This is a genomic window from Streptomyces sp. NPDC126497, assembly GCF_040302425.1.
GTDB lineage: Bacteria > Actinomycetota > Actinomycetes > Streptomycetales > Streptomycetaceae > Streptomyces.
In genome coordinates, this window is the sequence record NZ_JBEORT010000012.1 from 1 (window position 1) to 113,257 (window position 113,257).

Annotated in this window: 84 protein-coding genes and 2 pseudogenes; 51 read left to right on the forward strand and 35 right to left on the reverse strand. The window is 73.8% G+C overall.

Translation table 11 applies throughout. The features are described from left to right. Window positions 1-374: 374 nt before the first annotated feature. Window positions 375-878, reverse strand: a complete 504-nt coding sequence (locus ABTY20_RS08880) for a GNAT family N-acetyltransferase (RefSeq protein ID WP_351996278.1) — start codon at window positions 876-878, stop codon at window positions 375-377. A 78-nt stretch (window positions 879-956) separates the two neighbouring features. Continuing rightward, window positions 957-1,619, reverse strand: a complete 663-nt coding sequence (locus ABTY20_RS08885) for a nucleoside/nucleotide kinase family protein (RefSeq protein ID WP_351996279.1) — start codon at window positions 1,617-1,619, stop codon at window positions 957-959. A gap of 93 nt (window positions 1,620-1,712) precedes the next feature. Between ABTY20_RS08885 and ABTY20_RS08890 the strand changes: the two genes are divergently transcribed. From ABTY20_RS08890 to ABTY20_RS08905, 4 genes are all read left to right on the forward strand, one after another. Continuing rightward, window positions 1,713-2,450, forward strand: a complete 738-nt coding sequence (locus ABTY20_RS08890) for an HAD family hydrolase (protein WP_351996280.1) — start codon at window positions 1,713-1,715, stop codon at window positions 2,448-2,450. Then, complete coding sequence (locus tag ABTY20_RS08895) at window positions 2,447-4,801, forward strand: glycoside hydrolase family 65 protein (protein ID WP_351996281.1); 2,355 nt, start codon at window positions 2,447-2,449, stop codon at window positions 4,799-4,801. The genes ABTY20_RS08890 and ABTY20_RS08895 overlap by 4 nt, the downstream gene beginning before the upstream one ends. Window positions 4,802-4,969: 168 nt before the next feature. Then, window positions 4,970-6,481 carry a hypothetical protein gene (locus ABTY20_RS08900; RefSeq protein ID WP_351996282.1) on the forward strand — a complete coding sequence of 504 codons (1,512 nt, stop codon included), beginning with the start codon at window positions 4,970-4,972 and terminating at the stop codon, window positions 6,479-6,481. A 160-nt stretch (window positions 6,482-6,641) separates the two neighbouring features. After that, entirely contained in the window at window positions 6,642-7,130 is a 489-nt protein-coding gene (locus ABTY20_RS08905; protein WP_351996283.1) for a DUF5709 domain-containing protein, read from the forward strand. An 82-nt stretch (window positions 7,131-7,212) separates the two neighbouring features. Here ABTY20_RS08905 and ABTY20_RS08910 read toward each other — a convergent pair whose 3' ends face one another. The 4 genes from ABTY20_RS08910 to ABTY20_RS08925 form a co-directional block, all read right to left on the reverse strand. Then, window positions 7,213-7,419: a hypothetical protein gene (locus ABTY20_RS08910; protein ID WP_351996284.1), complete on the reverse strand. Its 207-nt coding sequence runs from the start codon at window positions 7,417-7,419 to the stop codon at window positions 7,213-7,215. 186 nt (window positions 7,420-7,605) lie between these two features. Next, complete coding sequence (locus ABTY20_RS08915) at window positions 7,606-8,811, reverse strand: glycoside hydrolase family 64 protein (RefSeq protein WP_351996285.1); 1,206 nt, start codon at window positions 8,809-8,811, stop codon at window positions 7,606-7,608. Window positions 8,812-9,118: 307 nt separating this feature from the next. Then, on the reverse strand, window positions 9,119-10,009 hold the full coding sequence (locus ABTY20_RS08920; RefSeq protein WP_351996286.1) for a Gfo/Idh/MocA family protein: 891 nt from the start codon (window positions 10,007-10,009) through the stop codon (window positions 9,119-9,121). Between the two features lie 99 nt (window positions 10,010-10,108). Beyond that, window positions 10,109-10,555, reverse strand: coding sequence for a VOC family protein (locus tag ABTY20_RS08925; RefSeq protein WP_351996287.1), 447 nt, complete (start codon window positions 10,553-10,555; stop codon window positions 10,109-10,111). A 322-nt stretch (window positions 10,556-10,877) separates the two neighbouring features. On the opposite strand from ABTY20_RS08925, the gene ABTY20_RS08930 reads away from it, so the two are divergent. Continuing rightward, entirely contained in the window at window positions 10,878-12,647 is a 1,770-nt protein-coding gene (locus ABTY20_RS08930) for an ABC transporter ATP-binding protein (protein ID WP_351996288.1), read from the forward strand. Window positions 12,648-12,760: 113 nt separating this feature from the next. Further along, on the forward strand, window positions 12,761-13,012 hold the full coding sequence (locus tag ABTY20_RS08935) for a DUF5133 domain-containing protein (protein WP_351996289.1): 252 nt from the start codon (window positions 12,761-12,763) through the stop codon (window positions 13,010-13,012). Window positions 13,013-13,040: 28 nt separating this feature from the next. Here the strand turns inward: ABTY20_RS08935 and ABTY20_RS08940 are convergent, their stop codons facing one another. Then, the gene (locus ABTY20_RS08940) at window positions 13,041-14,003 is read right to left on the reverse strand and encodes a GlxA family transcriptional regulator (RefSeq protein ID WP_351996290.1); all 963 of its coding nucleotides are present in this window, start codon (window positions 14,001-14,003) and stop codon (window positions 13,041-13,043) included. A gap of 189 nt (window positions 14,004-14,192) precedes the next feature. Between ABTY20_RS08940 and ABTY20_RS08945 the strand changes: the two genes are divergently transcribed. Both ABTY20_RS08945 and ABTY20_RS08950 read left to right on the forward strand, forming a co-directional pair. Next, the gene (locus ABTY20_RS08945; protein ID WP_351996291.1) at window positions 14,193-14,666 is read left to right on the forward strand and encodes a hypothetical protein; all 474 of its coding nucleotides are present in this window, start codon (window positions 14,193-14,195) and stop codon (window positions 14,664-14,666) included. A 160-nt stretch (window positions 14,667-14,826) separates the two neighbouring features. Next, complete coding sequence (locus ABTY20_RS08950; protein WP_351996292.1) at window positions 14,827-15,042, forward strand: hypothetical protein; 216 nt, start codon at window positions 14,827-14,829, stop codon at window positions 15,040-15,042. A gap of 264 nt (window positions 15,043-15,306) precedes the next feature. Here ABTY20_RS08950 and tgmB read toward each other — a convergent pair whose 3' ends face one another. The 4 genes from tgmB to ABTY20_RS08970 form a co-directional block, all read right to left on the reverse strand. Further along, entirely contained in the window at window positions 15,307-16,290 is a 984-nt protein-coding gene (gene tgmB / locus ABTY20_RS08955) for an ATP-grasp ribosomal peptide maturase (protein ID WP_351996293.1), read from the reverse strand. Window positions 16,291-16,306: 16 nt separating this feature from the next. Further along, entirely contained in the window at window positions 16,307-16,498 is a 192-nt protein-coding gene (tgmA, locus tag ABTY20_RS08960; RefSeq protein WP_351996294.1) for a putative ATP-grasp-modified RiPP, read from the reverse strand. Window positions 16,499-16,618: 120 nt separating this feature from the next. After that, window positions 16,619-16,945, reverse strand: coding sequence for a YkvA family protein (locus tag ABTY20_RS08965; RefSeq protein ID WP_351996295.1), 327 nt, complete (start codon window positions 16,943-16,945; stop codon window positions 16,619-16,621). Between the two features lie 362 nt (window positions 16,946-17,307). Beyond that, window positions 17,308-18,441 carry a hypothetical protein gene (locus ABTY20_RS08970; protein WP_351996296.1) on the reverse strand — a complete coding sequence of 378 codons (1,134 nt, stop codon included), beginning with the start codon at window positions 18,439-18,441 and terminating at the stop codon, window positions 17,308-17,310. 339 nt (window positions 18,442-18,780) lie between these two features. Between ABTY20_RS08970 and ABTY20_RS08975 the strand changes: the two genes are divergently transcribed. The 5 genes from ABTY20_RS08975 (at window position 18,781) to ABTY20_RS08995 (ending at window position 23,714) form a co-directional block, all read left to right on the forward strand. Next, a complete protein-coding gene (locus ABTY20_RS08975; protein WP_351996297.1) occupies window positions 18,781-19,170 on the forward strand; it encodes a hypothetical protein in 390 nt (129 codons plus the stop codon). After that, window positions 19,167-19,934, forward strand: coding sequence for a hypothetical protein (locus ABTY20_RS08980; RefSeq protein ID WP_351996298.1), 768 nt, complete (start codon window positions 19,167-19,169; stop codon window positions 19,932-19,934). The genes ABTY20_RS08975 and ABTY20_RS08980 overlap by 4 nt, the downstream gene beginning before the upstream one ends. 38 nt (window positions 19,935-19,972) lie before the next feature. After that, window positions 19,973-20,491 (forward strand): roadblock/LC7 domain-containing protein, encoded by a 519-nt coding sequence (locus ABTY20_RS08985; RefSeq protein WP_351996299.1) that lies wholly within the window; start codon window positions 19,973-19,975, stop codon window positions 20,489-20,491. Window positions 20,492-20,576: 85 nt separating this feature from the next. After that, window positions 20,577-20,951 carry a roadblock/LC7 domain-containing protein gene (locus ABTY20_RS08990; RefSeq protein WP_351996300.1) on the forward strand — a complete coding sequence of 125 codons (375 nt, stop codon included), beginning with the start codon at window positions 20,577-20,579 and terminating at the stop codon, window positions 20,949-20,951. 393 nt (window positions 20,952-21,344) lie between these two features. Continuing rightward, complete coding sequence (locus ABTY20_RS08995; RefSeq protein WP_351996301.1) at window positions 21,345-23,714, forward strand: glycoside hydrolase family 65 protein; 2,370 nt, start codon at window positions 21,345-21,347, stop codon at window positions 23,712-23,714. Between the two features lie 76 nt (window positions 23,715-23,790). On the opposite strand, the gene ABTY20_RS09000 is transcribed toward ABTY20_RS08995, so the two are convergent. From ABTY20_RS09000 to ABTY20_RS09010, 3 genes are all read right to left on the reverse strand, one after another. Next, entirely contained in the window at window positions 23,791-25,155 is a 1,365-nt protein-coding gene (locus tag ABTY20_RS09000) for an FAD-dependent oxidoreductase (protein WP_351996302.1), read from the reverse strand. A 137-nt stretch (window positions 25,156-25,292) separates the two neighbouring features. Beyond that, window positions 25,293-28,022, reverse strand: a complete 2,730-nt coding sequence (locus tag ABTY20_RS09005; protein WP_502991773.1) for a SpoIIE family protein phosphatase — start codon at window positions 28,020-28,022, stop codon at window positions 25,293-25,295. Window positions 28,023-28,231: 209 nt separating this feature from the next. After that, window positions 28,232-28,777, reverse strand: a complete 546-nt coding sequence (locus tag ABTY20_RS09010; protein WP_351996304.1) for a hypothetical protein — start codon at window positions 28,775-28,777, stop codon at window positions 28,232-28,234. Window positions 28,778-29,267: 490 nt separating this feature from the next. Here ABTY20_RS09010 and ABTY20_RS09015 point away from each other — a divergent pair, with 490 nt between their 5' ends. Together ABTY20_RS09015 and ABTY20_RS09020 are read left to right on the forward strand one after the other, a co-directional pair. Then, entirely contained in the window at window positions 29,268-29,498 is a 231-nt protein-coding gene (locus ABTY20_RS09015) for a DUF397 domain-containing protein (RefSeq protein ID WP_351996305.1), read from the forward strand. A 156-nt stretch (window positions 29,499-29,654) separates the two neighbouring features. Beyond that, window positions 29,655-30,575 (forward strand): helix-turn-helix domain-containing protein, encoded by a 921-nt coding sequence (locus ABTY20_RS09020; RefSeq protein ID WP_351996306.1) that lies wholly within the window; start codon window positions 29,655-29,657, stop codon window positions 30,573-30,575. 73 nt (window positions 30,576-30,648) lie between these two features. Here the strand turns inward: ABTY20_RS09020 and ABTY20_RS09025 are convergent, their stop codons facing one another. After that, window positions 30,649-31,470 carry an SAM-dependent methyltransferase gene (locus ABTY20_RS09025; RefSeq protein WP_351996307.1) on the reverse strand — a complete coding sequence of 274 codons (822 nt, stop codon included), beginning with the start codon at window positions 31,468-31,470 and terminating at the stop codon, window positions 30,649-30,651. Between the two features lie 345 nt (window positions 31,471-31,815). Between ABTY20_RS09025 and ABTY20_RS09030 the strand changes: the two genes are divergently transcribed. Both ABTY20_RS09030 and ABTY20_RS09035 read left to right on the forward strand, forming a co-directional pair. After that, window positions 31,816-32,118, forward strand: coding sequence for a hypothetical protein (locus ABTY20_RS09030; RefSeq protein ID WP_351996361.1), 303 nt, complete (start codon window positions 31,816-31,818; stop codon window positions 32,116-32,118). Window positions 32,119-32,250: 132 nt separating this feature from the next. Continuing rightward, window positions 32,251-33,936, forward strand: a complete 1,686-nt coding sequence (locus ABTY20_RS09035) for a tetratricopeptide repeat protein (RefSeq protein ID WP_351996308.1) — start codon at window positions 32,251-32,253, stop codon at window positions 33,934-33,936. 45 nt (window positions 33,937-33,981) lie between these two features. On the opposite strand, the gene ABTY20_RS09040 is transcribed toward ABTY20_RS09035, so the two are convergent. Beyond that, window positions 33,982-34,194, reverse strand: coding sequence for a hypothetical protein (locus ABTY20_RS09040; RefSeq protein ID WP_351996309.1), 213 nt, complete (start codon window positions 34,192-34,194; stop codon window positions 33,982-33,984). Window positions 34,195-34,632: 438 nt separating this feature from the next. Here ABTY20_RS09040 and bdeA point away from each other — a divergent pair, with 438 nt between their 5' ends. From bdeA to ABTY20_RS09080, 8 genes are all read left to right on the forward strand, one after another. Beyond that, window positions 34,633-35,535, forward strand: a complete 903-nt coding sequence (gene bdeA, locus ABTY20_RS09045) for a bis(hydroxyethyl) terephthalate hydrolase (RefSeq protein WP_351996310.1) — start codon at window positions 34,633-34,635, stop codon at window positions 35,533-35,535. Between the two features lie 165 nt (window positions 35,536-35,700). Beyond that, a complete protein-coding gene (locus ABTY20_RS09050) occupies window positions 35,701-38,409 on the forward strand; it encodes a helix-turn-helix transcriptional regulator (protein WP_351996311.1) in 2,709 nt (902 codons plus the stop codon). Window positions 38,410-38,558: 149 nt separating this feature from the next. Next, complete coding sequence (locus ABTY20_RS09055; protein ID WP_351996312.1) at window positions 38,559-39,818, forward strand: PucR family transcriptional regulator; 1,260 nt, start codon at window positions 38,559-38,561, stop codon at window positions 39,816-39,818. 305 nt (window positions 39,819-40,123) lie between these two features. Then, window positions 40,124-40,906 carry an ABC transporter ATP-binding protein gene (locus ABTY20_RS09060; RefSeq protein ID WP_351996313.1) on the forward strand — a complete coding sequence of 261 codons (783 nt, stop codon included), beginning with the start codon at window positions 40,124-40,126 and terminating at the stop codon, window positions 40,904-40,906. After that, window positions 40,903-41,706 (forward strand): ABC transporter ATP-binding protein, encoded by an 804-nt coding sequence (locus ABTY20_RS09065; protein ID WP_351996314.1) that lies wholly within the window; start codon window positions 40,903-40,905, stop codon window positions 41,704-41,706. The genes ABTY20_RS09060 and ABTY20_RS09065 overlap by 4 nt, the downstream gene beginning before the upstream one ends. Next, entirely contained in the window at window positions 41,703-42,599 is an 897-nt protein-coding gene (locus ABTY20_RS09070) for a branched-chain amino acid ABC transporter permease (RefSeq protein WP_351996315.1), read from the forward strand. The genes ABTY20_RS09065 and ABTY20_RS09070 overlap by 4 nt, the downstream gene beginning before the upstream one ends. Further along, the gene (locus tag ABTY20_RS09075) at window positions 42,592-43,731 is read left to right on the forward strand and encodes a branched-chain amino acid ABC transporter permease (RefSeq protein WP_351996316.1); all 1,140 of its coding nucleotides are present in this window, start codon (window positions 42,592-42,594) and stop codon (window positions 43,729-43,731) included. Before ABTY20_RS09070 ends, ABTY20_RS09075 begins: the two co-directional genes overlap by 8 nt. Beyond that, window positions 43,728-45,014 (forward strand): ABC transporter substrate-binding protein, encoded by a 1,287-nt coding sequence (locus tag ABTY20_RS09080; RefSeq protein ID WP_351996317.1) that lies wholly within the window; start codon window positions 43,728-43,730, stop codon window positions 45,012-45,014. The genes ABTY20_RS09075 and ABTY20_RS09080 overlap by 4 nt, the downstream gene beginning before the upstream one ends. A gap of 48 nt (window positions 45,015-45,062) precedes the next feature. On the opposite strand, the gene ABTY20_RS09085 is transcribed toward ABTY20_RS09080, so the two are convergent. Together ABTY20_RS09085 and ABTY20_RS09090 are read right to left on the reverse strand one after the other, a co-directional pair. After that, on the reverse strand, window positions 45,063-45,545 hold the full coding sequence (locus ABTY20_RS09085; RefSeq protein WP_351996318.1) for an MSMEG_6728 family protein: 483 nt from the start codon (window positions 45,543-45,545) through the stop codon (window positions 45,063-45,065). A gap of 33 nt (window positions 45,546-45,578) precedes the next feature. After that, window positions 45,579-46,019, reverse strand: a pseudogene (locus tag ABTY20_RS09090) (aldo/keto reductase); the annotation flags it as partial. Between the two features lie 178 nt (window positions 46,020-46,197). Between ABTY20_RS09090 and ABTY20_RS09095 the strand changes: the two are divergent. After that, the gene (locus ABTY20_RS09095) at window positions 46,198-46,743 is read left to right on the forward strand and encodes a snapalysin family zinc-dependent metalloprotease (RefSeq protein ID WP_351996319.1); all 546 of its coding nucleotides are present in this window, start codon (window positions 46,198-46,200) and stop codon (window positions 46,741-46,743) included. A gap of 203 nt (window positions 46,744-46,946) precedes the next feature. On the opposite strand, the gene ABTY20_RS09100 is transcribed toward ABTY20_RS09095, so the two are convergent. The 4 genes from ABTY20_RS09100 to htpG form a co-directional block, all read right to left on the reverse strand. Beyond that, window positions 46,947-48,269, reverse strand: a complete 1,323-nt coding sequence (locus ABTY20_RS09100; RefSeq protein ID WP_351996320.1) for a lipase family protein — start codon at window positions 48,267-48,269, stop codon at window positions 46,947-46,949. Between the two features lie 172 nt (window positions 48,270-48,441). After that, window positions 48,442-49,617, reverse strand: coding sequence for a trypsin-like serine protease (locus ABTY20_RS09105; protein ID WP_351996321.1), 1,176 nt, complete (start codon window positions 49,615-49,617; stop codon window positions 48,442-48,444). A 251-nt stretch (window positions 49,618-49,868) separates the two neighbouring features. Further along, window positions 49,869-51,176: a cation:proton antiporter gene (locus tag ABTY20_RS09110; protein ID WP_351996322.1), complete on the reverse strand. Its 1,308-nt coding sequence runs from the start codon at window positions 51,174-51,176 to the stop codon at window positions 49,869-49,871. A 351-nt stretch (window positions 51,177-51,527) separates the two neighbouring features. After that, a complete protein-coding gene (htpG, locus tag ABTY20_RS09120) occupies window positions 51,528-53,426 on the reverse strand; it encodes a molecular chaperone HtpG (protein ID WP_351996323.1) in 1,899 nt (632 codons plus the stop codon). A 234-nt stretch (window positions 53,427-53,660) separates the two neighbouring features. Between htpG and ABTY20_RS09125 the strand changes: the two genes are divergently transcribed. From ABTY20_RS09125 to ABTY20_RS09190, 14 genes are all read left to right on the forward strand, one after another. Further along, window positions 53,661-54,467, forward strand: a complete 807-nt coding sequence (locus ABTY20_RS09125) for an alpha/beta fold hydrolase (protein WP_351996324.1) — start codon at window positions 53,661-53,663, stop codon at window positions 54,465-54,467. Further along, on the forward strand, window positions 54,464-55,741 hold the full coding sequence (locus ABTY20_RS09130; RefSeq protein WP_351996325.1) for a PP2C family protein-serine/threonine phosphatase: 1,278 nt from the start codon (window positions 54,464-54,466) through the stop codon (window positions 55,739-55,741). Before ABTY20_RS09125 ends, ABTY20_RS09130 begins: the two co-directional genes overlap by 4 nt. Beyond that, the gene (locus ABTY20_RS09135) at window positions 55,738-56,058 is read left to right on the forward strand and encodes an STAS domain-containing protein (RefSeq protein ID WP_351996326.1); all 321 of its coding nucleotides are present in this window, start codon (window positions 55,738-55,740) and stop codon (window positions 56,056-56,058) included. Before ABTY20_RS09130 ends, ABTY20_RS09135 begins: the two co-directional genes overlap by 4 nt. Window positions 56,059-56,220: 162 nt before the next feature. After that, window positions 56,221-57,411, forward strand: a complete 1,191-nt coding sequence (locus ABTY20_RS09140) for a carboxylate-amine ligase (RefSeq protein WP_351996327.1) — start codon at window positions 56,221-56,223, stop codon at window positions 57,409-57,411. 146 nt (window positions 57,412-57,557) lie between these two features. Next, window positions 57,558-59,342 carry an N-acetylglutaminylglutamine amidotransferase gene (locus ABTY20_RS09145; RefSeq protein WP_351996328.1) on the forward strand — a complete coding sequence of 595 codons (1,785 nt, stop codon included), beginning with the start codon at window positions 57,558-57,560 and terminating at the stop codon, window positions 59,340-59,342. Beyond that, the gene (locus ABTY20_RS09150) at window positions 59,315-61,453 is read left to right on the forward strand and encodes a prolyl oligopeptidase family serine peptidase (RefSeq protein WP_502991775.1); all 2,139 of its coding nucleotides are present in this window, start codon (window positions 59,315-59,317) and stop codon (window positions 61,451-61,453) included. The genes ABTY20_RS09145 and ABTY20_RS09150 overlap by 28 nt, the downstream gene beginning before the upstream one ends. A gap of 90 nt (window positions 61,454-61,543) precedes the next feature. Continuing rightward, window positions 61,544-61,987 (forward strand): ATP-binding protein, encoded by a 444-nt coding sequence (locus tag ABTY20_RS09155; RefSeq protein WP_351996330.1) that lies wholly within the window; start codon window positions 61,544-61,546, stop codon window positions 61,985-61,987. A 110-nt stretch (window positions 61,988-62,097) separates the two neighbouring features. Then, window positions 62,098-62,610 carry a peptide-methionine (S)-S-oxide reductase MsrA gene (msrA, locus tag ABTY20_RS09160; RefSeq protein ID WP_351996331.1) on the forward strand — a complete coding sequence of 171 codons (513 nt, stop codon included), beginning with the start codon at window positions 62,098-62,100 and terminating at the stop codon, window positions 62,608-62,610. 167 nt (window positions 62,611-62,777) lie between these two features. Next, window positions 62,778-63,002, forward strand: coding sequence for a hypothetical protein (locus ABTY20_RS09165; protein WP_351996332.1), 225 nt, complete (start codon window positions 62,778-62,780; stop codon window positions 63,000-63,002). A gap of 450 nt (window positions 63,003-63,452) precedes the next feature. Beyond that, window positions 63,453-65,717: a catalase gene (locus tag ABTY20_RS09170; RefSeq protein WP_351996333.1), complete on the forward strand. Its 2,265-nt coding sequence runs from the start codon at window positions 63,453-63,455 to the stop codon at window positions 65,715-65,717. A gap of 189 nt (window positions 65,718-65,906) precedes the next feature. Continuing rightward, window positions 65,907-67,088, forward strand: coding sequence for a spore photoproduct lyase family protein (locus ABTY20_RS09175; protein ID WP_351996334.1), 1,182 nt, complete (start codon window positions 65,907-65,909; stop codon window positions 67,086-67,088). An 80-nt stretch (window positions 67,089-67,168) separates the two neighbouring features. Then, window positions 67,169-68,023: an ABC transporter ATP-binding protein gene (locus tag ABTY20_RS09180; RefSeq protein WP_351996335.1), complete on the forward strand. Its 855-nt coding sequence runs from the start codon at window positions 67,169-67,171 to the stop codon at window positions 68,021-68,023. After that, window positions 68,020-69,003: an iron-siderophore ABC transporter substrate-binding protein gene (locus ABTY20_RS09185; RefSeq protein ID WP_351996336.1), complete on the forward strand. Its 984-nt coding sequence runs from the start codon at window positions 68,020-68,022 to the stop codon at window positions 69,001-69,003. The genes ABTY20_RS09180 and ABTY20_RS09185 overlap by 4 nt, the downstream gene beginning before the upstream one ends. Window positions 69,004-69,007: 4 nt before the next feature. Then, window positions 69,008-71,074: an iron ABC transporter permease gene (locus ABTY20_RS09190; protein ID WP_351996337.1), complete on the forward strand. Its 2,067-nt coding sequence runs from the start codon at window positions 69,008-69,010 to the stop codon at window positions 71,072-71,074. Between the two features lie 54 nt (window positions 71,075-71,128). On the opposite strand, the gene ABTY20_RS09195 is transcribed toward ABTY20_RS09190, so the two are convergent. The 7 genes from ABTY20_RS09195 to ABTY20_RS09225 form a co-directional block, all read right to left on the reverse strand. Further along, window positions 71,129-71,581, reverse strand: coding sequence for a phospholipase (locus tag ABTY20_RS09195; protein WP_351996338.1), 453 nt, complete (start codon window positions 71,579-71,581; stop codon window positions 71,129-71,131). Window positions 71,582-71,710: 129 nt separating this feature from the next. Then, complete coding sequence (locus ABTY20_RS09200) at window positions 71,711-72,346, reverse strand: sugar O-acetyltransferase (protein ID WP_351996339.1); 636 nt, start codon at window positions 72,344-72,346, stop codon at window positions 71,711-71,713. Window positions 72,347-72,420: 74 nt separating this feature from the next. Continuing rightward, entirely contained in the window at window positions 72,421-74,460 is a 2,040-nt protein-coding gene (locus ABTY20_RS09205) for an RICIN domain-containing protein (RefSeq protein WP_351996340.1), read from the reverse strand. A gap of 121 nt (window positions 74,461-74,581) precedes the next feature. Further along, the gene (locus tag ABTY20_RS09210) at window positions 74,582-76,624 is read right to left on the reverse strand and encodes a beta-galactosidase (protein ID WP_351996341.1); all 2,043 of its coding nucleotides are present in this window, start codon (window positions 76,622-76,624) and stop codon (window positions 74,582-74,584) included. A 73-nt stretch (window positions 76,625-76,697) separates the two neighbouring features. Next, complete coding sequence (locus ABTY20_RS09215; protein ID WP_351996342.1) at window positions 76,698-78,032, reverse strand: ABC transporter substrate-binding protein; 1,335 nt, start codon at window positions 78,030-78,032, stop codon at window positions 76,698-76,700. 97 nt (window positions 78,033-78,129) lie between these two features. Continuing rightward, window positions 78,130-79,077, reverse strand: a complete 948-nt coding sequence (locus tag ABTY20_RS09220; RefSeq protein ID WP_351996343.1) for a carbohydrate ABC transporter permease — start codon at window positions 79,075-79,077, stop codon at window positions 78,130-78,132. Window positions 79,078-79,081: 4 nt separating this feature from the next. Continuing rightward, window positions 79,082-80,008: a carbohydrate ABC transporter permease gene (locus ABTY20_RS09225; protein WP_351996344.1), complete on the reverse strand. Its 927-nt coding sequence runs from the start codon at window positions 80,006-80,008 to the stop codon at window positions 79,082-79,084. Between the two features lie 333 nt (window positions 80,009-80,341). Here ABTY20_RS09225 and ABTY20_RS09230 point away from each other — a divergent pair, with 333 nt between their 5' ends. Both ABTY20_RS09230 and ABTY20_RS09235 read left to right on the forward strand, forming a co-directional pair. Then, window positions 80,342-81,403 (forward strand): LacI family DNA-binding transcriptional regulator, encoded by a 1,062-nt coding sequence (locus tag ABTY20_RS09230; protein ID WP_351996345.1) that lies wholly within the window; start codon window positions 80,342-80,344, stop codon window positions 81,401-81,403. Window positions 81,404-81,483: 80 nt separating this feature from the next. Further along, window positions 81,484-82,245 (forward strand): sulfite exporter TauE/SafE family protein, encoded by a 762-nt coding sequence (locus ABTY20_RS09235; protein ID WP_351996346.1) that lies wholly within the window; start codon window positions 81,484-81,486, stop codon window positions 82,243-82,245. 26 nt (window positions 82,246-82,271) lie between these two features. Here ABTY20_RS09235 and ABTY20_RS09240 read toward each other — a convergent pair whose 3' ends face one another. Next, complete coding sequence (locus tag ABTY20_RS09240; protein WP_351996347.1) at window positions 82,272-83,066, reverse strand: SDR family NAD(P)-dependent oxidoreductase; 795 nt, start codon at window positions 83,064-83,066, stop codon at window positions 82,272-82,274. A 185-nt stretch (window positions 83,067-83,251) separates the two neighbouring features. On the opposite strand from ABTY20_RS09240, the gene ppk2 reads away from it, so the two are divergent. Then, window positions 83,252-84,250 (forward strand): polyphosphate kinase 2, encoded by a 999-nt coding sequence (gene ppk2, locus ABTY20_RS09245; RefSeq protein ID WP_351996348.1) that lies wholly within the window; start codon window positions 83,252-83,254, stop codon window positions 84,248-84,250. Window positions 84,251-84,255: 5 nt separating this feature from the next. On the opposite strand, the gene yicI is transcribed toward ppk2, so the two are convergent. Continuing rightward, complete coding sequence (gene yicI / locus ABTY20_RS09250) at window positions 84,256-86,526, reverse strand: alpha-xylosidase (RefSeq protein ID WP_351996349.1); 2,271 nt, start codon at window positions 86,524-86,526, stop codon at window positions 84,256-84,258. 294 nt (window positions 86,527-86,820) lie between these two features. Between yicI and ABTY20_RS09255 the strand changes: the two genes are divergently transcribed. Genes ABTY20_RS09255 through ABTY20_RS09270 form a run of 4 tightly spaced genes read left to right on the forward strand, consistent with a single transcriptional unit; the run spans window position 86,821 to window position 91,292 of the window. Continuing rightward, on the forward strand, window positions 86,821-88,080 hold the full coding sequence (locus tag ABTY20_RS09255; RefSeq protein WP_351996350.1) for an ABC transporter substrate-binding protein: 1,260 nt from the start codon (window positions 86,821-86,823) through the stop codon (window positions 88,078-88,080). Window positions 88,081-88,091: 11 nt separating this feature from the next. After that, window positions 88,092-89,045: a carbohydrate ABC transporter permease gene (locus ABTY20_RS09260; RefSeq protein ID WP_351996351.1), complete on the forward strand. Its 954-nt coding sequence runs from the start codon at window positions 88,092-88,094 to the stop codon at window positions 89,043-89,045. Window positions 89,046-89,050: 5 nt separating this feature from the next. Continuing rightward, the gene (locus ABTY20_RS09265) at window positions 89,051-89,878 is read left to right on the forward strand and encodes a carbohydrate ABC transporter permease (RefSeq protein ID WP_351996352.1); all 828 of its coding nucleotides are present in this window, start codon (window positions 89,051-89,053) and stop codon (window positions 89,876-89,878) included. 34 nt (window positions 89,879-89,912) lie between these two features. Continuing rightward, window positions 89,913-91,292, forward strand: a complete 1,380-nt coding sequence (locus ABTY20_RS09270) for a GH1 family beta-glucosidase (RefSeq protein WP_351996353.1) — start codon at window positions 89,913-89,915, stop codon at window positions 91,290-91,292. Window positions 91,293-91,302: 10 nt separating this feature from the next. Here ABTY20_RS09270 and ABTY20_RS09275 read toward each other — a convergent pair whose 3' ends face one another. The 4 genes from ABTY20_RS09275 to ABTY20_RS09290 form a co-directional block, all read right to left on the reverse strand. Further along, the gene (locus ABTY20_RS09275; protein ID WP_351996354.1) at window positions 91,303-92,535 is read right to left on the reverse strand and encodes a PP2C family protein-serine/threonine phosphatase; all 1,233 of its coding nucleotides are present in this window, start codon (window positions 92,533-92,535) and stop codon (window positions 91,303-91,305) included. A gap of 101 nt (window positions 92,536-92,636) precedes the next feature. Continuing rightward, window positions 92,637-93,389, reverse strand: coding sequence for an IclR family transcriptional regulator (locus ABTY20_RS09280; RefSeq protein ID WP_351996355.1), 753 nt, complete (start codon window positions 93,387-93,389; stop codon window positions 92,637-92,639). Window positions 93,390-93,470: 81 nt separating this feature from the next. Further along, window positions 93,471-93,893 (reverse strand): DUF6003 family protein, encoded by a 423-nt coding sequence (locus ABTY20_RS09285; RefSeq protein ID WP_351996356.1) that lies wholly within the window; start codon window positions 93,891-93,893, stop codon window positions 93,471-93,473. Between the two features lie 269 nt (window positions 93,894-94,162). Then, window positions 94,163-95,587, reverse strand: coding sequence for a cellulose binding domain-containing protein (locus tag ABTY20_RS09290; RefSeq protein WP_351996357.1), 1,425 nt, complete (start codon window positions 95,585-95,587; stop codon window positions 94,163-94,165). A gap of 182 nt (window positions 95,588-95,769) precedes the next feature. Between ABTY20_RS09290 and ABTY20_RS09295 the strand changes: the two are divergent. From ABTY20_RS09295 to ABTY20_RS09310, 4 genes and pseudogenes are all read left to right on the forward strand, one after another. Beyond that, window positions 95,770-96,963, forward strand: a pseudogene (locus tag ABTY20_RS09295) (RNA-guided endonuclease InsQ/TnpB family protein); the annotation flags it as partial. 389 nt (window positions 96,964-97,352) lie between these two features. After that, window positions 97,353-98,198 (forward strand): GntR family transcriptional regulator, encoded by an 846-nt coding sequence (locus tag ABTY20_RS09300; RefSeq protein ID WP_351996358.1) that lies wholly within the window; start codon window positions 97,353-97,355, stop codon window positions 98,196-98,198. A 269-nt stretch (window positions 98,199-98,467) separates the two neighbouring features. Beyond that, window positions 98,468-99,505, forward strand: a complete 1,038-nt coding sequence (locus tag ABTY20_RS09305; RefSeq protein WP_351996359.1) for a GDP-mannose 4,6-dehydratase — start codon at window positions 98,468-98,470, stop codon at window positions 99,503-99,505. 376 nt (window positions 99,506-99,881) lie between these two features. After that, window positions 99,882-113,257, forward strand: a 13,376-nt coding sequence (locus ABTY20_RS09310; protein WP_351996360.1) for a type I polyketide synthase, incomplete at its 3' end; no start/stop codon positions are given.

Below are 113,257 nucleotides of genomic sequence, written 5' to 3' on the forward strand. Positions count from 1 at the left end.
CTCCGCCTTGCATCTGCACGCACCAAGCCCCGCTCGGGTCGGCCATGACGCACCGTCGGTCGCGGCCGACCTGATCCAAACGAGAGGCCCTAGGGCCTCCCCGACGGATCACGCCGGGGACGCGGGACCCGGCACGCCCGTCCGCGCTCGCGCGGGGCCCATCGCGTCGGCGCCCTCCGCCGTGCGGCCGGACGCGCCGGGCCCCGCTCACCCGGGCTGTGGGGCGCCGTCGGTCCCCTCCGCCCCGGTTCGCCGGGCGGGCCCCTGGTCGCCGGCCGGCCCCCGGCCACGGCACGTCTGCCGGCGGGCCGGCACGCCGGAGACGGCCCGCCCCGGACGGACGGTCACCGTGCGGCCTGCCGCCCCGCCGGGCGTCAGGGCGCCCGGTGCACGACGGCCGGGGCGCGCGCGGCGAGTTCCTCGAGCGGGGCGCCGGTCAGCCGGCACCCCGTCCACTCGTCCAGCAGCTCCGCCCCGAGCGATCGGTAGAACCCGATCGCCGGCTCGTTCCAGTCCAGCACCACCCACTCGAAGCGTTCGAAGCCGTTCTCCCGGCAGATCGCCGCGAGGGCGGCGAGCAGCGCCCTGCCGTGTCCGGCGCCCCGGCCGTGCGGACGGACGTAGAGGTCCTCCAGATGGAGGCCGCGCGTGCCGGTCCAGGTCGAGAAGCGCGGGAACCACAGCGCGAACCCGACGGCCTCCCCGGTGCCGTCGTCCTCCGCGATCAGGACGGACGCGGCGGGGTGCTCCCCGAACAGGGCCCGGCGCAGCTGTTCCTCGGTGGCGCGTGCCTGTTCGGCGGCCTTCTCGTAGGCGGCGAGTTCGCGGATCATCGCGCGGATCTCGGGGACGTCGTGCACGGTGGCTGTTCTGATCATGCAGCAGAGCCTGCGGCACCGCGCCGGGCCGCGTCCAACCCCTTTCGGCGGCCGGGACGGCCCCGCACGCCGGCCGTCCTACGCCCCGGCGTCCGCACCCGGCAGGACGGACCCGGGCACCACGAGGTCGGCCCGGTCACGTGTCGCGGCCACCAGCGCGGCGTTGCGCTCGTCCGTGCGCTGCACCCACGCCACCGCCTCCCGGCGGCTCTTGCCGAACTCCTCGTGCCGGGCCACCAGCCGCCGCACCCGCTCCTCCCCGTCCAGGTCGCAGAACCACACCTCGTCGAGCAGCGGCCGGACCCGCGCCCACGCACCGGTGTCCAGCAGCAGGTAGTTGCCCTCCGTCACCACCAGCCGGGCCGCCGGCGGCACCGGGAGCGCGCCCGCGACCGGCTGCTCCAGCACCCGCTCGAAACCGGGCGCGTACACGACGTCGTCGTACGTCTCCTCGCGCAGCCGCCGCAGCAGTGCCGCGTACCCGGCCGCGTCGAAGGTGTCCGGGGCGCCCTTGCGGTCCCGGCGGCCGAGACGGTCCAGTTCGGCGTCGGCGAGGTGGAAGCCGTCCATCGGCACGTGCGCCACCCACGGCTCCCCGGCGCCGTTCAGCTCCCGCACCAGCCGCTCCGCGAGCGTGGACTTGCCCGCGCCCGGACTGCCGGCGATGCCGAGGATCGCGCGCCGGCCGCCTCGCGGGAGGGCACGGGCGCGGCGCAGGAGGTCGTCGAAGGTCGGTGCCACAGGGGAGAGTGTGCCACCCGGGAAGCGGACGCCCCGCCGCCGTGTGGCCCGCGCCACTCACTGTTCGACGCCGTACGGGGAACGGTGTCGGGTATGACGGATCTGGGTCTGCCCGATGACATCCTCGCCTGCCTCTTCGACCTCGACGGCGTCGTCACGAAGACGGCCGTCGTCCACGCGGCCGCCTGGAGGGAGATGTTCGACGCCTTCCTGCGCGAACGGGACGGCGAGGCCTTCCGGCCCTTCACCGACGCCGACTACGACGCGTACGTCGACGGCCGCCCGCGCGCCGACGGCGTCCGCACCTTCCTCGCCTCCCGCGGCGTCGAACTGCCCGAGGGCGGCCCCGGCGACCCGCCCGGGGCCCGCACCGTGCACGGCCTCGGCAACCGCAAGAACGAGCTGCTGCTGGCGAGGATCCGCGCCGACGGCGTGGAGGCCTACGACGGCACCCTGCGCTACCTCGCCGCGGTCCGCGCCCGCGGACTGCGCACCGCGATCGTCTCCTCCAGCGCCAACTGCCGTGACGTCCTGCGCTCGATCGGGGCCGAGGACCTCTTCGACGTACGCGTCGACGGAGTGGTCGCCGCCGAGCGGGGACTGCCCGGGAAACCGGAGCCCGACACCTTCCTCGCCGCCGCGGCGGACCTCGGCGTCGAGCCGTCCCGGGCCGCCGTGTTCGAGGACGCGCTGGCCGGCATGGACGCGGGCCGCGCCGGGAAGTTCGGATACGTCGTCGGCGTGGACCGGGTGGGCCAGGCCGACGCCCTGTACGCGCACGGCGCCGACCGGGTCGTGGCGGACCTGTCGGAACTCGGGGGTGGCGAGTGATCGCGCAGCGGGCGTACGACGTCGAACCGTGGACCGTGCGCGAACACCGCCTGGACCTCGACGTCCTGGCGCAGAGCGAGTCCGTGTTCGCGCTGTCCAACGGCCACGTCGGCTGGCGCGGCAACCTCGACGAGGGCGAACCGCACGGCCTGCCCGGCTCCTACCTCAACGGCGTCCACGAACTGCACCCCCTGCCCTACGCCGAAGCCGGCTACGGCTACCCCGAGTCGGGCCAGACGGTCATCGACGTCACCAACGGCAAGGTGATCCGGCTGCTGGTCGACGACGAACCGTTCGACCTGCGCTACGGGCGGCTCGTCCGCCACGAGCGGACCCTGGACCTGCGCCGGGGCGTCCTGGAGCGGGTCTGCGAATGGACCTCCCCGGCCGGCTCCACGGTCCGGGTGCGCTCCACCCGGCTGGTCTCCCTCACCCAGCGGGCCGTCGCCGCCGTCGCCTACGAGGTCGAGCCCGTCGACAGCCGCACCCGCGTGGTGGTGCAGTCCGAACTGGTCGCCAACGAGAGCCCGCCCGCGCCGGACGGCGACCCGCGCGCCGCCCGCGTCCTGAAGTCCCCGCTGGAGCCCGAGGAGGACTTCGCCGAGGGCCACCGGCTGCGCCTGGTGCACCGCACCCGGCGCAGCGGCCTGCGGGTCGCCGTGGCCGCCGACCACGTCGTCGACGGCCCCGAACGCACCACCACCGGCTGCGAGAGCAACGTGGACGTGGCCCGGCTGACCGTCACCTCCGTCCTGGAGCCGGGACAGCGGCTGCGGGTGGAGAAACTCGTCGCCCACGGCTGGTCCGGCGCCCGCTCCCGGCCCGCCATGAGCGACCAGGTGGAAGCGGCGCTGGCGGCCGCCGCGCACAGCGGCTGGCAGGGACTCCTCGACGAACAGCGGGCCCACCTGGACGACTTCTGGTCCCGGGCCGACGTGGAGGTGGACGGCGACGAGGAGATCCAGCAGGCCGTCCGCTTCGCCCTCTTCCACGTCCTGCAGGCCGGGGCCCGCGCCGAACGGCGCGCGATACCCGCCAAGGGGCTGACCGGCTCCGGCTACGACGGCCACGCCTTCTGGGACACCGAGGTCTTCGTGCTGCCCCTGCTGATCTGCACCGTGCCGGACGCCGCCGCCGAGGCGCTGCGCTGGCGGCAGAGCACCCTCCCGGTCGCCCGCGAGCGCGCCACCCAGCTGGGCCTGCGCGGGGCCGCGTTCCCCTGGCGCACCATCGAGGGCTCGGAGGGCTCCGCCTACTGGCCGGCCGGCACCGCCGCCTTCCACGTCAACGCCGACATCGCCGACGCCGTGGTGCGGTACGTCCAGGCCACCGGCGACGAGCGCTTCGAACGCGACACCGGCGTGGAGCTGCTGGTGGAGACCGCCCGCCTCTGGCGCTCCCTCGGCCACCACGACGACCGGGGCGTCTTCCACATCGACGGGGTCACCGGGCCGGACGAGTACAGCGCCGTCGCCGACGACAACACGTACACCAACCTCATGGCCCGGGCGAACCTGCTGGCCGCCGCCGACGTCTGCAAGCGCCACCCCGACGCCGCGGCGGCCCTCGGCGTCGACGAGGAGGAGAGCGCCGGCTGGCGGGACGCCGCCGAAGCCGTGCACGTCCCCTACAACGACGAGCTCGGCGTGCACGAACAGCACGCGGGCTTCACCCGCTACCAGCGCTGGGACTTCGCCCGCACCCGCGCCGACCAGTACCCGCTGATGCTGCACTTCCCCTACTTCGACCTCTACCGCAAGCAGGTGGTCAAACAGGCGGACCTGGTGCTGGCGATGCACACCTGCGCCGGCTTCTTCGAGGAGGTCTTCGGCGAGGAGCAGATCGCCCGCAACTTCGCCTACTACGAGCAGCTGACCGTACGGGACTCCTCGCTGTCGGCCTGCGTCCAGGCCGTCCTCGCCGCCCGCACCGGCCATCTGGACCTGGCCCACGCCTACACCGCCGAGGCCGCCCTGATGGACCTCGCGGACCTGGAGCACAACACCCGGGACGGACTGCACATCGCCTCCCTGGCCGGCACCTGGACGGCGCTGGTCGCCGGATTCGGCGGCATGCGCTGGGACGACGGGAGCCTTCGGTTCGCCCCCCGGCTGCCGCCGAGGCTGCGCCGCCTGGCCTTCACCCTGCGGTTCCTCGGCCGGTGCCTGCGCGTGGAGGTCGCCGCGGACCGGGCGACGTACACGCTGCGGTCCGGGGCGCCGCTGACCCTCCGGCACCACGGCGCCGAGCTGACCGTCCGCGAGGGCGCCCCCGTCGAGCGTCCCGTCCCGGTGCCCAGGCCCCGCCCGGCCCCCGAGCAGCCCCCGCACCGGGGCCCGCACCCGCGCTGACCGGCGGCGGGCTCCGGCGCGGACGGCGGCGTCCCGCCCTGCGGGCCCGCCGCACGCGGGTTAGGTTGTCGGTGATCTCCGGAACGCCGGCCCCCCGGAACCCGTCCTCCAGGGCACGGGGTCCGTGGCGCCCAGGACTCGACGGCGTGCGGGAATGAGGGACGGACGATGACCGACGGCACCGGTGCCCTTCTCACCGGGACACGACGGCGCGAGCGGCGGGCCGGGCCGGGCCCGGCGGGGCGCGGCGGCGCCCGCCCGCTCGCGGTGCTCGCCGCCGTCTTCACCCTCGCCCAGCTCGTCCTGGTCCGCCCCGTACTGGGCCTCGGCTGGGACGAGATCGTCTACACCAGCCAGGTCACCTCCCACCACCCGGCCGCCTTCTTCAGCGCGCCCCGCTCCCGCGGCGTCTCCTTGCTGGTGGCGCCCGTCGCGTCCTGGTCCGACTCCACCGTCCTGCTGCGCGTGTACCTCGCCCTGCTCTCCGGCCTCGCGCTCTTCCTGGCCCTGCGCTCCTGGCGCGGCCTGTTCCCCACCCGGGTGCTGGTCACCGCCGGCGCTTTCTTCGCCTCCCTGTGGATCACGCTCTTCTACGGTCCCCAGGCCATGCCCAACTACTGGGTCGCCGTCGGCGCGCTGACCGCCGTCGGCTGCTTCCTGCGCCACCGCGCGGACCCCCCGTCCGGCGGCCCCCTGGGGGGAGTGGCGGCCGGGGCCGCGCTCATGGCCTGGATGCGGCCCACCGACGCCGTCTGGGTGACGGTCCCGCTCCTGGTCCTGGCCCTGGCCGGTCGGCACGGACGGTCACTGCTCGCCCTCACCGGCGGGCTGCTGGCGGGCGGGGTCCCCTGGGTGATCGAGGCGTACACCGCCTTCGGCGGCCTGCGGGAGCGGCTCGCGGAGGCCTCCCGGGTCCAGGGCGGACTCGGCCTGAACCTCGCCGTCGACGACCAGCTGCGCAGCCTGGGCGGGCGCGCGCTGTGCCGCCCGTGCACGGGTGCGATGCCCCACCCGGTGATCACCCTGTGGTGGTTCGTCCTGCCGCTGCTCGCCGTCCTCGCACTGGTCGTCGCCGTGCGGGCCGGCCGTACCCTGCGCACCCTGCTGCCGCTGGCCTGCGCCACGACCGCGGCGCTCCCGTACCTGTTCCTGATCGCGTACGCGGCGCCCCGCTTCCTCCAGCCCGCCTACGCCCTGCTCGCGGTCCCGCTCGCCGACGCGCTGTGGTACCTGGTGACGGCACCGCGCGGGAGGTGGCGGCCGGCAGCCAGGGCCCTGGTCGTGCTCGGGCTGGCCGGCCACCTCACGGTGCAACTGGTCGTCCTCGTGCACACGGTGGACCGCAACACCGACAGCCGCCGGGACTGGGCCCGCACGGCCGACGCCCTGCACCGCCTCGGTGTCCGCCCGCCCTGTCTGATCACCGGCCACGAGGCGATCCCCATCGGCTACTACACCGGCTGCTCCTCCGGCACGACCGCCGGGAACAACGAGAACACCACGGCCGGGGAGATCCTGCGGACCGCGCGCCGCGTCCCGGTGGCCACCCTCACCGGGCCCGGCGGCACACCGCCCGGGTACGCCCGCCCCTGGCCCGTCCACCGGATCGGCGACCTCCGGGCCCGTATCGCCCCGGCGCCCGGGTCCGAGGGCCCGGCGGGCGTCCCGCGCGCCCGGTGACCGCTGTGCTCCTCGCCGGGGACGAGCGCCGGACGCGTCCCCACGGCCCCGCCCGGACACGTCCCGGCACCCGGCCCCGCGGGGTTAGGGACCGCCTGACGGGAAACGCGGATCTGACACCGAGGCGAACGAGCCGACGCAGCGTGACAGGGAGGAAGCCATGGGCACCGAACCGATGGGGGACGACGCGTACCAGCCCACCGGGAGCAACGAGGAGCAGGAGGACGCCGCGCCGCTCGACATGCAGGACGCCGTCGACGAACGGACCTACGACGACACCCTCGACGAGGGCTACTCACCGCCGGAGAAGCCGCTCGGGGTGACCAAGCACGGCACCACGGCCGCGGAGCAGCACGACGGGGAGAGCCTGGACCAGCGGCTGGCCCAGGAGGTGCCGGACACCTCCGTGCCCGCCGGGGACGAGGTGGGCGACCTGCCGGGCGGCGAGGGCGAGCCGGTCGACCCGGAGGCGGGCGCCGTCCGTGCCGGACGCCTGGTCGCCCCGGACGAGGGCGCGCACCCCGACACCACGAAGGAGACCGTCGCCCGGGACGTGGGTGTCGACGCGGGGGCGGCCGGCGCGGAGGAGGCCGCGATGCACGTCGTGGAGGACGGGACGGCGCTCCCGGAGGACCGGGACAGAGGCTGACCGGCGTCACGGCGCCGCCGGCCCGGTGCACGAGCTCACCGGGCCGGCGGCGCCGTCCTGTCCCACGCACGGGCGCGCGGGCTCAGGGCAGCATCTTGTCCAGGGCGGCGGGCCCCTCCTCGTCCAGCTTCCGCCTGGCCCACTCGAGGTTGTGCGGGGTGAGGTCCTTGCCCGCGGCGAGAACGAGGTCCTCCGGCGACACATCGGTGCCGGTGCGGGCGTGGAGCAGGCTGTCCGGGGTGGTGCTGTCCTCGGGCTGCCGGGACGCGTCGGGCTGGGACGTCGACATCTTCTGGCTCCTCGGGTCCGGATCGATGGTGCGGCCCCGGTGGCTGTCATCGGGTCCGACACTCACCATTCAACGCGGGAGCCCGCCGTGCATCCGGAAGCGCTCGAGGCACCGCGCTGAAGGGCCGCTCCTCCTGGGTGGCGGGGTACCTTCCCCGGCCCGCGGGAAACCTGCTCCACGGGCCGCTCAGAAGGCCGTGAGCGTCAGCCGCAGGCCCGTGGGCGCCGTGTCCTGGATGTACGAGGCGAGGTCGGCGACGTCGTCGAAGGCGAAGCCGTACGCCCTGCCGTCCTCGGTGGCGGCGTGGACGGCCCTGGAGTAGTGGTTGGTGAGCTCGGTCCGGTAGAAGACCGAGGCGTCGGCCGTCGGCTGGTCCGGGTGGCTGAGCAGCGTCGAGCGGTTGAAGCCGGCGCCCAGCACGGCGGCGACCGGGCCGGTCGTGCCGTCGTTGGGGGCGGCCAGGGCGCCGTCGCAGAACAGGACGTCCCGTGTGGAGGGCTTGCCGAAGGAGACCCGGGCGGGCCCGTCGAAGGTGAACCGCTCGCCGCGCACCCGGCCGGTGAAGGTGCCGGCGTTGGTGGTGACCCTGAGGTCCCGGCCGGTGTAGGTGCTCCACACCTCGTCGATGTACGGGGCGAGGTAGTCCTTCGCGAACAGGCCGGCGTCCAGACCGTGGCCGGGGGCGATGATCCGGGTGTCGTCCACGACGAGCCGGGAGAACGCCTCCACCCGCTTGACGGCGGCGAACGCGGCCGCGCGGCCGCCCTCGCGCACGGTGCCGGTCGTCTGGTCCTTGGAGCCGGTGAGCCGGATGCTCAGCGGCACGCTGAACATGTCGACCATGGTCGTGTTGCAGAACATGCCCGAGGGGTTGTACGTGAACTCCGCGCAGTCGTGCAGCACGCCGTGGTTGGGGTCGGAGGCGACCCAGCCGGCCGGGTACTGCAGCGCGGCGTTGCCGTTGCCGTCCGTGACGACCTTGAACTTGAGCTTCGCGCCGAGGGAGACGTAGATCCGGCCGGACATGTACGGCAGGGACAGCCTGGTCTCACCGCTGCCGGCCAGGCTGATCGCGTAGTCGGTGAAGCCGTCGGGGCCGTTGTCGGAGGCGGCGACCGGGACGGCGGTGCCCTCCGGGGTGACCCGGACCTGGCGGCCGTCCGCGTTGCCCACGATGTAGAGGTGCACGCTCGCGTTGCCGAAGGAACCGCTGTCGTTGACGATCGTCAGCGGCAGGGCGCCGGCCGCCGCCGTGCCGGCCTTCCGCCCGCCGGACTGGTCCGCGAGGGCGTACGGGGCGATCGCCGCCGCCGCGGGGACGGCCACGGCGGCTCCGCCGAGGGCGAAGAGGACCTTGCGGCGGCCGAGGTTGCGCTGATGACGGGGGCTCATGTGGGGGATCTCCAGGAGTAGGCGTGCGGGTTCCTGACCGCGCCGGCCGGCAGGGGAGGAGAGCCGGAGAGAGCGCTCTCAGGATGGTGTTCCGGGACCGGTGCGCGACATCGATGGTAGGGACGGCCGCAGCCCCCGCCAACGGTCCGACTTGTCCACAGCACCGTCCTGACCTGGGGTGATTCAAGAGAGTGGCCAAGACCCGATGATCGCTTAACCGGTCTTTAAGGGCCGCTTAAGCCGGTCGGGCCCGAGGGCGACGGAGCGCGGTGGGAGCGCTCCGGTGCGCAGTCGCCCGGCGGGGCCGTCACGGGGCCTCGCCGCCCAGCCGCGCCTCCGCCGCGGCCAGGGTCTCCGTCACCCGGAGCGCGAACGTCGCGTCACAGGGGTGGGGGACACCGGTGCCGGCCGCGGCGAGGAGGGCGTCCGCGGCCCGGGCGAGGGCCGGGACCGCGCCCTCGGAGGCCGCCGGGAGGGAGGTGACGCCCGCCGTGCCGCGGAGCTCGACCATGGCGCCGGCCGCGGCCGGGGGAGCGGTCAGGCTCAGGGTGAGGCTGCTCGACGCGCCGCCCGCGTGGTCGAGGACGAGGTGGACGGTGTCGCCGGGGCCGTACGCCGCCGCCGTCACCCTCCGCGGCGCGCCGAGCACCGGGAGCAGTACGGACAGGGCGTGCGGGCCGACGTCCCACAGGGCGCCCTTCTCCCGCCGCCACTCGGAGGCGGCGAAGGGATCGCCGGGGGAGGTGAACACCGCCCCGAGCCACTGCGCGCGCCCGGTGAACCAGCCGCCCGTGCGCGCCTGTTCGGTGATCCACGCCTCCGGCTCCGGCTGGAAGCGGGTGGTGAAGAAGACCACGGACGCCACCCCCGCCTCCTCGGCCGCGCCGACCACCGCGCGCCCCTGCGCGACGGTCGGCGCGAGCGGCTTGTCGAGCAGCAGGTGGCATCCCGCCCGCGCCGCGCGCACCGCCAGCTCCGCCTGCACCGCCGGCGGCAGCGCGACGGCGACGGCGTCCACGTCGGCGAGGAGCGCCCCGACGTCGTCGTAGGCCCGGGCGCCGTACGGACCGGCCAGCTCCTCGGCGGCGCCGGACCGGCGGCCCCACACGCCGACGAGGTCGAGGCCGGGGTGCCCGCTCAGCGCGGGGGCGTGGACCGCCCGCGCCCAGGGTCCGGTGCCGAGCAGTCCGATCCGCATGCCGCCGCCTCTCCCGGTGCGGCGGCCGCCGCACCGGTGTCCCGTCGCGCCCCGCCGGCGCGTCCCGGCCAGTACGGTGGTCCCCGCCGGAACGCCGTGTCAACGGCCGCTCGGCGCAAGACCGTCCGGGACCCGGCCCCCGGGCCGGTTGATGTTGACCATCCAGGGGACGCCGAAGCGGTCCGTGCACATCCCGAACACGTCCCCCCACATCTGCCTCTCCAGCGGTACGGCCACCGAGCCGCCGCCGGACAGCTTCTCCCAGTAGCCGCGCAGCGCGGACTCGTCCTCGCCGCTGACGCACACGGCGAAGTTGTTCCCCGGGGCGTACTCCATGCCCGGCGGCATGTCGGCGCCCATGAAGGTGAAGCCGGCCGTGCTCGTCAGCATGCCGTGCATGATCTTGTCGGTGTTGTCGGCTCCGGACCGGCCGAAGTCGCCGTACGTGCGGAGCCGCAGCTCGCCGCCGAAGACCTCCCGGTAGAACTCCAGCGCCTGCCGGGCGGTCCCGTCGAAACTGAGGTACGGATTGAGGAGCGAGGCCATGACTACCTCCCGGAATGTCCGCGAAGGACCGGCTGCGCGCAGCGTAACGCCGGGCACCGGCGCCCGCGCGGCGGACGGGCGCCCCGATTCAGCACCCCGTCTGCTGAATGCGTTCGCTTTCCTCTATTGGATTTCGGGCCGCGCGGGGACCAGGCTGGTGCGCGCTTTCCAAGACCGGCGGAGCGGGACGCCGTCTGGGTCCACTCCGCCCGTCTCAGGCACCGGACGCCGTGGGCGGCCCGCCTCATGTGCCTGGTGTACTCCCGGCGCATAGGCGGAGAAAGCGCTTGCTGAAGAAAGTCACAGGGGAGGACCACCACCCATGGCGTCGTCGTTGGAGAGACCGCTCGACCACCGCTACCGCGGCGAGCACCCGATCCGCACCCTCGCTTACCTGTTCCGCGCCGACCGCGGCCGGCTGGCCGCCGCGGTCGGCGTCTTCACGGTCAAGCACAGCCCGGTCTGGCTGCTGCCGCTGATCACCGCGTCCATCATCGACACCGTCGTGCAACACCAGCCGATCTCCCGGCTGTGGACCAGCGCCGGCGTCATCATGTTCATCCTGCTGGTCAACTACCCGCTGCACGTGCTGTACGTCCGTCTGCTGTACGGCAGCGTCCGCCGCATGGGCACCGCCCTGCGCTCCGCGCTGTGCACCCGCATGCAGCAGCTCTCCATCGGCTACCACTCCCGGGTCAGCGCCGGAGTGCTCCAGGCCAAGGTCGTGCGGGACGTGGAGACCGTCGAGCAGATGGTGCAGCAGACCGCGGAGAACGGACTCGGCGCGCTCACCGTCCTCACCGGCGGGCTCGTCATCATCGCCGTCCGCACCCCCGAGTTCCTCCCCGTCTTCCTGATCGTCGTGCCCGCCGCGGCCCTGCTCGTCGCCCGGCTCCGGTCCAGGCTGCGCACGCACAACGAGCACTTCCGCCACGAGGTGGAGACGCTGTCCTCCCGGGTGACGGAGATGACCCGGCTCATCCCCGTCACCCGCGCCCACGGCCTGGAGGGCAAGGCGCTGCGCCGGATGAACGGCACCCTGAACCGGCTGCTCACCTCCGGGATGCGTCTGGACCTGGTCAACGGCCGGTTCGGCTCGCTGGCCTGGGTCGTCCTCAACGTCGTCGGGGTGTGCGTGCTGACCGGCGCGGCCCTCGTCTCGTACTACGACGTCTGGGGCGTCACCGCCGGCGACGTCGTGATGCTCAGCGCCTTCCTGACCACGCTCACCAACTCCACGACCACCCTGGCGGGACTGGCCCCGGTCGTCACCAAGGGACTGGAGTCCGTCCGTTCGGTCGGCGAGGTCCTCCAGGCCCCCGAACTGGAGGACAACGAGGGCAAGGCGGAGGTCGGCGGAGTGCGCGGCGCGATCACCTTCGAGGGGGTCGGCCACGCCTACGAGAGCGACGGGCGCCCCGCCGTGCGCGACTTCACCCTCGAGGTCGCCCCGGGCGAGACCGTCGCGCTGGTCGGCGCCTCCGGGGCGGGCAAGTCCACCGTGCTCAACCTGGTCATCGGCTTCATCCGCCCGACCTCCGGCCGGCTGCTGCTGGACGGCGCCGACATGAACGGCCTCGACCTGCGCACCTACCGGCGCTTCCTGTCCGTGGTGCCCCAGGAGTCGATCCTGTTCGACGGCACCGTCCGGGAGAACGTCGCCTACGGCATGGACGACGCCGACGAGGAGACGGTACGGGCCGCGCTGCGCGACGCCAACGCGCTGGAGTTCGTCGACCGGCTGCCCCAGGGCCTCGACACCCTCGTGGGGGAGCGGGGCGCCCGGCTGTCCGGCGGACAGCGTCAGCGGCTCGCCATCGCCCGTGCGCTGATCCGGGACCCCAAGGTGCTGGTCCTGGACGAGGCGACCTCGGCGCTCGACACCCGCTCGGAGGCGCTGGTGCAGGAGGCCCTCGCCCGACTGCTGCGCGGACGCACCACGTTCGTGGTGGCGCACCGGCTGTCCACCGTGCGCGGCGCCGACCGGATCGTGGTGATGGCCGACGGCCGGATCCAGGAGATCGGCACCCACGAGGAACTGCTGCGCCGGGGAGGGGCGTACACGGCGCTGCACAGCGGGCAGGTGGCCTGACCCGACCGGGCGGGGTGCGACGCTTTTCGGTCAATTCCAGTCGATTGGACGGGTGAGGTGAGTGCTTCCCCCGGGTTCGGGCATACGCAGCGAAAACCAGAAAGGGGCGCTTCGTGCTCGTACCGGACCCGAAGGCCGTCAGAAGGCTGCTGACGCGCTACGCGACGCTGCGGATAGCGCAGGCGGAACGGCACTCGCCGGCGGCGGCGCGCGAGCTGGAGGACGTCAGCCGCGCGCTCTGCGCGATGATGGGGACGCCCGGCATCCACGACGCGATCGCCCTGGCGGACGCCCTGCTCGACCGGGCGCGGCCCGGCCGGGCCCGGGAGGCGGACGGGGAGAGCGGTCTGTCCCTGGCCGTCTGAGCCGCCGGGCCGCTCCTCCGCCCGGCGTTCAACGGACGGCGGCGCGCCGTCCGTTGAACGCCGAGCGGTAGGCGTACGGCGTGGTGCCCGCCACCTTGCGGAACCGCTCGCGGAACGCCGTGGGCGAACCGAACCCGCACTGCCGGGCGATCCGTTCGACCGTGTGGTCGCTGTTCTCCAGCAGGTACTGGGCGCGCCGCACCCGCGCCCGCAGCAGCCACTGCAACGGCGTGGTCCCCGTCTGCTCACGGAACCGCCGGCTGAAGGTGCGCTCGCTCATCCCGGCGCGCGCCGCCATCGCCGCCAGGGTGACCTCGTGCGCCAGGTTGTCCTCGATCCACTCCAGCAGCGGTTCCAGGTCCGATCCGCGGGGCACGGGCGGGTGCTCGTGCACGATGAACTGGGCCTGGCCGCCCTCCCGTTCCAGTGGCATCACCGACATCCGGGCGGCGTTCGCGGCCACGGCCGAGCCCAGGTCGCGGCGGATCATGTGCAGGCACATGTCCAGTGCGGCGGCGGCGCCGGCCGAGGTCAGGATCTGCCCGTTGTCGACGTAGAGCACGTCCGGCTGCACGTCGACGTCCGGGAAGGCGCGGGCCAGCCGGTCGGCGGCCACCCAGTGCGTGGTGGCGCGCAGCCCGTCCAGCAGTCCGGCCTCCGCCAGCACGAAGGCGCCCACGCAGACCGAGGCGATCCGGGTGCCCGCTCCGGCCGCCCGCCGCAGGGCCGCGAGCACGGCCGGAGAGGGCGGGGGAGCGCCTTCGGCGCGGCCCGGCACGATGACCGTGTCGGCGTCCGCCAGCGCCTCGAGCCCACGGTCCACGCGCAGGGCGAAACCGCCGTCCGCGAGCACCTCCGGCCGCTCCGCGCACGGTCGGACCCGGTAGGGCCGCCGGCCGTCGGGCAGCCGTGTCCAGTCGAAGACCTGCAGGGGCGCCGCCATGTCGAACGGCACGACCCCATCGAGAACCAGAATCGCCACGGAGTGCATGACCGCCACGATAAGCGGATTCCCGCCACCCGCCGCAGCCCGGGCACCGGGAGGCGGTGTGCGCGCGGTCCGTGGTGAACACTGGTGGCGGGAACCCGTGGAAACCTGTCGTTCCAGCCCCTGGGTGATCACCCGGCGGATCCCTAACGTGGGTCCGGCACCGCCGATCACACCACGGAAAGAGTCCCGGTGAGCAAGCTCCTGCTGTCCCTCCACGTCCTGGCCGCCATCGTCGCCGTCGGCCCCGTCACCGTCGCGGCCAGCATGTTCCCGCCGGCCGTGCGCCGCGCCGCCCCGGCGGAGGGCGACGGTCCGGTCGCGGGGGCCGTGACCACCGTCGCACTGCTCCACCGCATCTGCCGGGTCTACGCCCGCATCGGGATCGCGGTGCCCGTCCTCGGTCTCGCCACCGCCCTGGCGATGGGCGTCCTGGACGACGGATGGCTCGTCACCTCGGTCGGTCTGACCGCGGCCGCCGCCGGAGTCCTGCTCGCCTTCGTGCTGCCCCGGCAGGACGAACTCGTCGGACAGCTGGGCGGGGGCCGGTCCGTCGACCGGCGGAGCACGGTGCGGCTCGCCATGTTCACCGGCGTGTTCAATCTGCTGTGGGCGACCGTCACCGTTCTGATGATCGTCCGTCCCGGCTCCACGACGGGAGCCTGACCGCCGCGATCTCCCGGATCGACCGAACCGCGCCGTACTTCCGGAATGCCCGTTCCGTGGTCGGACGTACCGGGGAATCCCTCCTCCGGGAGGGGCGGCCGCCTAGACTCTGCAGTCGTGTCCCGCATCGGGGCCGGCGAGCAGAAAGGCACGTTGACGGGTGTTCCAGGATTCCCCCATCTACGACCGACTCATCGCGGAGTGCGGCGACGTGCCCGCACAGGTGCGCCGTGAGGCCGAACGCGTGAGCAGGGAGCTGGAGCTGGTCATGCGGCCTCTGCAGGCCCCCGGCCACGCCCCCGGCCTCGACCGGCCGCAGTCCCCGGGCAACGGCTGGCAGCGCACCGCCCTGCTGCCCGGACCGAGGTCGCGCTAGGGCCTCTCGTTTGGATCATGTCGGCGTCGCGGGGCTTGGCACGCGCATCTGCCGCGTTGTCGTCAGTTGCCAACGCTCCGCGTTGGCGCCCTCCTCCGCCTTGCATCTGCACGCACCAAGCCCCGCTCGGGTCGGCCACGACGCACCGTCGGTCGCGGCCGACCTGATCCAAACGAGAGGCCCTAGGTCCGGCCGGCGCCGTCCCGTCGTCCGCCCGGAGGGCGGGCCGCGCGGGCCGGGATCCGGCGCCCGTCCGGCGGCCCCTCACCGCACCGTGCTGCCGGCCCCGGCGGGCTCGGCGGGCTCGTCGGGAATGGGACGGGACAGCCACTCGGCGATGGTCCGGGCGATCGGCTGCTCCGTCTCCACCTCCACGAACCCGAACTGACCCGACTGGTTGCACTCCAGGAACCACCAGGTCCCGTCCGCGTCCTCGGCGAAGTCGAAGGCGCCGTACGCCAGTTCGGACCGGCGCAGATACTCGCGTACGGCGTCGGCGGTGCGGGCCGGGACCTCGGCCGGCTCCCAGGGCGGTCCGGGGGCGGCGAAACGCACGTCCACCTCCTGCGGATCCGCGTCCGGCGGCGTCGTCTTGCGGGCCGCCAGCAGCCGCTCGCCCACCACGGTGAGCCGGATGTCGGCCCGCTTGGCGATCCGCCGCTGCAGCAGCGTCGGCCCGAACGCGACCGCCGAGAAGTCCGTGTCCGGCGCCACCCGGCTGGTCGGCACCGCCCGCGGCGGATCCTGCGGATGCGCCCCCGACACCGGCTTGACCACCAGGTCGGGGAAGCGCTCCGCGAACTCCCGCGCGGCACGCGGGAACGTGGTGATCACCGTGGCCGGCACGGGCAGGCCGCAGCGCTGGGCCAGCCGCAGCTGCCACGGCTTGTGGCGGGCCCGCCGGGCCGCGTCCGGATGGTTCATCCAGCGTGCGTCACAGCCGCGCAGCATGCCGTAGAGCGCCTGCGACGCCTCCTCGGTCAGCCACGCGGACGGCTGCGGCGCGCGCCCGGCCGGCGGGCCGGGCCGGCGCACCCACACCGACCGCAGCCCGCCGATGCTCACCAGTCTGCCGCCGGTGGAGAGATGGCCGCGGAAGCGGCCGTGGACGTACTCGCCGGACAGCGAGACGCCGTCCGTCAGGTCGGCGGGATCGAGGCGCACCACCGGCACGCCGAAGCCGTTCAGATGGACGACCACCATGTCGGCGGTCACATCCTCCTCACTGGTGAGGATCAGCACGGTCATCGTCTACGGTCCGCGATCAGTCGTCGAAGTGGGTCTTGGAGCCCGCGGTGGACGTCGTCGTCCCCACCTCGCGCAACAGCGCGTGGTCGCAGGCCGCGATCCGTCCGTCCCCCAGAACGTTCAACTGCAGTCCGGAGTCATACGCATACGGAGTGGCAACGACCAACTCCACTGCCGGACGTGCGTAGTTGAGCGCGAACGGTTGCATCGTCTCTCCCTCGTCGGTGCTGCGCCGAGCAAGCGACGGCCCCCTGGGCGCCGCCGCTTGGTCCGCCGACTTCTTTTGGCTTCCAGAGACTTATACGAATCGAACGGGTGGTTGGTTTCCTCACGGAGTGTAATCGCCGGTGGGACGCCGTGCGCCCCGCCGGAGGGACGCTCCGGGCGCCCGGGCGCCGGAGGAGCCGCGCATGGTGCGCAGAGCGAACAGAAGCACGCCCATATCGTCCAGATAGACCGGATCGGGCAGCAGGTCGACCGGCAGCACCAGATAGAGGATCGCGCCCCAGAAGACCCAGCGGGGTCCCGTGGGCAGGCCCGCGTGACGCAACTCACGCCTCGTGCGGACCAGTCGGACCAGGGCGGCGACGGCGCCGGCCAGCACCACGGCCGCGAGGACCGCGGCGACGACGAGCGCCACGGTGGTCGTGTCCAACGGACTGCCCTCCTCCCGTGACCCGCGCCGCGGCTTCGCCGCGACACGGCCTGCACTGAGCGGATTCCCGCTCGCGGCACCGGTATGGCGGCCGGGACCGGCCATGCGCGCACGCGTCCGACGCCCCGCGAGATCCCCGCGGAACACCGGACCGTCGCAGGTCGTCCCGGTGGCTCGGCCGAGCGGCGGCGGACGGGGGGCGCCTGGAAATGGTCATCCGTCCTCTTCCGGGCCGATCACGACCACCTCCTCCCCGCCGCCCTCCCCGAACGAACCGTTCCCGCCCGCCGGAGCGGAGTGCCGCCGCCCGCCACCGCCGGCGCGCGAACGGGCCACGCCGGGACCGGCCCCGGCGCCAGGCCCTACTGGTCCGACGTGGCCGGCCGGTGTTCCGGGGCCGGGTCCCCGGGTGCCGGGCGGCGGGCCCTGGTGCCGGCCCTGAGGCGTTCCAGGGTGCGGGTCAGCGGGGACGGGGTCCGGGGCGCGGGGGGCGGCTGCTCCGTGCCCGGGACCCCGGCCGACTCCCGGTACGCGGCCAGCGCCTCGTGGGCGCGTTCCGCCGCCTCACGATAGAGGTCCCGGGACTTCGTCATCGCCTCCAGCGCCTCGGCGTACATCGCCACCAGCGCCCGCTCGCGGACGAGTTCCTCCTCCGTCGTCAGCAGGTGCCAGTCCTCCCGGAGCGCCGTCAGGGCCTCTTGCGCCTCGTCCGGCAGCGCGCGCGTCAGCGCGTCGTACCGGACCACCGCCTCCACGAGGTCGACCGGTTCCGTGCCGTCCAGGAACACCGCGCGCACGGCGAAGGCGTCGGCGTCGTAGCCCTCCGGGGCCGGGCCGCCGGGCAGCACCACCGCACCCCCGCGCGGAACCTCCACGCCGAACTCCCGCAGCGCCCAGTTCGCCACCCGCGACTGCTGGGGCGCGGCCCGGTGCTCCACCACCCGGTCCCGCAGCCCCGGCGGCAGCCAGCGCGCGAGCGGCACCAGGCCGCGCTCGTCCGGGGTCATGGCCTCGTGGACCACGACATGGACGTGCCACGGGTCGCGCGCACAGTCGCGCAGCAGCCGTCGTACGGCCTTGTCGTCCTCGGGGAGCGGATTGATCCTGCCGGGCCGCAGTCCCGTCACCGGGTCGGTGTTCCACTCGGCGTCCGGCTCCGGCGGCCAGAACATGGCGGCCGGGGACGGCCAGGAAGGGTCCCAGGGCTGCTCCGCCTCGGCGACCAGGACCCAGTCCCGGCCCGCGTCCGTGCCGGGCGCGAGGCTCAGCCGGGCGCGCACGGTGACCCCGCCGGCGACCCGCGTCCGGGACTCGAACACCAGGTCGGGGGAGGTCTCCGCCGCGGGGAGTTCCAGGAAGTCGTCGATGTCCTGGCCGGCCTTGAGCCAGCGCAGGGTGTGCCGGAGCGCCGCGTCGGGGGTGGCGCCGGTGTGGCGGCCGCGGGCCAGCCAGACCGTGGGAGGGAGGGCGGGATGGGCTGAGGGCGAGGTCGGCATGGGTCCAGTGGTGAGCAGGGGCACGTGCTTCTGCCAGTATCGTCGCCGCCGGCCGGAGGGACGACGCGGGGGCTCCGCCCGGCGGCGTGTCGCGCACGGGACGCGCGGCGCACGGGACGCGCGGCGCACACGCGGTGACCGCCGTTCGCCCGAGGCCCCGCCCGTACGGCGGCCCTCCCGGACCGCGGTTCCGACGGCAAAAGCCCGGACCTTACCAGCGCCGAACCGCCCTCGTCGCATATTCCACCGGAAAACGCCGAAGCCCTCACCCCGGTCGAGCACGCACCGTAGCGTCGACGTCACGTTCGCGGTACAGCCGTGCGAGAAGGGGGATCCGGCGTGCCCGGAATCGACGAGAGCCTGCTGGAAGCCATGCGACTGCCGGGAGCACGCGGCGCCCTGGTGGTCGACTGGATCAGCGGGCTCGCCCTGGGGGCGGTGGGCGAGGCCCCGGGCGAGGACGCGGAGGCCACGGCCGCGGAGACCGCCGAACTCGCCCGCCTGGCCATGGAGAGCGGCACGCTCGCGCCCGCCGGCGCCGCGGGCGGGGAACCACCCGTCGACGACCTGATCCTCACCACCGCCGACGCGTACCACCTGCTGCGCTTCGTCATCACCACCTTCGAGAGCACGGTGTTCCTGTACCTCTGGCTCGACCGCGCCGACGGCAACCTCGCCCTGGCCCGGATCCGGCTGGCCGAGATGGCGGACCGGCTGGTGCTCGGATGACCACGGCGTGCACCGAAGGGACCGCGCCGGAGCTGCTCGGCACCCTCGCCGCCGACCGGGCCACCGGGGCGCTCTCCACGGAGTCCGGGGTCTTCTACCTCTCGGCCGGGCGCGTCGTCCACGTCGAGTCCGCGTACAGTCCCGACCTCGGCGAGCTGCTCACCCGCAGCGGCGCCGTCGCCCCGGCCGGCTGGTGGGACGCCGTCGAACGGGCGGGGGCGGTGCACCGCGTCGGCCGCCAGCTGGTCGACAGCGGGCGGCTCACCGCCGGGGCGCTGGAACTGTGCCATCTGGGTGCCCTGTTCGACGCGGCGTACTTCGCGCTCGCCGACGGCGGCGCCACGCTCCGCTTCCGCCCCGGGGCCGCGCACTGGCTCGGTGCGGTCCGCCCCGTGCCGGTGGCGACCGTGCTCGGCGAGTCGCGGCGCCGCCGCGACCTGCTGCACCGGATATGGCCCGACCCGGCCGTCGACACCGCCCCGCTCATCCGCGTGCCCGGCGTCCCTCCCGCCGAACTGCCGCCCCGCCGCGCCCGCACCCTCGCCCAGGTGGACGGCGCCCGCACCGCCGCGCAGATCGCCGCGGCGCTCGCCCACCGCACCTTCCACACCCTCGTCGAACTGCGCCGCCTGGCCGCCGGCGGACTGGTCACCCCCGCGCCACCCCCGCCCGCCACGCCCGTCCCCGACGCGGGCGGCGCGGCGTGGGACGAGCCCGACACAGCGCTGCTGAGACGGCTCCTGGACGCCTTGGAGGCACTGTGATCCGCGCGCGCCGGCAGCGTGCCGAAAGGAGACTGCTCATGGCCGTCGAGACCGACGTGCTGGACGAACTGCGTCGGCTCCGTACCCGTGTACCCCGGCTGGCGGGCTCCCTCGCGGCCACCGTCGACGGACTCGTCCTCGCCCACGACGTGCCGGACGCCGAACCGGAAGGGCTGGCGGCGCTCACCGCCGCCGCGCTCGGCGTCGCGTACCGCATGGCGGACGCCGCCGCCCGGGGCGAGTTCCGCGAACTCCTGGTGCGCGGCGGCCAGGGGTACGTCGCGACCTACGCGGCGGGGCCCACGGCCGTCCTCACCCTCCTCGCCGACGACCGGGTCAACGTGGGCCGGCTGCACCTGGAGGGCCGGCGCAGCGGCGCCCGGATCGCCGAGCTGGTGGAGACCCGCACCGGCCCGGGCGGAGGACGGCACGCCGACCGGCTCGCGCCCCGGGAGGCCCCGGGGCCGGACCGGGGCCCGGCCCGGCCCGTCGGCACCCTCCCGGTGCGGACCCCGCAGCGGCCCGCACACCGGCCCCAGCCCCGGCCCGGCGGCTGACTCCCGGCTTTCCCCCGGCCGGACGCCTCCGCACGACCCGGCGGCCGGCCCGAATCACCCATCACGACCGAAAGGACACGCCCCCATGGCCAACACCGAGACCGCGCTCAAGGAATGCCTCGGCTCCATCGACGGCGCGACGGCGGCCGCACTCGTCGACTACACCAGCGGAATGGCCCTCGGCACGCTGGGCGGAAGCAAGGACTTCAACCTGGAGGTCGCCGCCGCCGGCAACACCGACGTCGTACGGTCCAAGCTGCGCACCATGGAACACCTGGGGCTGAACGAGGAGATCGAGGACATCCTGATCACCCTGAGCAACCAGTACCACCTCATCCGCCTGCTCAAGGGGCGCGGCGGCAACGGTCTCTTCCTGTACCTGGTGCTCGACGCGGGCCGGGCCAACCTGGCCATGGCACGGCACCAGCTGCGCCGGATCGAGGCCGAGCTCGAGGTCTGATCCGGCGCCGGGGCCCCGCGCACCGCCCGCGGTGTGCGGGGCCCCGGCGTGGTCAGGCCGCCCCGGGCAGCCACAGATCGGGGCCGAAGACCCCGTAGTGGCGGGAGCGGGCGGGGACACCGGCGTCGAGCAGCCCGCCGCGTACGGCGCGCATGAACGGCGGGCGAGCCGTCCGCGTGCAGGACGAGCACCCGCCGGGTGGAACCGGTGGCGGCCGGCCGGGCGAGCGGCGGACGGCTCCCGCCGGCCCGTGTGTGCCGGGCACCGGGCCGGGGTACTCCGGTGACCGGCCGTCCGCCCGTGACCGCCGCGGACCGCAGCGTCGGTGACGACCCGGGACGGACCGCCGCGGCACCGGGCCGCGCGACAGCCGTCGGCGGGAGGAGCGGCGCAGTGACGGGCTGGACCTGGGAGCACGAGGGGTACGACCCCGCCGACGCGCGCCTGCGGGAGTCGCTGTGCACCCTGGGCAACGGATACTTCGCCACCCGGGGCGCACTGCCGGAGTGCTCCGCGGACGAGGTGCACTACCCGGGCACCTACGCGGCCGGCATCTACAACCGGCTCGTCTCCGAGGTCGCCGGGCGGCACGTCGAGAACGAGGACATGGTCAACCTGCCCAACTGGCTGCCGCTGCGCTTCCGGCTCCCCGGCGAGCCCTGGCTCACCCCCGACACCGCCCACGTCCTCGACCACGGCGAGACCCTCCACCTGTCCTCGGGACTGCTGGAGCGCAGGACGCGGTACGGCCTCGGCGCCGGACGGACGCTCCTGGTGCGCCAGCACCGCTTCGTGCACATGGCCGACCCCCATCTGGCGGGTCTGCGCACCGAGTTCACCGCCGAGGGCTTCTCCGGCCCGCTCGAGACCGAGGCTGCGCTCGACGGCGACGTCACCAACGCGGGGGTGGCGCGCTACCGGGCGCTGGACGGCCGCCACCTGACTCACGTGCTCACCGGCACGACGGCCGCGGACACGGTGTGGCTGCGCTGCCGCACCCGCACCTCGGACATCCGGATCGCGCTCGCCGCACGGCTGACGTCACCCGCCCCCGTCACGAACCGGCACGACCGCCCGCGCGCCCTGCAGAGCACCCGCGTGGACCTGGCCGCCGGACACACCGTCACCGTCGACAAGATCGTCGCCCTGCACACCTCCCACGACCCCGCGATCAGCGACCCGCTGCACGCCGCCGTCGACCGGGTGGTCCGGGCGGGCGGCTTCGACGAGCTGCTCCCGCCGCACCTGACGGCCTGGGACCAGCTGTGGCGCCGGGCCGATCTGGACGTGCCCGGCGAGGCGGGCCGCATCCTGCGGCTGCACCTCTTCCACGTCCTGCAGACCCTCTCCCCGCACACCGCGGACCTGGACGTGGGGGTACCGGCCCGGGGACTGCACGGCGAGGCGTACCGGGGGCACGTCTTCTGGGACGAGCTGTTCGTCCTGCCGTACCTCAACCTGCACTTCCCCGAGGTCTCCCGCGCCCTGCTGCACCACCGTCACCGGCGTCTGGAGCGCGCCCGCACCGCCGCCCGGGACGCCGGGCGGCACGGCGCGATGTACCCCTGGCAGAGCGGCAGCGACGGGCGGGAGGAGACCCAGCAGCTGCACCTCAACCCCCGCTCCGGCCGCTGGCTGCCCGACCACTCCCGCCTCCAGCACCACGTCGGGTCGGCGATCGCGTACAACGTCTGGCAGTACTGCGAGGCCAGCGGCGACCAGGAGTTCCTGCACACCAAGGGCGCCGAGATGCTGCTGAACATCTCCCGCTTCTGGGCGGACTCCGCGGGCTTCGACGACCGTCTGGGCCGCTACCGCATCAAGGGCGTGGTCGGCCCCGACGAGTACCACGACGCCTACCCGGACGCCGCCGAACCGGGCCTCGACGACAACGCCTACACCAACGTCACGGCCGCCTGGGTGCTCGCCCGCACCCTGGAGGTGCTGCGCGGTCTGCCCGAGCCGCGCCGGCGGGAACTCGCCGAGCGGACCGGACTGGACACGAGGGAGCTGGAGAAGTGGGAGGAGGTCTCCCGCACCCTGTACGTCCCCTTCCACCACGGCGTCATCAGCCAGTTCGAGGGCTACGGCGAACTCGCCGAGCTCGACTGGCGGGGCTACCGGCACCGCTACGGCGACATCCGTCGCCTGGACCGGCTGCTGGAGGCCGAGGGCGACAGCGTCAACCGGTACCAGGCGTCCAAGCAGGCGGACGTCCTGATGCTGGGCTACCTGTTCTCACCCGCCGAACTCCAGGGGGTCTTCCGCAGGCTGGGGACGGACCTGGACGAGCGGACCTGGCGGCGCACGGTCGATTACTACCTGCACCGCACCAGCCACGGCTCCACCCTCAGCGGCCTGGTCCACGGCCGGGTGCTGGCCCGGGCCCGGCGCGCCGACGCCTGGGCGTTCTGTCAGGAGGCCCTCCAGGCGGACATCGCCGACATCCAGGGCGGCACCACCGGAGAGGGCATCCACCTGGGCGCCATGGCCGGCACCCTCGACCTCGTCCAGCGCGGACTGACCGGTCTGGAGACCCGCGGCGGGGCCCTGTGGCTCGACCCGGTGCCGCTGCCCGAACTCTCCTCCTACGGCTTCACCCTGCGCTACCACGGCCACTGGGGCGTCCGGCTGCGGCTGGAACACGGCCTGCTGGAGATCGCCGTGCCCTCCTCCGGCCGCTCCCCGATCGAGGTCCACCTCCCGGACCGCACGGTTCGCCTCCGGCCCGGCGAGACGGACCGCCTGGCCCTCCCGGACTGACGCGCGCGGGCGCCCGCCCGGTCCGGGGGGACGGACCGGGCGGGCGCCCGGCGGGGAACCCTCGCGGGACAGGGGGTCAGGCGCCGCTCTCGCGCAGCATGTCCTCGCGCTCCACGATCTTCACGCGCTCACGGCCCTGCGGCTCGCCCAGCGCCTTCTCCGCGGCGTCCAGGCGGTACCAGCCGTCCCAGGTGGTGAAGCGGATGCCGCGCTCGGCGAGGAACGCGTCCACGGCCTCCGGGGCGGGCGAGCCGGGCGTCTGGAGCCGGCCGGCAGCGTAGTCCTCCAGCAGGTTCCCCACCGTCTCGTTGGCGTCGCCCTTGGTGTGGCCGATCAGGCCCACCGGACCGCGCCGGATCCAGCCGGTGACGTACGTGGAGTCCAGGTGCTCGCCGGTCTCCTGGACGACGCGTCCGCCCTCGTCCGGGACCGTGCCGGAGGCGATGTCCCAGGGCAGCTTGGGGAGCTTGTCGGAGAGGTAGCCCACGGCCCGGTAGACCGCGGTGACGTCCCAGTCCTTGAACTCGCCGGTCCCCGTCACGTTGCCGGTGCCGTCGAGTGCGGTGCGCTCGGTGCGCAGGCCGACGACCTTGCCGTCCTCGCCGAGGATCTCGGTGGGGGACTCGAAGAAGTGCAGGAACAGCTTGTGCGGACGGTCGCCGACGTCGCGGATCGCCCAGTTCTCCAGGGTCTTGGCGACCATGTCGGCCTGCTTGTTGCCGCGCCGGGTGGCGATCGAACCGTCGTCGTAGTCGATGTCCTCGGGGTCGACGATCACCTCGATGGTGGGGGAGTGGTCCAGCTCCCGCAGCTCCATCGGGCTGAACTTCGCCTGCGCCGGGCCACGGCGGCCGAAGACGTGGATCTCCATCGCCTTGTTGGCCTTCAGGCCCTCGTAGACGTTCGGCGGGATCTCGGTGGGCAGCAGCTCGTCGGCCGTCTTGGCCAGGATGCGGGCCACGTCGAGGGCGACGTTGCCGACGCCGAGCACGGCGACCTTCTCGGCCTCGAGGGGCCAGGTGCGCGGCACGTCCGGGTGGCCGTCGTACCAGGAGACGAAGTCCGCGGCGCCGTAGGAACCGTCGAGGTCGATGCCCGGGATCGGCAGCGCGCGGTCGGCCGTGGCGCCGGTGGCGAAGATCACGCCGTCGTAGAACGCGCGCAGGTCGTCGAGGTGGACGTCGGTCCCGTAGTCCACGTTGCCGAACAGCCGGACCTGCGGCTTGTCGAGCACCTGGTGCAGGGCCGTGATGATGCCCTTGATCCGCGGGTGGTCGGGGGCGACGCCGTAACGGATCAGTCCGAACGGCGCCGGCATGCGCTCGAAGATGTCGATGGACACACCCGGTTCGGTGGCCACGTCGGACTTGAGCAGGGCGTCGGCGGCGTAGATCCCGGCGGGGCCGGATCCGACGATGGCTACCCGCAGGGGGCGGGGCATGGTCAGGTTCCCTTCGAGCGATGACAGGCGACTCGGTGGAAGCCTAAACTGAGGCATGCCTTACCTGGTACGCGGGTCCGGTCTATGGGCTCATAAGCCTCTCTTATGAGTTCTCCCCAGGTGTCCTTATGGGCGGTTCACGGAAGGTGCTGTTCCGTCCAGATGACCTTGCCGGCCGGCAGATAGCGGGTGCCCCAGCGCTCGGCGAGCTGGGCGACCAGGAACAGGCCCCGTCCGCCCTCGTCCGTCATGGTCGCGTACCGCAGATGGGGCGAGGTGCTGCTGCTGTCGTACACCTCACAGATCAGGTTGCGCTCGTGGAGCATCCGCACCCGGATGGGGGCGCCGCCGTGGCGGAGCGCGTTGGTGACCAGCTCGCTCAGGATCAGCTCCGTGGCGAACGTCAGCTCCTCCAGCCCCCACTCGGCCAGCTTCCGGGTGACCGCGGCCCGCACCTCGCCCACGGCCGCCGGATCCGGCGGCACCGGCCACTCGGCGACCCGCCCGGCGGCCAGCGCCCGCGTCCGCGCCACCAGCAGGGCGATGTCGTCACCCGCCCGCGCCGGGCGCCGGGACTCCAGCACGACCCTGCACATGTCCTCGGGGGAGTCGCCGGCCCGGGACAGCGCCTCGCGCAACCGCTCCAGGCCGACGTCGATGTCGTGCCCCCGGTCCTCGACCAGCCCGTCGGTGTAGAGGACCAGCCGGCTGCCCTCCGGCAGTTCCCGGTCGGCCGACTCGAACGGCAGACCGCCGAGTCCCAGCGGAGGGCCGGGGGGCACGTCCCAGAACTCCACACCGCCGTCCGGGCGGACCACGGCCGGCGGCGGATGACCGGCCCGGGCCACGGTGCAGTGCCGGGAGACCGGGTCGTAGACGGCGTACAGACAGGTCGCCCCCGTCACCGGCGCGCTCTGCTCGTCCTGTGCCTCGTCCTGGTCGATCCGCCCGACCAGCTCGTCGAGCAGGGTGAGGAGCTCGTCGGGCGGGAGGTCGAGGGCGGAGAAGTTGTGCACCGCGGTGCGCAGCCGCCCCATCGTGGCCGCCGCGTGCAGGCCGTGGCCGACGACGTCGCCGACCACGAGCGCGACCCGGGCTCCGGACAGCGGCAGCACGTCGAACCAGTCCCCGCCCACCCCGGCCTGCGCGGGAAGGTAGCGGTAGGCGATCTCCAGGGCGCTCTGCTCGGGCAGGCTGCGCGGCAGCAGGCTCCGCTGGAGCGTCACCGCCATGCCGTGCTCGCGTGTGTAACGGCGGGCGTTGTCGATGGAGACCGCGGCCCGGGCGACCAGCTCCTCCGCCAGGGCCAGCTCATCGGTGTCGAACGGCTCCGTCTTCCGTGAACGCCAGAAGCTGACCACCCCGAGCACCAGCGACCCGGCCCGCAGCGGCACGGTGGTCAGCGAGTGGATGCCGTACTCCATGACCTGCCCGGAGCGCTCCACGTCCTGCGCGTGCCAGCCCGGTGCCAGGCCGAGCCGGGGCTCCAGGACAGGCCGGCCGGTGGTGAGGCTGACGCCCTGCGGGGACGACGCGACGAAGCGGATCCGCTCGCCCCTGGGGTAGAGCGGGGCGTCCGCGTCGATCCCCGCCGACGCCGCGCGGCGCAGGACACCGGTCGCGTCGGGGTGGCCGCCGGCCAGCACCGACTCGAACAGGTCCACCGTGACGTGGTCGGCGAACCGCGGTACGGCCAGCTCGGCGAGCTCCTCGGCCGTGCGGGTGACGTCCAGGCTCGTCCCGATGCCCACCCCCGCGTCGTAGAGCATGTTGAGCCGCTCGCGCGAGAGCTCCGCCCGCCCGGACAGGGCGCGCAGCTCGGTGGAGTCGCGGACCGTGGCCACGCTGCCGGGCGGGCCGCCCGCCCGGTCGGTGGGCCGCTGGTTGACCGCCAGCAGCCGGTCGGCCACCGGGTGCACCTCGTCCGTGACGACGCGGCCCGAGGACAGCAGCTCGGCGGTGCCGGAGTCCAGGCCGAGGTCCAGCACGTGCCGGCCCTCGGCGTCCTCGGGCAGGCCGAGCAGCCGGCGCGCCTCGTCGTTGGCGAGCATGAGCGTCCCGTCGCCGTCGACGATGATCACCCCTTCGCGCACCGCGTGCAGCACCGCGTCGTGGTGTTCGTACATGCGGGTCATCTCGCGCGGGCCCAGGCCGTGGGTCTGGCGCAGCAGCCGTCTGCTCACCAGGGCCGCGCCCCCGGTGGCCAGGGCGAGCGCGGCGAGCGCCGCGCCCAGGACGAGGGGCAGCTGGTCCTGGGCGGCCCCGCCGACGTGCTCGGTCGTGATGCCGGCCGACACCAGGCCCACCACCTCACCACCGGGGTCCTTCACCGGCACCACCGCCTGCACCAGCCGTCCGATGGTGCCCTCGATCTCCTCCACCACCGGCTCACCGGCCAGTGCGGGCCCGATGGTGCCGACGAACCTCCCCCCGATGCGGTCCGGTCTGGGGTGCGTGTAACGGATGCCGTCGTTGTCCATGACGACGACGAAGTCGACCCGTGCCTGCTCGCGGACGGCCTCGGCGCGCGGCTGGAGCACGGCCGTGGGGTCGGGGGAGTCCAGCGCCTCGACGACGCCCGGCGCGTTCGCGAAGGTCTCCGCGACGGCGAGCGAGCGGTTGCGGGCCTCCTGTGTGCTGTCCCGCTGCACCTGCAGCACCAGCGCCACGACGGCCGCCACGACCAGCAGCAGCACGATCACCAGGTACAGCACGAACACCTGTCCGGCGACGCTGCGCCCGCTCAGCACCGACCGCAGTCCCGCCGCCGGGCGCCACCGGGAACGGCCGTCCGCGTCCCGCCGGCGCCTCACGGACGCCGCGGAGCCGGGCGGCCGGGTCCGGGATCGACCCATGAGTCGGACCATGTGCCATGTCTACACTGCCGCGCCGTGCGAGGCGAGGGACGGCACCCGCCTGACCGGCGGGTCGTCACCTGTCCGTCACCGGTTCCCCGGGTCGCGCGCGGCCGTCCCCCCGTGACCGCGCGCGACCCTCCCCCGGCGCGCGGCCCGTCCCCCGAGGGGCTGCGCGCGTTCCTCGACCGGGCCACCCCGGCGCACCGTGCTCCGCGGCCTCAGTCGGCCAGGGCGCGGGCCAGTTCCGTGGTGGCGCGGGCGATCTCGGTGTCCGGCTCGGCCAGCAGCCGCTTCAGGTCGCCGCGCCGGGCGCGCACCGCCTGCCGGGCGGCCCGCTCCCACACCACCGGGTTCTCCCGGCGGTTGAGCAGCTTGGGGTACGCGGCGGCGGTGCTCTCCCACTGCCGGGCGTCGGCGATGGCCCTGAGCAGCTGGATGATCCCGGCCCGGCAGGTGACGTGCGGCAGCTGGGCCAGCTCCCAGAGGAAGGGGACCGTGGCGGCGGTGGCCTGTTCCGTGACGAAGCCGTACTGGCAGATCCGCTTCCGCAGGTCCTCCAGGGCGGCGCGGGCGGTGCCGGTGTCCCCCCAGGCGATGCCGTGCAGCAGCAGGGGGATGGCCGCCGCCGATCCGGTGGAGTCCTGCATGTCGGCCCAGGGCACACGGGACAGTTCCATGAGAGGCGTGGTACGTGCCACTCCGGTGGGGGACGTGTGGCGCACAGGGCGCTCGCTGCTCGGGTGTTCCGTAGAAGCGCTGCGCATGGCGTGGGTGCCTTTCCGCGGCAGTCGTGTCAGGTGGGCGGTCGGGTCGACGGCCGGGCCCGCGCCGTCGTGCCGGCGGCGGGGCGGTGGTCGTCGGGAGCGGAGGAGCGCGCACGCGCGGGCCCCTCCGGACGGTGTGCGGGGCGCCCCGCACGGGCGGACGCGGGGCGGACCGTCTGCGCCGCCGGGTGCGTCCACCCGTGCGGCCCCTGTGGGAGCGGTCCGCACGGGCGTGCCGGCGCCGTGCCGGGGCCGCCCGTCGGTGCCACGGCGGCGGCCGGCGGCCGGAGCAGTGGATGCGCAGGTGATGACACGGCATCTCCCTGATGCGACGTCAGGACGGGGCGCCAGCACGGGGGTTGACGCCGCAGCTATTATCCACCCTGACAGCGCTCGCATGCAATTGCACGAGAAATTGCGCGAGATTTTTCCGGTGCGGCCGACGTCCGGACGGCGTGCCGGGAGACACGGGAACAGCGAGGAGACGGCGGTGCCAGGAGTGCGGAACGGAGTGCGGGCCAGTCAGTTGGACGTCCGCTGGATCAAGAGCCGGCACAGCAACGCGGAGGGCAACTGCGTCGAGGTGGCCCCGCTGACCGACGGGGGGATAGCGATGCGCAACTCCCGCGACCCCGACGGTCCCGCCCTCGTCTACACGGCCGCGGAGCTGGCGGCGTTCCTGGCCGGCGCGAAGGACGGTGAGTTCGACCACCTCGTCTGAAACGCCCGCGCCCGACCGGCCCCGGCTGTCCGGACCGGGGCCGTTCGGGCGGAATCCGGCTCACCACTTCCTCCGGGCTTTCGTACGCGGATGCGGTGAGGGACAGTCAGGTGCGATAGTGTGAATCGCCCCTGTGCCGGTCTGCTGGGAGTCAGGATGTCCGCCGCGTCGCCTCGAATCTCCCGTCTGGAATCCTATCTGGACAAACCCGAGCCCGCCCCGACCCTGCTGAAGATGCTGGTCGGTGTGCAGCTGGCGGGTTTCCGCGACGATGCCGGGTTCTCCCAGGACCAGGCGGCGCGCTCCGTCGGCTTCAGCCCGGCGAAGCTCTCCCGCATCGAGTCCGGCAAGGGCCGCCGCCCGCCGACCGAGGGCGACGTCCGGGCACTGCTGACGCTGTACGGCACCGACGAGTACGAGGCCTCGGTCCTGCTCAAACTGCTCCGGCGGGCCGGCGAGCCGGGCTGGTGGCAGCGGTACGACAAGCGGCTGATGCCCGAGTGGTTCGACCGGCTGGTGGGGCTCCAGGAGGCCGCCGCCACCATCCGCACCTTCGAGATCCAGTACGTCCCCGGGCTGTTGCAGACCGCCGCCTACACCCGCGCGGTCGTCGAGCGGGGGCTGCCGAACGCCCCGGAGGGCGAGGTGCGGCGCCGGGTCGAATTGCGCATGCGCCGCGCCGAACTGCTGCTGCGCGAGGCCGCGCCGCAGCTCTGGGCCGTCATCGACGAGTCGGTCCTGCTGCGCGTCCTGGGCAGCCGCGCGGTGATGCGCGAGCAGCTCGAGCACCTGGTGACGATGGCCGGGCGGGCCAATGTGACGGTGCAGATCGTGCCGCTGGACGTGACGAACGCGTCGGCTCCCGCCATCCCCGTGACCTATCTGCGCTTCGGCGGGCTCGACCTGCCCGACGTGGTCTACCTGGAGCACATCAGGAGCGCCAACTTCCTCGAGGACCGCGACGAGACGGAGGAGTACCGGATCGCGCTGGACCGCCTCGCCGACGAGGCGCTCACACCGCGCGACTCGGTGGAAGTGCTCCGCAGGACGATCAAGGAGCGCTACGCCGCGGAGTAGCCGCGGACCCGGACGCGCCGACGCCCCCGCGCAGGACCCGGACGGTCCGGTGGGGGCGTCGGCGCGTCCGGGGTCACGACGGGATCCTGCCCACACCGCCGAACTCGATCCACTCCTTGGTGAGCTGACGGGGCGCCACCTCGCTGTCCGGGCGCCAGGTGGACACCTCCACCAGGCCGGGCTCCAGGATCTCCAGGCCCTCGAAGTACGACTCGACGTCCTTGGGCTCGCGCACCCGGCCCCAGTTCCCGTGGGTCGCCCGGTCCATGAAGTCGGTGACGAACTCGCGGACCCCGGCGTCCTCGCTGACGAGCTGGCACATCACCATGAAACTGCCCGGCGCCAGCCGTTCGCGCACCCGGCGGGCCAGGGCGAGCGGACCGTCGGTGTCACTGTCCGGGATGCAGTGGAAGACCGAGTTGAACAGCACGCACACCGGCTCCGAGAAGTCGATCAGCCGCCGGGTCTCCGGGTGGCCGAATATCCCGTCGGTGTCGCGCATGTCGGCCTGGATGACCACGGTGCGCCGGTCCTGCTCCAGCAGGGCGCGGCCGTGCACCAGCACCATCGGGTCGTTGTCGGTGTACACCACGTGGGTGGTCGGGTCGATGCGCTGCGCGACCTGGTGGACGTTGTCCTGGGTGGGCAGGCCGGAACCGTGGTCCAGGTACTGCCGTATCCCGTACTCCTGCGTCAGGGTGCGGACCACCCGCTGGAGGAAGCGCCGGTTGTTCAGCGCCAGGCGACGGGTGCTGGGCACCACCTTGTCGAGTTCCTCGGTCGCGGCACGGTCCGCCGCGTAGTTGTCCTTGCCGCCCAGGTAGTAGTCGTACATGCGCGCCGCCGTCGGCACGGTCGCGTCGATCTCGGTGGACAACTGCTTGCCGGTGTGCATCGTTCCCCCTGCGGGCCGCGCCAACTGGACTGGCTGGACAGGGAGTACATCCTAGGGAGCCCCGCGGGAGCCGTGCCAGCCCATCGGGGAAACACCCCCCGGAACGGTCGACGTGCCGGTGGCCGGGATGACCCGCAGTGTCCTGTCCGGCGCGTAGGGTAGGCGCTTGCGTGCCGGAGGAGGGGGACTCGCGCGGCGGCGTCGGTCTCCCGTGGGAAGGCCGGACCTTGGACAGCTCGACGGACCGGATCGCGAACCCCCGGGGCGCGCACCCCTTGTGCGCCCGGCGCCCCCTGGCCGGTCCGCACCGACACGCATCTGGCGGAAGGGGTCGCCGAGGAGGACGTGGAGCGGTGGGTGCGGTCCGCCTCCGTCCTGCAGGGCGTCTACCCGTCCCACCAGGCCTCCGCCGCCGCCGTCCGGGTCAACAACCTCCACCTGATCCGCGGCATGCCGGGCCGTCCCGGCTGCGGGCTGCTGCAGATGAACGGCCAGCCCACCGCCGGGAACACCCGCGAATGCGAGGCCACCCGGGACCGGGAGCTGCTGGAGCCGGCCTCCTCCTGCCATCCGCAGCCCCTCCGCCGGATGCGCTGGACCAACACGACGATCAAGGTGCTGTCGCCGCAGCTCCTCGTCGGCGTGTGACCGGTCCGGGCGACGGACCCCCGCCGACGCCTGCATCAGCGCGTGTGCCCCGCTATCGTCGGTTTCGTCCCTACGGGACGTCCGTCGCCGGCGTCGCCGGCGGCCGGCCATCCGCTGCCCCGGGAGGCACGCGTGGACGACTACTACGACCTCGGCGACCACCGCAGGCCCGTGACGACCGCCTCCGCCGACGCCCAACTCTGGTTCGACCGCGGACTGATGTGGACGTACGCGTTCAACCACGAGGAGGCGGTCTCCTGTTTCGAGAAGGCGGCCGGGGCCGACCCGGACTGCGCCATGGCCCACTGGGGCATCGCCTACGCCCTCGGCCCCAATTACAACAAACCCTGGGAGGCCTTCGACGGCGACGAACTCGCCGGCACCGTCGCACGCACCCACCGGGCGGTGGAGCGGGCGCACGAGAAGGCCGCGCACGCCACCCCGGTCGAGCGGGCGCTCATCGAGGCCCTGCGCGCCCGCTACCCCCAGGCGGAGGCCGCCGAGGACTGCTCGGTGTGGAACGAGCCCTACGCGGACCGGATGCTCGCCGTGTACGAGGACGCCCCCGGCGACCCGGACGTGGCCACGCTCTGCGCCGACGCCCTGATGAACCTCACGCCCTGGCAGCTGTGGGACCTGCGGACCGGCCGTCCGGCCGACGGAGCCCGCACCCTGGAGGCCAAGGCCGTCCTCGACGGCGCGCTCGCCACCGACGCGGGCGCCCGCCACCCCGGCATCCTCCACCTGTACATCCACCTGATGGAGATGTCCCCCACGCCGGAAGCCGCCCTCACCGTCGCCGACCGGCTGCGCGGCGCCGTACCCGACGCCGGGCACCTGAACCACATGCCCTCGCACCTGGAAGTGCTGTGCGGCGACTACCGCCGGGTCGTCTCCGACAACACCGCCGCCGTCGCCGCCGACGAGAAGTACCTCGAGCGGGCCGGCGCCATGAACTTCTACACGCTCTACCGTGCCCACAACCACCACTTCAGGATCTACGGAGCCCTGTTCGCCGGGCAGTCGGAGGTGGCCCTGGACGCCGCCGCGCGGCTCGAGGCCGCCGTCCCCGAGGAACTCCTCCGGGTGCAGAGCCCGCCCATGGCCGACTGGCTCGAGGGGTTCCTGGCGATGCGCGTCCACGTCCTGATCCGCTTCGGCCGCTGGGACGACGTCCTGGCGCTGCCGTTCCCCGCCGATCCGGAGCTGTACTGCGTGACCACCGCCATGCTCCACTACGCCCGGGGCGTCGCCCTCTCCGCGACCGGCGCCACCGGCCGGGCCGAGGCCGAACGGGACGACTTCCGCGCGGCCGTGCGCCGCGTCCCCGCGACCCGGATGCTGTTCAACAACACCTGCCACGACATCCTCGAGGTCGCGTCCGCGATGCTGGACGGCGAACTCGCCTACCGGCAGGGCGCGTACGACACCGCCTTCGCCGCGCTGGAGCGGTCGGTCGAACTGGACGACAACCTGCCCTACGACGAGCCCTGGGGCTGGATGCAGCCCACCCGGCACGCCTACGGGGCGCTGCTGCTGGAGCAGGGCCGCGTCGCGGAGGCCGAGGCCGTGTACCGCGCCGACCTCGGGCTCGACGCCACCCTGCCCCGGCCCCGGCAGCACCCGGGCAACGTCTGGTCGCTGCACGGGTTCCACGAGTGCCTGCTGCGCACCGGAAGGAACGGGGAGGCGGCGATCGTCGCCCAGCAGCTCAAGCAGGCGGCCGCGCTGGCGGACGTGCCCATCGAGGCGTCCTGCTTCTGCCGCCTGGAGGTCCACCGGCCGGCGCCCTCCGGCGACGGCCGTCCCTGCCACTGAACCGGTCCGCTCGGGCCGGCCCGGTGGCAGGGGCGGTCTCCCGCCTCAGCTCGCCTCGACGACGGCCTGGAACGTCTTCATGCAGGAGAAGCAGTGCCGGTCCGTCATGTGCCGACGAGCCGACTCGTCCTGCTTGCGCTTCTCCACTCCGCAGAGCGTGGATGACTTGTCCGACGTGAGGACATGCCACACCAGCTCCCCCGAGGTGTCTGCACCGCACCACATCTCGTGCATTCCCAGCTCCCTCCGGGTAGGCATGGAGGCCGCTTCCATACGAGCACGGTCCGGCCCCGGGGGGCTCGCCCGGAGGGCCAGTCGGGTGACACGCGGGACCGCCGGGGGCGAAGGACGGACGTCACCGCACGGGGAAGCGGGAGCGGCGCGGGCCGGCTCCGCGCACCGCGGTCACCGTCGGCGCCGCCCCCGACGGTGACCGCGTCCGTCCGGCCGCCCCCGTCGTGCCGGTGCCTGCCGTGCGCGCGGGCACGGCCGCCCCCCCCCCGGAGTCCGAGCACGCCGCGGGACCCGGCGCGGCGCACGAGACCGGTGAGATTGCCGGTCCGCGCCGGCCCCCTCCTCTCCGACAGTGGCACCGCCAGTCAATCGACGGCGCCCCCGGCCGGGGCACGGCCCCACCACGCCGCAGTTCCCGTGCGCCGGCCGGGCGGTCCGCCGCGACAGAGAGGACTCCCCGTCGTGCAGCAGCACCCCCACACCCGCAGGCGCGGAAGCGGCCGGTTCGCCGGACTGACCGCGGCCCTCGCCGCCGTCGTCGCGCTCACCACGCTCAGCGGCCCCGGCGCCCACGCGGCCGACAACCCCTACGAACGCGGTCCGGCGCCCACCGGATCGAGCATCGAGGCGCTGCGCGGCCCGTACGCGGTCTCGGACGTCTCCGTCTCCTCGCTGGCCGTCACCGGCTTCGGCGGAGGCACCATCTACTACCCGACCAGCACCGCCGACGGCACCTTCGGCGCGATCGCCGTCTCGCCCGGCTTCACCGCCTACCAGTCCTCCATCGCCTGGCTGGGTCCGCGCCTGGCCTCCCAGGGGTTCGTGGTGTTCACCATCGACACCAACACCACCCTCGACCAGCCCGCCTCCCGCGGCGACCAGCTGCTCGCCGCGCTGGACTACCTCACCCAGCGCAGCGCGGTCCGCGGCCGCATCGACAGCAGCCGGCTCGGCGTCATGGGCCACTCGATGGGCGGCGGCGGAACCCTCGAAGCCGCCAAGGACCGGCCCTCGCTCCAGGCGGCGATCCCGCTGACGCCCTGGAACCTCGACAAGACCTGGTCCGAGGTCAGGACCCCCACCCTCCTGTTCGGCGCCGACGGCGACACCATCGCTCCCGTCTCCAGCCACGCCGAGCCCCTCTACACCGGCCTGCCGTCCTCCCTGGACCGGGCCTACATCGAGCTGAACGGCGCCACCCACTTCACGCCCAACTCGTCGAACACGACGATCGCGAAGTACAGCATCTCCTGGCTGAAGCGGTTCATCGACAACGACACCCGCTACGAGCAGTTCCTGTGCCCGCTGCCCCGGCCGAGCCTGACGGTCGAGGAGTCCCGGGGCAACTGCCCGCACACCTCCTGAGTCCCCGGACTCCCGGCACACGACCACCCGGTGGCGGTCCGCGCACGGCGCGGGCCGCCACCGGCGTTGTGCGCGCGCACCGCCGCAGGCCGGTCCCCCTGGGCGCCGGCACACGGGTGGACGCGTCCCCTCCACATCTTCTTACGCGTGAGTAACATCAGGGGGATGACCGGACAGACGACCCCGCGACGGCAGGCGGTCCACCGGCTGCCGGAGGGGCTGCGCACCGCCGGCGGCGTCCGCGTCGTGACCGGTGAACCCGGTTGCGGCCGCACCACGTTCCTCGAGTGCGCCGCCCGCTCCTTCCACGCCGGACCCGTGTGGCACGTACGGGCCGGCTCCGGCCGTACCGCGCCGCCCCTGAGCGGTCTGCACGCCTTGCTGCGCGCCGCCGGCCGCACCGTGCGGGTCCCCGACGACGGTACGGCGGGGGAGGTGCTGTTCGACGTCCTGCGCGTGGCGGCCGACGCGTCGCCGCTCCTGGTGTGCGTGGACGACGCGCATCTGTGGGACGCGGCCTCCCGCGCCGCGCTGGGGCACGCCGCCGCGCGGGCGCGCGCGGCGGGGCTGCGGGCCGGACTGCTCCTCACGGTTCCCGGACACCGGCCCGTCGACCGGGAACTGGCGGGGTTGCCCGTGCTGCGGCTGGGCCCCCTGGCGCCCGGGGACGCGGCACGGACGGTCGACGACATGACGGACGGTGCCGTCGACCCCGGCGTGCGCGAGGAGCTGGTGGCGGAGGCGGAGGGCAATCCCGCCCTGCTGCTGGCGCTGATCCACCGGCTGTCGCCCGCCCAGCTCGCCGGGTGCCGGCCGCTGCCCCGGCCACTGGCCGACGGGGAGGTGCTCACCGGGGTGACCGGCGGATGTCCGACCGGTCTGCCGCCGGACCGGGCCGCCCTGCTGCTGGCGACGGCGGCCGCCGTGCACGCGACGGGGGAACCGGACGCCGACGCGGACCTGGTACGGAGGGCGGCCGGGACGGGCCCGGCGGAGCCGTTGCCCGAGGTGCTGGTGGCGGCCGAGGGCCGCCTGCGGTTCCGCAGCGCGCTGCTGGCACGGGCGGTGTACGCGGGTGCGCCGCCCGAGCGGCGCCGTGCCGCGCACCGCGCACTGGCCGAGTGCCTGACGGACGCCGGCGCGGAGGGCGTCCTCGCGCTGCTGCACCGTTCCTGGACCGTCACGGGCCCCGCTCCCGGCCTCGCGGCCGGCCTCGCGGCGGCAGCGGCCTCCGCACCGCCGGACCTGCGCCGCAGGGCGCTCACCCGCGCCGCCGGACTGACACCGGACGGGGAGGAGCGGGCGCACCGCTACACCGCCGCCGCGGCACAGGCACTCCTCACCGGGCGCTCGCCCGAGGCCCTGCGCCTGCTCGAGGCCGCGCGGAGCGGTCCGGCACCCGCGTCGGTACGCGGCGGCGCGGAACTCCTGCGGGGCACGGTGCTCCTCGCCGACGGGCCGGTGGACGACGCCCGTGAGTCCTTCCTGCTCGCCGCGGGACTGCTGGCCGGGTCCGGTCACGCGTCCGCGGGCACGGCGGCCCTGGGGGCGGCGGACGCCGCCTGGGCCGCCGGTGATCCCGCCTCCTGCCTCCACGCCCTCACGGCCGCCGCGACGCGCACACCGGCCGCCGGGAACGAGGCGTGGGGTGCCGCCCTGCGCTCCGGGCCGCTCCGGGACCACCGGGAGGGGATGCGGGCCGTGCTCCTGGGACGGTTCGACCGCGCCGCCGGTCCGCTGCGCAGGGTGGTCGAACACGGGCTGTCCGGCGGCGATCCCGAGCCGCTCCTGCGGTCCGCCTCCGCCGCGCTCATGCTCGGTGACGTGACCGCCGCCCGCCGCGCCGGCGCGAGGGCGCTCGCCGCGGCCCGCACCCTCGGCTGCGCCGCCCTCGAACCGAGGGCGCTGGAGTACCTGGCCTACGCCGAACTGCGCGCCGGACGCCACCAGCTGGCCCGCACCCACGCCGAGGAGGGACTGCGCACCGCGTCGCGGGCCGGGCAGCGCAACACCGCCGCCCACCACCACGCGGTGCTGGCGCTCGCCGCGTCCATCGAGGGGGAGCGGGAGATCGTCGCCGAACACGCCGCCGCGGCCCTGCGCACCGCCCGCCGGCACGGACTGGCGCAGGCCGCGACGCTCGCCCAGTGGGCCGCGGCCCGCGCCGACCTCGGCGCCGGCCGCCCCCGCGAGGCGGCGGACCGGCTCGGCCCCCTGGTCGGCCCCGGCGCGCGCCGCGGCCACTTCGCGGTGTGGATGCTCGCCGTCCCCTGCTTCGTGGAGGCCGCCGCACTCGCCGGACGCCCCGAGCGCGCGGCCGCGGCCGTCGAGGACTTCGCCCGATGGGCCGCGTGCGGAGCCGACCCCCAGGCCCCCGCCCAGCTCCTGCGCTGCCGCGCCCTCCTGGCCGCCCCGGACGCGGCCGGCGCCCTGTACCTGGGCGCCCTGGACCGTCACGGGGAGACGGCCGGGGACTTCGAGCGGGCGCGCACCGAACTGCTCTACGGCAAGTGGCTGCGGCGCAGGCGCCGGCTGCGCGAGGCGCGGGACCGTCTCGGGGAGGCGCTGGTGGGCTTCGAGCGCTGCGGCGCGCACCTGTGGGCGCAGCAGGCCGCCGCCGAGTCACGGGCGGGTGGTGCGGCCCCCGGCCGGCCGGGGGCCGGGGAGCTGTCCCGGCTCACCCCGCAGCAGCTGCGCATCGCACGGTGTGTCGCCGAGGGCGCCACCAACCGGGAGGTGGCCCTGAGCCTGTCCGTCAGCACCCGCACCGTCGACTACCACCTGCGGAACATCTTCTCCACCCTGGGCGTCCGTTCCCGGGTCGAGCTGGTCCGCCTCGTCGGGCAGACGGAAAAGACCGGTGCACAGCTCTAGGGACCGACCGGACGGTATGTCATCCTTCGGGGCAGGACGAGTCCGATGGCGGCCGGCCCACGGGCTCCCCCGTACCGGCCGGACGCCGTTACGGGGGAGCGCCGCCGCACGGGCACCGCCGGGAAACCGACCCTGGGGGGAGATGCGCGATGCAACACGCCGTACGGTCACGTACCCTGCCGCGCCCTGGACCCGCGCCCGCGCCGCGGCCGCGCACGCCGCGGGTGCGGTCGCTGATCGACGCCGACGCGCTGCGCGTGCTGCACCGGGCCGCCCGCGTCCTGCTGGACGACCTGCCCCAGCTCACCGACGGGCTGGTCGCCGTCCTGCAGGAGCAGGAGCCCGCGTACCGGACCGCGGTGGAGGGGGACGCCGCCGCGACCTGGCAGGAGGTGCACCGCTCGCTGCGGCACAGCATCTCCTCCCTGATCGATCCGCGGGGCGCCCGTGACGCGGCACGGCACTGCTCCTGGAAGATCGGCGCCACGCGCGCCGAGCAGGGGCTGCCGCTGGACGCCCTGCTGCACGCCTTCCGGCTGGGCGGCTCGCTGGTGTGGCAGGGCCTGGTCGACGAGACCTCCCGGACGGCGCCCGAGGACGTACGGCTGCTGGTGCACGTGGCGTCCGACGTGTGGAACTTCGTCGACGAGCACTGCACCCTCGTCGCGGACGCCTACCGGCAGACCGAGCGGCAACTGGCGTGGCGGAGGGAGAACAGGGTGCGTCTGCTGGCCGCGGCCCTGCTGGACGGCACGAGCAGGATCGCCGACCTGCCCGAGGCCGCGCAGGCGCTGGACCTGCCCGAGCACGGGCGGTACGTGGTCGTCGCGGTCGCCGGCGGCGGGCCCACCGGTTGTCCCGCTGCCCAGGCGGTCCTGGCTCCGGGTGTGCGCGCGCACTGGCACACGGGCGTGGACGCCGATCACGGCATCGTCCTGGTCGAGGACGGCACGGAGCCCGTCGTCCCGGAGGAACGGGCGGCGGGGGTGCGGGTGGGCGTCAGCAGCGCGGTCGAGGGGCTGTCCGCCGTGGGGGAGGCGCGCCGGCTGGCGGACACCGCGCTGAGCCTGTGCCCCGAGCAGGGCGGCACGGTCCACCTGACCGAGCACCTGCCGGCGGCGCTGGTGGTGTCGAGTCCCGAACTCGGCGCCGCGCTGGCCGAGCGGCTGCTCGGCCCGCTGGCCCACCTCGAACCCGCCGACGCGGAGGTCCTGCTGGACACCCTGGCCACCTGGCTGGCCTGCGACGGCTCGGCCCAGCGGGCGAGCCGCCGCCTCTACTGCCACCGCAACACGGTCCTCAACCGCCTCCGCCGCTACGAACAACTCACCGGCCGCTCCCTCTCCCGCCCCACCGACCTGATCGAGGTCAGCCTGGCCCTGACGGCCCGCACCCTCCTCCGCCCCTGACCCCACCCCGCCCGGCCGCGGGCGGCCGTGCCTCCCCCGCCCGAGCGCAGCCGAGGGCCGGGGGAGGGCCGTCGCGGCGGCACCCGCGCCGGAGGCGGCGAGTGACACCCCGGCCCTGTGCTCGACCCCGGTGCCGCCGCGACGGCCCCGCCTGGGCACCCGCACAACCCCCGCCCACCCGCGTTGGTACGCCGCAGCGTACGGGCGCCGAAAGCTGTACCGCTCCTCCGCCCCCGTGCTGTCGTGAGGCACCCCTTCCCCCGAAGCCGTCGCCGCCCCGCGCGGCCCGGCCCCGAGGAGCCGTGATGCCCGAAGCACCACCGGACAGCCCACCCGCGCTGCACGTCGAGGACGTCGACGTGACCTACGGCCGCGCGCTGTCCGCCCTCCGCTCCGTGTCCCTGACCGTGCCGCACGGCGCCGTCGTCGCCCTGCTCGGCGCCAACGGCGCAGGCAAGACGACCCTGCTGCGCGCCGTCTCCGGCACGCTGCGCCTGCACCGCGGCGCGATCACGGCCGGCCGCGTCCGCTACGGCGCGACGGTGCTCGACGGCAAGGACCCCGTCGCGGCGGTACGCGCCGGGGTCGTCCAGGTCCCCGAGGGGCGACGGGTGTTCGCCGGACTCTCGGTCGACGAGAACCTGCGCTCCGGCGGCCTCGGCCTCGGGCGGCGCGGCCGCGCCCAGGTCCAGGAGGCCCGCGACCGGGTCCTCACGCTCTTCCCCCGCCTCGCCGAGCGCACCCACCAGGCGGCCGGCCTGCTCTCCGGCGGCGAACAGCAGATGCTCGCCATCGGCCGCGCCCTGATGGCCGCCCCGCGCCTGCTGCTCCTCGACGAGCCCTCCCTCGGCCTCGCCCCGCAGATGGTGTACCGCATCGCCGAGGTGATCCGCGAGATCAACGCCCAGGGCACCGCCGTCCTCCTCGTCGAGCAGAACGCCGGCATGGCGCTCTCCCTCGCCGACCACGCGCACGTCCTGGAGGTCGGCGAGACCCGGCTGTCCGGCCCCGCCGACGAACTCGCCCGCACCGACGCCGTACGCCGCCTCTACCTGGGCGAGCCGGCCGAGGACCAGGGGGCGGCGTGACCGACCGCACCACCACCGCGCCGCCCGTGCTCGACGTGCGGGACGTCACCGTGCGCTTCGCCGGACTCACCGCCCTCGACGGCGTCTCCTTCACCGTCGCCCCCGGCTCGGTGCACGCGCTCATCGGACCCAACGGCGCCGGCAAGTCGACCTGCTTCAACGTGCTGTCGGGCCTGTGCCGCCCGGCCGCCGGCACGGTGACGCTCGGCGACACCGAGCTGACCCGCCTCGCCCCGCACCGCATCGCCGCGCTCGGCGTGGCCCGCACCTTCCAGAACATCGTCACCACCCACGGCACCGTCGCCGACAACCTGATGCTCGGCCGCCACGCCCTGTCCCGCGCCGGGTTCGCCGCGAGCGCGCTGCGCCTGCCGAGCGCCGCACGGGAACAGCGCGAACACCTCGCCAGAGCGCGCGAGATCGCCGGACTCACCGGTCTCGGACCCCACTTCGACAGCCCCGTCGCCCTGCTGTCGTACGGCGACCGCAAGCGCGTCGAACTCGCCCGCGCCCTCTGCCTGGAGCCCCGTGTGCTGCTCCTCGACGAACCCGTGGCCGGCATGAACGCCGCCGAACGCGCCCGCACCGCCGAGGTGGTGGGCGAACTCCGCGCCGCACTCGGCCTGTCCGTCGTCCTCGTCGAGCACGACATGGGCCTCGTCATGCGCCTCGCCGACGACGTCACGGTGCTCGACTTCGGCAGGCCCATCGCCCACGGCACCCCCGACGAGGTCCGCCGGGACCCCGAGGTGCTGCGCGCCTACCTCGGCACCGACGCGCCCGGGGAGGACGCGGCATGACGGCCTTCCTCGACAACGTCCTCGGCGGACTGGCGCTCGGCGCGGTCTACGCGCTGGTCGCCCTCGGCTTCGTCGTCATCTTCAAGGCCTCCGGCGTCCTCAACTTCGCCCACGGCTCCCTGCTCCTGCTCGGCGGCTACCTCACCGCCGTGCTCCACGACGACCTCGGCTTCGCCGGGGCGCTCGCCCTGGCGGTCCTCACCACGGCCGCCCTCGCCGGCGCGCTCGACCGGTTCCTGCTGCAACGAGGCGGCCAGGACGCCCACTCCGCCCATGTGCAGACCATCGTCACCATCGGCATCGACATCGTCCTGCTCACCGACCTCTCCCGGCGCATCGGCGGCGACCTGCTGTCCCTGGGGGACCCGTGGGGCGACGCGGTGACCGAACTGGGCCCGGTGACCGTCGCCGACAGCCGGCTCGCCGCGATCGTGGTGTCGGCCGCGGTCATCGGCGGGGTGTTCGCGCTCTTCCGGTTCACCTCCTGGGGACTGTCCCTGCGGGCGGCGGCCGAGGACCTGGAGGCCGCCGCGCTCATGGGCGTACGGCTCGGCCGGGTGCGCGCGGGCGCCTGGTGCCTGGCGGGCGCGCTCGCCGCGCTGGCCGCCGTGTTCCTCGCCGCGTTCCCCGCGCCCGGACTGGAGCGCACCACCGGGCAGATCGCCCTCAACGCCTTCCCGGCCGCGATCCTCGGCGGCCTCGCCTCCCCGGCCGGCGCCCTCGCGGGCAGCCTGATCATCGGCCTGACCGAGGCGCTCGTCGTCGGCTACCAGTCCGAACTGCACGTCCTCGGCGAGGGGTTCGGCGACGTCGCCCCGTACGCGGTGATGCTGCTCGTCCTCCTCGTACGGCCCACCGGGCTGTTCGGCGCGAAGGGGGCGGCCCGTGTCTGACCGACTCCTCGCCGCCCTCACCCGCCGCCGGGCCCGGCTCCTGCCGCTCGCCGTCCTCCTGTGCCTGCCGCCGTTCTACCTGGACGCCTTCTGGCTGCGCATCGGCCTGTTCTCCATGGCGGCCGCCATCGGCGCCACCGGCCTCGCCCTGCTCAGCGGCACCGCGGGGCAACTCTCCCTCGGTCACGCCTTCTTCCTCGCCGTCGGCGCCTACGGCTACGCCTGGCTCGCGGGCGAACCGGGTCCAGGACTGCCCCCGGTCCTCGCCGCGCTCCTCGCGGTCCTGCTCGCGGGAGCGGCCGGCGGCCTGTTCAGCCCCGTCGCCGCCCGGGTCAAGGGCATCTACCTGGGCATCGCCACCCTCGCGCTGGTCTTCCTCGGCCACCACGTCCTGCTGACCGCCGACTCCGTCACCGGCGGCTTCAACGGCCGCTCCGTGCCCCCGCTCACCCTCGGCGGGTTCACCTTCGCGCAGGGCGATCCCGAACTGACCGTCCTCGGGGTGCCGTTCGGCGCGGAGGAACGGCTGTGGTTCCTGGGCCTGGCCCTGTTCGCTTTCACCTGGTTCACCGCCCGCGGCCTGCTGCGCTCACGCCCCGGCCGGGCGCTGGCCGCCCTGCGCGACAGCGAGACCGCGGCCGCCGTGATGGGCGTCGACGTCGCCCGGCACCGCTCGGCGGCCTTCGTGGTGTCGTCGATGTACGCGGGCCTCGCGGGAGTGCTGCTGGCGCTCGCCTTCCGCCGCGTCGTCCCGGACTACTTCTCCCTCGCGCTCTCCGTCGACTACCTCGCCATGATCGTCATCGGTGGTCTCGGGTCCGTCGCCGGAGCCACCGCCGGCGCCGTCTTCGTCACCGCCCTGCCGCTGCTGATGACCCGGTACGCCGACCAGCTCCCGCTGGTGACCGCCCCGGGCTCCGCCGAGGGCGCCGTGGGCCCCACCGAGGCGGCCCGCTACCTCTACGGCGCGGCGATCGTCCTGGTCCTGCTGTACGCCCCCGACGGTCTGCACGGCCTGGCACGCCGGGTCCGAGGCCGCGTACGGCGCCGCCGATCCCGCACCCCCGCCCCGGACACCGTCGTCCCCCCGCCTCCGCAACCGGCCGCACGACCCAAGGAGCACACTCCGTGAACACCACGCACCGAACCCGCCGCACCCGGCGCCGTACCGCCAAGGCCGTCCTCGCCGGCGCCCTCGCCCTGCTGCTCGCGGCCACCGGATGCAGCTCCAAGGCGGACGACGGCGACAAGGGCGGCGAGGCCGCCGACGGCGTCCGCACCGGGCCCGGCGTCGACGCCGACACCATCAGACTGGGCGCCCTCACCGACCTGACCGGCCCCTACGCCACCCTCGGCAAGAGCATCGTGCAGGCCCAGCAGATGTGGGCCGACGAGACCAACGCCAAGGGCGGCATCTGCGACCGCACGGTGGAGATCGTCGTCAAGGACCACGGCTACGACGTGCAGAAGGCGGTCACCGCCTACGCCGACATCGCCCCGGACGTCGTGGCGCTGCCCCAGGTCATCGGCTCCCCGGTGGTCGCCGCGCTGCTCGACGACATCGAGCGGGACAAGGTGCTCACCTTCCCGCAGGCCTGGGCGGCCTCCCTGCTCGGCAGGGACGCCATCCAGGTCCTCGGCACCACCTACGACGTCGACATGATCGCCGCCGTCGAGTTCCTCACCCGCACCAAGGGCCTGAAGAAGGGCGACACCATCGGCCACGTCCACTTCGAGGGCGACTACGGAGCCAACGCGCTGGAAGGATCCACCTGGGCGGCCCGGAAGGCCGGACTGAAGGTGGCCGGACAGAAGATCAAGGCCACGGACACCGACCTGTCCGCCCAGGTCTCGGCCCTGCGCAAGGAGGGCGTGAAGGCCGTCCTGATCAGCGCCGGGCCCGCGCAGACGGCCTCCCTCGTCGGCGTCGCGGCCTCCCGCGGTCTGAAGGTCCCCGTCGTCAGCAGCGCCCCCGGCTTCGCACCCCAGCTCATGAAGACCCCCGCCGCGCCCGCCCTGGCGGCGATGCTCAGCATCGTGAGCGCGGCGCCCGCGGTCAGCTCCGACCTGCCCGGCGTGAAGACCATGGTGGCGTCGTACCGGAAGAAGTACCCGGACTCGCCGGTCGACTCCGGCGTGCTCTCCGGGTACAACGCCGCCCGGCTCATGGGCGCCGACCTGGAGAAGGCCTGCGAGGCGGGCGGCCTCACCCGCGAGGACGTCGTCAAGGCGCACCGCGCGCAGACGAACGCCGACACCGGCCTCGGCACCCCGCAGGACTTCTCCGACGTCGACCGCCCCGCGAGCGTCGAGACGTACGTGCTCACGCCCGACGCCGAGGCGGTCGGCGGCGTGGTGAACGCGGAGGACGCGCACGCGGCGCCGGGAGTGGAGGAGTACCTGTCCGCGCGGTGACGGACGGCCGGGCACCCCGGCGGACCCCGGGGGAGGGGGACCCCGGGGTCAGCCGCCGGCCGCCTCCGGATCGCGGTCGGACGACGGCCAGACGTACGGCAGGTCGTCCGGCTCCCCGGGGAAGAACTCCGCGTAGACGTCCGGTTCCTTGCGGAGCAGCGCCGAACGGTGGCTGCGGTGCATGGCGTCGTCCCCGAGCCAGGGCGGCAGCTCGCCGGCCTCGGCCAGCTCCCGCTGGCTGCGCACCGGCGCGCCGGGCCGCACCCGGGCGAGGTCGGCCACGAGGGTGGCGGCGCAGCTGTCCTGGTGGCCACGGTCGCGCCAGACGCGGCAGATCTCCAGGCCGTACCGCACCAGCGCCTCCTCGTAGCCGGTCCACATGCGGACCGCGGGATGACGGCGCCACCCGTAGCCCGGCACGGTCAGACCGCGCAGCACCTGGATCGTCTCCACCCGCTGTTTGCCCAGCCGGCGCCGGTCGAGCACCAGCGCCGACTCGCAGAAGTCGGGGTACGGCAGGAAGGTCTGCATACGGCCGTCCGAACTGTGTGGGGGCCAAGCGGCTCACCGCACCGCAGTTCCCCGTCCGCGGCGGCGCACACCTCGTGCCGCCCCCGGGGCCCGGCCCAGCGTGCCCGGCCGGGCCTCGCACCACAGGTCGACGCCGCCCTCGGTGGCGTACGCGTCGATCTCGGCCGGTTCCCCGGCGTCGAGGTCGAGGTTCTCCAGTGCGGCGACGTTCTGCTCCGGCTGCTCGGTGCGGGACGCGCCGATGACCGGCGAGGTGACCCGCGGGTCGCGCAGGGCCCGGGCCGGCGCCATCTGCGCGAGGGCCTGCCGGCGCCGGGCCGCGATGCCCTTCAGGGCGCGCAGCCGGTGCAGCGCGTCGTCGGTCGGCCACCCGGTGCCGAACGACGTGCCGGCCGCCGCCCGCGGCCCGCCGTCGGGACAGCGTCCGGTCAGCGGCCCCTGCGCGAGCGCGGTGAAGCCGATGACCCCGAAGCCCCCGCCACAGCGCCCCCGCCCGGTCGGGAAGTCCGACCGGCCCCTCCCGCGGAACGCGGCGGCACGGCTCCGGGACCGGCGGGCGGACGGGGCGACGGATTGGAGTCCGCGCCGACGGGCAGGCGAAAGCGGAAGCGGCACGAGCACGACCGCCCCGCTCCCCACAAGGAGATCGCCCATGCGAGTCCGTACGCTGACCGGCGGCCTGGCCGCGGTCCTCCTCCTGTCCGGCCCCCTGCTGAACGGCCCCGCCACGGCCGTTCCGTCCGCCGCGGTCCAGCGCCAGGCGACCGACGACGTGGTCACCTACGACGCGAGCGGCGCCGCGGAGTTCAAGGCCGCGGTCGAGAAGGGCGCGGCGGTCTGGAACGAGAGCGTGGAGGCCGTCGAGCTGCGTCCGGCCGCGTCCGGGCAGCGCGCCGACGTCCGGATCGTGGCGGACGACGGCTGGCCCCGCTCCGTCCCCGCCTCACTGGGCAGCGGCACCGTCTACTTCGGGCGCCAGGCCGTGGACCGGGGCTACTCCACGATCCGGATCGCGGCCCACGAACTCGGCCACCTGCTCGGCCTGCCGGACCGCAAGCCCGGTCCCTGCTCCAGCCTGATGTCGGGTGCCAGCGCCGGAACCTCGTGCACCAGCCCCTACCCGAGCGCGGCGGAGAAGGCGCAGGTCGAGCGGAACTTCGAGGGAGCCCCCGCCGGAGCACTCCTGGGGCGGAGGTGAACCGATGTGACTACTGGGGCGATCGCCGCTATGGTTGTCCCAGGTCGCGGCGACGGAAACCTCCGCAACCCGACCGTGCGTTGGTGGTCCAAGGAAAGACGCCCCGCTTCCTGCGGGGAGATGCAGGTGCAAGGCCTGCCCGGCGCTCCCTCGCGAGCCCCGTCCCGGAATTCCGGGACGGGGCTCGTCACGTTGCCGGCGGTTCAGGGCTGGAGCGGCATGCTCCAGCAGTTGGAGCGAGTCGGCTCGCCCTCGAGCCGCTCGGTCAGCCACCGCACGGCGTCGCCCTGGTCGGTGAGGAGCGGCGTGAGGTGGTTGGTGAGGATCTTGTCGCCGAGGTTGGGCAGCACGACCGCCTTGTAGGTGACGTCGGCGTCCTTGCGGCACCAGTCCAGGGCCAGTCGACGGGACTGCGCGTGCGGCACGATGTCGTCCTGGACGCCGGTCACCAGGCGGACCGGGCCGGTGGGTCTGAGCCTGCCGATGCGCTGCTCGTCGAGGACGGCCCGGGCGTCCGGCTCGTCGGCGATGACGTCGGCGAGCGAACTGCCGTCCTTCGTCCACTTGGTGCTCTTGGTGAAGCCGTGGCCGAGGATCGCGTCACCGACGCAGCTGGTGGCGATGCTGTCGAGGGCGGCCCGGCCGGTGGCGTTGACGTGCTGGTCGAGGACCTCCTTCAACGCGGGCTCCGCCTGGGCGAAACCGTTGATCGACCAGCCGAGCGCGGCCGCCAGGGCGCTGCCGTCGATGCCCTCCATCACCGCCGTCAGGTCGGCGGGCGGCGCGCCGGCGTAGGTGCCGACGAGCTTCACCTCGGGCGCGTAGACGGAGTGCAGTTCGGCGGCGGACGCGCTGGCCCCGCCACCCTGGCTGTAGCCGTACATGCCCACGCGCGAGTCGGCGGTGACCGACGCACCCGGCACGGAGCGGGCCGCGCGGGCCGCGTCCAGCATGGCGTGCCCCTGGTCGAGCCGGTTGACGTAGGTGTGGAGCCGGTCGGTCGCGCCGAGGCCCACGTAGTCGGTGACGACGACGGCCGCCCCGGTGGCGAGGAGCCGGTAGACGGCCAGGTTGTCGTATCCGACGGACAGCGTCTCCCCGGTCAGGGTCAGCGGATGCTGCAGGGCGAGCGAGGGCGCGCACTGGTCGCCCTGCCCCATGGTCCCCGAGCCGACGACCACCAGGGGGCGGGGTCCCTCGCCCTTCCAGCCGGCGGACGGCTCGATGTAGGCGCCGGTGACGGCGACCCGCTGCCCGCCCGAATCGGTGGAGGTGTACATCAGCCGGGTCGCCGTGCCGGGCAGGGTGCGGCCGTCCAGGCCGGGCAGGCTCAGCCCGAGGCGCAGTGGTTCGTGGCGGACCAGTACGCCGTTGCCCGACGGCAGTTCGGCGGGCGGGGTGTAGAAGGCGGGGACGGTGACGCCCCGGGACACCACGGGGTCGCCCGCGGCGGCGGGCGCCGCGGACACACAGACACAGGCGGTCGTGGCGACCACGGTGGTCAGCACGCTGCTGATACGGCTCACGGCTCGCTCCTCGCTCCGCTCCGGGAAGACGAACCGGAAACTAGCAGCGCTTACTTACCGCCGGTAACCTATGAGTGGGTTACGGCACGGTAACTTTTGGGGGGACTTCCGGCCGTGTGCGGGAGCGGGCCCCGCCGGTCGTCCGGCGGGGCCCGCTCCCGGTCGTGGCGGGTCAGGCCGTGTGCAGTGTCAGTCCGTAGCGGTTGAGGATCTCGTTGACCGGCTGGAACCAGGTCTCACCCCCGCCGGAGCAGTTGCCCCAGCCGCCGGAGGTGACGCCCTGCGCCTGGTCGCCGCTGATGAACGAGCCGCCCGAGTCGCCCGGTTCGGCGCAGACGCTGGTCTTCGTCATCTGGTGCACCGCGCCCTGGCTGTAGTTGACCGTCTCGTTCCTGGCCAGCACGGTGCCGCAGTGCCAGTGGGTCGTGGAGCCGGAGCGGCAGACCGAGACGCCGACCGGCGCCTCCGCCGAGCCGCGCACCAGCCGGTCCGGCACGGTACCCCAGCCGAGCACCACCGGCACCGTCCACCAGCCGCTGCCCACGTTCACCCAGGCGTAGTCGTTGCCCGGGAACGAGGAGCCCTGGAAGGTGCCGATGTACGAGCCGTCCCAGCCCCTGACCTGGCCGCCGGCCCCGCCACAGTGTCCGGCGGTGACGAAGCCGCCGTGCACCGAGAAGCCTATGGAGCAGCGGACGTTGCCGGTGTAGTAGGGGTCGCCGCCCACCGTTCCGGCGGCGAAGGTCCGGGCCGGGGCCCGCACGGTCCGCACGGTGACCGGGCCGGCCTCGCGGGCCTCGTCCAGGAACGCGCGGACATCGTTGTCGGCTCGTGCGCCGGCGACGACGTTCACGGCGACCGTGTTGGCGGCCGGGTCGACGGCCCAGCTGCTCACGCCCGAGGGCGCCTCCAGGCGGTCGATGCGGGACTTGGCCGCGTCCAGCTGCCGGGCGCTGCGCTCGACGGTGCGGACGGCCGCGCCGGACGCGCGCAGGGACCGTACCGTCGAGGCGTCGGCGTCCGGGGTGACGGCCACGGTCAGCTTCTCGCTCTTCGCGTCGAACCAGGCGCCGCCGTACGCCGGTCCGGCGGTCCTGCGGGCCTCGGGCGCGAGGTCGGTGGCCTTCCGCTCGGCGGCCAGCCGGTCCTCCGCCTCGGCGCGGGTCAGCCCGAAGTCCCGCCGCATCGCCTCCAGCAGGCCGGCGGAGGCGGGCGCGGAGCCGGCGGTGCGGGCGGTGGGGGAGCCGGGGGCGTCCTGCGCCGCGGCCGGCAGGGTGCCGGCCGCGGTCCAGCTGCCGATCATGAGCAGGGCGGCCACGCCGGCGTGCGCGAGTCGGGTGCGTCTCATGGAAGGTGCCCTTCGTCGTTCCAGCAAGGTGGGGGTGGAACAACCGCAGTGTGAGAGCGCTCTCAGCCTGAGTTGAACAGAGCTTAGCGAGCCGATCGATGTCAGGTCTATGCCAATGCGGGGCCCGATTCCCGTGTGTCCCGGGGACCGCGTCCGGATCCGGCCGGCACCGAGGGCGCGGGCCCTCCCGGAGGGATTCCTCCGGGAGAGCCCGCGCGGGGAGGGTCCCCTCCCGCCGGGGAACGGAGCGGTCAGAGCCGTTCGCCCGCCACCTCGGCCTCGTCCGGCTCCGGTCCCGCACCGCCCGCCCGGGCCCGGTGGGTCCGCAGCCGGTCGAGGCGCGAGATGACGGGGGTGGCACTCACCCCGTGCAGCACGACGGAGGCCAGCACGGTGAAGGTCACCACCGCCCACAACCGCTCGGCCGGAACGCCGAAACCGGCGGAGCCGAGCGCATGGGCCAGGTAGAACAGCGAGCCGATGCCGCGGATCCCGAAGAAGGCGATCACCACGCGTTCACGGGGGCCGGCGGACGTGCCGACCTGGGCGGCCCACGCGGTCAGCGGCCGGACCGCCAACAGCAGCAGCAGACCCACGGCCGCCCCCTGCCAGGTCAGCGACGCCAGCCCGCCCTGTGCGACGAACACACCGAGCAGGAACAGCAGTGCGGCGGTGAGCAGCCGCTCCACCTGCTCCACGAAGTCGTGCAGCACCGTGTGGTAGCCGTGGGCGCGCTCCGCCCGGCGGATCCGGCAGGCGGTGACGAACACGGCCAGGAAGCCGTAGCCGTGCAGCAGTTCCGTCACCCCGTAGGCGAGGAACGTGGCGCCGATGGCGACGAACCCCTCCCGGTGCTCGGACAGCCGCATCGCCCGCCGGCCCGCCCGGAAGAACAGCCACCCGAGCAGCGCGCCGACGGCGAGCCCCGCGGACACGCCCATCGCGCACTTGTACAGCACGTCGACCAGCACCCAGTGGGCGGTCCCGTCGCCGGTGGGACGTCCGCCCGCGGCGGCGAGCGCGACGGCCGCCAGGACGAAGGGGAAGGCGAGGCCGTCGTTGAGCCCGGCCTCACTGGTGAGCGTGAAGCGCACCTCGTCCTCGTCGTGCTCGGAGTCGGTGGGCGCGCCCACCCGGACCTCCGAGGCGAGCACCGGATCGGTCGGCGCCAGCACGGCGGCCAGCAGCAGCGCGGCGACCGGCGGCCAGTCGAGCAGGCCCCAGGCCAGGAGGCCCACGGCCGCGATGGTCAACGGCATGGTGACGCCCAGCTGCCGCCAGGTGCCCTGCCAGCGCCGACGGCCGAACGGCCGGTTCAGGGCGAGACCGGCGCCCATGAGGGAGACGATCACACAGATCTCGGTGACGTGCTCCACCCACGTCCGGTCCGCCACCGGGTCGATGTCGGGCACGGGCAGGGGCGACAGCTGGAGGACGACCCCGCAGACGAGGAACACCAGCGGCAACGACAGCGGTCTGCGCGCCACCAGCCGGGGCAGTACGGCCGCGCCGAGGGCGCCGGCACCGAGCAGGGTGAAAAGATAATCGGGTGAGCTCACCGCTCACAGGTGCCCAGAGTCGGCCGGGGACACGCCGCGGCCTCGGCCGGAACATCATCCCGTCGGCGGGAACCCGGCCGACGCGGCCCGGCCCACCCCCGTCGGGGTGCGCCGGGCCGCGCGAGCGCTGACCGCGTCCGGCGTACGCCGACGCCCGTACCCGGGCTTGCTCCCGCCGCGGCCGGGGGTGAACGCCGCCGCGGCGGCCGCGTCCGCCGGGCATCCCCTGCCCGGGGGGCGTGACGTGCCGAGGGGACCGGTCGTCCCCCTGACCGCCTACGTCCTCATGACGGTGATCCCGGTCCTCAGGCCGCGGACGGCCGGACCGGTCCGCCCGTGATCACCGGCACCTCACAGGGTGCGCTCCAGCCGGTCCGCCATCAGCCGCACGAACCGCGCCGGGTCCTTCGGCCGGCCGCCCTCCGCCAGCACGGCGAGCGCGTACAGGAGGTCGGCCGTGTCGGTGAGGCCGGAACGGTCCTCGCGCTCCCGGTACGCCGCGTTGAGGCCCTTCACCAGCGCGTGATCCGGGTTGAGCTCGAGGACGCGCCGGGCGCGCGGCACCTCCTGGCCCATGGCCCGGTACATGTTCTCCAGCGCCGGCGTGAGGTCGTTCGCGTCGGCCACGAGACAGGCCGGGGACACCGTCAGCCGCGTCGACAGCCGCACCTCCTTGACGTCCTCGTCCAGCCGCTCCCGCATCCAGCCGAGCAGACCCGCGTACTCCTCGGTCCGCTGTTCCCGCTCGCCCTCGCCCCCGTCGTCCTCCCGCGCGTCGAGGTCGACCTCGCCCTTGGCGATCGACCGCAGCCGCTTGCCCTCGTACTCGCCCACGGCGTCGACCCACACCTCGTCGACGGGGTCGGTGAGCAGCAGCACCTCGATGCCGCGCTCCCGGAACGCCTCCATGTGCGGGGAGGCGTCGAGGCTCTCCCGGGACTCGCCGGTGACGAACCAGATGTCGTCCTGCCCGTCCGGCATCCGCTCCACGTACTGCTTCAGGGTGGACGTGCCGTCGTCCCCGTGCGTGGTCGTGAACGAGGCCACCGCGAGGAGGGCGTCACGGTTGTCGGGGTCGGTGACCAGGCCCTCCTTCAGCACGGCGCCGAACTCCCGCCAGAACGTGGCGTACCGCTCGGGGTCGCCGGTCATCATGCTCTTGACCGACGCCAGTACCTTCTTCGTCAGCCGGCGCTGCATCATCCGGATGTGCCGGTCCTGCTGGAGGATCTCGCGGGACACGTTCAGCGAGAGGTCCTGGGCGTCGACCACGCCCTTGACGAAGCGCAGGTACGGCGGGAGCAGCGCCTCGCAGTCGTCCATGATGAAGACGCGCTTGACGTACAGCTGCAGCCCGTGCCGGAAGTTCTGGTGGAACAGGTCGTGCGGGGCGTGCGACGGGACGAACAGCAGGGCCTGGTACTCGAAGGTGCCCTCGGCCTGCAGCTGGATGGTCTCCAGCGGTTCGCGCCAGTCGTGCCCGATGTGCTTGTACAGCTCGTGGTACTCCTCCTCGGACACCTCCTCGCGCGAGCGCGCCCACAGCGCCTTCATCGAGTTCAGCGTCTCGGGCTCGGCCGTCCCGCCGTCCTCGCCCGTCCCGCCGACCAGCCTCACCGGCCAGGTGATGAAGTCCGAGTAGCGCTTGACGATCTCCTTGACCTTCCACACCGAGGTGTAGTCGTGCAGCTGGTTGTCGGGGTCGGCCGGCTTGAGGTGCAGGGTGACCGACGTGCCCTGCGGCGCGTCGTCGACCCGCTCCAGGGTGTACGTGCCCTCGCCGCGGGACGTCCAGCGGGTGCCCTGTGCCTCGCCCGCGCGCCGGGTGAGCAGGGTGACCTCGTCCGCGACCATGAAGCCCGAGTAGAAACCGACGCCGAACTGGCCGATCAGCCCCTCCGCCCCGGCCGTGTCCTGCGCCTCCTTCAGCTCGCGCAGGAACGCGGCGGTGCCCGAGTTGGCGATCGTGCCGATGAGCTGTCCGACCTCGTCGTACGACATGCCGACGCCGTTGTCCCGCACGGTGAGGGTGCGGGCGTCCTTGTCGATCTCCAGCTCGATGTGCAGGTCGGAGACGTCGGCGTCGAGGGAGTCGTCCCGCAGCTTGGCCAGACGCAGCTTGTCGAGCGCGTCGGAGGCGTTGGAGACGAGTTCACGGAGGAAGACGTCCTTGTTCGAGTAGACCGAGTGGATCATCAGCTGGAGCAGCTGACGGGCCTCTACCTGGAACTCAAACGTTTCGGTCGGCATGATGCGCGATTACCTCACTGATCCACGGATCACCGGATACTGGCGCGATCACTCTAATGAATGGCGGGCTCGGCCGGTCGCGTTCCCCGCCGGGTCAGGCGGGGACCCCCGTCGGCCGCACGGGCCCGCTCCGCGGGGCGGGGCCCGGCACCGCACCCCGGGACGCCCCGCCGGACGGCCCCCCCCCGCGGCCCGCCGCGACGGTCCGTCCGCCCGGCGTGCGAGCATGGGCGGATGAGCATCCACCGCAGAAACAACATCCGCGTGACCGGGCGCGACTCCGGCCGCACCGTGGTCCTGGTGCACGGGTTCGGCTGCGACCAGAACATGTGGCGGCTGGTCGAGCCCGTCCTGGCCCGGGAATTCCGCGTGGTGCTCTTCGACTACGTGGGCGCGGGCCGCTCCGACCTGTCGGCCTGGCGGGAGGAGCGCTACTCCTCCCTCGAGGGCTACGCCCGTGACGTGGTGGAGGTCTGCGAGGAACTCGATCTCCGGGACGCGGTCGTGGTCGGCCACTCCGTGAGCGCGATGACCGGCGTGCTGGCCCAGGCCGCGGCCCCGGACCGGATCGGCTCCCTGGTCATGGTGTGCCCGTCGCCCTGCTACATCGACGAGGACGGCTACCGGGGCGGCTTCAGCGCGGAGGACATCGACGAACTCCTGGAGTCGCTGGACTCCAACTACCTGGGCTGGTCGGCGGCCATGGCCCCCGTGATCATGGGCAACCCGGACCGGCCCGAGCTGGGCGAGGAACTCACCAACAGCTTCTGCGCCACCGACCCGGATATCGCCTGCGTCTTCGCGCGCACGACGTTCCTGTCCGACAGCCGCAAGGACCTCGCGGGCGTGACCGTGCCCACCCTGGTCCTGGAGTGCGAGCAGGACGTCATCGCGCCTCCGGAGGTCGGCGCGTACGTCCACGCCGCGATACCCGGCAGCGAGCTGGTCACGCTGAACGCCACCGGTCACTGCCCCCAGCTGAGCGCCCCGGAGGCCACCGCCGCCGCGATCCGTGCGTTCGTGTCGGCCCTCGGCCGATGACCCGGGGGGCAGGTGGTTCGGAGGAACCGGGCACAGGCGTGCCCGGCACGCGCGCGGCGTTCAGCGCGCTGCTGGAGGACTCGGCCGAGGAGTTGTACGAGTCGGCGCCGTGCGGCTACCTGTCCACCCTGATGGACGGCACCATCGCCAAGATCAACGCGACCCTGCTGGGCTGGCTCGGCCTGTCCCGCGAGGAGGTGGTGGGCCGGATGCGCTTCAGCGACCTGCTCACCGTCGGCGGCAAGCTCTACCACGAGACGCACTTCGCCCCCCTGCTGCGCATGCAGGGGCACCTCGGCGGCATCGCCCTGGAGATGAGGACCGCATCCGGTTCCCGGCTGCCGGTGCTGGTCACCTCGACCGTCAAGAAGAGCGACGACGGCGAGCCGCTGCTGATCCGGACCACCGTCTTCGACGCCACCGACCGGCGCGCCTACGAGAAGGAACTGCTGCGCGCCCGTCGCGCGGCCGACGAGGCCCGCCTGCAGGCCGAGGCCGACCGCGAGGCACTGCGGGAGGCGCTGGCCGTGCTCCAGCGGAGCCTGCTGCCCGCGGCCCTGCCCGACATACCCGGTGTGGAGGCCGCCTGCCACTACCACACGGCCTCGCCGATGGAGCTGGGCGGCGACTTCTACGACCTGTTCGCGCTCGACGGCGACCGGTCGGCGTTCTTCCTCGGCGACGTGTGCGGCAAGGGGCCGCAGGCCGCCGCACTGACCTCGCTGATCCGCTACACCCTGCGCGCCGCCGCGCTCCACGACTCCGACCCCGTCGCCAACCTGCGCATGCTCGACCTGGTCCTGCAGGACCGGTACACCGGTGACGACCCGCGGTACTGCACCGCCGTGTTCGGCGTCCTGGAACGCACGGGGGACACGGTGGAGGTCCGCCTGGCCTCCGGCGGCCATCCTCCCGCGCTGGTCCTGCGCGCGGACGGCCGGGCGGAGTACCTGCACACCCGGGGCGGCATGCTCGTCGGGGCCCTTCCCGGGGCGCAGTTCGTCCCGGCCGGCACCACCCTGCAGCCGGGCGACACGCTCCTGCTGTACACCGACGGCCTCACCGAGGCCCGCACCGGCCCCGACCGGGAGCTGTACGGTTACGAAGCCCTGGAGGCCTTCGCGTCCGGCCTCGCCCCCTCGGGCCCCCACCGCGTCATCCATGCCCTGACGGACCTGCTGAAAGGTTTCGGCGAAGGTCTGGACGACGACACCGCCCTGCTCGCCCTCGGTCCCCCCGCCCGAACCGACACCGGATTCAGAACCTCGGAATGACACCTCTGACGATCACCGCCTCTCCCACGCCCGCCGCTCTCGTCCTGGAGGTCGCCGGCGACCTCGACCACACCAACGCGCAGCAACTGCGCCGCGCCGCGCGGGAGGCCGCGCTGCCCGCCGGACACCTCCTGGCGGTGGACCTGGGCAAGCTGGCGTTCTGCGACTCGAGCGGCATCACCGCGCTGATCGCCGTCCGCAACCACGTCGTCTCGGTCGGCGCCCAGGTCGTCCTCGTGGACGTGTCGGCCAACATGCGGCGCCTGCTGGACATGACCGGACTCGATCAAGTCTTCGACATCCGCGACGTCGCCTAGCCGGGCCGCGGACCTCCCCTGCCCACGGGGCCCGGCCGCCGGTCCGAACCGCGGTCCGATTGCGCCCGCCGGATCCGGGGCACCCGGGACGTGCCGCATTCACCGCCGGTGACCTCAGGGGCCGCGCGGGGACGGCACGGGACTAAGGCAAGGGGACCAGCGGTGACGGTGCGTATCGGAGCAGAGGAAGAGTTCCACGTCCTGGACGTGGAGAGCGGTCGGCTCGTGCCGCGTGCCGGCGTGCTGCTCGGCCGGCTCGGCGAATCCGGGTTCGCCGGCGAGCTGCAGCAGTCGGCGGTGGAGAGCAACAGCCAGGTCCACGACACGCTGGACGCCCTCTTCGCGGACCTGTCCGGCGCCCGGCGCCGGCTGGACGCGGCGGCCTCCTCCCTGGGTCTGGCCGTGGTGGCCGCGGGCACCGTTCCACTGGCCCGCGTCACCTCCCGCGACGTCACCGCGAACCCCCGGTTCCGGCGCATGGCCGACGACTACCGCCGGGTCGCCGACGAGCAGCTCATCTGCAGTGCCCAGGTGCACGTCGACGTGCCGGACCGGGACACCGCGGTGCGCGCCATGTGCCTGGTGTCGCCCTGGCTGCCGCCGCTGCTGGCCCTGTCGGCCAGTTCACCGTTCTGGCTCGGATCCGACACCGGATACGCGAGCTGGCGCACCATGCTGTGGCAGCGGTGGCCGACCGCGGGCCCCGCGGGGTGCTACGGGAGCGCCGCCGACTACGACGCCGCGATGACGGAGCTGATCGGCGCGGGCGTCATCACCGACGCCGGGATGCTCTACCACGACGTACGGCCCTCGGCGCACCAGAGCACGCTGGAACTGCGCGTCTGCGACGCCTGCCCGCGCGCCGAGACCGTGGTGCTGGTCGCCGGACTGTTCCGCGCGCTGGTGCGCGACGCCCTCGACCGTCTGGAGCGCGGGGCGGAGCCCGGGTGCGACGGACGCCACGAGTGGCTGCGCGCCGCCACCTGGCGTGCCGCGCGCTCGGGCCTCGAGGGCCCGCTCGTCGATCCGGAGACCCGGCGCGGCGCCCCGGCCCCCGTGGTGCTGCGCGGGATGGTGCACCGGCTGCGCCCGGCGCTGGAGGCCTCCGGCGACTTCGACACCGTGCGCACGCTCCTGGAGGAGACCCTGGCGGCGGGCAGCGCGGCGCACCGGCTGCGGCGGGCGACTCAGGACGAGGACCTGCTCGCCGGCGTCGACATGCTGGTCGCCGAGACCCGCGGCGACCGCCTCACGCCCGCCGCCCCCGGCCGCCGTCGCCGGCGTCCCGCCGCCCCGCACGGCGCCGCCCGGGCCCGCGTCCGCCCGGCGACGGCCCCGGGCACCCCTGGCTGACCCGGACGGACCGCCGGTACCCGGCCGTCCTCATGCGCATCCCCGTCCCCTGACCGAGGAGAGTGTCACACCGCCATGCCCAGCAGTACGCATGCCTCTTCAACCCCGCCCCGGGACCAGGATCCGAGGGAAAGGAGGACCCACTGATGTGCGGCCTCAGCGGGGAGATACGGTTCGACGGCGGACGGCCGGACATCGCGGCGCTGGAACGCATGACCGACCGGCTGGCACCACGCGGTCCCGACGGACGCGGCCTGTGGTCCCAGGGGCCGGTGGCCCTCGGACACCGCCGACTGAAGATCATCGACCTCTCGGACAGCGGCGCCCAGCCCATGACCGACCCGCGCGCCCGTCTCGCCGGCGTCTTCAACGGCTGCGTGTACAACTACCGCGAACTGCGGGACGAACTGAAGGCGTCCGGCCACCGCTTCTTCTCGGAGTCCGACACCGAGGTGGTGCTCAAGGCCTACCAGCAGTGGGGCACCGGCTGCGTCGAGCGTTTCCACGGCATGTTCGCCTTCGTGATCGTCGAGCAGGACACCGGACGCGTCGTCCTGGCCCGCGACCGGCTCGGCGTCAAGCCGCTCTACCTCTCCGCCACGGCGGAACGCCTGAGGTTCGCCTCCTCCCTGCCCGCGCTGCTCGCGGCCGGCGGCGTCGACACCTCGCTGGACCCCGTCGCACTGCACCAGTACTTCAGCTGGCACGCCACCGTCGCCGCCCCCCACACGGTCCTCCGGGGCGTACGCAAGCTGCCCCCGGCCACGGTGCGGGTCGTCGAGCCCGACGGGACCCACCGCGATCACCGCTACTGGCACCCCGTCCACACCCGCCGTCCCGAGTACGCCGGTCTCGGCGCCGACGACTGGACCGACGCCGTGCTCGACGCCCTGCGCACCGCGGTGCGCCGCCGCATGGTCGCCGACGTACCGGTCGGCGTGCTGCTCTCGGGCGGCCTGGACTCCAGCCTGATCGTGGCCCTGCTGGCCGACGAGGGCCAGGAGGACCTCGCGACCTTCAGCGTCGGCTTCGAGTCCGAGGGCGACGAGGAGGGTGACGAGTTCCACTACTCCGACCTCGTCGCCCGGCACTTCGACACCCGCCACCACCAGCTGATGGTCCCCTCCGACCGGGTCGCCGGCGCCCTGGACGGGGCCGTCCGCGCCATGAGCGAGCCCATGATGAGCCACGACGTGGTCGCCTTCCACCTGCTGTCCGAGCAGGTGGCCAAGGAGGTCAAGGTCGTACAGAGCGGCCAGGGCGCCGACGAGGTGTTCGCCGGTTACGACTGGTACCCGCAGATGGCGGGCGTGCCGCGGCCGCGCGCCGCCGAGGCGTACGTCGACGCCTACTTCGACCGCTCGCACGCCGACCTCGCGGCCGTGCTCCACCCCGACCTGCTGCCCGACCGGGACACCTCGGCCGAGTTCGTCCGCGCGCACATGGCGGCCGAGGGCGCGGAGACGGCACTCGACGCCCAGCTCCGCCTCGACACGCTCGTGATGATGGTCGACGACCCGGTCAAGCGGGTCGACAACATGACGATGGACTGGGGCCTGGAGGCCCGGGTGCCGTTCCTCGACCACGAACTGGTCGAACTGGCCGCCGCCTGCCCGCCCGAGCTGAAGCTCGCGGACGGCGGCAAGGGCGTCCTGAAGGCCGCCGGGCGCAAGGTCCTGCCGCGCCAGGTCGTCGACCGGCCCAAGGGCTACTTCCCCGTCCCGGCGATCAAGCACATGGCCGGGCCCGTCCTCCAGCGGGTCCGCGAGACCCTCACCGCCCCCGAGGCCAGGGCCCGGGGCGTCTTCCGCGAGGAGTTCGTCGCCGAACTGCTGGCCGCGCCCAACGCGCACCGCACCAGGCGAGGGGCGAACACCCTGTGGCAGACGGCGCTGCTGGAGACATGGCTGCAGACGCACGGGATCCACTGACGCCCATGGAGACGCGCACCGACGCCACCACGCGGGCGCTTCCCGCGCCCGAGCCCGCCCCGCTCGCCGACACCTCGACGCCGTACGACGTGCCGCCCCCGGCCGTCCACGGCTGCTGGTACCCCTCGGTCGACCCCGGCGGCCGGCACGTCGCCTTCATCTGCGACCGGGCCGGGGTGCCGCAGCTGTGGACCGGCCCCGTGTCCGGCGAGGAGGTGCACCGGCTCGACGCCGACCCGAATCCGGTCACGGAGGTGTCCTGGTCCCCGGACGGGCGCTGGATCGCCTACACCGTGGCGCCGGACGGCGGCGAGCTCACCAGCGTCCTGTGCGTACGCCCCGACGGCACCGGGCGGCGCCTGCTGGCCGGCGGCGAGCCGGGCACCTCCGCACGGCTGGGCTGCTGGCAGCACGACGGCTCGGCGATCGCGGTGACCGTCACCGATTCCGCCCCGCCCGGGCGGCCCTTCGCCGCGCACCCCGGGGCGGACGGCGTCTCCCGCCCCACCCGGCCGGGCCGCGACGGCCGTGCCGTGCTGCTGGAACCCGGCGTACCACGGCACGGGCTCGCCCCGGGGGCCCTCGACGGTGACCGGACGACGCCCGCCGGGGAACCGGAGCCGAGGGCGCTCTCCGCCTACCTCGTCGACCCCGAGGGCATGGCCGCGCCCGTACTGCTGGCGAGCGAACGCGGCGCGGCCAACCAGCGGGTGTGCGACCTCAGCCGGGACGGCAGGCTCGCCCTGGTGTACCGGGGCCCCCGCGGACGCCGCGAGGCCCTCGTGGTCCGCACCGGCGACCGGGTGGTGACCTGCGCGCTGCCGGTCGCCGACGGCGACCCGTGGATCGGCGGCTTCTCACCGGACGCCGGCACCGTGTGGCTGCGCAGCGACGGCGGCCGGGAGCACGCCGCCCTCGTCGCCGCGCACCTCGATCCGCGGGGACACCTGCTCGGCACCACGGTGGCCGCCCAGCGCCCCGACTGCGGTCTGGAGCTGCTCGCCCTGGGCCGCGACGGGCGGAGCGCGGTGCTGGCGTGGAACGTGCGCGGGGTCAGCGAACTGGAGGTGACCGCGCTGACCGCCGCCCGGTCGCCCGACCTCCCGGCCGGCGTCCCGGCGTCCCGGTCCGCCTCCGCCGGCGCCGCACGGACCGTCGGCCTGCCCCACGAGGTGGTCACGCGCATCGCGCCCACCGCCGACCCCGACGTCACCGTGGTCGCGCTGTCCGGGTCCCGGCGCCATCCCGGAGTGTGGTGGCTGCCGCACGGACTGCCCCTGCGCACGCCGTGGTCCTCACGCGACGAGGACGCGCTCCCGGCGGGCCGCGCGTCCGTACGGCCGATGCCCATGAGCCCCGTCGCCCGCGACGGACTCACCCTCGGCGGCTGGTACTACCGTGCGCCGGGCCGCTCGCCCGGCGAACCCGCACCGTGCGTCCTGCACCTGCACGGCGGGCCGGAGGAGCAGGAGCGCCCGGTGCTCGACCCGCTCTACCTCGAACTGCTGGGCAGGGGACTGGACGTGTTCGCGCCCGACGTCCGCGGCTCGTCCGGCCACGGCCGCTCCTTCGTCGACGCGGACCTGGGCGCGGGACGCTTCGACGCCATCAACGACGTCGCGGACTGCGCGGCGCACGTGATGGTCCAGGGCCTGGCGGACCCCCGGCGGATGGCCGTGATGGGCCGTTCCTACGGCGGCTACCTGGTGATGGCGTCCCTGGTGTGGCACCCGGAGCTGTTCCGCACCGGGGTGGCGGTCTGCGGCATGTCGGACCTCACCACCTTCTTCGCCGGGACCGAGCCCTGGATCGCGCAGTCCGCCGCCCACAAGTACGGGCACCCGGAGCACGACCGGGAGCTGCTGCGCGCGCTGTCGCCGATGAGCCGCGTCGACGCCCTGCGGGTCCCGGTGCTCGCCGTGCACGGCGAGCACGACACCAACGTGCCCCCGGGCGAGTCCGAGCAGTTCGTCCGGGCCGCCAGGGAACGCGGGCTGGAGGCGGAATGCCTCCTGCTGCGCCACGAGGGCCACGACTTCCGCCGCTCCGACAACCGCCGCCTGTTCCGCCGGACCGCCGCCGACTGGCTGGAACGGCACCTGGCGGGGTGAGATGTCCGGGGCACCTGTCACACTTCGGTGGCGTGTGGGGGAGCGATGCGGGTAGTCGCGCGGTGTGATCGGTGAGTGAGGGCGGACCGGATGGAACCAGTTCCAGTCGACGAGGGGGACACGGTGCCGGAGGTGCCGCGGCTGCGGGCTTCGTACGCCCTGGACGAGGGCGGCACCTGGATCGCCCAGGCACGTCATCTCGCCGCCGCGTTCCTGGACCGGGTACGGGTGGAGGACGGCCTGCCGGTGTCGACCCGCGCGGTGGAGATCACCCAGCTGGTGGTCAGCGAGCTGGTCACCAACGCCCGCAAGTACGCTCCGGGGCCCGTCGGCCTCGACCTGAGGATCGCCGGTGACACCGTCGAGGTGGTCGTCCGGGACGGCAACCCCGCGCCCCCGGTGGCCCGGGACGCGGACCCCGGCCGGGTGGGCCAGCACGGACTGGAGATCGTGATGGCCGTCGCCCAGGCCCTGGACGTGCGGCAGGAGCCGGCCGGCAAGAGCATCACGGCCCGCATCTCGCTCCTCGCCTGAGCCCGCGGACCCCGCCGTACGGCGGGGCCGGCACGGCCGGAACAATGGTGCTCGCGACGGGGTTCTCACTGGGGAACGTCGCAGGACACCTGGGAGAAGGGCGGGACGACATGACGAGGACCGAGGAGAGGGCGCTGCTCGCGGGCGGCTGCTTCTGGGGCATGCAGGAGCTGATCCGCACCTTCCCGGGCGTGCTGACCACGCGGGTCGGGTACAGCGGCGGTGACGTGCCGAACGCGACCTACCGCGACCACGGCACCCACGCCGAGTCGATCGAGATCACCTACGACCCGGCCGTCACCGACTACCGCACGATCCTGGAGTACTTCTTCCAGATCCACGACCCGAGCACGAGGAACCGGCAGGGCAACGACATCGGGACGAGCTACCGCTCCGCCATCTTCTACCTCGACGACGAGCAGAAGCGCGTCGCCGAGGAGACGATCGCCGATGTGGACGCCTCGGGGCTGTGGCCGGGCCCGGTGGTGACCGAGGTCGTGCCGGCCGGCCCGTTCTGGGAGGCCGAGCCGGAGCACCAGGACTACCTCCAGCGCTACCCGGACGGCTACACCTGCCACTTCCCGCGCCCCGGCTGGCGGCTGCCGAAGCGCGCGGAGGCCTGACCCGGCCCCCGGCCGTCCGTCCGGGCGGCCGGGAACCGGCTCCGCCCTGTGCGACCGGAGCAGGGATGTGATCTGCGTCCCATCGCCGGACGGGGCCGCGCAGCACGTCGTCACCGGGGCACCGGACGACCGATAGCCTGGCCGGATGGACGGGGAGCGGAGCGTCGGTGAGTGAGCGTCGGGAACGCGACTGGACGGACATGACGCCCGGGGACTTCGACCTCGACGCCCCGCTGTGCCTCAACGTGGGGACCGGCCCCGTCGCGGTGCCGGCCGAGCCGGACGAGTACGGCACGGCGCCGCTGTTCGGGGAGGAGACCCCGGCACGGGTCCCGGGCCCGCGCCGCACCCCGCGCCGGACCACCCCCGCCGAGCAGGGCCGGCTGTTCTGAACCGGGCGCGGCTCCCCGCGCACCAGGGCGTGCCGGAGGACTGGAAGCGGCCCCCGAGGGCTTAGTTCAGCGCTTGATCCAAGTGATGAGACATCGCGTGGAAGGGCCCCGGGGCGTGAACCGGCCGGCGGGCGCCCGCCGCCGGGGTGAGGTGCCGGGCCGAATCCGCATGCCTTGACCGCCGGACCGGGGGTACGTGGGCGGGGCGGTCGGATCCGGCGGCAAGGAGCGGAGAGGGGGGTGCGGGTGTGCCGAGGTGCGGGGCACGGCGCTCCGGGGCGGGGACCTCACCCCGGCGGCGGACGTCCGCTGCGCGGGCGCGCCCGGCGTGAGACGTTGACGGCACCCGACACCCTCTTCACACCCTGTGCCCCCTGGATCGCCGCAGTCGGCAACCGAACGCACGGCCACCCGTCCGTGGCCGGTCTGAAGCGGAGGAGCATCACCCCCATGAGCGAGGCCAACCCCGTCAAGCGGGCAGCGAAGAAGATCACCGAGAAGCTGCAGGACGACGGATCGGCCCCGGCCGACGGCATCCCCGGGCGGCCCGGTCCCCAGCCGCCGTCCGTGGAGGAGCCGACCGAGCCCCGTGAGCCGCTGCCGCCGAAGCCGGACCAGAGCGGCCCGGCCACCGTGTCGCCCACCGGCGCCGACCAGGCCAGGGTGGCGCAGTCCGGGAGCTACCTGACCACCGCGCAGGGCACCCGGCTGTACGACACCGACCACTCGCTCAAGGCGGGGCCGCGCGGCCCCGTACTGCTCCAGGACCACCACCTGCGCGAGAAGATCATGCACTTCGACCACGAGCGCATCCCGGAGCGCGTGGTCCACGCCCGCGGCGCGGGCGCGCACGGGGTCTTCCGGAGCTACGGCACGGCGGCCTCCGTGACCAAGGCGGGATTCCTCGCGCCGGACGTCGAGACACCGGTGTTCGTGCGGTTCTCCACGGTGGTCGGCTCACGCGGGTCCGCCGACACCGTGCGCGACACCCGCGGTTTCGCCACGAAGTTCTACACCGGCGAGGGCGTCTTCGACCTGGTCGGCAACAACATCCCGGTCTTCTTCATCCAGGACGCCATCAAGTTCCCCGACGTCGTCCACGCCGCGAAGCCGCACCCCGACAGGGAGATCCCGCAGGCGCAGAGCGCCCACGACACCTTCTGGGACTTCGTCTCGCTGCACACCGAGGCGACCCACCACACCCTCTTCTTCATGGGCGACCGCGGCATCCCGCGGTCCTACCGGATGATGGAGGGCTTCGGCGTCCACACCTTCCGGCTGGTCAACGACGAGGGCGCCACGACACTGGTGAAGTTCCACTGGAAGCCCAGGCTGGGCGTGCACTCCCTGGTGTGGGACGAGGCGCAGCTCATCAACGGCAACGACCCGGACTTCCACCGCCGGGACCTCGCCGACGCCATCGAGGCGGGCGCGTACCCGCAGTGGGAACTGGGGATCCAGACCTTCCCCGACACCCCGGACCAGACCTTCGAGGGCATCGACCTGCTGGACCCGACGAACCTCGTGCCCGAGGAGCTCGCCCCGGTGCAGCCGATCGGGCTGATGACCCTCAACCGGAACCCGTCCAACTTCTTCGCCGAGACGGAACAGGTCGCCTTCCACGTCGGTCACCTCGTCCCCGGGATCGACGTCACCGACGACCCGCTGCTCGCGGGACGGCTGTTCTCGTACCTGGACACGCAGATCACGCGCCTGGGTGGTCCCAACTTCCCGCAGCTGCCCATCAACCGCCCCCACGCCCCGGTCAACGACATGCTGCGCGACGGCATGCACCAGACCGCCGTGCACCGGGGCGTCGCCCCCTACCGTCCCAACTCCCTGGACGGCGGATGCCCGTTCACCGCGGGCGCGGACACGAGCGCGTTCATCGAGACGCCGGTGACCGTCCCGGAGGGGCGGAAGGTGCGCGAGGCGCCGGAGTCGTTCGCGGACCACTTCAGCCAGCCCCGCCGGTTCTGGCTGAGCATGAGCCCGGTGGAGCGCGAGCACATCATCGGCGCCTACACCTTCGAGCTGGGCAGGTGCTACGAGGAGGCCGTCAGGGTGCGGACCCTCCAGGTCCTGGCCAACATCGACCCCGAACTGTGCGCCGGTGTCGCCGAGGGCCTCGGGCTGCCCGCACCGGAGCCCACGGTGCCGCTCGCCGACGTCGAGCCGAGCCCGGCCCTCTCGCAGATCGGGGGGACCTGGCCGGTGGACGGCCGTGTCATCGGCATCCTCACCGCCCCGGACGGCGATCTCGACGCGGTGCACGCGGTACGCGACGCGGTGCTCGAAGCCGGCATGGTCCCGCTGGTCGTCGCGCCGAACGGCGGCACGCTCGGCACGGGCGGGAACGCGCTGACGGCCCAGCGCAGCTACGTCACCGCGCGCTCCATCGAGTTCGACGCCGTACTGCTGGCGGGCCCGCCGGCCGTGGGCGGCGACGCGTCCGGCGCGCGCGACGGCAAGGGCGCGCCGTCGGCGCGGCGGCCGGCGGCGGACCCGCGGGTCGGCCAGCTGCTGACGGAGGCGTTCCGGCACGGCAAGGCGATCGGCGCGTGGGCGGGTGGCGAGGCGGCTCTCGAAGCGGCCGGCGTCCCCACCGACGCCCCCGGCATCGTGATCGCCGGCTCGGGCTCCGCCGCCCTCGAGGGCGTCCGCGAGCTGCTGGGTTCGCACCGGGTCTGGGAACGCTTCACGACCCGGGCCTGACACCCCGGCCGCGGCCGGCAGGCGCACCACCGCCCGTACGCCCGTCCGGGCGGAGAGGGCCGGTGACCTGCGTTCCGGCCGGCCGCGGTGCACCGTCCCGCCGCCGTACAGTGGAGGACGGCCGGATTCCGCCGGACCCGGCCGGCGGGCACCTCGTACCGCCTCCCCGTTCGAGAAGCCGGTCAGCACATGCGCCACCACCCTTCCCCGTCCCACGGCCCGCAGGAGCCGCTCTTCGGCATCGAGGAGCTGCCGGCGGCACCGGCGGCCGGACCGGCGCCGTCCGCTCCCGCCTTCCGGGACTCCGCGCAGGCGCGCCGGCTCCTGGCGATCCGGGAGATCCACGCCGAACCGGCCGCCGCCGCCTCGCCCCGCGGACGGCAGGTCCTCGCCCGGTTCCCCGGGGCCCGGCTGATCGAGGTGGACTCCCACTGGCGCATCCCCGAGCTGCACGGCAACGAGGGCAGCGCCGACCGCTGGATGCGGATCAAGCGCGAGACCCTCGTCCTGGGCGTGAAGAAGACCCTCACCACGCGCCCCAACGGCCGCTCCGCCGACTGGATCGCCCCCGGCCCGTCCAACGGCTGCGCCCTGTCCTGCGTGTACTGCTACGTGCCCCGCCGCAAGGGCTTCGCCAACCCGATCACCCTCTTCACCAACATCGACCGGATCATCGCCCACCTCGGGCGCCACGTCGCCGCCCAGGGCCCCAAGACGGAGCCCAACCAGTGCGACCCCGGGGCCTGGGTGTACGACATCGGGGAGAACGGCGACTGCTCCGTCGACGCCCTCGTCTGCGACAACACCGCCGACCTGGTGCGCGCCTTCCGCGACTGGCCCACCGCCAAGGCGTCCTTCGCGACCAAGTTCGTCAACCCCGACCTGCTGGAGCTCGACCCGCGCGGCCGCACCCGCATCCGGTTCTCGGTGATGCCCGCCGACGACTCACGCCTGCTGGACCTGCGCACCAGCCCGGTCGACCGGCGGATCGCCGCCGCCGCGGACTTCCTCGACGCCGGGTACGAGGTGCACTTCAACCTCTCACCCGTCGTCATCCGTCCCGGCTGGCAGGACGCCTGGGCCGAGCTGTTGCGGCACATGGACGACGTCCTGCCCGAGCACGTGAGGCGGCAGGCCCGCGCCGAAGTCATCATGCTCACCCACAACGCGGACCTGCACGAGGTCAACCTCCGCTGGCATCCGCGCGGTGAGGACGTGCTGTGGCGACCCGCCGCGCAGGAGACCAAGCGCTCCCAGAACGACGCCCTCAACCTCCGCTACCGCGCCGGTACCAAGCGCGCCGCCCTCGCGGAGCTGCGTGACCTGGTCGCCCGGCACGCGCCGTGGCTGGATATCCGCTACGCCTTCTGAGGGGACGGCAGGAACCCGTTCCGGCTTTCTCCCAGGTCACCCCTCGATAACGAGAATTAAGGGTAGGCTAACCTTGCCTCGTGATTCCTGCTGAAGAGGCGGCCCTGGGTCCGCACGGCCATCAACTGTCGGCCACCGATGTGACCGTGGCGTACGACGGCGCCGACGTCGTGCACGACGCGGCACTGACCCTGCGGCCCGGCGAGGTGACCGCCCTGGTGGGCCCGAACGGCAGCGGCAAGTCGACCCTGCTGCGCACCGTCGCCCGGCTGCAGCGGCCGAGGAGCGCCACGCTCACGCTCGACGCCGGAACCGACGCCCTGGCCCTCGGCCCCCGGGAGTTCTCCCGTTGCGTCGCCCTGCTGCTCCAGGGACGCCCCACCCCCAGCGGTCTCAGCGTGCGGGACGTCGTCGAGTTCGGCCGCTATCCGCACCGGGGACGGTGGGGCGGCACGGACCCCGGCGGCCGCGCCGCCGTGGACCGCGCCCTCGCCCTCACCGGCGTCGCAGAACTCGCCGAGCGCGGCGCCGAACACCTCTCCGGGGGGCAGCTCCAGCGCGTGTGGCTGGCCGGCTGCCTCGCGCAGGAGACCGGCGTCCTCCTCCTCGACGAACCCACCACCTACCTCGACCTGCGCTACCAGGTCGAACTCCTCGACCTGATGCGCGACCTGGCCGACGAGCACGGCATCGCCGTCGGCGTCGTCCTGCACGACCTCGACCAGGCGGCGGCCGTCGCCGACCGGATCGTGCTCCTCGCGGCCGGACGCGTCGTCGCCGAGGGCCCGCCCGAGGACGTCCTCACCCCGGAGCGCCTGACCGAGGTCTACGGCATCCGGATCGAGGTCGACACCGACCCCCTCACCGGCCGGCTGCGCACCCGCGCCCTCGGCCGTCACCACACCCGAAGCGAAAGGCTCGGCACCACCTCATGAGACGACTCCTGCTCACCGCGCCCCTGGCCACCGCCGCCGCCCTCCTGCTGGCGGCCTGCGGCACCACCGAACCCGCCGCCGACGCCGCCGACGCCGAGGAGTCCGTGCAGGCCATCACCCTCACCGACGCCACCGGCGCGAAGGTGAAGCTCGACGGCCCCGCCAAGAAGGTCGTCGGCACCGAGTGGAACGTCGTCGAGCACCTGGTCTCCCTGGGCGTCGACCCGGTGGGCGTCGCCGACGTCAAGGGCTACAACACCTGGGACGCCGCCGTCCCGCTCAAGAACGAGCCCAAGGACATCGGCACCCGCGGCGAGCCCAGCATGGACACCATCGCCTCGCTCGAGCCCGACCTCATCGTCGCCACCACCGACCTGCAGCCCGACGCCGTCAAGCAGTTGCGCAAGGTCGCCCCGGTCCTGGAGGTGAAGTCCGCCGACGCCGCCGACCCGATCGGGCGGATGCTGGAGAACGTCGACCTCATCGCGGAGGCCACCGGCACCACCGAGCGCGCGGCCACGCTGAAGAAGGAGTTCGACGCCAAGCTCGCCGAAGGGAAGAAGACCCTCACCGACGCCGGCCTGGACGGCGCGGAGATCGCCTTCGCCGACGGCTACGTCGCCTCCAACCAGGTCTCCCTGCGCCCCTACACCTCCGGTTCGCTGATCGGCGCCGTCAACGAGCGGCTCGGACTGAAGAACGCCTGGAAGCAGAAGGGCGACGAGGCCTACGGCCTGGCCGCCACCGACGTCGAGGGACTGACCGAGCTGGGCGAGGTCCAGTTCGCCTACATCGGCAACGACGGCGATGCCGCCAGCGACCCCTTCGGCAAGGAGCTCGCCGACAACTCCGTGTGGAAGTCGCTGCCCTTCGTGAAGTCCGGTGACGTCCACCGGCTGGACGACGGCATCTGGATGTTCGGCGGCACCGGCTCGATGGAGGCGTACGCCGACGCCCTCGTCGCCTCGCTGACGAAGTAGCGCGATGGCCGTCACCGCCCCCACTCCCACCGCCCGCCCGGCGACGGTCCCGTCCCGGGCGGGCGCGGCCGCGGTGACGACCGCGCTCGTGCTCCTGGTCGCCGCCCTCGCCGTCGTCGACATCACCCAGGGCACCGCCGCGGTCGGCCCGGCCGAGGTCCTCAAGGCCCTCACCGGCCGGGCCGACCCGGCCGACGCGTCCGTCGTCATCGCCTCACGGCTGCCCCGCATGACCGCCGGGATCCTCGTGGGCGCGGCCCTCGGCATGGCCGGCGTCGCCCTGCAGGCCGTCAGCCGCAACGTCCTGGCCTCACCGGACACCCTCGCCGTCAACGCGGGCTCCTACTTCGCCCTCGGCGTCACCGCCGTCACCGGCGTGTCCCTGCCGCTGCTCGCCTCCTCGGGCATCGCCTTCGCCGGCGGCCTCGCGGCGGCGGCCGTCGTCCTCGGACTGTCCGGGCTCGGCGCCGGCACCGTACGGCTGGTGCTCGCCGGCACCGCGCTCGCCCTCGGGCTCACCGCCGTCACCGAGGGGCTGCTCCTGCTGTTCCCGGAGCAGACCGAGGGCCTCTACCAGTGGAACCAGGGCAACATCGGCCAGAACGGCTTCGACGGCGTCCTCCAGACGCTGCCCGTCGCCGTCGTCGCACTCGCCGGCCTGCTGCTCATCGCCCGCCGGGTCGACGCCCTCGCCCTCGGCGACGAGGCGGCCCGCGGCCTCGGCGTCCCGGTGCGGGCCACCCGCGTCACGGCCGTCGTCCTGGCGACCCTGCTCTCCGCGGCGGCCGTCACCCTGGCCGGCCCGATCGGCTTCGTCGGCCTGTGCGCCCCGGCCCTCGCCCGCCCGCTCGCCCGCCGGGCCCGTGGGCTGCGGCGGCTGCGGGCGGGCGTGCCGGTCGCGGGCCTCGTCGGCGCCGCGCTGGTGCTCGGGGCGGACGTGCTGCTGCGGGCGTTCGTCGACGCGGACACCGCCGTCGCGGTACCCACCGGCGTGGTCACCAGCCTCGTCGGCGCGACGTTCCTGGTGGTGATGGCGGCCCGGCTCCGCGACACCGCCGGCGCCGCCGCGCCGGACAAGCTGCGCATCCGCAGCCGCGCCGTCTTCCTCACCACGCTCACCGTGCTGTCGGTCGTCCTGGTCGGCGTCACCGTCGCCGCCGTCCTGGTGGGCGACAGCAAGCTGCTGCTGGGCGACGTGGTCAACTGGGCGCAGGGCAGGGCGGGCAGGACCGTCTCCTTCGTGCTGGACACCCGGGTGCCCCGGGTGACCGCCGCGCTCCTCGCCGGAGCGGCGCTCGCACTGGCCGGCACCCTGGTGCAGGCCGTCACCCGCAACCCGCTCGCGGAACCCGCCGTCCTCGGGGTCTCCGGCGGCGGCGCGCTCGGCGCGGTGATCCTCGTGACGACGGTCCCCGTCGCCGGGGGCTGGGGCGTCGCCGGGGCGGCCTTCGCCGGATCCGCGGTCACCGCGACCGTCGTGTTCGGCCTGGCCGCACGCGGCGGCTACCGGCAGAACCGGCTGGTGCTCGTCGGCATCGGCGCCGCGACCGCGACGACGGCCCTGATCAGCCTGCTGATCGTGCTCACCGACCCGTTCAACGCGACCAAGGCGCTCACCTGGCTGTCGGGCTCCACGTACGGCCGGACCCTGCCCGACGTCCTGCCCCTCGCCGCCGTCCTCGCGATCGGTGTCGTGGTGGCCGGAGCGCGGCACCGGGAACTCGACCTGGTCTCCCTCGACGAGGACACCCCCCGGCTCCTCGGACTCGACCTGGCGCGCGGGAGACTGGGCTTCCTCGTGCTGAGCGTGCTGCTCAGCGCCACCGCCGTCGCCGCCGCGGGCACCATCGGCTTCGTCGGCCTGGTCGCCCCGCACGCGGCGCGCGCCCTCGTCGGACGGCGGCACACCCGCGTCCTGCCGGTCGCGCTGCTCCTCGGCGCCGTCCTGGTGTGCACGGCCGACCTGCTGGGCCGCACCGTGATCGCCCCCGCCCAGCTGGGCGCCGGCCTGATGACGGCCGTGATCGGAACGCCGTACTTCCTGTACGTGCTGGTGCGCAGCCGCCGGTAGTCCCGCGCGGCGGTCGCCGCCCGCCGCCGGCCCCTCCCGCGGCGGGCGGCGGGCTCAGCCGAAGACCTTGACGGCCTGGTAGTAGGTCCACGCGGTGCTGTTGCAGGCGGTCTTCGTGGCGCCGCTGTAACCGTTGCAGACGCGCTTGAGGTCCTCGTAGAAGGCGCTGTCGATCCGTTCCTTGTTGGCGCTGAACGTGCCCGCGGCCTTGTAGTTGCGGTAGCCGAAGTCGTGCCGGGCGCAGGCGGTCGAGAAGGGGAAGCCGAAGGGGTTGTCGGGGGAGGTGGAACAGTAGTCGGTGGACCAGTCGAACTGGTAGGCCGACCAGGCGGATTGGTTGGCGCGGGCCGCGGCCCAGGCGTTGTGGCTCGACGCGCTGGTCTGCGTCCAGCTCGCGAGTACCTGGGGCTTGTCGGCGGGTGCGGCGTCGGCGGCCGTGGCGGTGCCGAGGACCCCGGCCAGGACCAGGGCCGGGGTGGTGACCGCGGTGGCGAGTCTTCGGTACATCACACCTCCAGGAGGCTGCGGCCCGGCCATCGGGCAGCAGGTTCATGCCAAGACAATGCCCCAGTCGCCCCTCCCTTCACACCATGCGCACCCGATGGATCGTCGGCTCCCGGCCGCCCCGGAACGCGCTCAGGCCCGAGCGGTCCCGGGCGGCCGGTGGCTCCACCGCCGGTCCGCGTCGGTGATGGGCCGCAGGACGCGGGCCGGGGTCCCGGCGACGACCGTCATCGGCGGCACGTCGGCGGTCACCACACTGCCCGCGCCGACGACCGAGCCCCGGCCGACGGTCACCCCGGGCAGGAGCACCGCGCCGGCCCCGATCCACACGTCGTCCTCGATGCGCACCGCCGCCGAGAACTGGCTGCCGTCCCGGCGCAGTTCGGGGTGGACGGGGTGGCCGGTGGTGCTGACGGTCACATGGGGCGCGAACATCACGCGGTCGCCGACGAGGACCTCGACGTCGTCGACCAGGGTGAGACCGAAGTTGGCGTACACGTCGTCGCCGAGGTGCACGTGCCGGCCGTAGGCGACGTGCAGCGGCGGTTCGATCCACACGCCGCGGCCCACCGAGCCGAGCAGTCCGTCCAGCAGGGCGCGGCGGGCCTCCTCGTCGCGCGGGCCGGTGGCGTTGTACGCGGCGGCGAGCTCCTTGCCGCGCAGCCGCTCCTCCTCGAGGCGGTCGAGACCGGGCGCCGAGTCGGTGTACAGCTCGTGGGCCGCCATGCGGCGGCGCACCTCGCGCTCGGCGTCGTCGTCCTGCGGCACGGGTTCTCCCTGGTGTCGTGGAAGCGGACCGGCCGCACCACGGGGCGGTGGTGCGGCCGGGCGGGGCGGATCGGTCAGTCCGTGACGTCGGTGACCGTCCAGCGCTGGTTGGAACCGGAGTTGGGCTGCCAGGTGGTGACCGCGGCGCCCTCGTGCGTGGCCTGTCCGCCGACCTCCAGGAGGCGTCCGGTGGCCGCGTTGACCAGGGTCCAGGTGCCGTCGCCCGTGGTCGACATGATCCACTCGGCGGCCGGGTCCCGCCTTCCGGTGTCGGGCTCCGCCACCGGCACGTCGTCCCGTACGGCGAGACGCCCGCCGTCCACCGGGCTGGTGAACTCGTAGCGCTCCCGCACGCCGTCGTCGGGACGCACCGCGCTCAGCCGCCACCGCTGGGCGGCCGAGCCGTCACCGGAGCCGATCACGAGGCTCGTGCCGTCGTCCGCGACGGTGACCGCCTTGCCGCTCTGCACGCCGGTCAGGGTGTAGGTGTGGCCCTTGCGCAGCAGCGGGGCGTCCTCCGCGACGCCGGAGACACCCTTGATCTCGAAGGAGGTCACCGACTGGGCGGGCACGGCGAAGGTGGCGGCGCGGTCGGTGACCTCGATGGCCCGGTGCCGCTCCAGCTTGCCGTCGGCGCTGGTCACCACGGGCGTGACGGTCGCGTTCCGGCTGATGTGACGGAACATGGACAGGTCGACGGTGACGGTGCGCGCCTCGGTGGTGCTGTTGACGTGGACGAGCGAGGCGCCCTTGCCGTTCCTCGTCACCGCCGCCGCGCTGGAGGTGTCGTCCACCTTGATCAGCCGGTCGCCCGGCCTGATGAAGTGGGTGAAGTTGCGGGCGGTGTCGAACTTGGTGTTGGTGCGGATCGGGCAGGTCTCGAGGGTGTCCTTCGAGGTGCAGCCGAAGGGGAGCTGGATCTCGCCCCAGTTGCCGCCCCCGGCGGACTCGCCGCCGGGCTTCATGTTGTCGTAGTCCTCGACGGGCTGCCAGAAGACCCAGGCACGTGGCTCCAGTTCCCGCAGGTCGTCGACGATGCGCTGGGCGAGGCCGAGACCGGGGCGCATGTCCGTGAAGCTCTGTCCGTCGCCCCAGTCGCCCTCGACCTCGCTCATCCACAGCCGCTTGTCCTCGGCCTTGGCGATGTCGCGCACGGTGGTGCGCTGACCGGTGCCGTAGGTGTGGACGTTCATCCGGCCGACGAGGTCGCGCGTCCCGGACGAGTAGGCGTTCCAGTTCTGCGCGAAGATCGAGGGGTTGGTCTCGTCCATGGCGGAGATCCCCGCCTTGGTCCTCGCCTTCCTCAGCGCAGGGGCGAGCGCGTGGAGCACCTTCTCCTGGAGCCCGGGGCCGATGTGGGCGCCCTCCTGACGGCCGCCGACGGGTTCGCCGTCCGCGCCGAGCCGGGTGCTCCAGTAGGTGGTGTTCGGCTCGTTGAAGGGGTCGACGGCGTCGACCTCGATGCCGTGCGCCTTCTCCAGCCGCCTGGTGGCGCCCGCCAGGTAGGCGGCGAAGTCGTCGACCGACTCGGTCCTCAGCTGGTCGGCGCCGGCGTCGAACCCGCCGGAGACGTAGCCGCTGACCGTCATGAACCAGGGCGGGGAGTTGCTGAAGGTCTCCCAGTGGGTGATGTCCTTCTTGATGCGGTCCACCCACCAGCGCTGGGTGGCGTCGGCGTCCTCGTTCCAGTCGGCGGGGTCCTCGGCGTCCCACCAGTCGGTGTCCTCGCGGGTGGTGCCCGCGGGCGCCTTCCACCAGCCCTCGACGGCGCCGCCGGCGCGCAGGTAGTCCTTCACGTCCGGGGCGTTGCCGCCGCCGATGTTGTACCGGGCGATGTTCAGGGCGAGGCCGTCGTCGCCGAACAGCAGCCGCGCGAGCTTCTCGCGGATCTGAGGCGGGTAGTCGCCGGTGGCGTTGGCGAACCAGACGAGGCTGGTGCCCCAGCCCTCGAACTCCTCCTGCTGGTAGGAGGGGTCGGGCCGGACGGTGACGGAGGGGAGGTCCGCGGCCTGGGCGGCGGACGTCGGCCCGGGGATCAGGGCGGCCCCGGTGGCCAGGGCTGCGGTGAGCCCGGCGGCCCTGAGGAGCCGTCTGGTGCGGGTGCGGCGTGCCATCGGTGTGCTCCCAACAGTGAGGTGTGGTCGCGCTTCGGTGGACCCTCCCGCCGCGCCGGCGGCGCGGCGGGAGGGAACGGCCCCGGAGCGGGTGCGTGCCGTTCCGGGGTGCTGCGGGGTGTCAGGCGGCGGGCTGCCGCAGTACGGCGACCGCGCGGGGCCCGAGCGTGAGGGTGCCGTCGGCGTCGGTGGTGCCGATGAGCACCTCCCCGTCGAGGCCGGGGACCGGGACGGTGCCGTCGGTCCGGTTCACCAGGAACAGGAACCGGTTCTCGGCGTCCCGGCGTACGACCGGCTCGATCAGCCCCCTTACCCCGGAGGGAAGTTCGCTCGCCACCCCGGCCGGCTCCAGCAGCCGCGGCAGCAGCGAGGCGAGCCCCTCGACACCGAGCCGGGTGGAGACGTACGCGGCGGAACCCCCGCCCGTCGGACGCCGGGTGACGGCGGGCCTGCCCGCCTGCTCGCCGGTGCGGTAGCGGGCCAGGACCTCGGTACCGGCCCCGGTCACGGTGATCCGGTCGGTCCACAGGACGCCGGTCGTGCCGTCGTCGAGCTCCACACCGTCACCGGCGAGCAGCGGTCCGAACTCCTCGATGCGGATGCCCAGCAGGTCCCGCAGGGCGCCCGGATAGCCGCCGAGCCAGACGTGGTCGTGCTCGTCGACGACACCGGAGAAGTACGTGGTGATCAGATGGCCGCCCTGTTCGGCGTACCGGGTGAGGGTCTTCGCCAGGTCGGCGGGGACCATGTGCAGCACCGGGGCGATCAGCACCTGGTGGCGGGAGAGGTCGGCGCGGGTGGTGACGAGGTCGGCACGGATGCCGAGGGAGAGGAGCGCCGAGTACCAGTCGAGCGCCTCCTGCCGGTAGTCGAGCAGGGAGGTGGGGTGGGAGTCCTGCTCGCTCGCCCACCACGACTCCCAGTCGTAGAGGATGCCGACCCGGGCGGCCTCCCGCTCGGACCCGGCGACCGGGGCGAGGACCTTCAGGGTGTCGCCGAGCGCGGTCACCGCGCGGAACAGCTCGCTGTCCGCGCCGGCGTGCGGGACCATCGCCGAGTGGTACTTCTCGGCGCCCGCCGCCGACTGCCGCCACTGGAAGAAGCAGACCGCGTCCGCTCCGTGGGCGACGTGCAGCAGCGAGTCGCGGGCCAGGTCGCCCGGGCGCTTGGCCACGTTGACGGGCTGCCAGTTGACGGCGCTGGTGGAGTGCTCCATCAGGAACCAGGGCCGCCCGCCGGAGATGCCGCTGGTGAGGTTGGCGGAGAAGGACAGCTCGTCGCGGTCCTGCGGGCCGGGGTGGACGTAGTGGTCGTTGGAGACGAAGTCGATCTCGTCGGCCCAGTCCGCGTAGTTCATGCCCTTGGTGTTGCCCATCACCATGAAGTTGGTGGTGACGGGGACGTCCGGCGTGAGCTCCCGCAGGATCTCCCGCTCGGCGCGCAGATGCTCCTTCAGGGCGTCCGAGGAGAACCGCTTGAAGTCCAGTTGCTGGGTGGGGTTGGGGTGGGAGGCGGCCAGCCGCGGGGGCAGGATCTGCTCCCAGTCGGTGTACCGCTGTGACCAGAACGCCGTGCCCCAGGCGGTGTTGAGCGCCTCCACCGTGGTGTAGCGGGCGCGCAGCCAGTCGCGGAAGGCGCGGGCCGCGTCGTCGGAGTAGTCGTAGACGTTGTGGCAGCCCAGCTCGTTGTTGACGTGCCAGGCGACGAGCGCCGGGTGGCCGGCGTAGCGGGTCGCCAGCTCCCGGACCAGGCGCAGCGCGTACCGGCGGAAGACGGGGGAGGTGGGACGCCAGTGCTGGCGCGCACCCGGCCACAGCGTCTCGCCGGTGGCCGTGACCGGGAGGATCTCCGGGTGGGCCGTGGTGAGCCAGGGCGGCGGGGAGGCGGTGGCGGTGGCGAGGTCGACGCCGACGCCGCCCTCGTGCAGCAGGTCCATCACCTCGTCGAGCCAGGCGAAGTCCCAGGTGTCCTCGGCCGGTTGCAGCCGGGCCCAGGAGAAGATCCCCAGCGACACGAGGTTCACGCCGGCCTCCCGCATCAGCCGGACGTCCTCCTCCCACACGGTGCGGGGCCACTGCTCGGGGTTGTAGTCGGCGCCGTAGACGAGGCGGGGGGCGGGGGCACCGTCCGCCCCGCCCGTGCGGGACAGGAGGGTGGAGATCATGGCGGTCCTTCCGGGGTGTGGTGCACGGGGGCGGCGCGGAGTCCGCCCGCGCCGCCCTGCGTCTGGTGCCGTCCTACTTCTCGACGGTGAATCCCTGCTCCTCGGCGTACTTCACCGAGGCGTCCTGCCAGGCCTTCAGACCGTCCGCGAGCGTGGTGTCCGAGACGTAGGCCTTGCCGACCGTGTCGTTGAAGATCGAGTGGGCGTACTGCTGGAACGGCAGGTACGTCCAGTCGCTGGCGACGTTCGCGGCGGACTCGGCGAATATCTTGTTCGCCTGCTGGCCGCCGAGGTAGTCGAACTCGGTGCTCTGGAAGTCGGCGGACTGCAGTTCCGCCTTGGTGGCAGGGAAGGCGCCCTGCTCGACGCGGGTCCGGACGCCGTCGCCGGAGTTCGCGTACTCCACGAAGGCGTAGGCGAGTGCCTTGTTCTTGCCGAGCGAGGGCAGGGTCAGCGAGCTGCCGCCGTTCTCCGCGCTGGCCTTGTCGCCCTTCGTCCAGGCCGGCATCGGGGCCGCGCGCCAGTCGCCGGCCGCGTTCGGCACGCCGCTGACGAAGTTGGCGGGCATCCAGGCACCGGTGGTCAGGGTGGCGATGGTGCCGTCGCCCAGGCCCTTGTACCACTCGTCGGTCCAGCCGTTGACCGGGGCGAGGAGCTTCTCGTCGATGAGCTTCTGCCAGGTGTCGGTGTACTTCTTGGCCTTCGCGTCACTGAAGTCGATCTTCACGTCGGTGCCGTCGACCTTGAACGGACGCGCACCGGCCTGCCACAGCAGGCTGGTGGTGAAGCCGGCGTCGCCGGCGTCGTTGGCGATGTAGACCTTGGGATCGGCCTTGTGCAGCTTGCGCGCGGCGTCGACGTACTCGTCCCAGGTGGTCGGGACGTCGATCCCGTGCTTGTCGAAGACCTTCTTGTTGTAGAACATCGCCATCGGGCCGGAGTCCATCGGCAGGCCGTAGACCGCCTCGCCCTCGCTCACGGCGTTCCACGGACCGGGCGTGTACCGGGAGGCCAGCTTGTCGGCGCCGAAGGGGGCCAGGTCGGTGAGGCCCTTGCCGAGGGCGTACTGGTTCACCGCGAAGTACTCGACCTGCGCGACGTCCGGGACGCCCTTCTCGGCCGACACCGCGTTCGACAGCGCGGTGTAGTGCTTGTCGCCCGACCGCTCGCTGACGAGGTTGATCTTGACCTTCGGGTACTTCTTCTCGAAGTCGGCGGCGACCGTCTTCAGCGTGGGCTCCCAGGACCACACCGTCACCGTGCCGCCCTTCTTCAGGGCCGCCTGGACGTCCGAGGCGGAGACCGCCTCGTCGGTGGAGTCGTCGGAACCGCCGCAGGCGGTGGCGCCCAGGGCCACGGCGGACAGCAGGGCGATGCCGCGCAGCAGGCGGCCGGTGTTTCTGCGCATGAGGGTGCTTCCACTTCTTCGTGGGCGGGACGGGTTCTTCGTGAGCGGGGCGGAACGGGGTGGGGGTTGCGGGGGAGGCGGCCGGGGAGCCGCGCGGTCACTCCTTGACGCTGCCCGCGGCGAGCCCCGACTGCCAGTACTTCTGGAGCAGCAGGAACGCGGCGATGAGCGGCAGGATGGTGAGCAGCGAACCGGTGATCACCAGGTTGAAGACGACCTCGCCGCCGACGGTCTCGGCCTGGGAGTTCCACGCGCTCAGGCCGAGCGTCAGCGGGTACCAGTCCGGGTCCTTGAGCATGATCAGCGGCAGGAAGTAGTTGTTCCAGGTGGCGACCGTGGTGAACAGCAGCACGGTCACGATGCCGGGGGCGAGCAACGGCAGGGCGACGGTGAAGAAGGTGCGCGCCTCGCCGGCCCCGTCGATGCGGGCGGCCTCGAGGAGTTCGGTGGGGATGGCCTCGGTGGCGAACACCCACATCAGGTACAGGCCGAACGGCGAGACCAGCGAGGGGATGATCACCGCCCACGGGGTGTCGGTCAGGCCCATCTCGCTGAACATCAGGAAGGTGGGCACCGCGAGGGCCGTGCCGGGCACCGCCACCGCGCCGATGACCGTGGCGAAGACGCCGCGCTTGCCGGGGAAGTCGAACTTCGCCAGCGCGTAGCCGCCGAGGACCGCGAGGAGGGTGGCCCCGCCCGCGCCCAGCACCACGTACAACAGGGTGTTCAGCAGCCAGCGCGTGAAGATGCCGTCGTGGTAGGTGAACGTGTCGCGGACGTTGTCCCACAGTGCGAAGTCGTCGGCGAACCACATCCCGGACGAGTCGGCGAGACCCGCCTGCGTCTTGGTGGCGTTGACGACCAGCCAGATCAGCGGCACCACGGTGTAGACGACGACCAGGGAGGTCAGCACGGTCAGCAGCACGCTGCGCCTGGGCCTGTCGGCGGAGTGCCTGCGCGTCCCGCGCAGCCGTGGCGCGCCGTGGCCGGGACCGGAGGCCTTGACGGGTGCGGCCGGGGCGGCGGTGGTGAGAGGGCTGCTCATCGGGTCACGCTCCCTTGCGCATGCCGCGCAGCTGCACGACATAGGCGATCACCATCGTGATCAGGCCCATGATGATGGCCACCGTCGCGGAGTAGTTGTGCTGCTGGCCGTTGAAGGACAGCGAGTACGTGTAGAAGTTCGGCGTGTAGTCGGTGGTGAGGGCGTTGCGGGCGAGCGGACGCAGGATGTTCGGCTCGTTGAACAGCTGGAAGCTGCCGATGATGGAGAAGATCGTCGCGATGACCAGGGCGCCCCGGATCGCGGGCAGCTTGATCGCGGTGATCACGCGGACCTGTCCGGCGCCGTCGATCTCCGCCGCCTCGTACAGCGAGTTCGGGATGACGCGCAGCGCCGAGTAGAAGATCAGCATGTTGTAGCCGACGAACTCCCAGGTGACGATGTTGCCGATGGAGGCCAGCACCAGGTCGGGGGAGAGCGGGTCGGGCAGCGAGACGTCGAACGCCCCGTTGATGTCGCCGACCAGGCCGTACTTCGTGCCGTACATGAAGCCCCACATGAGGGTGGCGACCACGGCGGGCACCGCGTACGGCAGGAAGATCGTGATGCGGAAGAAGCCCTTGCCGTAGAGCCGGCCGCTGTCCAGGGCCAGCGCCACCAGCAGCGCGATGCCGAGCATGATCGGCACCTGGACGCACAGGAAGAGCGAGACCCGGCCGAGGGCCGCCCAGAAGCGGTCGTCCTGGAGCGCCTGTTCGTAGTTGTCGAGGCCGACGAAGGTGGTCCCGCCGATGAGCTGGTCGCGGAAGAGGCTCAGGTAGACCGAGTACGCGATCGGCGCCAGGAAGACCAGTGCGAACACGGCCACGAAGGGACCGATGAAACCCCACCCCGTCCAGGAGCGGCGGTCCCGTCGCGCCGGGGGAGGCGCCGGCCTCGGCTCGGCGTCCACCGGCGGTTGCAGCGTCGTCATGTCGTTCCTCGCTCGTCACCGTTCCGGGCCGGCGGCCGCCCGGCGCGTGAGCCGGACGGCATGCCCCCTGTACATGATGTTTGCGTAAACATCGACCCCCGCGAAGCGCTGCCGAGCTGTTATGTTTACGTAAACATCGGATGGCGGAATGTCTACACTGCCCTCCTGAGGACGGTCAAGGGTTCCCTGGGGAAACCGTGACGCAGGCAGTGACAGGAAGGCGGCTGACGGCGAGTGGACACGGCCGAGAGAACGCCGGCGAGCACACCTAGCCCCGCCGCGGCCGGCGGCGGCGCGCGGCGCACCCGGGGCGGCGCCCGGACCACGGCCTCCATGGCCGACGTGGCCCGCCTGGCGGGGGTCTCGTCCCAGACCGTCTCCCGCGTGTCCAACGGCTACCCGGGGGTGACCGAGGAGACCCGCCGCCAGGTGCTGGCCGCGATGAAGGAGCTCGGTTACCGGCCCAACAGCGCGGCCCGCGCCCTCAAGCGCGGTGAGTTCCGCACCATCGGCGTCATCACCTTCACCCTGTCCACCACCGGCAATGTGCGCACCCTGGAGGCGATCGCCACCTCCGCCGCGCACGAGGGCTACGCCGTGACCCTGCTGCCGGTCGCCGTGCCGACCCAGGACGAGGTGCGCGGGGCGTTCTCCCGGCTGGAGGAACTCGCCGTCGACGCCGTCATCGTCATCATGGAGGTCCACCTGCTGGACGCGGCGATGGTCCAACTCCCGCCGCACGTCCAGGTCGTGGTCGTCGACTCCGATGCCGGCGACCACTACACGGTCGTCGACACCGACCAGGCCGGGGGCACCCGCGCCGCCGTGCAGCACCTGCTCGGCCTCGGCCACCGCACGGTGTGGCACCTGGGCGGCCCCGAGGACTCGTTCGCCGCGCAGCGCCGCACGGACGCCTGGCGCGCCGCGCTCACCGAGGCCGGACGGGTGCCGCCGCCCCTCGTCCGGGGCGACTGGTCGGCGGACTCGGGCTACCGGGCCGGCCTCGAACTCGCCGCCCGCGACGAGTGCACGGCCGTCTTCGCCGCCAACGACCAGATGGCGCTGGGCCTGTTGCGCGCCCTGCACGAACACGGCCGGCGCGTGCCCGAGGACGTCAGCGTCATCGGCTTCGACGACATCCCCGAGGCCTCCTCCTTCCTGCCCCCGCTGACCACCGTCCACCAGGACTTCGCCGAGGTGGGGCGGCTCTGCGTGCAGGCGGTGCTGAGCAAGATGCGCCAGGGCGGCCCGGAACGGGGCACCACGCTCGTCCCGACCCGGCTGGTGCCGCGGGCCAGCACGGCACCACCGCCGGGACCCGCCCGACGTCCGGCCTCCCGCCCGCCGCGCACCGGCGGGGACCCTTCGGTGATCGCCGGAGGACGCGCAGGCTAGCGTCCTCACATGAACGTTTCCTCGCACCAGGGCCGGCACCAGGCGCCACCGGACGGCGACGACACGGCCGGAGCCGCGGCATGACGCCGCCGGAGATGCTCGGCGTCTTCGCGGCGGGCGTCGGCGCCGGCGCCATGAACGCGGTCGTCGGCTCGGGGACGCTGGTCACCTTCCCGGTGCTGCTCGCCACCGGACTGTCCCCCGTCACCGCCACGGTCTCCAACGCGCTCGGGCTGATCCCCGGCTCCGTCAGCGGCGCCATCGGCTACCGCAGGGAACTGGCCGGTCAGGGCCGGCGCGTGAAGAGGTTCGGGGTCGGCGCCGCGCTGGGCGGGCTCTGCGGCGCGACGCTCCTGCTGGCCCTGCCCGCCGAGGCGTTCGAGGCCATCGTGCCGACCCTGGTGGGACTCGCCCTCGTCCTCGTCGCGTTCCAGCCCCTGATCGCCAGGAAGGTGCGCAGCCGACGCGCGAAGGGGCACTCCTCCCGCCGTGACGGCGGATGGCCGCTGTCCGCCGGCCTGACCCTGGCCAGCGTCTACGGCGGCTACTTCTCCGCCGCCCAGGGCATCGTCTACATCTCCCTGATGGGTCTGCTCATCGACGAGCCGCTGCAACGCCTCAACGCCGTCAAGAACGTGCTCGCGGCGATCGTCAACACGGTCGCCGCGGCCTTCTTCCTCTTCGTCGCCGACTTCGACTGGACCGCCGTCGCGCTGATCGCGGCCGGATCCGCCCTGGGCGGTCAGCTCGGAGCGAGGACCGGCCGCAGGTTCAGCCCCGCGGTGCTGCGCGCCCTCATCGTCACGATCGGCACCGTCGCCCTCGTCCAGCTGCTCCGCTGACCACCGCCCGCTCCCGGGACACGTCCTCAGGGCAGGATCGAATCCACGTAACCGCCGTCGACGCGCAGCGCCCCGCCCGTGGTCGCGGAGGCCTGCTCCGAGCTGAGGTAGACGACCATGTGGGCGATCTCCTCCGGCTCGATCAGCCGCTGCAGCAGCGACTGCGGCCGGTGCTCGCGCATGAAGGCGCGCTGCGCCTCGTCCCACGGGAGTTCGCGGCCGACCAGCTCGCGGACGAAGTCCTCCACCCCGCCGGTGTGGGTGGGCCCGGCGACGACCGAGTTCACCGTGACGCCCGTGCCCGCCGCCTGTTTGGCGAATCCCCGGCCCACCGCGAGCAGCGCCGTCTTGGACATCCCGTAGTGGATCATCTCGGCGGGAGTGACGATCGCCGAGTCGCTGGCGATGTACTGGACGCGTCCCCAGCCGCGCCCGGTCATGCCGGGCAGGAAGAGCCGGGTCAGCCGCACCGCGGCCAGGACGTTCACCTCGAAGTAGCGCCGCCACTCGTCATCGGTGATCTCCAGCGGGTCCGCCGAACCGAAGACGCCGAGGTTGTTGACGAGGATGTCCACCTGCGGCAGCGCCTCGGCGACCCGCTCGGCGCCCGCCTCGGTGGTCACGTCCGCCGCGACCGGCACCACGTCGGCGCCGGGCACCTCCCGCTCGAGGGCGGCGGCACTGTCCCGCACGCGCCCGGCGGAACGCCCGTTGACCGCGACCCGGGCGCCCGCCCGCGCCAGCCCGGTGGCGATCGCCGCGCCGATGCCCTGGGTGGAGCCGGTGACCAGCGCCGTCCGGCCACTGAGATCGATCCGCACGTCGTGTGTCCCCTTCTTCTGGGTACCGGTGCCTGTATGCGATGCCCCAACACGGACGGAAGGCGCTGCCCGCGCCCGCGCTCCGCCTGGTCCTGTTCCTTCCCCGGAAAAGCGGTCGAATCACCGCGAACCACCCGGTGGGCATACCCTTCTTGTAGCGCACTCGCGAAGCGGCGGGAGACGACGTGACGGCCGAACACGCGGACGCGCCGGACGGCCGGACGGGGACCGGGTCCGGCGGGAACGGCGACGACCTGCTCGACGGGCTGGAGGTGGACGACCGGCGTCCGGAGCGGCCCGTGCTGCTCGACGCCGACGGCACCCCGATCGAGACCTGGCGGGAGAACCACCCCTACGACCGCAGGATCAAGCGGGCGGATTACGACAGGACCAAGCGCATCCTGCAGATCGAGCTGCTGAAGATGCAGCGGTGGGTGAAGGACACGGGGCAGCGCGTCGTCGTGCTCTGCGAGGGACGGGACGCGGCCGGCAAGGGCGGCACCATCCAGCGCTTCACGGAACGCCTCAACCCCCGTGGCGCCCGCGTGGTCGCCCTGGAGAAGCCGACCGAGCGGGAGGCGGGCCAGTGGTACTTCCAGCGCTACGTGGCCCACCTGCCGTCCCGCGGGGAGATCGTCTTCTTCGACCGCTCCTGGTACAACCGCGCGGGCGTCGAGCGGGTCATGGGGTTCTGCACGGACGCCGAGTACCACCAGTTCCTCGAGCAGGCGCCCCTGTTCGAGCGGCTGCTCACCGACGACGGCATCATGCTGGTGAAGTTCTGGTTCTCCGTGTCCCGGGCCGAGCAGCGGACCCGGTTCGCGATCCGCCAGGTCGATCCGGTGCGCCGCTGGAAGCTGTCGCCGATGGACCTCGCCTCGCTCGACCGCTGGGACGACTACACCAAGGCCAAGGTCGAGATGTTCCGGGCGACGGACACGCCCCACGCTCCGTGGACGGTCGTGAAGAACAACGACAAGCGCCGGGGCCGGCTGGAGGCCATGCGCAGCCTCCTCGACCGCTGCGACTATCCGGCGAAGGACCACGGCGCCCTGGGCAAGCCGGACCCGCTGATCGTGGGCGCGGCGGACACCCTGCTGGAGGCCGGTGAGGAACCCGCGGTCCTCTCACCGACCCCCCTCGCGGGACCCGGCCACGGCCCGGGCAGTCACCCGGATGCGTGACCCGCTCACCCCAGTTGCAGCGTCACCTCGCCCGTGCCCCGTGCCTCAGCCCCGCCGGCCACGCGCACCGTGAACGGGCGGTCGGTCCCGGAGGCGGCGACCCGCAGGACGTCGCCGTCCCGCCGGACCCGGAACGTCGCGGCCACGAGCCCCGCCGTGTCCGGCACGGTGACCTCGGCCGCGTAGTCGGCCGCGGCCGGGGGGTGCACGAGCAGGACCGGGGCGTCCAGCCAGTCGCCGTCGGGCCGGGAGTCGTCCCCGGCCAGCGGCAGCACGGCACCCTCGCGGACGTAGAGCGGAAGGCTGTCGTAGCCGTGCCGTTCGGTGCGCCAGCACGGGCCGGTGACCCGCTCGCCGCTCAGCAGGTGCGTCCAGGTGCCCTCGGGCAGGTAGACCTCCACCTCGCCGTCCTCGCTGAACACCGGCGCGACCAGCAGGTCGGGGCCGAGCATGTACTGGCGGTCGAGCGGGCGGCACGCCGGGTCGTGCGGGAACTCCAGCACCATCGGCCGCATCACCGGGACGCCCGTGCGGTGGGCCTCGACGGCGGCGCCGTACAGGTACGGCATCAGGCGGTGCTTGAGCAGGGTGAACCGCCGGGCGACGTCGACCGCCTCCTCGCCGAACTCCCACGGCACCCGGTACGACGTGGAGCCGTGCAGCCGGCTGTGCGAGGAGAGCAGGCCGAAGGCGAGCCAGCGCTTGAACACCTCGGGGACGGGCGTGCCCTCGAAGCCGCCGATGTCGTGGCTCCAGAAGCCGAAACCGCTCAGCGACAGGGACAGCCCGCCGCGCAGCGACTCGGCCATCGCCTCGAAGGACGACCAGCAGTCGCCGCCCCAGTGCACCGGGTACTGCTGCCCGCCGGCGGTCGCGGAGCGGGCGAAGAGCACCGCCTCGCCCTGCCCGCGCTCCTTCTCCAGGAGCTCGAACACCGTCCGGTTGTACAGGTGCGTGTAGTAGTTGTGCATCCGCTCGGGGTCGGAGCCGTCGTGCCAGACGACGTCGGTGGGGATGCGCTCGCCGAAGTCCGTCTTGAAGCTGTCCACCCCCTGGTCGAGCAGCGGCTTGAGCTTCGACTGGAACCAGGCGCGGGCGTCGGGGCTGGTGAAGTCGACCAGACCCATGCCGGCCTGCCACAGGTCCCACTGCCACACGTCGCCGTTCGGGCGGCGCACCAGGTGCCCGAGGGACGCGGCCTCGTCGAAGAGCGGGGACTTCTGCGCGATGTACGGGTTGATCCAGGCGCTGATCCGCAGGCCCTTCTCCTTGAGCCGGGCCAGCATGCCCTCCGGGTCGGGGAAGACGTCCGGGTCCCACTGGAAGTCGCACCACTGGTACTCGCGCATCCAGAAGCAGTCGAAGTGGAACACCGACAGCGGGATGCCGCGCTCGGCCATGCCGTCGACGAACGACGTCACCGTCGCCTCGTCGTACGACGTGGTGAAGGAGGTGCTGAGCCACAGGCCGAACGACCAGGCCGGGGGCAGGGCCGGGCGTCCGGTGAGGGCCGTGTAGCGGCCGAGGACCTCCTTCGGGGTGGGGCCCGCGACGACGTAGTACTCCAGCGCCTGGTCCTCGACGCTGAACTGGACCTGCCCGACGGACTCGGAGCCGATCTCGAAGGAGACGGCGCCGGGGTGGTTGACGAAGACGCCGTAGCCGCGGGAGGAGAGGTAGAACGGGACGTTCTTGTAGGCCTGCTCGCTGCTGGTGCCGCCGTCGGCCTGCCAGACGTCGACGGTCTGGCCGTTCTTGACGAACGGGGTGAAGCGCTCGCCCAGGCCGTAGACCTGCTCGCCGACACCGAGCGACAGCCGGCTCAGCACGTGGTGGGCTCCCTCGCCGGTGGTGGCGAAGGCGGTGCTCTTGGCGCCGGCGCGGGTCAGCTCGCGTCCGTCCGCGTCGTGGAAGGACAGCCCGAAGGGACCGTCCCCGTCCAGGCGCAGGGTCAGGGGCCCGCTGGTCAGCTCGGTGACGGTGCCGTCCCGGCGTACCGTCCCCGCGCCGTCCGCGTCCCCGGCGAGGGCGAAGTCGGGGCCCGGCCGGTACTTGCCCGCGTGGTGGGTGACCCGCACGCCGATCACGCCCTCGGCGGGGGAGAAGCACTCGACCGTGATCAGCGGCGCGTTCAAGGTGTCGCCCCGGCGGGTCACCTTCTTCACGGCGGCGTAGCTGGTGAAGCGCTTCGATTCCGGGCGCACATCACGCACTTCGGTGGCGTACGAGATCTGGACGCCGTCACGGATGCGCCAGAAGCCGTCGGTGAATTTCATGGTCTTCCTCGGAGGGGGAGGGCGGCAGAGACCCGGGAGAAAGCCTCTGACCAGGAACTATGACAGGAGACGCAGAACCTGTCACGCCTTGGCGCAAGCAGATCTTATCGCTGGGGGTCTAGCGCGACCGGCTTCCGCTGGCGTATTAGTAATCAGGCAAAACAAATTACACCCGGTGCAGCGCCAGGCAACACCCCGGCGGAAGCCGCCACCAGTCGAAGCGCTTCACCACCCCTCCGCAAGAGTCACCAGCTCAGCGCCCCGCTGGGCCGGTCCCACACAAGGGCACCCACCGTGACAGCACATCCCCCGGTCGCCGCACACCGCGCACGCGGACGTTCGCGCGGAGCCGTCACGTCGTTCGCCGCCGTCTCCGTCCTCATCGCCGGAGCGGCGCTGACCGGCTGCGCACAGCAGCGCGACAGCGACGTGTACACCGTGATGAACTCCTCGACCGACGAGACCTACCACCGCTGGGACGCCGAGGCGATGGCCCGCTGCGGAAAGCAGCTGGGCGTACGCGTCGAGCAGCAGAGCGTCCCCGCCTCGCAGGTGATGACGAAGGCCCTGCGCATGGCCTCGTCGAAGTCGCTGCCGGACATCGTGCAGTTCGACGCCTCCGAGATGCCGACCTTCGCCGACGCCGGCGGCCTCGTCGACCTGCGCTCCCTGGGCCTCGCCACCGACGACGTCCCCGAGGGCATCGTCGACTTCGGCTCCTACCAGGGCACGTACTACGGAGCGGCCCGCTCCGTGAACACCCTCGCCCTCTTCTACAACAAGGACGTCCTGGACGAGGCGGGCGTGCGGGTGCCCACCACCTGGGACGAACTGCGGCAGACGGCGAAGAGGCTCACCGAGGGCAAGCGGTACGGCCTGGCGCTCAGCGCGGGCGGCGCCGAGGACGGCGTCTTCCAGTTCACGCCCTTCATGTGGTCCAACGGCGGTGACGAGACGGACCTCGACGGCCCCCGGGTCGTCGAGGCGCTCGACTACTGGAAGGCGCTGCTCCAGGACGGGTCGCTGTCCAAGTCCACGGTCAACTGGACGCAGGCCGACGTGAACGACCAGTTCATGGCCGGGAACGCCGCGATGATGATCAACGGACCGTGGCAGGTCGAGACCCTCAACACCAAGAAGTCGCTGCACTGGGGGATCGCGCAGATCCCCGTCCCCGAGGCGGGCGCCGACTCGGTGGGACCGCTCGGCGGGGCCGTGCTCACCGTGCCCCGCACCGGCGACACCGAGCGCGAGAGGACGGCCGGACGGATCGTCGCCTGCCTGACGAGCGAGAAGGAACAGCTCACCTACGCCCTGAACAGCTGGATGGTCCCGGCCAACGAGAAGGCCGCCGCGAAGTGGCGCGAGGAGGTGCCCGAGCTGGACGCGCTGGCCGACCAGGTCGCCGCCGCCCGGTCCCGCACCGCCAAGCTCGGCGCCGGCTGGTCGGGCGTGTCGCTCGCCCTGCAGAGCGCCTTCCAGTCCGCCCTGACCGGCCAGTCCAGCGAGGCCGCCCTGCGGCGCGCCCAGCAGCGCGCCACGAGCGGGAACTGAGGTACGCGCACATGACCACGTCCACCGTCACCGCTCCGGTGTCCGCGAAGACCTCCGGGAAGGGCGCCGCGCCGGACCCGGCCCGGCAGCGACTGCGCCGCAGACTCGCCCAGTGGGGCTTCGTCGCCCCCGCCGTCGCCTTCATGCTGCTGTTCTTCGGCTACCCGCTCGTCCGCAACGTCGTGATGAGCTTCCAGCACTACACGCCGAAGACGTTCTTCACCGGCGAGGCACCCTTCAACGGCACCGACAACTGGTCGTCCGTCTTCCAGGACGTCCTGTTCGGCAAGGCCCTGTGGCACACCCTCGTCTTCACCGCCGGCTCCCTGCTCGGCCAGTTCTGCATCGGCCTCGCCCTCGCCGTCTTCTTCAACCGCAGGTTCCCCCTCGGCGGCGTCCTGCGGTCGCTGATCCTGCTGCCCTGGCTGGTGCCCATGGTGGTGTCCGGCATCGTGTGGCGCCGCATCCTCGACCAGGACACCGGCGTGCTCAACACGTTCCTGGACACCCTGGGCCTGGGCGGTCAGACCCCGTGGCTGACCAGCCCCGACCTGGCGCTGCTCTCGGTGATCCTGGTCAACGTCTGGATCGGCATCCCGTTCAACATGGTCATCCTCTACGGCGGCCTCCAGGAGATCCCCAAGGAGCTGTACGAGGCGGCCGCCCTGGACGGCGCCTCGGGCTGGCGGACCTTCCGCTCCGTCACCCTGCCGATGCTCAAGCCGGTGATCACGGTCGTCCTGGTGCTCGGCTTCATGTCGACGGTCAAGATCCTCGACCTGATCCTCGCCCTCACCGACGGCGGACCCGCCGACGCCACCCAGACCCTGGGCACGCTCACCTACCAGAACTCCTTCGTGGAGCTGGACTTCGGCGCCGGCGCGGTCGTCGGCAACGTCCTCATTCTCATCTCCGCGGTGTTCGCGGTGTTCTACCTGCGGGCCAACCGCACCGAGGGGAAGTGACCGACATGGCCGCTCACACTCCCACCGCCTCCCGGCGCCGCTGGGGCTCCACCGTCGCGGGCGTGCTCGTCCTGGGCGTGATGCTCTTCCCGCTGTACTGGATGCTCAACACGGCGCTCCAGCCCGAGTCGGGCCTGCTCCAGGTCGACCCGGTGCCGGGCGGCCTGGACCTCTCCGGGTTCTCCAAGGCCGTCACCGACCAGGGCGGTCACCTGCTGACCTCGCTGCTGGTCTCGTTCGGCGCCGTCGCCATCTGCCTGGCGATCTCCGCACCGGCGGCCTACGGTCTGGCCCGGTTCGGCCTGCGCGGCTCGCGCACCATCGTCTTCGGCACCCTGATCACCCAGATGGTGCCGGGCATCGTCATCGCCAACGCCCTCTACAACTCCTACGTCGACCTGGGCCTGGTGAACTCCTACTTCGGCCTGATGCTCGCGGACGCCTCGCTCGGCATCCCGTTCTCCATCGTCCTGATGCGCTCCTTCATGGTGTCCATCCCGGGCGAGGTCATCGAGGCCGCCGAGATCGACGGCGCCGGACCGGTGCGGGTCTTCCTGCGGGTGGTCCTCCCGATGAGCCGCAACTCGCTGATCACCTCCGGCCTGTTCGCGTTCCTGTTCGCGTGGAGCGACTTCATGTTCGCGCTCACCCTGAACACCACCGACGACGTCAAGCCGGTCACACTGGGCATCTACCAGTACATCGGCGCCCACGTCGGCGACTGGGGCTCGGTGATGGCCGCGTCCGTGCTCTCCGCCGTCCCGGCCGCGATCCTGCTCGTCCTCGCCCAGAAGTACATCGCCGCCGGCATCACCGGGGGCTCCGTCAAGTGATCACCACCGCACCCACCGGGATGGACCGACACGCATGAGCGACTTCCCCCGTTTCCCGCCCGGCTTCGTCTTCGGCGCCGCGACCGCCTCGTACCAGATCGAGGGCGCGGTGCACGAGGACGGCCGAGGCCCGTCGATCTGGGACACCTACAGCCACACTCCCGGCCTGGTGGCGAACGGCGACACCGGCGACGTCGCCTGCGACCACTACCACCGCTACCCCGAGGACGTGGCCCTGCTGCGCGACCTCGGCGTCGGCTCGTACCGCTTCTCCATCGCCTGGCCGCGGATCGTGCCCGACGGCGCCGGCCCGGTGAACCCCAAGGGCCTGGACTTCTACTCCCGCCTGGTCGACGAGCTCCTCGCCGCCGGCATCGAGCCCGCCGCCACCCTCTACCACTGGGACCTCCCCCAGGCCCTCGAGGAGCGGGGCGGCTGGCGGGTGCGGGAGACCGCCGAGCGGTTCGCCGAGTACACGGCCGTCGTCGCCGAGCGCCTGGGCGACCGGGTGCCCCGCTGGATCACCCTCAACGAGCCGTGGTGCAGCGCCTTCCTCGGCTACTCGGTGGGCCGCCACGCGCCGGGCGCCCGCGAGGGCCGGGGCGCCCTGGCCGCCGCCCACCACCTGCTGGTCGGCCACGGACTCGCCGTCCGGGCGCTCCGGTCCGCCGGGGTCCGGGAGGTCGGCATCACCCTCAACCTCGACCACCACCTGCCCGCCACCGGCTCCGCCGCCGACCGGGAAGCCGTCGTGCGCGCCGACACCCTGCACAACCTGGTGTGGACGGAGCCGATCCTCGCCGGGCGCTACCCGGACACCGAGGAGGACACCTGGGGCGAGCTGATCACCGGGCAGGACTTCCGCCGCGACGGCGACCTGGAGCTGATCAATCAGCCGCTGGACTTCCTCGGCGTCAACTACTACCGCCCGATCGTCGTCGCCGACGCCCCGTACCGCGAGAGCGACCCCGCCCTGCGCGTGGCGACCGACAACCGCTACGCCGAGACGGCGATGCCCGGCGTCCGGCACACCGCGATGGGCTGGCCGGTGGCCCCGGACACCTTCACCGACCTCCTGGTGGACCTGAAGGAGCAGTACGGCGACGCCCTGCCGCCGGTGCACATCACCGAGAACGGCTCCGCCGAGGACGACGAGGTGAGCGCCGACGGCACCGTGCACGACGCCGACCGGGTGGCGTACCTGCGCGGCCACCTCACCGCGCTGCGGGCCGCGATCGACGCGGGGGTGGACGTGCGCGGCTACTACGTGTGGTCGCTGCTCGACAACTTCGAGTGGGCCTTCGGCTACGACAAGCGCTTCGGCATCGTCCGGGTCGACTACGAGACCCAGGAGCGCACCCCGAAGGACAGCTACCACTGGTACCGGCGCCTGATCGCCGCCCAGCGGTCCTGACGGACCGGTCCTAGGCGGCGCCCTCACGGTCGTCGAAGGCGCCGCCGGCGCCCGGTTCCGGGCGCGCCGTGAGCGGCAGGACGACGGGGGAGCCCGCGTCCGCCGCTCCGGCGGCGGGGGGCTTGCGCAGCAGGAGCAGCGCCGCGTCGTCGTGCAGCCGGCCGCCCACGTGGTCCAGCAGTTCCCGGTGCAGCGCGGCGAGCGTGCGGGCCGGCTCGTCGCACAGGTGCCGGGCCAGGCCCTCGGCCAGCGGGTAGAACGCACGGTCGGCGTCGCGGGCCTCGGTGACCCCGTCGGTGTAGAACAGCAGCTGGTCCCCCTCGGTGAAGGACACCACCTGAAGGCCGGGGGACTCGTCCGACAGGGCGCGCAGCCCCAGGGGCGGCGCCGGGCTGACGGGGTCCACCGGCACCACCTCGGTGCCGCGGACCAGCAGCGGGGGAGCGTGTCCGCAGTTGACCACCTCCAGCCGTCCCGGCTCCGGGTAGCCGGCGACCACGGCGGTGACGAAGTCGTCGTGGCCGAGATTGCGGGCCAGGCTCCGTTCGATCCGGCGGACGACGTCCAGCAGATCGGGCTCGTCGTAGGCGGCCTCCCGGAAGACACCGAGCACCAGGGCGGCCGTCCCCACGGCCGGCAGTCCCTTGCCGCGCACATCGCCGACGATCATCCTGACCCCGTACGGAGTGGGGACGAGGGCGTAGAGGTCACCGCCGATCCGGGCCTCCGCCGCGGCGGCGCTGTAGTGGACCGCCGTCTGGAAGGGGCCGACGGTCTCCGGGACCGGCAGGAGCAGGGCGTGCTGCGCGGTCTCCGCGACGGAACGGACGGCGGCGAGCACCCGCTCGCGGCGTTCCCGCAGGGCGCTGGCGAGCGTGCCGGCCAGGGCGACGGTCACCAGCGCGGCGAGTACGACGGCCAGCTCCGGGACCGCCATGCCGTGCCGGGCGCCGATCGCCGCGCCGAGGAGGGAGGCGAGGAGACCCACTGCGAGGACCCCGGCCGGCCGGCTGGTGGCCGCCGCCAGCGCCGGACCGGCGGCGAGCAGCGGCAGCCAGACCTTGCCCGTCCCGCCGACGAGGTCGACGGACACGACCAGGAAGACGATCAGTACGGAGAGCACCGGCGTGCCGGCCGCCCAGTGCGCGACGGCCCGAGCCCGGGGCGACCACGCGTGGCGGGCCCCCCGCCGGTACTGCCGCATCGGCCAGGGGTGGCGTCCATGCTGACGGGCGTGACTCATGTGTCGTCCGCAGTCCTCACCTTTACGCGGCGTGCGCGCATCCGTAATGTCTGACTTTATTAGGAAAGATGATCGTTGCGAACGTCACAAGGGTGTGCTTTTCAGATAGTGAACGACAGTCCCCGGGTCACCCGCCCGGCGGCCGGCAGGAGGCGCTCACGGACCTCGTCGAGCCGGTGCAGCCGGTCCTTCGGCATGGAGACGCCGAGCGAGCCCAGGGTGTCCCCGCTGTAGACCGGCACCGCGATGCAGACGGTGCCCAGGGAGTACTCCTCCAGGTCGGTGACGGCCGGGGCCAGGGTGCTGGCCTCCAGCCGGCGCACCAGCTCCTCGGCCGTGGTGATCGTCCGCGGGGTGAGGTCGTTGAGGGGGTGCCGGGAGAGGTACTCCCTGCGAGCCTCGTCGTCGAGCTCCCGGAGCACCGACTTGCCCAGCGCGGTGGCGTGCCCGGCGTCCTCGAACCCCACCCAGAGTTCGGCCCGCGGGGTGCGGGGGCCGTCGACGATCTCGGCGACGCGGATCTCGCCGTCCTCGTAGAAGGTGAGGTAGGCGGCGGTGGACAGCTCGTCCCGGAGCGCGGTGAGCGCCGGCCTGACCCGGCTGAGCAGCGCCTGGCCGCCGCCGGTGGTGTGCAGGGTCCGGAACCGTTCGCCCAGGACGAAGCCGCCGTCGTCCAGCTTGCGCAGGTACCCGTCGTGCACCAGCGTGCGCAGCAGGTGGTAGGCCGTGGCCAGGGGCAGCCCCGTCTCCCGCGCCAGCTGTTTCGCCGGCGCGCCGTTCGGGTGGGCGCTCACCGCCTCCAGCAGCCGGAAGGCCCGCTGCACGGAGGTGATGAGCGTCGGGCTCGCACCCATGGGACCAGCCTGCGCCGGACACCCGCCGCAGGCAAGACCGGCGTCGCTCCCGCTTCCCGCCGCGGCCGGACGCCGCGTCGCTCAGTGGGCCGCCGCCTTCACTGTCGTGAGGTCCTCACCGGTCAGTTCCGCGATCCGGTGGGCCGGAACCCCGGCGGCCAGCGCCCGCGTCAGCAGTCCGTCCCGTCCGTTCGTGCAGGACCGGTAGGCCAGCAGTTCCTCCTCCACCCGCGCCTGGTCCGGGGGAGTGAGTTCACCGCGCAGGCGGCTCAGCTCCTCGGCGCCGAGCGGAACGGGAAGGCGTTCGGTGCCCTCCGGAATGGCCCCCGTCTCCTCGGGCGGGAGGAGGCGCAACCGGGGGGAGGTGACGGTGACCCCCTGTGCGCCGAGCCAGGCCCGCACCGCCGGCGTGTCCAGACAGGCGAGTTCCCCCACGGCGGCCGGCGGGACGCCGAGCGGTCCGGCCGCGTCGTCGAGCAGGACCAGGTAGGCGTCGTCGGTCATGTCCGGATGTCCCTTCCTCACGGGAAAGCGGTCACTGATCGCAGCTCCTCTACCCCGTGAAGGCACTCTCACCGCGCACTGCCCACGATGGGGTGACCACCGTCCCGCGACCCCGGTCCGGCCCGTGGCTCGTCGGTGGAGGCCCTGGAAGCCCCGGAAGGTCGTGTGAACGCGGGGGGAACGGACGGGCGCCCACCGGAATGCGGCCGGGTCCGCGCGGAGCGGACCCGGCCGGCGGGTTGGCGGGGATCACGCCGCCGCGCGAGGGCTCAGGGAGCGGGGACCTCGTCCACGAAGGACGTGCCGGCGTCACGGTACGCGTCGATCCTCGCGGACACCTGGGCCGGGGTGAGCACCCGGTCCTTGACGTGCAGCACGTAGTCGACCTGCTGGTCGTAGGCGCGGGGGGTGGCCGACGTCTGGCCTTCGAGGTCGATCAGCCACTGGTTGAAGTTGATCGACATCGGACGCTCCGGCAGGTACGCGGCGTCGTGCGTGCCGAAGTGCCGGCCGTCCACGTAGTAGGTGATGGCGCTGTCGTCGATGGTCACCACCAGGTCGTGCCAGCCGGCGAAGCTTTGCCGGCTCTCGCTGTGCTGGTTGACGGCCTGCCAGGGATCCGGGGCATAGGTCTCCCAGGAGGTCGTGTAGAGGATGTTGGACGGCTCGCCCCAGCCGCCGTTGGGCAGGTACTCGAAGTCGTACTCGGCGTAGTCGTCGGCCATCGGGGCCTTGAGGTCGTTGATGGTGAAGAAGGTCTGGACGACGCGGTCGCCGTCGGGGCCGTACGTCGGGGTGTCGGAGAACCGCACGCGGGCCGCGTAGGTGCCGTTCCTGAACTTCGTGCTCCTGGTGAGGACCTCGGTGTGCCGGGTGGAGGTGCCGGTGCCCGCCGTGGAGGTCTCCAGGTTCATCACCGAGTTGCCGCCCGGGGCGCTGAAGGTGACCTTGGACGGGTCCCAGGTCGCCCCGGGCACCCCGGGGCCGCCGGAGTTGGACCGCACGCTCCAGCCGTGCGCGGAGAGCGCCGGGTCGGTGTGCGAGGTGTAGTCGAAGTCGTCGAACAGGGTCTGGCCGCCGCCCGGCGGGTCGGTCGGGTCGGTCGGGTCGGTGGGGTCGTTGCCCTCGGGGGCGGTGCCCCACACCGTGGCACCGGCGAGCTGGGCGGTGACCTTGTTCCAGTCGGCGTACGAGGTCTGGGCGCCGCCGAAGGAGTAGTCGTCGCTCTGCCTCAGCGTCCGCCAGTCGGCCCGGTGGAAGCGCAGTTGCATGTCCCCGGTGTCGGCGCCGGGGGCCAGTGATCCGGCGGACGCGGTGAACCCGATCTCCAGGTAGCGGTCGGCCGTCGCCGTGGGGTGGGCGAGCGCCCCGAACGTGCCGGTGACGGCGGAGCAGCCCCTGACCGCCCAGGAGCAGGCGAAGCGGTACGAGGCGTCCGGGGAGTCGGCCTTGAAGTAGTAGCGGATCTTCACCTGGCTCAACCGCACGGTGGCGGAGCCGGTGTTGCGGACCTTGAACCAGGGCTCGCTCTGGTCGGCGGTGGCCCCGCCGGAGCCGGTGCGGTACTGGACGGCGAGGGCGCCGTCCGCGGCGGCGGCGGTGGTGGCGGGGAGGCCGGCCAGGGCGGCGCCGCCGAGCAGGGCGGTCAGTGCGAGTGCCGCTCGGGTGCGGAGGCCGGTGGGACGAGTGCTCATCGGTGCTCTCCTTTGCGGATACCCCCGGCTTCAGCCGGGGGTGGGGGTACCTCCCGCTTGCGGGGGAGAAACGAAGCTCCCGCGGAGCGGGGCGGTGAGAGCCGGTTCGCCGCCGGGGCGGACCGGCTCTCACCCCAAACCACGGGCAGCTCGTCACAAACTGATGGGCTGGTAGGTGAACCGTGCGGACCACCTCTGTGAAGCGGGCGTTCACGTACCGCCTCCACCCGACCGATGCGCGGGCGACCGAGCTGTCGCGCACGTTCGGCTGCGTGCGGAAGGTCCACAACCTGGCCCTCGCCGCCCGCACTCAGGCGTGGACGCGGCCGGAGCGGGTGAACTGCAACCAGACGTCGGCGATGCTGACGGCCTGGAAGAAGACCGAGGAACTCGCGTACCTCAACGACGTCTCCTCCGTCCCGCTCCAGCAGGCCCTGCGCCACCTCCAGACGGCGCTGACCCACTTCTTCGGCAAGCGGGCCAGGTACCCGCGGTTCAAGTCGCGGAAGAAGTCGCGGAAGTCGGCGGAGTACACCACCAGCGCGTTCCGGTTCCAAGACGGCCGGCTGACGCCGGCGAAGACGGCCCAGCCGCTGGACATCGTGCGGTCCCGCCCGCTGCCCGAGGGTGCGTCGCCGTCCACGGTGACCGTCCCGCAGGACGCGGCCGGACGCTGGTACGTGTCCCTGCTGGGCGAGGACCCGACAGTTCAGCCGCTCCCGGCCACCGACACGGCCGTCGGTGTCGACGTCGGGCTCGACCACCTGCTGACCCTCTCCACCGGGGAGAAGGTCGCCGACCCCCGGCACGAGCGGCGCGACCGCGCCCGTCTCGCCAGGGCCCAGCGGCAGCGTGCCCGCAAGGCCGGGGGCGACGGAGCGAACCGGGCCAAGGCACGCCGGAAGGTGGCCGGGGTCTACGCCCGCATCGCCGACCGCAGGCGCGACCACCTGCACAAGCTCACCACTCGGCTCGTTCGTGAGGACCAAACGATCGTGATCGAGGACCTCGCCGTCCGGAACATGGTGAAGAACGGCAAGCCGGCCCGCGCCATCAGCGACGCGGCCTGGGCCGAGTTCCGGAGCATGCTGGAGTGCAAGGCCCAGTGGTACGGCCGCGAAGTGATCGCGATCGACCGGTGGTTCCCCTCCTCCGGGCTGTGCTCCGCCTGCGGCACCCTGCGGGACAAGATGCCGCTGCACGTCCGCACTTGGACGTGCGACTGCGGGACGACCCATGACCGGGACGTGAACGCGGCACGCAACATCCTGGCCGTCGGGCTGACGGTGTCTGTCTGTGGAGCTGGTGTAAGGCCTCAACGGAGTACTCCGGGCGGGCAGTCGGCGATGAAGCAGAAACCCCCACGGCGCGAGCCGTGGGATTCCCCCTCCTTCAGGAGGGGGGAGGAAGTCAACCGTGTTCCTTTCGCTGTGGGGGTGGCGCACGGTGGATCGTCTGTGCGGCGTGTGCGGGTGCCGCCGCGCGCCATGGAGCGCGAGGGGTGGCTCGGACCCTCGCGGGACGCGCACGGACGGACGGCGAGCGGCGGTACACGCACGGCCCTCGGGATTGACCAGTTGGACCCCGAGGCTTTACCAGTCGATGTCGAATGAAGGTGGCATAGACCAATGTGACCGTCAACCCTCCTGGCAGTCGCGGGACTTGATGCTCTTCAACGGTCCCCCTCGGCCGGCGGACCAGTTATGGTCGAAGCCGTACCAGTGCCACGACGACCCGCCGATCCGGCGACGAACGAGGGTCCCGCATGGAGGTCGATTCCGCCGCGTCAGGCGCCGTGCTCAAGCGTGAGCGGGTCCGCGACGCGATCCTCGAGCTCATCGAGGCCCGGCGCCCCGGCGACGCCATTCCCTCGGAACGCAGCCTGTGCGCCCGGCTCGGCGTGTCCCGGCCCACGGTGCGCGCCGCCGTGGACGAACTCGTGGTCGCGGGACTGCTGGTGCGCGAGCACGGCCGGGGCATGTTCGTCGCGGCCGAGAAGATCACCCAGGAACTCGTCCCGGAGCGGAGCTCCTTCGTCGTGCCCCCGGCCAGGGGTGTGTGGACCGGCCGGGTCCTGGAGCTGCGCACCCTGCCGGCCGGCGCGCGGGTGGGCCGCAGACTGCGCGTCTCGCCCGCGGCGCGGATCCGGTACGTCGCCCGCCTCCGGCTGGTCGACGGCTCGCCCATGGCCATCGAGTACCTGCACCTGCCGGCGGACCTCGTGCCGGAGCTGACCCGGGAGGAACTGGAACAGGGCGATCTGTACGAGCACTTCCGCGACCGCCACGGGGTGCGGGTCGGCGAGGCGGTGCAGTCCATCGAGCCCACCGTGGTGACCCGCGCGGAGGCGGAGCTGCTCGAAGTGCCCGAGCTGTCGCCCGCCCTGCTGTTCGAACGCCTCACCACCGACACCGGTGACCGCCCGGTCGAGTACGTCCACTCGCTCTACCGGGGAGACCGGTACCGCATCGTCTCGCGGCTCGCCCTCGCTCCCCGTACCGTCCCCGCGCCGCCGCCCGGGGGACACCACCCCGGCATCCCTCCCGGGGACTTCCCGTCCGGCTCACCGGTCACCTGCTCCACCCGTGGCGTGGTGCAGAACGACCGGTGAGCCGGCGAGGACCCCGCGCCCGGGGAGGCGCTCCCGGTGTCCGCCCGTCCCCCGAAGACTCGGAAATTCCTTAGCCGTTCCGGTGCTTGCATGGCTGCCACGAGGACGGCTCGTGAGTCAGCGCAGGCTGCGCACCCTCCGGCACACCGGTCCTCCGGCCGGTGTGCCGGAGGGTGCGCGTCCCGCGTCGAAGGCCGCCGCTTCCGGCCCGAGGGCGCGGTGCGGACTCCCGCCGACCGGTCCTCCCCGTGGCGGTGGAAAGAGAGAAGATGTCCAAGCGCGCACTGATCACCGGAATCACCGGACAGGACGGCTCGTACCTGGCGGAACACCTGCTGAGCCAGGGATACCGGGTATGGGGGCTCTGCCGTGGCCAGGCCAATCCGCGAAGGGACCGGATCGCCGAGCTGATCCCCGGCCTGTCCTTCGTGGACGGTGACCTGATGGACCAGGGCAGCCTGGTCTCCGCGGTCGACCTGGTCCAGCCCGACGAGGTCTACAACCTGGGGGCCGTCTCGTTCGTCCCCATGTCCTGGCAGCAGCCCGAACTGGTCACCGAGGTCAACGGCACCGGAGTGCTGCGCATGCTCGAGGCCATCCGCATGGTCAGCGGACTCAGCCGGTCCTCCGGCGGCGGCCCGAGGGGCCAGATCCGCTTCTACCAGGCGTCGTCCTCGGAGATGTTCGGCCAGGTGGTCGAGAGCCCGCAGAGCGAGACCACCCGCTTCCACCCGCGCAGCCCGTACGGCGTGGCCAAGACCTTCGGCCACTACATCACCCGCAACTACCGCGAGTCGTTCGGGATGTACGGCGTCTCCGGCATCCTCTTCAACCACGAGTCCCCGCGCCGCGGCGCCGAGTTCGTGACCCGGAAGATCACCCTGGCCGTGGCCCAGATCAAGCTGGGCCTGATGGACAAGGTCAGCCTCGGCAACCTGGACGCCGAGCGCGACTGGGGCTTCGCCGGCGACTACGTGCGCGCCATGCACCTGATGCTCCAGCAGGAGGAGCCCGGCGACTACGTCGTGGGCACCGGACGGATGCACACGGTGCGCGACGCCGCACGCATCGCCTTCGAGCACGTGGGCCTGAACTGGCGCGACCACGTGGTGATCGACCCCGGTCTGGTGCGGCCCGCCGAGGTCGAGACGCTGTGCGCCGATGCGACCAACGCCCGCAAGGAACTGGGCTGGGAGCCCGAGGTCGACTTCGAGCAGCTGATGCGCATGATGGTCGAGTCCGACCTGCGCCAGGCCTCCCGCGACCGCGACTACAGCCGGCTGGTGGCCGCCGCCGGCAGCTGCTAGGTCCGTCGGGCCGCCCCGCGCCCCGGCGCCACACACTAGGGATTTCCGCAGACGTACCGCCCGAGACTGGGCCCATGGTCTGCGGAAGGGTGTGCACGGCACGCGCGCTGCGCGCGTGGTGCGAAGGAGCCGCCGCGGCGGTCCCCGCCCGGCAGGGCGCCGGGGACCGGCCGCGGACAGACGACCCCCGGCACCGTGTACGGCCCGGTCCGCCCGGCGGGTGACTCCCGCACCGGCCGGGCCCCGCCGGCCCCCGCTCTCCCCCCTCCCCCCCCCGACACCCCGGCCGTCCCGCCGAACGGCCGCCCCGAACACCCGGTGTCCCCGCCGGACCGCCAGCCGTCCGCCGGTCTTCTTCCAGATGGGTTGCGTTGACATGGACAAGGAACAGAAGCTCCGGGACTACCTCAAGCGAGCGAGCGCCGATCTGAAGCGTTCGCGGCAGCGGGTGAGCGAGCTGGAGGCGGCGGCCACCGAGCCCATCGCGATCGTCGGCATGGGCTGCCGCTACCCGGGCGGCGTGCGCAGCCCCGAGGACCTGTGGCGGATGCTGGTCGCCGGTGAGGACGGCATCACCCCCATGCCCGCCGACCGCGGCTGGGAGGCCGCCGTCGGCGACGGGCCCGCCGGCTTCGCCGGCGGCTTCCTGCACGACGCGCCCGCCTTCGACGCGGACTTCTTCGGCATCTCGCCCCGCGAGGCGCTCTCCATGGACCCGCAGCAGCGGCTGCTCCTGGAGACCTCCTGGGAGGCCTTCGAACGCGCCGGGATCGACCCGTCCGGCGTCCGCGGCAGCCGCACCGGCGTGTTCGTCGGCGCCATGCCGCAGGACTACCGCGTCGGCCCCGACGACGACGTCCAGGGCTTCCAGCTGACCGGCAACGCCACCAGCGTCCTGTCCGGCCGGCTCTCCTACTTCTACGGCGCCGTCGGTCCCGCCGTCACCGTCGACACCGCCTGTTCGTCCTCGCTGGTCGCCCTGCACCTGGCCGCGCAGTCGCTGCGCGCGGGGGAGTGCTCCCTGGCACTGGCGGCCGGTGTCACCGTGATGGCGAGCCCCACCACGTTCGTCGAGTTCGCCCGGCAGGGCGGCCTCGCGGGCGACGGCCGCTGCAAGTCCTTCGCCGACGCCGCCGACGGCACCGGCTGGTCCGAGGGCGTCGGCGTCCTCGTCCTGGAGCGGCTCTCCGACGCCCGCCGAGGCGGCCACCCCGTGCTCGCCGTGGTGCGCGGCTCCGCCGTCAACCAGGACGGCGCCTCCAACGGCCTGACCGCCCCCAACGGCCCCTCGCAGCAGCGCGTCATCGAGGCCGCCCTGGCCAACGCCCGCCTCTCCGCCGCCGAGGTCGACGCGGTCGAGGCGCACGGCACCGGCACCGTCCTCGGCGACCCCGTCGAGGCGCAGGCGCTGCTCGCCACCTACGGCCGGGGCCGCGATCCCGAACGGCCCCTGCTGCTCGGCTCGGTGAAGTCCAATCTGGGGCACACCCAGGCCGCCGCCGGGGTCGCCGGCGTCATCAGGACGGTCATGGCGATGCGCCACGACCTGCTCCCGCGCACCCTGCACGTGGACCGGCCGTCCACCCACGTCGACTGGACCGAGGGAGCCGTCCGCCTCCTCACCGAACCCGTACCGTGGCCGCGCCGCGACGACGCCCCGCGCCGGGCCGGCGTCTCCTCGTTCGGCCTGTCCGGCACCAACGCGCACACCATCATCGAGGAAGCCCCCGCCGAGGACGCCGAGGAGACCCCCGCGGCCCCCGCCGCCCCGCCCGGCGTCCTGCCGTGGCTGCTGTCCGGCCGCACCGCCGACGCCCTGCGCGAGCAGGCCGGCCGGCTGCTGGCCCACCTCCGCGACCGGCCCGCGCTCACCGCCCTCGACACCGCCCACGCCCTGGCCACCACCCGCTCCGCCTTCGAGCACCGCGCCGCGCTCACCGCCGCCGACCGCGACACCGCCCTCGCCGCCCTCACGGCGCTCTCCGCGGGCGAGGACGCGCCCGGCCTCACCGTCCGCCGGACCCGCGGCCGCCCCAAGCTCGCCGTGCTCTTCTCCGGCCAGGGCTCCCAGCGCCCCGGCATGGGCCGCGACCTGTACACCCGCTTCCCCGTCTTCGCGCGCGCCCTCGACGAGATCCTCGACCACCTCGACCCCCTGCTCGACCGCCCGCTGCGCCCCCTCCTGCTGGCCGGGGAGGGCACCGCCGAGGCCGCCCTGCTCGACCGCACCGGGTACGCGCAGCCCGCCCTCTTCACCCTCGAGGTCGCCCTCTACCGGCTGGTCGAGTCCTGGGGCCTGGCCCCCGACCACGTCACCGGCCACTCCGTCGGCGAGATCGCCGCCGCGCACGTCGCGGGCGTCTTCTCCCTGGCGGACGCCTGCACCCTGGTCGCTGCCCGCGGCCGGCTGATGGAGGCGCTGCCCGAGGGCGGCGTCATGGTCTCCGTCGAGGCCACCGAGGACGAGGTGGCCCCGCTGGTCGCCGAACACGCCGACCGGGTGTCGATCGCCGCCGTGAACGGCCCCTCGGCGGTGGTCGTCGCGGGCGCCGCCGACGCCGTCGACGCCGTCGCCGCCCGCTTCACCGCCCTCGGCCGCCGCACCCGCCGGCTGCGCGTCTCGCACGCCTTCCACTCGCCGCTGATGGAGCCGATGCTCGCGGAGTTCCGGGAGACCGTCGCCGGGTTGTCCCCGCAGGCCCCCGCGCTGCCCGTGGTCTCCAACCTCACCGGTGCGCCCGCCACCGTCGGGCAGCTGACCTCCGCCGACTACTGGGCCGACCACGTCCGCCACCCCGTCCGCTTCGCCGACGGCGTCTCCTGGCTGGCCGGCCACGGCACCGGTGTCTTCCTCGAACTCGGACCCGACGGCACCCTGTCCGCGCTCACCCGCGCCTGCCTGGACGCCGCCGGGCACGAGGACGCCGCCGTCCTGCCCGCCCTGCGCAAGGACCGGCCCGAGTCCACCGCGCTCACCGAGACCGCCGCCGGCCTGTACCTGCACGGCGTGCCGCTGCGCTGGGAGCGCTGGTTCGAGGGCACCGGCGCCCGCCGCGCCGACCTGCCGACCTACGCCTTCCAGCACCACCGCTACTGGCCGAAGGGCGTCACCGGCACGGCCGGCGACGTACGGGCCGCGGGCCTGGGCGCCGCCCGCCACCCGCTGCTGGCCGCCGCCGTCACCCTCGCCAACTCCGACGGGCTGCTGCTCACCGGCCGCCTCTCGGTGCGCACCCACCCCTGGCTCGCCGACCACGCGGTCCGCGGCACCGTCCTGCTGCCCGGCACCGCCTTCCTGGAGCTCGCGGTACGGGCCGGCGACGAGGTCGGCTGCGAGCGCGTCGAGGACCTCACCCTCGCCGCCCCGCTCGCCCTGCCCGAGGACGGCGGAGTCCAGGTCCAGGTGTGGATCGCCGGCCCCGACGACACCGGCCGCCGCGCCCTCAGCCTCTACGCCCGCCCCGACGGCGACGACGACCGTCCCTGGACCCGGCACGCCACCGGCACCCTCGCCCCCGGCGCCCGCCGGGAGGAGGGATTCGACGCGGCCGTGTGGCCCCCGGCCGACGCCGAGCCGGTCGACCTGGACGGCTTCTACGACGCGCTCGCCGGCACCGGCTTCGGCTACGGCCCGGCCTTCCGCGGCCTGCGGGCGGTGTGGCGGCGCGGCGAGGAGACCTTCGCCGAGGTCGCCCTCGACGCCGGGCCCGCCGGTGACGCGCCCTCCTTCGGACTCCACCCCGCGCTCCTCGACGCGGCCCTGCACGCCACCGCCTTCGCCCCGCTCGGCGAGGACGGGCGCGGCGGCCTGCCGTTCTCCTGGCAGGACGTCACCCTGCACGCCGGCGGCGCCACCGAGGCCCGGGTCCGTATCGTCCCGGCCGGCGACGACGCCGTGTCGATCGCCGTCGCCGACGCCACCGGGGAGCCCGTCGCCTCCGTGGCCTCCCTGGTCCTGCGCACCGCCCCGGACGCCCGCGCCACCTCGGCCTCCGCCCTGGAGCGGGAGGCGCTGTTCGCCCTGGACTGGACCCGGACCACCGCCGTCGCCGACGGCACCGCCCCGCCCACGGCCGTGGGCCTGCTCGGCACCGACCCCTTCGGCCTCACCGCCGCCCTGGCCGCCGCCGGTGTGACGGTCGCCGACGGCGGCGGGACGCCGGACCTGGTGCTCGCCCCCGTCGCCGGCGCGGACGGGGACCACGTGCTCACCTCGGTGCACGAGGTCACCTCCCGCGCCCTCGGCCACCTGCGGGACTGGCTCGGCGACCCGGCCCGTTCCGGCTCCCGGCTGGTCTTCGTCACCCGGGGCGCCGTCGCCACCGACGGCGGCGGCGTCACCGACCTCGCCGCGGCGGCCGTCTGGGGCCTGGTCCGCTCCGCGCAGACCGAACACCCCGGCCGCTTCGGCCTCCTGGACCTCGACCCGGCGTCCACGGCCGACCCCGCCGCCCTCACGGCCGCCCTCGGCGCCGACGAACCGCAGACCGCCGTCCGCGACGGCGCGGTCCTCGGCGCCCGCCTCGCCCGCGTCCGCCCGCCCGCCGAGCGGGAGACCCCCGCCTGGAACCCCGACGGCACCGTCGTGATCACCGGCGGCACCGGCGGCCTGGGCGCCGTCCTCGCCCGCCACCTCGTCGCGGAACACGGCGTACGGCACCTGCTCCTCAGCAGCAGGCGCGGCCCCGAGGCCCCCGGCGCCGCCGAACTCGCCGCCGCCCTGCGCGAGTCCGGCGCCGAGGTCACCCTCCGGGCGTGCGACGCCGCCGACCCCGACGCCGTCGCCGCGCTGTTCGCCGCCGTCCCCGAGGACCACCCCGTCACCGCCGTGGTGCACACCGCGGGCGTCCTCGACGACGGACTCGTGGAGTCCCTCACCGCCGACCGCCTCACCGCCCTCCTGCGGCCCAAGGCCGACGCCGTCTGGCACCTGCACCGGGCCACGCGCGACCTCGACCTCGCCGCGTTCGTCGTCTTCTCCTCCTTCGCCGGCACCGCCGGCGCCCCCGCCCAGGCCGGCTACGCCGCCGCCAACGCCTTCCTCGACGCGCTCGCCACGACCCGGCACGCCGACGGGCTGCCCGGACTCTCCCTCGGCTGGGGCCCCTGGGCGCCCGGCACCGGAATGACCGGCGGACTGACCGAGCACGACCTGCGCCGCCTGTCCCGCTCCGGCACGCCCCCGCTCACCCCCGAGGACGGCCTGGCCCTCTTCGACACCGCCCTCACCCTCCCGCGCGCCGCCGTCCTGCCGGTCCGGCTCGACCTGGCCGCGCTGCGCGGCGGGGGAGAGGTGCCGCCGCTGCTGCGCGGCCTGATCCGGACCCGCCGCCGCGCCGTGCGCACCGGCTCCGGAGCCGCGCTCGGCCTCACCCAGAGGCTGTCCCGGCTCGACGCGGAGGCCCGCACCGAGACCGTCACCGACCTGGTGCGCGCCCAGGTGGCCGCCGTCCTCGGACACGCCTCCGCCGCCGACGTCGACCCCGGGCGCGCCTTCCAGGACCTCGGCTTCGACTCCCTGACCGCCGTCGAACTGCGCAACCGGCTCGCCGCCGCCACCGGCCTGCGCACCTCGGCCACCGTCGTCTTCGACCACCCCACGGTCTCCGCGCTCGCCGCCCACCTGCTGGAGGAACTGACCGGCGACGCCGAAGCGGACGCGCCCGCCGCCGCCCCGGCCGCCACCGACGACGACCCGATCGTCATCGTCGGCATGAGCTGCCGCTACCCCGGCGGCGTCGACTCCCCCGACGACCTGTGGCGCCTGGTCACCGAGGGCACCGACGCGGTCGGCGGCCTGCCCGTCAACCGCGGCTGGGACCTGGACGCCCTGTACCACCCGGACCCCGACCACCCCGGCACCTCGTACACCCGCCACGGCGGATTCCTGCACGACGCGGGCGACTTCGACCCCGGCTTCTTCGGCATGAGCCCCCGCGAGGCGCTGGCCACCGACTCCCAGCAGCGGCTCCTGCTGGAGGCGTCCTGGACCGCCGTGGAGCACGCCGGCATCGACCCGGTCTCCCTGCGCGGCAGCCGCACCGGCGTCTTCGCCGGCGTGATGTACAGCGACTACTCCGCCACCCTCGCCGACGAGCGCTTCGAGGGCCACCAGGGCAGCGGCACCGCGCCCAGCATCGCCTCCGGACGGGTCTCCTACGCCCTCGGCCTGGAGGGCCCTGCGGTCACCGTCGACACCGCCTGCTCCTCCTCCCTGGTCGCCCTGCACTGGGCGATGCAGGCCCTGCGCTCCGGCGAGTGCTCCCTCGCCCTGGCCGGCGGCGTCACCGTGATGTCCACACCGGCCTCCCTGATCGAGTTCTCCCGCCAGCGCGGACTGGCGCCCGACGGCCGCTGCAAGGCGTTCTCCGACGACGCCGACGGTGTCGGCTGGTCCGAGGGCGTCGGCGTCCTCGTCCTGGAACGCCTCTCCGACGCCCGCCGAAGCGGCCACCGCGTCCTGGCCGTGGTGCGCGGCTCCGCCGTCAACCAGGACGGCGCCTCCAACGGCCTGACCGCCCCCAACGGCCCCTCCCAGCAGCGCGTCATCCGCCAGGCCCTCGACGCCGCCGGACTGACCCCCGCCGACGTGGACGCCGTCGAGGCGCACGGCACCGGCACCGCGCTCGGCGACCCCATCGAGGCGCAGGCCCTGCTCGCCACCTACGGCCAGGACCGCGATCCCGAACGCCCCCTGCTGCTCGGCTCGGTGAAGTCCAACCTGGGGCACACCCAGGCCGCCGCGGGCGTCGCCGGCGTGATCAAGATGGTCATGGCGATGCGCCACGGCGAGCTGCCGCGCACCCTGCACGCCGACCGCCCCTCCCGCCACGTCGACTGGGAGTCCGGCGCGGTCGCGCTCCTCCAGGAGCACACCGCCTGGCCCGAGACGGGCCGCCCCCGCCGCGCCGCCGTCTCCTCCTTCGGCATCAGCGGCACCAACGCCCACGTCGTCCTGGAGCAGCCCGCACCGCGGCCCGCGCCCCGCCCCGCGAGCACCGACGGCGCCGGCGCCCCCGCCGTCCTGCCGTGGGTCCTGTCCGGCCGCACCCGGCCCGCGCTGCGCGCCCAGGCCGCCCGCCTGCTGACCCACCTGGACGAGCGCCCCCACCTCGCGCCCGCCGACGTGGCCCTCTCCCTGGCCACCACCCGGCCCGCGTTCGAGCAGCGCGCCGTCGCCGTCGGCACCCCCGACGACGCACGGCGGGCCCTGGCCGCCCTCGCCGCCGGCCGCCTTGACCCGGCGCTGGTCCTCGGCGAGACCGGCGGCACCGTCCGCACCGCCCTGCTGTTCACCGGGCAGGGCAGCCAGCGCCCCGGCACCGGCCGTGAACTGTACGCCCGCCACCCGCGGTTCGCCGAGGCGCTCGACGAGGTCGTGGCGAAGCTCGACCCGCTGCTCACCGGCCCGGAGGCGGACGCCGCGCCGTACTCCCTCAAGGACGTCCTGTTCGCCGGGGACGGCACCCCCGAGGCCGCCGCGCTCCACGAGACCGGCTGGACCCAGCCCGCCCTGTTCGCCCTCGGAACCGCCCTGTACCACCTGGTCCGCTCCTGGGGCGTGCGCCCCGGCGTGCTCCTCGGCCACTCCATCGGCGGCATCACCGCCGCCCACGCCGCGGGCGTCCTCTCCCTGGACGACGCCTGCGCCCTGGTCGCCGCGCGCGCCCGGCTCATGCAGGCGCTGCCGGCGGGCGGCGCCATGTACTCCGTACAGGCCGCCGAGGACGAGGTGCTGCCGCTGCTGGACGGCCTGGAGGACCAGGTCTCCCTGGCCGCCGTCAACGGCCCCGGCTCCGTCGTGGTCGCCGGGGACGAGGACGCCGCCGAGCGCGTCGCCGCCCACTTCGCCGGCCAGGGCCGCGCCACCCGCCGGCTGCGGGTCAGCCACGCCTTCCACTCGCCGCGCATGGACGCCGTGCTCGACGCCTACCGGCGGGTCGCCGAGGGCCTGACCTACCACGAGCCCGCCGTGCCGGTCGTCTCCGACCTCACCGGCCGCCCCGCCACCGGCGACGACCTGCGCACCGCCGACTACTGGGTGCGCCACGTCCGCGGCACCGTCCGCTTCGCCGACGCCGTGCGCGCCGCCCACGAGGCGGGCGCCGCCGCCTTCCTCGAACTCGGCCCCGGCGGCTCCCTGGCCGCCCTCGCCGAGGACACCCTCGGCGACGACGCCGGCACCGACGCCGTCCCGCTGCTGCGCACCGGCCGCCCCGAGGACGTCAGCGCCCTCACCGCCCTCGCCCGCCTGCACGTGCGCGGCGTCCACGTGGACTGGTCCGCCCTGCACACCGGCGCCACCACCGTCGAACTGCCCACCTACGCCTTCCAGCACGAGACGTACTGGCCCGACACCACCGCCCCCGGCTCCCGCCGCACCGTCTCCGACCCCGCCGACGCCGCCCTGTGGACCGCCGTCGAGCGCGGCGACGCCGACGGGCTCGCCGGACTGCTCGGCCTGCGCGACGAGGAGCACGCCTCCCTGTACGCGCTGCTGCCCTCGCTGTCGTCCTGGCGGCGCGCCCGGCAGGAGAAGGCCACCCTGGACGCCGCCCGCTACCGGATCGCCTGGCGGCCCGCCGCGACCACCGGCGCCCCCGTCCTGGACGGCACCTGGCTGGCCGTCACCACCGCCGCCGACGAGGCCGACGAGGTCCTCGACGCGCTGCGCGGCCACGGCGCCCTGTTCCGGCGCCTGGAACTCGACGCCACCCACCTCGACCGCGAGCGGCTCGCCGACGCCCTGCGCGCCGCCGGGGTCACGGAAGCGGCCGGCGTCCTCAACCTGCTGCCGCTCGCCGACGGCCCCCACCCCACCGGCACGGCCCCGGGGGACACCGCGGGCCTCCCGCTCGGCTTCGCCCTCGGTGTCGTCCTCGCCCAGGCCTGCGGCGACACCGGCGCCACCGCCCCGCTGTGGACCGTCACCCGCGGCGCCGTCTCCACCGGCTCCGGCGACCCGCTCACCCACCCCGCCCGCGCCGCCCACTGGGGTCTGGGCCGGGTCACCGCCCTGGAACGCCCCGAGCAGCCGGGCGGCCTCGTCGACCTGCCGGCCGTCCTGGAAGCGCCCGCGGCGCAGCGCCTGGCCGGCGTGCTCGCCGCCCGCGACGGCGACGACCAGGTCGCCGTCCGCGCCTCCGGCGTACTCGCCCGCCGCGTCGTCCGCCACCCCGGCGCCGACCTGCCCCGCGAGGACGCCCTCACCGTCTCCGGCACCGTCCTGGTCACCGGCGGCACCGGCGGACTCGGCGCCGAGACCGCCCGTCTGCTGGCCCGCGCCGGCGCCACCCATCTGATCCTCACCGGCCGGCGCGGCCCCGACGCGCCGGGTGCCGCCGAACTCGCCGCCGAACTCCGGGAGGCGGGCGCCCGCGTCACCCTCGCCGCCTGCGACAGCGCCGACCGCGACGCCCTCGCGGCCGTCCTCGCCGCCGTCCCCGAGGACGCCCCGCTCACCGGTGTGGTGCACGCCGCGGGTGTCGGCCAGGCCGCGCCCCTGTCCGCCACCCCGCTGGCCGACACCGCTGCCGCGATGGCCGCCAAGACCCTCGGCGCCGCCCACCTCGACGCCCTGCTCGACGGCCACGAACTGGACTTCTTCCTGCTGTACTCGTCCGTCGCCGGAGTGTGGGGCAGCGCCGGACAGAGCGCCTACGCCGCCGCCAACGCCTACCTCGACGCCCTCGCCGAGCACCGACGCGCCCGCGGTCTGGCCGCCACCGCCATCGCCTGGGGACCCTGGGCCGGGACCGGCATGGCCCACGCGCACCGCTCCGTCTCCGACACCCTCGAACGCGGCGGACTGCGCCTGCTGGCCCCCGCCACCGCCGTCACCGAGCTGCGCCGCGCCCTGGTCCAGCGGGACACCGCGGTCACCGTCGCCGACGTCGACTGGGACCGGTACCATCCGGTCTTCACCGCCGCGCGCGCCAGCCGCCTGTTCGACGAGATCGACACCGTGCGCGCCCTGGCCGCCCCCGCGGACACCACCGCGACCGTCTCCGAACTGGCCGGACGGCTGCGCGGACTGACCGGCGAGGAGCAGCAGCGGCTGCTCGTGGACCTGGTGCGCTCCGAGGCCGCCGTCGTCCTCGGCCACCCCTCCGCCGACGGCGTCCCCGCCAGGCGCGCCTTCCGCGACGCGGGCTTCGACTCGCTGACCGCCGTGGAACTGCGCAAGCGCCTCGCCGCGCTCACCGGCCTCGCCCTGCCCACCACCCTGGTCTTCGACCACCCCAGCCCGGCCGCCCTCGCCCGCCACCTCCGGGACGAACTCCTCGGCACCGGCGACAGCGCGACGCCCGCCACCGCCGGCCCGGCCGCCGCCGACGAGCCCATCGCCATCATCGGCATGGGCTGCCGCTTCCCCGGCGGCGCCCGCTCCGCCGACGCGTTCTGGCGGCTGGTCGCCGACGGCACCGACACCATCTCCGACTTCCCCGTCAACCGGGGCTGGGACGCCGACGCCCTCTACGACCCCGACCCCGACCACCCCGGCACCACCTACTCCACCCTCGGCGGCTTCCTGCACGACGCGGGCGAGTTCGACCCCGGTTTCTTCGGCATCTCGCCCCGCGAGGCCCTCACCATGGACCCGCAGCAGCGGCTGCTCCTGGAGACCACCTGGGAGGCGTTCGAACACGCCGGGATCGACCCCGCCACGGTGCACTCCACGCCCACCGGCACCTTCATCGGCTCCACCTACCAGGACTACGGCGTCGCCATGGACGACGGCTCCGCCGGGCACGCCGTCACCGGCTCCAGCCCCAGCGTCCTGTCCGGCCGCCTCGCCTACACCTTCGGCCTGGAGGGCCCGGCGGTCACCGTCGACACCGCCTGCTCCTCCTCCCTGGTCGCGCTGCACCTGGCCTGCCAGTCACTGCGCAACGGCGAGAGCGGCCTCGCCCTCGCGGGCGGCGCCACCGTCATGACCAACCCGATGTCGTTCATCGCGTTCAGCCGGCAGCGGGCGCTGGCCCGCGACGGCCGCTGCAAGGCGTTCTCCGACGACGCCGACGGCATGACCCTCGCCGAGGGCGTCGGCGTCCTCGTCCTGGAACGCCTCTCCGACGCCCGCCGCAACGGCCACCAGATCCTCGCCGTGATCCGCGGCTCCGCCGTCAACCAGGACGGCGCGTCCAACGGCCTGACCGCCCCCAACGGGCCCTCCCAGGTCCGCGTCATCCGCCAGGCCCTGAACGCCGCCGGACTCGCCCCCGACGACATCGACGTGGTCGAGGCGCACGGCACCGGCACCGCGCTCGGCGACCCCATCGAGGCACAGGCCCTGCTCACCACCTACGGCCAGGGCCGCGACCCCGAACGCCCCCTGCTGCTCGGCTCGGTGAAGTCCAACATCGGCCACACCCAGTCGGCGGCGGGTGTCGCCGGCGTGATCAAGATGGTCATGGCGATGCGGCACGGCATCCTGCCGCGCACCCTGCACGCCGACCGCCCCTCCCGCCACGTCGACTGGGAGTCCGGCGCAGTCCGCCTCGTCACCGAGACCACCGACTGGCACAAGGACGACGCCCCGCTGCGCTGCGCCGTCTCCTCCTTCGGCATCAGCGGCACCAACGCGCACGCCGTCCTGGAGCAGGCGCCCGCCGACCAGGAGCCCGCCGAGGCCCCCGAGCCCGCCCTCCCGGCCGGCGGCACCCTGCCCTGGATCCTGTCCGCCGCCTCCCCCGCGGCGCTGCGCGGCCAGGCCCGCAACCTCGCCGCGCACGTCACCGCCGCCGGCCCGCACCCCGCCGACGTCGGCCACACCCTGATCACCGCCCGCTCCGTGCTGGAGCACCGTGCCGTCGCCCTCGGCACCACCACCGGCGAACTCACCGACGCGCTCACCGCGTTCGCCGACGGCGAGTCCACCGCCCGGGTCGTCGGCGGCACCGCCGACACCGACGGCCGCACCGTGTTCGTCTTCCCGGGCCAGGGCTCCCAGTGGGCCGGCATGGGCGCCGAACTCCTCGACACCTCACCCGTGTTCGCCGAGCGGCTGCACGAGTGCGCCGCCGCGCTCGCACCCTTCACCGACTGGTCCCTGACCGACGTGATCCGCGGCGCCGACGGCGCGCCCGACATCGACCGCGTCGACGTCGTCCAGCCCGCCACCTGGGCCGTGATGGTGTCCCTGGCCGAGCTGTGGCGCGCCCACGGCGTCACCCCGGACGCCGTCGTCGGCCACTCCCAGGGCGAGATCGCCGCCGCCGTCGTCTCCGGCGCCCTGTCCCTGGAGGACGGCGCCCGCGTCGTCGCCCTGCGCAGCCGGGCCATCGGCCGCGTCCTGGCCGGCGCCGGCGGCATGATGTCCGTACAGCTGCCCGCCGCCGAGGCCGAGGAGTACCTGGCCGCCCACGGTGGCGCCGTGTCCGTCGCCGCCGTCAACGGACCCCGCTCGGTGGTCCTCGCCGGCACCCCCGACGCGCTCGACGCCCTGCACGCCGAGTTCACCGCCCGGGACGTACGCGCCCGCCGCGTCGCCGTGGACTACGCCTCCCACTCCCCGCAGGTCGAGCGCGTCCACGACGAACTCCTCGACCTCCTGGCCCCCGTGACGCCCCGCCGGGCGAAGGTGCCGTTCCACTCCACCGTCACCGGCGAGATCCTCGACACCGCCACCACGGACGCCGCCTACTGGTACCGCAACCTGCGGCAGACCGTCCGCTTCGAGGACGCCGTACGCGCCCTCCTCGGCACCGGACACACCGTGTTCGTCGAGATCAGCCCGCACCCCGTGCTCACCATGGCGGTGCAGGCCACCGCCGAGGAGACCGGCGACCCGGTCGCCGTCACCGGCACCCTGCGCCGCGGACAGGGCGGCACCGGCCGCTTCCTGGCCTCCCTCGCCGAGCAGTGGGTCCGCGGCGGCCGCGCCGACTGGGCCGCCGTCTACGCCGGCTGCGGCGCCCGCAGGACACCCCTGCCCACCTACGCCTTCCAGCGCGAGCACCTGTGGACCGAGGCCGCGCCGCCGCGCGCCGCGGGCGACGGCGACCCGGCCGACGCCGAGTTCTGGACCGAGGTCGAACAGGAGGACGTCGACTCCCTCGCCACCCGCCTGCGCCTGGACCGCGACGCCCTCGCCCCCGTCCTGCCCGCCCTCTCCACCTGGCGGCGGCAGCGCCGTGACCGCTCCACCGCCGGCTCCTGGCGCTACCGCGCCACCTGGAAGCCGCTCGGCGCCCTGCCCGACGCCGCCCTCACCGGCACCTGGCTGCTGGTCACCGCCGACGGCACCGACCCCGGGCACACCGCCGCCGTACGGGAGGCGCTCACCGCGCACGGCGCCGACGCGGTGCCGCTGCGCCTCGACGCCGCCGACACCGACCGCGGCCACCTCGCCGCCCGCCTGCGCGACCTGCCCGCACCCGCCGGGGTGGTGTCGCTGCTGGCCGCCGCCGAGGACACCGGCACCCTCCACCCCGTGCTGCCCGCCGGGCTCGCACTCTCCGTCACCCTCATCCAGGCCCTCGGCGACGCCGGCGTCGACGCGCCCCTGTGGGCGCTGACCCGCGGCGCCGTCTCCACCGGCCGCGCCGACCGGCTCACCCGGCCCGTGCAGGCCATGGTGCAGGGCCTCGGCTGGACCGCCGCGCTGGAACACCCGCAGCGCTGGGGCGGCACCGTCGACCTGCCCGACACCCTCGACCACCGCGCCGCCCAGCGGCTCGCCGCGGTCCTCACCGGCAACACCGGCGAGGACCAGCTCGCCGTCCGCGCCTCCGGCGTGCTCGCCCGCCG

Coding starts and splice junctions, on each gene's coding strand:
- ABTY20_RS09215 (WP_351996342.1), bottom strand. CDS start 78,032: ATGCGCAGAAACACCGGCCGCCTGCTGCGCGGCATCGCCCTGCTGTCC.
- ABTY20_RS09025 (WP_351996307.1), bottom strand. CDS start 31,470: ATGCACACCGGCAAGCAGTTGTCCACCGAGATCGACGCGACCGTGCCG.
- ABTY20_RS08970 (WP_351996296.1), bottom strand. CDS start 18,441: ATGCCGACCTCGCCCTCAGCCCATCCCGCCCTCCCTCCCACGGTCTGG.
- ABTY20_RS09270 (WP_351996353.1), top strand. CDS start 89,913: ATGAGCGACTTCCCCCGTTTCCCGCCCGGCTTCGTCTTCGGCGCCGCG.
- ABTY20_RS08980 (WP_351996298.1), top strand. CDS start 19,167: ATGACCACGGCGTGCACCGAAGGGACCGCGCCGGAGCTGCTCGGCACC.
- ABTY20_RS09125 (WP_351996324.1), top strand. CDS start 53,661: ATGAGCATCCACCGCAGAAACAACATCCGCGTGACCGGGCGCGACTCC.
- ABTY20_RS09060 (WP_351996313.1), top strand. CDS start 40,124: ATGCCCGAAGCACCACCGGACAGCCCACCCGCGCTGCACGTCGAGGAC.
- ABTY20_RS09220 (WP_351996343.1), bottom strand. CDS start 79,077: ATGAGCAGCCCTCTCACCACCGCCGCCCCGGCCGCACCCGTCAAGGCC.
- ABTY20_RS09260 (WP_351996351.1), top strand. CDS start 88,092: ATGACCACGTCCACCGTCACCGCTCCGGTGTCCGCGAAGACCTCCGGG.
- ABTY20_RS09300 (WP_351996358.1), top strand. CDS start 97,353: ATGGAGGTCGATTCCGCCGCGTCAGGCGCCGTGCTCAAGCGTGAGCGG.
- ABTY20_RS08985 (WP_351996299.1), top strand. CDS start 19,973: ATGGCCGTCGAGACCGACGTGCTGGACGAACTGCGTCGGCTCCGTACC.
- ABTY20_RS09225 (WP_351996344.1), bottom strand. CDS start 80,008: ATGACGACGCTGCAACCGCCGGTGGACGCCGAGCCGAGGCCGGCGCCT.
- ABTY20_RS09235 (WP_351996346.1), top strand. CDS start 81,484: ATGACGCCGCCGGAGATGCTCGGCGTCTTCGCGGCGGGCGTCGGCGCC.
- ABTY20_RS08930 (WP_351996288.1), top strand. CDS start 10,878: ATGGCGTCGTCGTTGGAGAGACCGCTCGACCACCGCTACCGCGGCGAG.
- ABTY20_RS08890 (WP_351996280.1), top strand. CDS start 1,713: ATGACGGATCTGGGTCTGCCCGATGACATCCTCGCCTGCCTCTTCGAC.
- ABTY20_RS08880 (WP_351996278.1), bottom strand. CDS start 878: ATGATCAGAACAGCCACCGTGCACGACGTCCCCGAGATCCGCGCGATG.
- ABTY20_RS09305 (WP_351996359.1), top strand. CDS start 98,468: ATGTCCAAGCGCGCACTGATCACCGGAATCACCGGACAGGACGGCTCG.
- ABTY20_RS09185 (WP_351996336.1), top strand. CDS start 68,020: ATGAGACGACTCCTGCTCACCGCGCCCCTGGCCACCGCCGCCGCCCTC.
- ABTY20_RS08925 (WP_351996287.1), bottom strand. CDS start 10,555: ATGGCCTCGCTCCTCAATCCGTACCTCAGTTTCGACGGGACCGCCCGG.
- tgmB (WP_351996293.1), bottom strand. CDS start 16,290: ATGACCGTGCTGATCCTCACCAGTGAGGAGGATGTGACCGCCGACATG.
- ABTY20_RS09265 (WP_351996352.1), top strand. CDS start 89,051: ATGGCCGCTCACACTCCCACCGCCTCCCGGCGCCGCTGGGGCTCCACC.
- yicI (WP_351996349.1), bottom strand. CDS start 86,526: ATGAAATTCACCGACGGCTTCTGGCGCATCCGTGACGGCGTCCAGATC.
- ABTY20_RS09135 (WP_351996326.1), top strand. CDS start 55,738: ATGACACCTCTGACGATCACCGCCTCTCCCACGCCCGCCGCTCTCGTC.
- ABTY20_RS08900 (WP_351996282.1), top strand. CDS start 4,970: ATGACCGACGGCACCGGTGCCCTTCTCACCGGGACACGACGGCGCGAG.
- ABTY20_RS09130 (WP_351996325.1), top strand. CDS start 54,464: ATGACCCGGGGGGCAGGTGGTTCGGAGGAACCGGGCACAGGCGTGCCC.
- ABTY20_RS09000 (WP_351996302.1), bottom strand. CDS start 25,155: ATGCCCCGCCCCCTGCGGGTAGCCATCGTCGGATCCGGCCCCGCCGGG.
- ABTY20_RS09055 (WP_351996312.1), top strand. CDS start 38,559: ATGCAACACGCCGTACGGTCACGTACCCTGCCGCGCCCTGGACCCGCG.
- ABTY20_RS09195 (WP_351996338.1), bottom strand. CDS start 71,581: ATGTACCGAAGACTCGCCACCGCGGTCACCACCCCGGCCCTGGTCCTG.
- ABTY20_RS09050 (WP_351996311.1), top strand. CDS start 35,701: ATGACCGGACAGACGACCCCGCGACGGCAGGCGGTCCACCGGCTGCCG.
- ABTY20_RS09095 (WP_351996319.1), top strand. CDS start 46,198: ATGCGAGTCCGTACGCTGACCGGCGGCCTGGCCGCGGTCCTCCTCCTG.
- ABTY20_RS09150 (WP_502991775.1), top strand. CDS start 59,315: ATGGCTGCAGACGCACGGGATCCACTGACGCCCATGGAGACGCGCACC.
- ABTY20_RS09275 (WP_351996354.1), bottom strand. CDS start 92,535: ATGAGTCACGCCCGTCAGCATGGACGCCACCCCTGGCCGATGCGGCAG.
- ABTY20_RS09170 (WP_351996333.1), top strand. CDS start 63,453: ATGAGCGAGGCCAACCCCGTCAAGCGGGCAGCGAAGAAGATCACCGAG.
- ABTY20_RS09105 (WP_351996321.1), bottom strand. CDS start 49,617: ATGAGACGCACCCGACTCGCGCACGCCGGCGTGGCCGCCCTGCTCATG.
- ABTY20_RS09230 (WP_351996345.1), top strand. CDS start 80,342: ATGGCCGACGTGGCCCGCCTGGCGGGGGTCTCGTCCCAGACCGTCTCC.
- ABTY20_RS08905 (WP_351996283.1), top strand. CDS start 6,642: ATGGGCACCGAACCGATGGGGGACGACGCGTACCAGCCCACCGGGAGC.
- ABTY20_RS09210 (WP_351996341.1), bottom strand. CDS start 76,624: ATGATCTCCACCCTCCTGTCCCGCACGGGCGGGGCGGACGGTGCCCCC.
- ABTY20_RS09020 (WP_351996306.1), top strand. CDS start 29,655: ATGTCCGCCGCGTCGCCTCGAATCTCCCGTCTGGAATCCTATCTGGAC.
- ABTY20_RS09155 (WP_351996330.1), top strand. CDS start 61,544: ATGGAACCAGTTCCAGTCGACGAGGGGGACACGGTGCCGGAGGTGCCG.
- ABTY20_RS08910 (WP_351996284.1), bottom strand. CDS start 7,419: ATGTCGACGTCCCAGCCCGACGCGTCCCGGCAGCCCGAGGACAGCACC.
- ABTY20_RS09175 (WP_351996334.1), top strand. CDS start 65,907: ATGCGCCACCACCCTTCCCCGTCCCACGGCCCGCAGGAGCCGCTCTTC.
- msrA (WP_351996331.1), top strand. CDS start 62,098: ATGACGAGGACCGAGGAGAGGGCGCTGCTCGCGGGCGGCTGCTTCTGG.
- ABTY20_RS09205 (WP_351996340.1), bottom strand. CDS start 74,460: ATGGCACGCCGCACCCGCACCAGACGGCTCCTCAGGGCCGCCGGGCTC.
- tgmA (WP_351996294.1), bottom strand. CDS start 16,498: ATGCAACCGTTCGCGCTCAACTACGCACGTCCGGCAGTGGAGTTGGTC.
- ABTY20_RS08920 (WP_351996286.1), bottom strand. CDS start 10,009: ATGCGGATCGGACTGCTCGGCACCGGACCCTGGGCGCGGGCGGTCCAC.
- ABTY20_RS08915 (WP_351996285.1), bottom strand. CDS start 8,811: ATGAGCCCCCGTCATCAGCGCAACCTCGGCCGCCGCAAGGTCCTCTTC.
- ABTY20_RS09085 (WP_351996318.1), bottom strand. CDS start 45,545: ATGCAGACCTTCCTGCCGTACCCCGACTTCTGCGAGTCGGCGCTGGTG.
- ABTY20_RS09145 (WP_351996328.1), top strand. CDS start 57,558: ATGTGCGGCCTCAGCGGGGAGATACGGTTCGACGGCGGACGGCCGGAC.
- ABTY20_RS09280 (WP_351996355.1), bottom strand. CDS start 93,389: ATGGGTGCGAGCCCGACGCTCATCACCTCCGTGCAGCGGGCCTTCCGG.
- htpG (WP_351996323.1), bottom strand. CDS start 53,426: ATGCCGACCGAAACGTTTGAGTTCCAGGTAGAGGCCCGTCAGCTGCTC.
- ABTY20_RS08940 (WP_351996290.1), bottom strand. CDS start 14,003: ATGCACTCCGTGGCGATTCTGGTTCTCGATGGGGTCGTGCCGTTCGAC.
- ABTY20_RS09190 (WP_351996337.1), top strand. CDS start 69,008: ATGGCCGTCACCGCCCCCACTCCCACCGCCCGCCCGGCGACGGTCCCG.
- ABTY20_RS09070 (WP_351996315.1), top strand. CDS start 41,703: ATGACGGCCTTCCTCGACAACGTCCTCGGCGGACTGGCGCTCGGCGCG.
- ABTY20_RS09285 (WP_351996356.1), bottom strand. CDS start 93,893: ATGACCGACGACGCCTACCTGGTCCTGCTCGACGACGCGGCCGGACCG.
- ABTY20_RS09040 (WP_351996309.1), bottom strand. CDS start 34,194: ATGCCTACCCGGAGGGAGCTGGGAATGCACGAGATGTGGTGCGGTGCA.
- ABTY20_RS09290 (WP_351996357.1), bottom strand. CDS start 95,587: ATGAGCACTCGTCCCACCGGCCTCCGCACCCGAGCGGCACTCGCACTG.
- ABTY20_RS09010 (WP_351996304.1), bottom strand. CDS start 28,777: ATGCGCAGCGCTTCTACGGAACACCCGAGCAGCGAGCGCCCTGTGCGC.
- ABTY20_RS08990 (WP_351996300.1), top strand. CDS start 20,577: ATGGCCAACACCGAGACCGCGCTCAAGGAATGCCTCGGCTCCATCGAC.
- ABTY20_RS09005 (WP_502991773.1), bottom strand. CDS start 28,022: ATGGTCCGACTCATGGGTCGATCCCGGACCCGGCCGCCCGGCTCCGCG.